The sequence below is a fragment of the Streptomyces sp. NPDC087906 genome, assembly GCF_055584925.1.
Window position 1 is genome coordinate 1 of the sequence record NZ_JBVJLC010000004.1, and the last position, 115,343, is coordinate 115,343.

Below are 115,343 nucleotides of genomic sequence, written 5' to 3' on the forward strand. Positions count from 1 at the left end.
GCCGTCTCCCTGGAACTGCCCCTGCTGGTGGTAGCCATCCAGCGCGGCGGCCCCTCCACCGGACTGCCCACCAAAACCGAGCAGGCCGACCTGCTGCAAGCGATGTACGGCCGCAACGGCGAGTCTCCCGTTCCGGTGGTGGCAGCCGCCACCCCGGCCGACTGCTTCGAGACCGCGCTGGAGGCGACCAGGATCGCTCTCACCTACCGCACTCCGGTCTTCCTGCTCTCCGACGGCTACCTCGCCAACGGCTCCGAGCCCTGGCGCATCCCGCAGACCCTCGAACTCCCCTATCTGAAGGTTGAGTTCACCACAGCACCCAACAACACCGCACCGGACGGCACCGAGGTGTTCCGGCCCTACCAGCGCGACCCGGACACCCTGGCCCGGCCGTGGGCGGTGCCGGGTACGCCGGGTCTTGAGCACCGGATCGGCGGGATCGAGAAGCAGGACGGCACGGGCAACATCTCGTACGACCCGGCCAACCACGACTTCATGGTCCGCACCCGGCAGGCCAAGATCGACGGCATCACCGTGCCCGACCTGCACGTCGACGACCCGGACCACGCCCGCACCCTCGTCCTCGGCTGGGGCTCCACCTACGGCCCGATCACGGCGGCCGTACGCCGGCTGCGCGGCCGGGGCGAGCGGATCGCGCAAGCGCATCTGCGCCATCTCAACCCCTTCCCCGCCAACCTCGGCGAGGTGCTGACGGCATACGACAAGGTCGTGGTCCCCGAGATGAACCTCGGCCAGCTCGCCACTCTCTTGCGCGCGAAGTACCTGATCGACGCGCACAGTTACAACCAGGTCAACGGGATGCCGTTCAAGGCCGAACAGCTCGCCACGGCCCTCAAGGAGGCCATCGATGACTGAGGCGCTGTCCCTCGTGCCCAAGGCCGAAGCCAAGCAGTCGATGAAGGACTTCAAGTCGGACCAGGAAGTGCGCTGGTGCCCCGGCTGCGGCGACTACGCCGTCCTCGCCGCAGTCCAGGGCTTCATGCCCGAACTCGGCCTGGCGAAAGAGAACATCGTCTTCGTCTCCGGCATCGGCTGCTCCTCCCGCTTCCCGTACTACATGAACACCTACGGGATGCACTCCATCCACGGCCGCGCCCCCGCCATCGCCACCGGCCTCGCCACCTCGCGCCGCGACCTCTCCGTCTGGGTCGTCACCGGCGACGGCGACGCCCTGTCCATCGGCGGCAACCACCTCATCCACGCACTGCGCCGCAACGTCAACCTGAAGATCCTGCTCTTCAACAACCGGATCTACGGCCTCACCAAGGGCCAGTACTCACCCACCTCCGAGCTGGGGAAGATCACCAAGTCCACCCCGATGGGCTCCCTCGACTCCCCCTTCAACCCGGTGTCGCTGGCCATCGGCGCCGAGGCCTCGTTCGTCGCGCGCACCGTCGACTCCGACCGCAAACACCTCACCCAGGTGCTGCGCGAGGCGGCCGAACACCCCGGCACCGCACTAGTGGAGATCTACCAGAACTGCAACATCTTCAACGACGGCGCCTTCGAGGTCCTCAAGGACAAGGACCAGGCACAGGAAGCCGTCATCCGCCTCGAACACGGGCAGCCCATCCGCTTCGGGGCGGACAACGCCAAGGGTGTCGTACGCGACACCGCCACCGGAGAGCTGGAGGTCGTCACCGTGACACCCGAGAACGAGTCCCGGATCCTGACCCACGACGCACACTCCGCCTCGCCGACCAACGCCTTCGCGCTGTCCCGGCTCGCCGACCCCGACACCCTGCACCACACCCCCATCGGGGTCTTCCGCAGCGTCGACCGACCCGTCTACGACACCCTCATGTCCGACCAACTCAGCGCCGCCGTCGAACAGCACGGCAAGGGCGACCTCGCCACCCTGCTCGCCGGCAACGACACCTGGACCGTCCCCGGCGGGCCGGCCGCGTCCTCGGTGGGCGCACCGTGACGGCCTCGGACGTCACACCCCTCGCCGACCCGTGGGAGCGTGCCGGACGGACCGAGGGCCCGCGGCAGCTCGTGATCATCGGTTCGACCGGGTCCATCGGCACCCAGGCCCTTGATGTCGTCCGCTCGGCGCCGGGCCGGTTCCGGGTGGCCGGCCTCGCCGCGGGCACCGGGAGACTGGAGCTGCTGGCCCGCCAGGCACGGGAGTTCGACGTGGACGTCGTCGCCGTACCGGACCAGGAGGCCGCACCCGAACTGCGGCGGCTGCTGCGGGCGGCCGGGCCGGACCGGGCGGTGCCGCGGGTCCTCGCGGGGCCCGACGCCGCGGCGGACATCGCCGCACTCGACTGCCACACCGTACTCAACGCGGTGACCGGTTCGATCGGCCTCGCGCCCACCCTCGCCGCGCTGGAGTCCGGTGCCACCCTCGCGCTGGCCAACAAGGAGTCGCTGGTGGCCGGCGGACCGCTGGTCGGCGCCGCGGCCCGGCCCGGCCAGATCGTGCCGGTGGACTCCGAGCACTCGGCGCTCTTCCAGTGCCTGCTCGGCGGTCGCAGGGAAGAGGTGCGGCGGCTCGTCCTGACGGCGAGCGGCGGGCCCTTCCTCGGGCGCGGGCGGGCCGAGTTGGCGGACGTGACCCCCGAGGACGCGCTCAACCATCCGACGTGGGACATGGGTCCCGTGGTGACGGTGAACTCGGCGACCCTGATGAACAAGGGCCTGGAGTGCATCGAGGCGCAGTTGCTCTTCGACGTGCCGTACGACCGGATCGATGTCGTGGTGCACCCGCAGTCGGTGGTGCACTCCATGGTCGAGTTTCATGACGGGTCGACGCTGGCCCAGGTCAGCCCGCCGGACATGCGCATCCCCATCGCACTCGGCATCGGCTGGCCCGACCGCGTCCCGCACGCGGCTCCCGGCTGCGACTGGACGGCGGCGACGTCCTGGGAGTTCCGGCCGCTCGACGAGGACGCCTTCCCCGCGGTCGCCCTGGCCCGCCTTGCGGGCCGGGCGGGGGGCACGGCACCCGCGGTGTTCAACGCGTCCAACGAGGAGTGCGTGGCCGCGTTCCTGGCCGGCCGACTGCCGTTCACCGGGATCGTGGACACGGTGCGCCGCGTGGTGGACGAGCACATCGCCGAGGGCGCCCCGAGCGCCGGCCTGACCCTCTCGGGCGTCCTCGCCGCCGAGCGAGGGGCCCGGCTGCGGGCCCGCGAACTGACCAGTGGGGCGCGGGTATAGCGGCCCGGTCCTACCGAGGCAGCAGCCGGTGGGCCGCGAGGCCCACCAGCAGGCCCCAGAAGGCGGCGCCGATGCCGAGGAAGGAAACGGACGACGCGGTCACCGCGAAGGTGATGGCGGCGGCCGGGACCGCCTCGGCGCGGCCGAAGGCCGTGCTGAGCGCCTGCCCGAAGACTCCCAGCAGGGCCAGCCCGGCCACCGTCTGGAAAAGCAGCGGCGGTGCCACCGCGAGCAGGGTGGCGAAGACGCCCACCGCGAGGCCGAAGGCGCCGTACGCCACAGCCGCGGTGACGGCGGCGATCCAGCGCCTGCCGGGGTCCCGGTGGGCGTCGGGGCCCGCCACCAGGGCGGCGGTGCTCGCCGCCAGGTTCAGCATGAAGCCACCGGCGCACGCGGCGAGCGCCGTGCCGAGGCCGGTGGTCAACAGAACGGCGCGGGTGGGTGGCCGGTAACCGAAGTGGGTCAGCAGCGTGAGCCCCGGCAGGTTCTGCGCCGCCATGGTGATGACATAGAGCGGCAGCGCGAGGCCGACGATCGCACTCAAGCTGAAGTGAGGTGCGGTCAGGGTGAGTTGAGGCGTCAGACCGGCGCCGGAGAGCTTCCCGTGTTCGCGCAGGAGCAGTCCGGTGACCGCTGCGGCCAGCGCTCCGGGAACCGCCCAGCGCCGCGCGTACCGCGTCAGCAGCGCCCAGGTCGCGACGGTCGGCAGCACCAGCTCGGGGCAGTCGACCGCCCCACGGGCCGGCGCCAGGCACAGCGGCAGCAGGATGCCGGCGAACAGCGCCATGGAGACGGGCGGTGGCACAGCGGCCAGCGCGCGGCGCAGCCGGCCCCATGCGGCTGTCACGGCGACCAGCAGACCCGCGACCGCGAAAGCGCCCACGGCCCCGGCGTAACCACCGCTCTGCTGGCCGACGGTGGCCATCAGGGCGGCGCCGGGAGTGGACCAGGCGACGCTGATCGGCTGCCGGTGGCGCAGTCCGAACCAGAGCGAGAGCAGGCACATGGCCAGGCAGAGGACCAGCAGGCCCGACTCCGCCTGCCGCCGGCCGGCGCCGACCGCCCCGAGCCCGTCGAGCACCAGGGTGAAGGATCCGGCGAACCCCACGACAGCGGTGACCAGTCCCGCGGCGACGGGCTGCGCGCTCCGGGCGACCGCGGCGAACGGGGTGTGCGGCGCGCGCGGCCGGTCCTCGGTCAGCACCGGCTCGCTCCGGCGGCGGGCCCCGCCGCGGGTTCCCGCGCCGGTCCGGGCGGCAGGATCATGGTCGGCTCCAGCACCGGGCCGGACGGCGGTCCGACGAGCGTGAAGGGGACGCGCTTCTCACGGCGGCGGCCGCCCGTGGTGATCACCACGGCCGCGTAGGGGATGACGGCGGCACCGACGAGGGCGACGACGGCGGTCGTCCGGTGGTCGTCCCACAGGACCACCATCAGCACCACGCACGCGGTACGGACGAGCATGGCGACCAGATAGCGCCGCTGCCGGTCCCGGACGTCCTCGGTGAGACCGGGCCTGGCCTCAGTGATCCGTACACTGCGTGCCCGTCCCGGACCTCGCTTGCGTGACATCCCCGGTTCCCTCCCGCCGACGCGGCCGTCCGCCGGAGGCGGCGCTCCGACACTGTGCGGCCGGCGGCTTAAGCACCGCTTGCGTCACCGCTGCCCGCGCTCGCGCCAGCCCAATTCCGCCCAGATCTCGCGTTCTTCGGCGGACAGCGCGCGCCGCGGGTCCCACGTTTCCGGATGGCCGGGCACCGGGCTGCCGCTCTTCATGCGGCCGGCCGGGGCTTCTTCGCTCTCGGCGCCGCCGGAACGGTATTCCTCCAAAGGAGGTTGCGGAATCCAGATTCGGCTGTAAAGGGCGAGGCAGGCGACGAGGGCCCGCCACATCGTGCCGCGCATCGCTGCCTCCTGAGACGCTTCGGCCCGGCAGGCTCGTCCAGGCCGGCGCTCGAAGTGTCCAGGCGCCCGCTTGGCTCCGGCTTAAGCGCCTCCGAGCTGCGACGGCGCCGGTTTTCCCGGTCCCGGCGTGACAGCCGCGTGGCAACCGGACGCGGCCGGGATGGCGGTGCCACAGCAGAACGCGCCGGCCCGGCGTTCCGCACAGCAGGATCCCGGCACGAATGGGCCCGGGGCGGCTCCGGTGCGCCGCGGCGCTGCCATTTTCGTTGACCCGCTTTTCGCCCAGTGGATTTGATCCAGAAGCAGGGAGTGGCGTGGCGCATTGTGTCGGCATTCCCTCCGTTTCTTCTCTCGCGCTATATCAGGAGCAGCAGTGGGAAACCAGCGACTAACCCTTTGCATCGTCGGCAGCGGACCCCGCGGTTTGTCTACGCTTGAGCGCGTGTGCGCGAATGCCGCCCGAGCACCTGAGGTGCCACTGACCGTGCATGTGGTCGACCCCGAACAGCCGGGTCCCGGCAGGGTCTGGCGCAGCGACCAGTCGCGGCACCTGCTGATGAACACCGTCGCTTCCCAGGTCACCATGTTCACCGACCCTTCGGTGGAGATGGCGGGGCCGCTGGTGACGGGGCCGAGCCTCTACGAGTGGGCGCAGCTCATGACGGTGCTCGGCCCCGAGGAGGGCGCGGACGGGGAGACGTTGGCCGAGGCGCGCAGGCTCGGGCCCGACACGTATCCGACCAGGGCGTTCTACGGCCGCTACCTGGAGTGGGTCTTCGGCCGGGTGGTGGCGCTGGCACCGGCCCATGTGCGGATCGTGGCGCACCGCACCCGGGCCGTGGCGCTGGACGACGCCGGTGAGGCCCCTGACGGGCCGCAGAGCGTGCGGCTGGAGAACGGCATGGTGCTCACGCAGGTGGACGCCGTGGTCCTCGCCCTCGGCCATCTCGACGCCGAGGTGCGGCCCGCCCTGCGCGCGCTGCACGACGACGCGGTCAGGCTGGGACTGCGCCACTTCCTGCCGGTCAATCCCGCCGATGCCGACCTCGACGGCATCGGCTCGGGCGAGCCGGTGATCCTGCGCGGTCTCGGCCTCAACTTCTTCGACTACCTGTCGCTGTTCAGCCATGGCAGGGGCGGGGTCTTCGAGGAGCGGGGCGGCCGTCTCGTGTACCGCCCGTCCGGCCGGGAGCCCCGGATGTTCGCCGGGTCCCGGCGCGGTGTGCCGTACCACGCCCGAGGAGAGAACGAGAAGGGCGCCTACGGCCGGCACGTACCGCTGCTGCTCACCGACAAGACGATCCAGCAGCTCAAGGAGCGGGCCGAGCTGGGCTCGGGGCTCGATCTGCGGGCGGACATCTGGCCGTTGGTGGCACGGGAGGCCGAGGCGGTCTACTACACGGCCCTGCTCGCCAGGGACCGCTGCTCCTGCGTGGCCGACCGGTTCCGGGAGCTGCTGCTGGCCACCGTCCGGGAGAGCGCCGAGGAGAGTGAGCTGCTGCGGGAGTACGGGATCGGCGAGGCGGACCGCCTGGACTGGGAACGGCTCGCCCACCCGGACCTGGGGGTCGGCTTCGAGGGTCCCGGCCCGTTCCACGACTGGCTGCTCGAACTGCTGCGGCGCGACGTCGCCGACGCCCTTGAGGGCAATGTGAGCGGCCCGCGCAAGGCCGCCCTCGACGCACTGCGCGACCTGCGCAACGAGATACGTCTGCTGGTCGACCACGGCGGCCTCACCGCCGCTTCGCACCGCCGCGACCTCGACCTCTGGTACACCCCGCTCAACGCCTTCCTGTCGATCGGCCCGCCGGCCCGGCGCATCCAGGAGATGGCGGCGCTGGTCGAGGCCGGGCTGCTCACCGTCGTCGGTCCGGACTTCCGCGTCGAACTGCACGCGGCCAGAGGCGTGTTCACCGCCCGCTCCCCCCGCGTACCCGGCTCCGAGGTGGCGGCGTCCGTGCTCATCGAGGCCCGGCTGCCGGACATCGACCTGCGCCGTACGACGGATCCGCTGCTGCGCCACCTCATGTCCACCGGGCAGGCGGCGAGTCATCTGGTGGACGGCCCGGCGCAGTCGAGCTACCAGACCGGCGGGCTCGCCGTCACCCGGCGGCCGTACCACCTGCTGGACGCGGAGGGCCGGGCCCATCCGCGGCGCTTCGCCTTCGGGGTGCCCACCGAGTCCGTGCACTGGGTCACGGCGGCCGGCATCAGGCCCGGGGTCAATTCGGTGACGCTCGGCGACTCGGACGCGGTGGCCAGGGCCGCCCTGGCGCTGGCCGGCTCGGACACGCTCAGCCGTTCCGACGCCACGGTCGGATCGGAGGCCGCGTGATGACCGTCACCACTCAGCCTCTGGCGGCGCACGTCGCCGACGACGACGGGGCGGCGGCCGAGCTGGACGCCGGGCTGCTGTCACCCGTCCGGGTCGGCAGCACGGTCGAGTATCTGGTCTCGGACGCGGCCTGGCTGCAGGCGATGCTGGACGCCGAGACCGCACTGTCCCGGGCGCAGGCCCGGTTGGGTCTTGTGCCCAGGGAGAGCGCCGAGTTGATCTCGGCCGTGGGACAGGCCGGCAACTTCGATCTCAGGGCGTTGGCGCGCGCGGCGCGGGGCGCGGCCAATCCGGTGGTCGCCGTGGTCCAGGCGCTCACGGCTGCGGTGGCCACCATGGACGAGGAGGCGGCCGAGTTCGTGCACCGGGGCTCGACGAGCCAGGATGTGCTGGACACCGCGACGATGCTGGTCGCCGCCCGGACGCTCGGGGTAGTCATCAGCGATCTGGAGCGCACCGCAGGTGCGTTGGCGGCGCTGGCCCGCGCACACCGGGACACTCCGATGGCGGGCCGGACGCTGACCCAGCACGCCGTGCCGATCACCTTCGGTCTGAAGGCGGCCGGCTGGCTCCAGGGCGTCCTGGACGCGCTGGACCGGCTCGGCGCCGTGGCCGCCGACGGGCTGCCGGTGGAGCTGGGCGGCGCCGCGGGCACCCTGGCGGGCTATCTGGAGTACGCCAGGCTGGACGATCCCGGCGGGGTCGCCGTCACCGCCCCGGCGAAGTACGTCTCCTTGCTGTTCCGTGCCTACGCCGACGAGTTGGAGCTCGCGGTGCCGGTCGCGCCCTGGCACACCGTCCGTACTCCGCTCGCCGACCTGACGTCGGCCCTGTCGCTGGCCTCCGGTGTGCTGGGCAAGTTCGCCGTCGACGTGCAGACGCTGTCCCGTACGGAGGTGGCGGAGCTGAGCGAGCCCGTCGCGCCCGGCCGCGGGGTGTCCTCGGCGATGCCGCAGAAGGTCAACCCCGTACTGGCGACCCTGATCCGCTCGGCGGCGGTGCAGGTACCGCTCCTGTCGGCGACCGTGGCCCAGGGCCTGCTCGGCGAGGACGAGCGCTCCGCCGGGCTCTGGCACGCGGAGTGGTCACCGCTGCGGGAGTGCCTGCGGCTGGTGGGGGGCGCCGCGCACACGGCGGCCGAGCTGGCCGCCGGACTCACCGTGCACGAGGAGCGGATGCGGGAGAATCTCGCGCTGACCGGCAGTCTGATCGTCGCCGAGCGGCTGGCCGCCGTGCTGACTCCCGTCCTCGGCAAGTCGGTGGCCAGGGCCACCGTCACCCGGGCCTCCCTGGAGGCGGCGGCGCACGGCCGCCCGCTCGGTGAAGTGCTGGCCGAACTGCCCGCGGTCGGGGCCCGGTTCTCGCGGGCCGAGCTGGACGACTTCACCGAGCCGGCGCGCTACACCGGGGTGGCAGGGGAACTGGTGGACCGGGTGCTCGCCCGGTACACGGCGCGCCAGGAGGAGCGGGCGAGTTCGCTGCTCGGCTGCTGACGACGTACGGGGCGGGGGCGCCGGCTGTGTGCCGGCGCCCCCGCCCCTTCGTGCTCCCGGCCTGGGCTACTTCGTTTCCAGGTCTGCGGGCTCGGCGGCAGGCGCGTCGTGCGCGCCGTTGGCGGCACCGGACCCGTTGGACCCGTTGGCGCCACTGGACCCGTTGGTGTGGTTGGACCCGTTCGTACCGTTGGACCCGTTGGCGCCGTTGGTGCCGTTGGTGCCGTTCAGGAGCGCCTGTGGGGCCGGGTGGTGCTCCAGTGCCCGCAGATACTCCTGCGGCGTCGGCGGCGCGACCTGCTGCCCGTACAGCCAGCGGGAGAGCCGGTAGCGCAGAACCTGCTTGCGCAGCCGGGGATTTGCCACTCCGTCGTTCTCCCGGGACGGCGCGGGCAGCGGCTTGACCAGGTCGCGCGAGACCAGGGTGTGCCGGCTCTCCGCGTCCAGCGGCTCGTGCACCTCGACGAACTCGCCGTGCGGCAGCCGCTCCACGATCCCGGTCTCCCGGCCGTGCAGCACCTTCTCGCGGTCGCGGCGCTGGAGGCCGAGACAGAACCTCTTCGTGATGACGTAGGTCAGCGGCGGCACCACGAAGAACGCGATCCGCACGGCCCAGGTGATCTGGTTCACCGACAGGTTGAACAGCACGGCCAGCAGGTCGTTGCCGCCGCCGATCAGCAGCACCACGTACAGCGCGATGAACCCGGCGCCGAAGGCGGTCCTGGTGGGGTGCTCGCGCGGCCGGTCCAGCAGATGGTGCTCCCGCCGGTCACCGGTGACCCACGCTTCCATGAACGGCCACAGCGCGACGGCGGCGGCCATCAGTCCCGGCAGCACCACGGCGGGCAGCAGCACACCGAGGTTGACGGTGTGTCCGAGGGCGTTGACCTCCCAGGCGGGGAAGGCCCGCAGCGCGCCTTCGAGGAAGCCCATGTACCAGTCGGGCTGCGAGCCCTGCGACACCTGGTCGGTGCGGTAAGGGCCGTACGTCCAGATCGGGTTGATCTGGGCGAGGGCGCCGAGCAGAGCCAGGACGCCGAAGATGAAGAAGAAGAAACCGCCCGCCTTCGCCACGTACACCGGCATCAGCGGCTGTCCGACGACGTTCTTCTCGGTGCGTCCCGGGCCGCGGAACTGGGTGTGCTTGTGGACCCCGACCATCAGGACGTGCAGGACGATGACGCCGAGCATGATGCCGGGGACCAGCAGGATGTGGACGCCGTAGAGCCGGGAGATGATCTCGTTGCCCGGGAACTCCCCGCCGAAGAGGAAGGTGCTGAGGTAGCTGCCGACGACCGGGATCGACAGCATGATCCCCTGGGCGATCCGGAGTCCGACACCGGACAGCAGGTCGTCCGGGAGTGAGTACCCGGCGAAGCCCTCCACGATGACCAGCACCAGCAGGACGAAGCCGATGAGCCAGTTCAGCTCGCGGGGCTTGCGGAACGAGCCGGTGAAGAAGTGCCGCAGCAGATGCAGCGAGGTCGCGGCGATCATGGTGAGCGCGGCCCAGTGGTGAATCTGCCGGACGAGGAGGCCGCCGCGCACCTCGAAGCTGATGTTCAGCGTGGAGGCGTACGCCTCGGACATCGGTATGTTCTTGAGCGGCACATAGGAGCCGTGGTAGATGACCTCGTTCATGGACGGCTTGAAGAACAAGGTCAGATAGACGCCCGTGAGCAGCAGAATGATGAAGCTGTAGAGGGCCATCTCGCCGAACATGAAAGACCAGTGCTCGGGGAATACCTTGCGGATGAGCCCGCGGGTCTTGTAGATGCCGAATCTGGCATCCGCGTAATCGGCTATCCGGTTCCCCTTGCCAGGCGTTTCACGCTCGGCCGTCTCCGTCGTTTCCGCCGTCATATCCCGTCACCTCCGTCGCCCCTCTCGCCTCCGCCGGGACCGGTGGCGAGACCGGCCAGGGAGTGCTCGGCTATGGACACGGCGAGATCGGCGGTGAGGGGCCCCGTGCCGAGCAGCAGCCGGAACCAGATCGGCCCGAAGACCAGGTCGACCGCCGTGTCGAGGTCGATGTCCTTCCTCAACTGACCCTGCTCCTGGGCGAGTTCGAATCGGGCACGGGCCACGGTCCGGTTCGGCGTGAACACCTTGCGCAGGAACAGGCCGGCGAGCCGCTCGTCGGAGTTCGCCTCGGCCGCCAGGGCCGCCAGATGCGGGCCGATGCCCGGATCGGCGAAGAGCTCGACCACGGCGAGCAGTTGGTCGCGCAGATCGGCCCAGATGTCCCCCGTGCGCGGAAAAGCCATACGGGGCGCGACAGTACGCAGGAGCGATTCCACGACGATGAGGTTCTTGGCAGGCCAGCGCCCGCGGATCAGACTTTCCTCGACCTGGGCGCGAGCCGCGATGTCGGACACGTCGAATTCGTTGTACGCACGCTCATGGCACAGTGCCAAGGTGGCGTCGACAGCCGCCTTCTGCCACTGCGCATCACCTGCCACATCGGTGATTTGCTCCGTACTCGTCATGTGCGAAATCGTAGGTCCCGTACGGGTTAAGCAGCCCGGAAGGACTATGGCAACAAGTTGTCATGCAGCGAGTACTGGCCTGTCCTGGAACGACCGGAGGCCGGGGTACGCGTCGCGACGCGTACCCCGGCCTCCGGTCTCGCTCAGCCCTCCAGCAACGCCCGTACGCGCGGTACCGCCAGCTTCGCCGAGTGCACGGCCGCCTCACTGCTGGGCCGCAGATACAGCCAGTCGCCGGCGTACGCGATCGGACTCGGCGCCCGCTGTACGAATCGCTTGCGCAGCGCGAGGGCGGCCGGCGGCGCCTCGGGCAGCGCGTGCCGCCAGCGGACGACGTCCGTGCCCACGCAGGCGTCCCGCAGCCCGTCGATCAGACTGCGCTCCCCCTCCTCCAGCACCATCCGGGAGATCTCCTCGTCGGGCACGTCGAACAGCTCGGGCACCCGGCTCGGCGAGATGAGCAGGGAGACCAGGCCCTTGCCCCGCGGGGCGCGCTCCGGGCATTTGTTGTGCTCGACGGTGCAGCCGACGAGCAGCGGGCTCTCGCCCCTGGCCAGCAGCGCCGCGTAGAGCTTGGGCGCCAGGGCCCGGCGGCGCGGCTCCAGGGGCCGGTCGAGCATGCAGGCGACCCGCATCACCGGGGAGAAGGTCGAGGCTTCGAGGAAGGCCCGCTCCTCGTCGGGCACATCGGGGTAGATGGCGGGGATCTGCGGCGAGGGCAGCGTGACGACGGCCGCGCGGGCCCTGAGGTCCGTACCGTCCTCGAACTCGATCCTGGCGCCGGCGCCGTCCCGCTTGACCGTACTGACCCGCTTGTTCACGTGCACCGGCAGCCGGTCGGCCAGCACCCGCGCCATGGTGTCCTGGCCGTGCCGGTAGGTGCGCCAGCGGATGATGCCGCGGGTGCTGACGACGCAGCCCATCAGCGGGGCGGCCGTCGCCCGGTCCGGATCCCAGCCGAAGGCCGAGGCGGAGATGGGTTCCAGCATCCGGTCGACCAGCTCCGGGTGGTAGCTCCTGCCCAGTTCGCTGACCGTCTGCATACCGAAGATGGAGTCTTCCGGGTTCGTCCAGTCCATCGCGCCGGGACGCATGGACCTGGCCATGAGTTGCGTCATGCGCAGCCAGGCGGCCGGGGACAGGCCCGCCCTGGTGACCGCGGACAGCGGGTGTCCCATCCAGGGGAAGGCCCGCCCTTCGCGCCACAGGGCGACCGGGTGCCGCATGCGGTGCACGTCCCCCGACCTGTCGAGCCCCAGTTCACGGATCATCTCCCAGGTGGCCGGGTAACCGAACGGCGCGAGCGTCTCGGCTCCCCGGTCGATCACGTACCCGTCGATCCGTCCGCACCGCATGCGTCCGCCGGCCTCGGCCTCGGCCTCGAACACCTCCACCCGGTAGCCCGCCTGCGTCAGCCGGTGGGCGGTGACCAGGCCGGCGATACCGGCCCCGATCACCGCGACATCAAGATCAGACATGCGCTCCTCCCCCTTCTCTCAGGTCCAGCGACCGCTGCCGAGAGACTCGGCGCTGCCCAGTAGTTGTTCGCGCAGCTCAAGTCGCCGCACCTTCCAGGTCGCTGTCCTCGGCACGTCCTCCCAGGGGATCAGCACGGGCTCGCTCAGCTCCGGCAGCCCTTCGACGGCCCGCTTCCACTCCTCGGGGCTCAACTCGCCGTCCCACACGCACAGCACCGGCAGCGGGGGCCGCCCCGGTACGCCCAGCACGGTCACGTCGACCACCCGCTCCAGCCGGTCGAGCAGGATGCTCTCCAGCTCGATGCTGCTGGCGCCGGGGATGGTGTCCACCTCGCGGTCGACGAGCCGCAGCCGGCCGAACCGCCCCTGGGTGCCCAGGTCTCCGGTGTTCCACCACTCGCCTTCGACCTTCTGCGTGTGGCGGTCCTCGTCGCCGAGGTACGTCAGGCAGCGCGCCTTGGTGGCGACCATGAGGATGCCGGGCTTGCCGCGCGGCTGGGTGCGGCCGGTGTCGGGGTCGACGACCTTGACCTTGGCCAGGAACGGCATGGTCCAGCCGAGGTCGTTGGTGACTCCGCGCGGCTCGTCGCTCGGGGCCACCATGCGCCGGGTGAAGAAGGCGGCGCAGACGGGACCGACCTCGCTCTGGCCCCAGCTCTGTCCCCAGATGGGCTTGCGGGCCTGCGAGGCGGCGAGGAACTTGCGCACGGTCCGCGGGTGGATCGCGTCGAACGTGCCGATGTAGAGCCGGACCTGCCGGAAGAGGTCGGGCTGGGTGTCGGCCAGTTCCTCCCAGCGCTGAAAGATGTTGGGGCAGGCTTCCAGGGTGGTGGGGCGGTGGGCGCGCAGCGCGCGGGCCGCGTTGTCCACCGTCGGATCGGAGATGACCAGGACGGCCTTGGGTGTCAGGGCGAACTGCCCGGCCGTCCAGGACACCGCGCGGGCGTGCGCGTAGGTGAAGGACGTACCGACGACGTCGGAGAGCCGGCTGGCCACGACGGGAAAGCGGATCGTCTCCATCCGGGCGCTCGCGCCGAGGATCGTCTCGCCCGAGTTCACCACCAGCTTGGGCACGCCCGTGGTGCCCGAACTGTGGGTGATGATCATCGGCTCGTCGTCCGGCCGCAGATCCGTCGCCACGTCGGCGGCGCCGCGCAGGTCGTCCAGCGGTACGGCGCCGGCGGGCAGCCGCTCGGCGGACTCTCCGACGACCACCAACCGGACGCCGGGGGCGGCGAGTTCAGTACCTGCGCGGATGGCCCGGTCCAGCAGGGCGGCGCCCGCGACGATCATCTGCGGCTTCAGGTTGTCGAGCATCGCCCGGATCGACGGCAGCGATCTCAGCGGTGCGAGTTCGGCGGGCAGTGCCCCGATCCGCGCGGCGGCGGCCGCCAGCATGAAGGTGTCGAAGTGGTTCTCCTTCAGGATCGCGATGCGGTCACCCCGCCGTGCTCCGGCCGCGTACAGCCAGGCGGCAGCCCTGCGTACGGTCTCCGCGAGGGCTGCCGCCTCGTAGCGGGTGCCGCCGTCGGGCGCGATGTCGAAGGGCCGGTCGAGGAGCATCACCGTCTGCCGGCGTGCCTCCGCGTGCCGGTCGAAGAGCAGGCCGATGTTGGTCGGCCGGGTTTTTCCCATGTCGTACTCCCAAGGACAGATGAGGGTGCCGCCCCGGTCTCCTCGTCCTGGGGGTCGGCCGGGATGTGTCACCGGGCTCCGGCGCCCCGCCCCCGCCCGTGGCTGCCGGGCGGCGGGCGGGTGCCGGGACGCCCTCGCCTCAGCGGCCGGAGGCCGCGGGGGCCGGCTCGGCGGGAGCGGCGGCGGACGGTGCCGCTTCGCCGCCCTCGTTGATACCGAAACGGTTGTGCAGCCTGCGCAGCGGCGCCGGGGCCCACCAGTTGGCGCGTCCCAGCAGTTTCATCAGCGCGGGCAGCAGGGCGCCGCGGATGAGGGTGGCGTCCATGAGGATCGCCAGCGCCATGCCGAGCCCGAGCGCCTTCATGTAGCTGATGCCGGAGGTGAGCAGCACCAGGAAGACGAGCGACAGCAGCAGCGCCGCGTAGGTCACGACCTTGCCGACCCGTTCCAGGCCGAAGGCCACCGCCTGTTCGTTGTCGCCGAGCCGGTCGTACTCCTCCTTGATCCGGGAGATCATGAACACCTCGTAGTCCATCGACAGGGCGAACGCCATGCCGAAGGCCATCACCGGCACCGTCCAGGTGATGCCGCCGGTGACGATGAAGTCGCCCACCAGACCGCGCAGATGGCCTTCCTGGAAGACGAAGACGAGCGCGCCGAAGGTGGCGGTGAGGCTGAGCCCGGTCAGGATCATGGTCTTGATCGGCAGCAGCACACTGCCGGTGAGCAGGAACAGCAGGATGTACATGCCGACGAAGAGGATGCCCGCAGCGAGCGGCAGCCGGTTCCACAGCGCGTCGAAGGTGTCCACGCTGACGGCGGCCTGCCCGGCCACCCGCACCGGGAAGGGGGCCTCGGCGCCGCGCACATCCTTGACGAGCTTCTCGCCCGCCTTGGAGTACGGATCCACACTGGGCACCACCGAGAGGTACGTGGCGTCCGCAGTGGCGAACTTGGCGCTGCCAGGTCCGGCCGGCGCGACCCGGGCGCCGTCGGCGTAACTGCCGGTGAGCGCGTCCACCCGGGTGACGCCCGGCAGTCCGGACAGCCGCTCGGCGTACGTGGTGATGGCGTCGGACTTGGCCGCCGGGTCGCCGCTGTGCTCAGCGATGACCTGAAGGGCCTGCTGCTCACGGGTGTCGAAGTCGGCCTTGAGGACCCTGGCGACCTGCGCGGACTTGGCGTCGGTGTGCAGCACGCTCTCGTCGGGCAGCCGCAGCTTCATGTTCGCCGCGGGCAGGCCGAGGACGATCGCGGCGGCGAGCACGGCCACGATCACCGGGATCGGACGCCGCATGATGGCCGTGGACCAACTGTGCCAGAACCCGCCGTCGCCGTCGGCCCGCTCGGTCCTGCGCCGGAAAAGCTGCCACTTGTCGAAACGCGGGCCGATCCACTTGAGCATGAGCGGACTGATGACCAGGGTGGCGAGCGCGGCCAGCACGGCGGTGGTCATGCACCCCACGGCGAGCGACCTCAGCATGGTGAACGGCAGGACCAGCAGACCGAGGAAGGCCACGGCCACGGTGAGGGCGGAGAACAGCACCGTACGGCCTGCCGTACGCATCGTGACGGCGATGGCCTCGTTGATCTCGTGGCCGCGGCGCAACTCCTCCCGGTACCGGGTCACGACCAGCAGGCAGTAGTCGATGCCGAGCCCGATCCCCAGGAACGTGGTGGTGTTGACGACCACGTTGGAGGTGTCGCCGAAGAAGGTGATGACGAACAGCGCCCCCATCGACAGGAGCATCGCCGTCACCGCGACGGCCAGGGGCAGCAGCGCGACCAGCGCACTGCCGAAGATGATGATCAGGACCACGGCCACGAGGGGGAAGACCATGCTCTCGGCCTTGGTGGCGTCCTTGGTCGACTGGCTGGTGTTCTCCAGCCACATCATGGCGGAGCCGCCGGTCCTGACCTGGAGGCTGTCCACCGTGCCGGTGTACTTCTGGTCCAGTGCCTTGACCCGGTCGATGACCTGGTCGAAGTCGCCGGTGATCCGGCCGAGCACGAGCGCCTGCGATCCCGAGGTGCTGCGCAGGGCCGCGGGGTGCCCGGCCGACCAGTACGACGTCACGTTGGTGACGTCACCTTCCGCCGCGATCTTCTTGGTCAGTTCGGCCCCGGCCGCCTGCACCGCCGCGTCGTCCACCCCGCGGGAGTCCTTGACCACGAGGACGAGGTTGGGCTCGCCCTGCTTGAAGGTCTTGTCCAGGACGGCGGCGGCCTTGTACGACTCGGTGCCCGGGGACTCGTAACCACCGGCGGTGAGCCGCTTCTGCAGGCCGCCGGCGGCCCCGGCGGCGCAGAAGATCACCACCAGCGCCCAGATGAGGACTTTTCGTGGTGACCGCAGTGTGAGGCGGGTCAGCTTGTCCAGCATTGCTCTCTCCCTGGTGTGTTGTGTCGGTTCCGGCGTCACACGGAGCCGGTGAGCTTGCGATCCAGCCAGTGCTCCGCGATCGCGTACCAGTCGGGAGCCGTGCGGTGGAGATTGAGTGAGTGGCCGGTGCCCGCGATGACGTGGGTCTCCAGCTCCGCCTCCGGCGCGTAGAAGTCCTTCTCGAAGTCGTGCACGGCCTCGCTGCGGGCGGCGAAGCCGACGTCCGCGCTGCTGAACAGCGCGTCGTGCTCACCGACGACCAGCAGCACCGGGACCTTGACGGCGCGCGAGTACTCGGGCAGGTAGGTCTGCGGCAGGCTCTCGCCCTCGCCGAGGGTGGCGGTGGCCTTGATCTGCTCGTTGAACCGCGACAGCTCGGGGTCGATCCCTTCGGCGTGTTCGAGCATCCGGGAGCGCAGCCCGGGGCGCTGCGTCATGTACCACTTCGGCAGTGCGGGGTCAGCGATGACCGGGTCCTGGGACGCGGGGTGGAAGAAGGTGATGACCTCGTCGTAGAGCGGGGCCGTGGTGTGCAGCATCCCCGTCACGACGAGCGCGTCCACGTCGGCGTGGCGCGCCGCCTCGACGATGGCGAGACCCGAGCCGAAGGAATGGCCGACGCTGACGACGGTGTCGAACGAGTGACCGTCCGGGGTGCCGGAGCGGAGCTGCTGGACGACGTGGTGGATCACTTCGACGTTGCTGTCCACATCGACGCGTTCGGCTTCGGGGCGGCTGCTCGCACCGGTGCCGAGCCGGTCCAGGAGCAGCACGGCGTGGCCGGCCCGCAGCATGTGCGCCGAGTAGTCGTAGCTGCCGGGGACGGTCCAGTAGCGCCGGTCGTAGGTCAGCCCGGCCAGCAGCACCTGGACGGTGCGGGCGCCCTGCTCGGGGATCAGCAGCCGGCCGTGGATCAGCCATTCCGTGTCCGGTTCGGCGGCGGGCCGCACGCTGAAGACGAGGTCCTCGGCGGTGACGTCGGTGGTGGCAGTGGTCATGAGGTGCTCCTTGACTGGCCGTTGGCCGGACGCGCCACGGCGCCGGACGGGGGTTCTTCGAGGGCTGCGGACGACGTCGGGTAGGGAATCCAGTCGGCGGGTGACCCGGCCGGCCGGGGAGCGGCCGGGCCGCCCGGCGGTATCGCGGCCTGCGCGGGGGCCTTGCGCCGGCGCCGGGCGCCCGGTCCGTGGGTGGTGCTCGGCGGTCCGGCGGGCTGCGGGCCGCGCGGACCGAGCAGCGCGGCGGCCAGCACCCCCGGCCGGAAGACCGCGTTGGGGGAGGCGGTGAGCTGGGCGAGTTCGAGCAGCACGCGGGCCGCCGACTCGTTCGTGGGCGCGGCGGCGGCGACGCGGTCTACGTAGCGCTGGCCGATCCGGGTGACCAGGTCGGGCGGGCTCGGCTCGGCGGCCCACGGGTAGTGCAGGTCGACCGCGGTGGCCAACTGCCATGCGGTGCGGCTCTGTTTGGCCAGGGCCCGGCGCAGCCGGTAGCTGATGCCGACGGTGGTGCCGTGGCTCTCCAGCATCGCGTCGAGGAGCAGCGCCGAGCTGACGGCGACGGACATGCCTTGTCCGTACGAGGGGTTGAAGGCCGCCATCGCGTCGCCCATGACCAGGAACTGGTCGGGCCACCTGCGCATTTTCTCGTAGTGGCGCCAGCGGTTCTCGGTGCGGCCCGAGTTGTGCACGGGACCCAGCGGGGTGGCGTCCCTGATCGCCTCGTGAAGCACCGGGTCGCGCAGACCGAGGGCCAGTTCGAGGAAGCCGGCGTGGTCGGTGGGGGGCCGCTCCCCGCCGCTCGTCGACACCGACACCATCCACTTGCCGCCCTCGATGGGGTTGAGGATGCCCTGGCGCGGGTTGTCGGGTGTGGCGAGCAGCAACATGCAGGTCCAGTCGGCGACATGGCCGACCGGTGGGGCGAGCACGACGCTGGCGTACGCCGTCTTGGCGTCCACCACGCTCTCCTTGGGCTTGCCGTAGCCGAGTTCGTCCAGCCAGTGGGGCGCCCTGGAGTTGCGGCCCGAGGCGTCCACCACGAAGGACGACTCCAGCAGGCGCTTCTCGCCCCAGCCCCCGGCGCCCGCCGGGTCCTTGCCGCGCACCCAGACACCGGTGACCGTGTCGTTGCGGCCGGCCCGGAGTCCGAGTACCTCGTGCTCCTCCAGGAACGTGACCCTGGGGTCGGCGTGCAGCCTGGTCCGCAGCACGGAGTCGATGACGTCCCGGCAACCGGTCATCATCGTGAGGCCGCTCTCGAAGCGTGGCATCCAGCCGCCGGGACCCAGCATGAGCATGTCCTCGGGCATCCGTACGGACACCATCCCGGACGCCAGCAGTTCCCGGCCCACACCGGGGAACAGCCGCTCAAGTCCCTGGTGTCCGGCGGACATCAGGTTGTGCGCGTGCCGGGACTGGGCGACGCCGCGACGCCAGCGCGGGCCGCGTGGCAGCCGGTCGCGCTCGACGACCGTCACGTGCCGCACGTGGCGGGCCAGGGCGGCGGCCGCTGTCAGCCCCGCAACGCTCGCCCCGATCACGACAGCGTGTCCTTCGCCGTCTCCCGGCTGTGCGGAACCCGCGTTCAGGTTCATCTGTCTCGCCCTCCTGGGTGCGTGGTGGCTCCTGGGTGCGTGGTGGCCCGCGCGGACGCGCCGGCGTCGGTCCCGGCGAGAGCCGCCAGCACCGAGGGCAGGCCGTCGGCCACCGTGGGATGGGCGGGGCTCCAGCCGAGCTCGGTACGGGCCCGGCGGTTGGAGACCCGGTAGGACGTGGTGAGCGACCGGGCGACGGCCCGCCCCAGGGCGAGCGCGACCAGCGGCTCGGGGACACCCGAGACCTTTCGCACACCGCTGAGACGGGCGAGGTGCCGGGTGAGGCCGGCGAGCGGCAGCGGTTCGTCGTCCACGAGGTTGTACGCGCCGCGCGCCGGGGCGTGGTCGAGCGCCGCCAGATATCCGTCGGCCAGGTCGTCGAGGTGGATACAGCTCCAGTGGTTGTGCCCGCCGCCCGGGTGGCGGAGCCGGCCGGAGGGAATCTGGTCGAGGAACGCCTGCTTGAAGTTGCCGCCGGGCCCGTAGACGAATCCCGCGTACAACTCCACCGCGTCCAGGCCGCGTTCGCCCGCCGCGCGGACGAGCGCCGCGGAGGCGGCATGGCCGGCGCCCAACGGCGACGGGGTGTGCGGGGTGGACTCGGTGATCCACCGGTCCCCGTGGTCCCCGTAGACGAAGGCGCCTCCGGTGTGGAGCAGCCTGCGGCCGTGCCGGCGGCAGGCGTCGGCGAGCGCGCCGGTCATCGTCAGGTCGGCCGCGCGCATCCGCGCCACCCGGCCGGCGGTGAGCCGGCCGGGCACGCGCAGTTGCGCCGCGTGCACCACGGCGTCCGACTCGGCCACCAGCGGTACGTAGCCGGCCGGTTCGAGCATGTCGCAGCCGCGCACCCGGGCCCCGGCGGCCGACAGCGCCGTGGCGGCCGCCGAGTGCGAGTCGCGCACCAGCGCCGTCACCTCGCGGCCCGCCGCCAGCAGTCTGCGGCTGACGGCGCCGCCGACGAAGCCGGACGCCCCGGTGACCAGGACCCGCCGCCTGTCGCCGCTCACAGGTGTTCGACCGCAGGGCCCGCGGGCAGCCGCCGCCGGCAGTCGAGGACGTACGAGGCGTGCTGTGCGACCAGTTCGTAGTCGAAGGCGGCGTGGTCGGTGAGCAGGACGACGGCGTCGGCGTCGGTCAGCTCCTTCTCGGTCAGCTCGACCCTGGACAGCCGCTGGTCGACCGTGGCGTCCTCGACGACATGCGGGTCGACGGCGCGGACCACGGCGCCCATGCTCAGCAGCCCGTCCACCACCCGGGCCGACGGCGACTCGCGGGCGTCGCCGGTGTCGGGCTTGTAGGCGAGGCCGAGCAGGAGCACCCGTGCGTCCTTGAGCGCCCGGCCGCGCTCGTTGAAGCCGTGGATGAGCCGCTGCACGACGTATCCGGGCATGTGGTCGTTGATGTGGTTGGCCAGCTCGACGAACCGGAACAGCCGCCCGACCTTCCGCTCCACCTGCCAGGAGAGATACACCGGGTCCACCGGCAGGCAGTGCCCGCCGACCCCCGGTCCCGGGGTGAACCGCATGAAGCCGAACGGCTTGCTGGACGCGGCGTCGATCGCCTCCCAGACGTCGATGCCGAGGGTGTGGGCGTACATCGCCAGCTCGTTGACGAGCGCGATGTTGACGTGCCGGAAGGTGTTCTCCACGAGCTTGGTCAGCTCGGCGACCTTGGTGGACCCGACGGGGACCGTCTTCTCGATCAGTGAGGAGTAGAAGGCGTTCACCGCGTCCAGTGAGCGCTCGTCCACCCCGGAGACCACCTTCGGGGTGCGCTCCAGCGTCCAGGTCCTGTTGCCGGGGTCGATCCGCTCGGGGCTGTAGCCGAGCTGGAAGTCCGTACCTGCGACCAGGCCCGAGTACTCCTCAAGGAGCGGGGCGACCAGCTCTTCGGTGGTCCCGGGGTAGGTGGTGGATTCGAGGATGACGGTGGCGCCCTCGCGCAGATACCGGCCGAGGGTGCGGGCCGCCGACTCGATGTGGCTCAGATCGGGTATGCCCTCGCGCAGTGGCGTCGGCACACTGATGACGGCGACGTCGAACCCGCCGACCTGCCGCTCCTCGGTGGTCGGGCGGTAGGTCCCCGCGTCGAGCGCGGCCGCGAGCCGCTCCGGCGAAACGTCCTCGACGAACGACTCAGCGGCGGCGAGCCGCTTGATGCGCTCCTCGCTGATGTCATAGCCGACGACCGTATGGCCCGCCTCGGCGGCGAGCATGGCCAGGGGAAGGCCGACATAGCCCTGTCCCATGATGACGATCTTTGGCATCGTCCAGTCCGTTCCTGTGATGGCCGTTGAGTGGGTCTGTTCAGGTCCAGTCAGGTCCAGCGGCCGGTGCCGAAGGTGGCCTGGGACTGGAGCACGCGCTCGCGGAGGTCGAAGCGGCGGACCTTCCAGGTACCGGTCCGCGGGAAGTCCTCCCAGGCGATGACATGCGGCGGTGCCAGGTCCGGGAGGCCGGCGGCCGCCGTGCGCCACTGCTCTTCGGTGAGTTCGCCTGAGGCGAGGCTGACGACCGGGACGGGGAGACCGCCGGGGTTGCCCAGCACGATCACCTCGGTGGCGCGCTCGATGCGTTCGAGCAGGATCGACTCGAGCTCGATGGAGCTGGCGCCGGGGATCAGGTCGACCTCGCGGTCGACGATGCGCAGGCTGCCGGTGCGGGACCGGACACCCAGGTCGCCGGTGTTCCACCAGCCGTCCCAGTTCTTCTCGTCGTGGCGGTCGTCCTCACCGAGGTAGGTGAGGCAGCGGCCCTTGGTGCGGACGAGAACCACGCCCTGCTTCCCCGCCGCCACCGGCTCGCGGGTCTCGGGGTCCACCACCCGTACCCGGGTGACGAACGGCACGGGGCGGCCGACGGTGTTGGTGACCGGGTCGAGGGCGCCCGTGTTCTTGCGGATACGGGCGCGTGAGTAGACGGCCATCGCGACGGGGCCCGTCTCGCTCTGCCCCCACACCTGCCCCCACACCGGGCGGCGCTGCTCGCTCGCCTCCATGAACTTGGCGACGGTCCGGGGGTGGATGGCGTCGAAGGTGTTGAGGTAGGCGCGCACCCGCCGGAACGCCTCGGGGTGCGAAACGGTCAGCGGCTCCCAGCGCTGGTAGATGTTGGGGCAGGTCTCCAGGATCGTCGGCCGATGCTCCGACAGATGCGCCGCCGCGGTCTCCGGGTCCGCGTCGGCCAGTACCAGGACCTTCTTGGGCGGCCTGGCGAGCTGGGCGAAGGTCCAGGTGATGGCCCGGCCGTGGGCGAAGGCGATGCTGGAGGCGAAGACGTCGTCCGGTCGGACGGCGAGCCCCGGGATGGGCATGGTCTCCAGCTTGGTCAGCACCCCGATGAGGGTGTTCGGGGAGTGCACCACGAGCTTGGGGACCCCGGTGGTGCCCGAGGTGTGGGTGCAGATCATCGGCTCGTCGTTGCCGCGCAGATCCATCGGCGGGACGGTGGCGCCACCGAGTTCGCCGAGCGGTGTGCTGCCGGGCACCTCGGCCCGGCCGCCCACGGCCAGGACGCGGGTGTCCTTCCCGGTGAGGGTGACCCCGGCGGCGACCGCCGCCGCCAGCACCGCGTCCGACGCGACCAGCACCCGCGGCTCCAGGCGGGCGAACATGGCGGCCAGCACCGCGGGCGGGTTGGTGTCCGAGATCATGGCCGGCAGCGCGCCGATCCGGGCGGCGGCTGCGGCCAGCAGGACGACGTCGTGGTGGTTCTCCTTGACGATGGCGACCCGGTCGCCGCGGCGCACTCCGGCCGCGTGCAGCCGGCCCGACATGTCGGCCACCAGCGCGGCCAGCGCGGCCACGTCGTACTGCCTGCCGCCGTCGGGTGCGATGTCGAAGGGACGGTCGAGGTGGTACGTCGGCGCGGTCGCCCCGGCATACGCCTCGAACAGCGCTCCGAGATTCTTGGTACTCCGGTTCTTCTTCATGCCCAGCCTTGTCTTCCAGGGGGTCGGTTCAGCGGACGGCGAGCAGATTGGCGGCGAGCAGCAGGACGACCCCCAGGCGGTGCGCCCGGCCGCCGAGCTTGCGGGCCACCAGCAGCTCCCCGCGGACCACTCCGGCCACGACCTGACGGCCACGGGTCACCAGCAGGGGGACGAGCAGGACCAGGAACCACCAGGGCACGGCGTGGGCGGCGCAGGCCCACAGCACGGCCGCCGGCTCGGTCAGGCTGAGCAGCACGATCACCGTGCGGCAGGCGCGCGGGCTGAGCACGGTCGCCAGGTTCCGGCGGCCGACGGCGAGGTCGCCCGCCCGGTCGTTGATGTTGGAGTAGACGGACACCAGCAGGCTCCACAGGCCGGCCAGGTAGGTCTCCAGGACCACCATCCCGGTCACGTCGCCGTGGGTCAGTCCGTAGGGGATGAAGACCACCAGTGCGGTGGGGATGAACAGCGCCAGCTCCTGGCCGCCGTGGTAGCTCAGCCGCAGTCCGTACGAGTACTGGACGGCGATCGCCACCATCAGCGGGGTGAGCCACAGTGCCCATCCCGGCCGGTGCGGGGCGACGAGGAACGTGACGGCCAGCGCGACGGCACCGGCGGCCAGCAGCGCGTAACCGCAGCGCAGCGCCTGACGTACCGTCAAGTCCCCGTTGAGCAGCGGCTTGCGTTCGAGATTGCGCAACTGCCGCTGGTCCGGGTCGTAGTTGACACGGTCACTGCCGTCCCGGAAGCCGGTGACGTCGTCGAAGGCGACGGAGGCCCCGCACACCCCGATCCAGCCGAGTGTGACGACGACCAGGGTCACCAGGACGCGCGGGTCGCGCCGGAGGTCCGGCTCCAGCATCGTCCAGACCACGAGGGTGGCCAGGTAGTAGTCGAAGAACGACAGCTTCGCCAGCCGCGCGTAGGCGCGTGGCGAGGGAGCCTTCCTCGGTGTCTCGATCGTCCCGGTCATCGCGTTCGCCCCCGCCGTCAGTCGGTGCGCGGCTTGCGGCCGGTGGTGGATATCTGGACCTGGCTCAGCCAGTGGTACGCCGGGTCGCCCATCTCCCTGACCGCCTCGTCGATACGCTCCTGGGTGACGAGTCCGGCGGCGACGATCCTGGGCGCCATGAACTCCAGCCAGAGCTGGTAGTGCCTGGCCTGCCGGGAACCGCCGCGGACCATGACGACGCGCCCCTCGGCGCTGACGTCCTGGAGACCGCTGCCGAGCGCGAGAGCCAGGTCCTGGTGGCCGCCGATGGGATCGTGACCGGCCTCCCGCATCAGCCCGTATCCGGCGGCGCGTACGTCCTGGAGGAAGTCCGGTGACGCCGCGCTGCGGAAGAGGGTCGAGGAGTCGGTGTCCTCAAGGAAGAGCGTGCCGCCGGGACGCAGCGCGCCCACCATCCGGCCGAGCAGTTCGGCGCGGTCCGGCAGGTGCTGCAGCAGCATCCGGGCGTGTATCAGGTCGAAGCCCTCCTGCGGCAGCTCGTCCTCCCGCAGGTCGAAGCGCCACACCTCGACTCCCGCCGCGTCGGCTCCGGTGAGCCTGCCGGTCTCCAGGTCGGCGGCGACCACCCGCCCTTCGGGGCCGGTCAGTTGGGCGAGTCTGCGGGCCGCCGAGCCGGAGCCGGCGCCCAGTTCCAGGCAGTGCCAGCCCGGGGCGACACCGATCCGCTCGAAGCGCTCGAACGTGCCCGGGTCCCAGATGGCCTCGTTGGTACGCAGCCGCTCCGTCTCCTTGTCCCACAGCGGGTCGAAGACGTAGTCCCGCGTGGTGGACCCCTCTGTGCGGGGGTCGTGCGCTGTGGTGGTCATGGTGCCGGGTTCCTCCGTGGGCTCAGGCGAAGAAGTCGCAGACGGTGTCGGCGATGTGCTCGACCTCGGCGTCGCTCAGGTGCGGCCAGATCGGGATGGCGAGATTGGACCTGCTGGCCCACCGGGCGTGCGGCCAGTCGGCGCCCGCCGGGGCGTGCTCCGCGAAGGCGGGCTGCAGCGGCAGGGGCACCGGGTAGTAGATGTGCGTGCCGACGCTGTGCTCCGTGAGGTACGCGCGCAGGTCCTCGCGGCGCTCCACCTGCAGTGAGTAGACGTAGTAGCAGCGGCCGTTGCGGCCGGCGGGCGGTGCCTTGACGCCCCGCTCCACCAGCCCCTGGAACCGTTCCGTGTAGTAGTCGGCGATCTGCGCGCGGCGCTCCAGCCGGTCCTCGAAGGTGGGGAGCCGGTGCAACTGGAACGCGGCGATGATCTCGTCGAACCTGCTGTTGCGGCCGATCCGGTGGTGCAGGAAGCGGTGCACGCCGTCCTGGCCGTGGTTGCGCAGCATCCTTACGGCGGTGGCGAGTTCGGGATCGTCGGTGAGCACAACCCCGCCCTCGCCCGCCGTGCCGAGCGCCTTGACCTGGAAGAACGAGAAGACGCCGAGCGTGCCCCAGCGGCCGGCCGGCACACCGTCGAGTACCGCGCCCTGTGCGACGGCCGCGTCCTCGATGACGGGCAGTCCGTGCCGCTCGGCGATGGCGTTGATCCGGGGCATGTCGGCCATGATCGAGAACAGATGGGCCGGCATCACGGCACGGGTGCGCTCGCTGATCAGGCTCTCCATGGCGGCCGGGTCCATGACCATCGTCCAGGGATCGACATCGGCGAAGACCGGGGTGGCGCCCGCGTTGACCACCGCGCTCGCCACCGGCTGGCAGCAGAACGCGGGCACGATCACCTCGTCGCCAGGGCCGATGTCCAGGGCCCCCACGCAGAGTTCGAGGGCGCCGGTACCGCTGCCGCACGCCGCCACGTCGCCGGCCCCGGTCGCCTCCCTGATCCGGTCCTCGAACTCCGCCGTGCGGCGTCCGAGGATGAAGCGCTGTTCCGGGTCGGTGCCCACCTCGAACATCGCTTTGAGCAGCGCGTCCCGGTCCGCCTCGAAGAGGTCCTGGGGGAAGAAGGGCAGGGTCCTCACGACAGCCTCCCGGTGAAGAACTCGCTGATGGCGTCGGTCACCCGGGACATGTCCCGGTCGGTCAGGTCGGGATGGAAGGGCAGCGCGACGGCCCGTTCGCAGGCGGCCTCCGCCACGGGGAAGTCACCGCGCCGGTGGCCCAGTCCGGCGAAGCAGGGCTGGAGGTGCAGCGGAGTCGGGTAGTACGTCTCGGTGCCGATGCCGCGCGAGGTCAGATGGCTGACCAGCTCGTCGCGCCGCTCGACCTCGATCTCGTACACGTAGAAGACGGAGTCGGTGGGGACGGCGCGGACCACCGGGCGCGGGAGGCGCAGGATGCCGGGGAGGCCGTCGAGCCGCTCGGTGTACCGCTCGGCGAGCCGAGCGCGGGTGGCGATGTCCGCGTCGAGACGGCCCAGTTTGGCCATCAGCACGGCCGCTTGGAGGTCGTCCATCTTGCTGTTGGTGCCGGAGGCGCCCGACAGGTTGGAGATGCCGGCGATGTGGTCGATGGTCTTGCCCATCCGGCCGTGGTGGCGCAGGATGCCGGCCTGCTCGGCGACCTCGTCGTCGTCGGTGATGATCATGCCGGCGTCGCCGAGCGCGCCGAGTGTCTTGGTGGGGAAGAAGGACAGCACGCCGCCCTTGCCGAGCAGTCCGGCGTGGGTGCCGTTCCAGCGCATCCCGATGGCTTCGGCGCTGTCCTCCAGCAGGGTGATCCCGTGGTTGCGGGCGACCTCGGCGATGGCGTCCAGGTCGGCGGTCTGCGTGAAGAGGTGGGCGGGCATGACGGCGCGGGTCCTGTCGGTGAGGACCTGCGCGAGGGAGGCGGGGTCCATGGCGTAGGTGTCGGGTTCCACGTCGGTGAATACCGGTACCGCGCCGATCGAGGCGACGGCCGTCGCGGTGGCGGCGAAGGTGAACGCCGGTACGGCGACCTCGTCCCCGCGCCGTACGCCCGCCGCCCGCAGCAGCAGGATCAGCGCGTCGGTACCGCTGTTCACCGCGATCGCGTGCCGGGCGCCGGTGTAGCCGGCGATGGCACGCTCGAACTCCATGACCTTGCGGCCGTGGGAGTACTTCCCCCGCTCCAGTACGTCGTCGACATGGCCGGCGATCGTGGGCCACAACGTCTCGAACGAGGCCACCTGGGAGAAGAACGGCACCCCCGGGTCCGCACGCCCACCGGTCGGCACCGGCGCTGCCACTGTGTTCACGCTGCTCCTTCACTGATGAGTTGACGGCCCTGGCCCGGATCGCCGTCGGCCGGCACGAGCGCGGCACCGCCGACCGGACCGTGGGCGATGTGTACGGCGCGGCAGTTGCCTGACGCGGTGAGCGCGGCGGCCAGCTCTCCCGCCGCTGTCGCGTCCTTCGCAAGGAAGGCGCAGGTCGGGCCCGAGCCGCTGAGCAGCGCGCCGAGCGCGCCCGCCTCGTGTCCGGCGCGCAGCGTCGCCGCCAGGTCCGGGCGCAGGCTCAGCGCGGCGCGGTGCAGGTCGTTGCGGAGATGGCCGGCCAGCCGCCCGGGATCGCCTGCGGCGAGTGCGGCGTACAGCCCGGCGGCGGGCGGCGCCGGGAGCTGCCGGCCACCCAGCCGGTCGTGCAGCCGGTCGTGCTCGGCGAAGACCTCGGGGGTGCCCAGGCCGCTGTGGGCCACAGCGAACACCCAGGAGAAGGAGCCGGCGGCGGGTACGGGGGTGAGCCGTTCGCCGCGTCCGGTACCCAGCGCTGTGCCGCCCAGCAGGGCGAACGGCACATCGCTGCCGATTGCGGCCGCGGTCTCCGCCAGCCAGTCAGGGGTGCGGCCGGGCTCGAAATCCGCGTCCCACAGGGCCGCGCAGGCCAGCAGCGCGGCGGCGGCGTCGGCGCTGCCGCCTGCCATCCCGCCCGCCACCGGGATCCGTTTGGTGAGGTGGAGGTGGACGGCGGGCCGCACACCGAGGCGGCGCGCGACGCGCAGCGCCGCCACCGCGGCCAGGTTCCCGGCTCCGAGCGGCACCCGGCCGGCGTCCTGCCCCGAGACGGTGATCCGCAGTTCGTCGTCCGGTGTCGCCGTCACCGTGTCGTAGAGGGACACCGCCTGGAAGACGGTGGCCAGTTCGTGGAAACCGTCAGCTCCCGCCGCGCCCACACCGAGGTGGAGATTGACCTTGGCGGGCACCCGGACCGTGACGCCCACCGGACGGCGCGCCTGGTTCTCGATCATGTGACTGCCGCCTTCCTCGGGTGGTGTGGGCTCTGCCTGCGCCGATGGTGGGTCGGTGTCCCTGCGTGCGGCTAAAGCGGCCCGAGCCGTCGTATCGAAGACAAGTTGCCGTGCAACTTGTCTTCGCCGAAGGGGCCTTGGCACGTTCTCGGGGGGTGGGCAAGCTGAGCCGACGAGCCCGGTTCGTCCCGGGACTCCGCCGACCGAGGGAGGGCCACTGTGCGGATACCACCCGACACGAACGCCGGTCAGGTGTCCCTCGACGACGACTACGGTTCGCCGCCGGGTGCGGCCCTTTCGCAGCTCCTGCGGGACGAGCTCGCCGATGTGCTCGGCGATCTCGGCCCGCTGCCCGACGGCGGCCGGCCCGCCCTGGTGACCGGCTCCTACGTGGTGGACCCACCGTTCTACGGCAGCGGTGACGCGGGGCATCTGGCGGTCTGCTCGGTCGTCAACGAGCTGGCGGCCACCGGCGCCACGCCGCTCGGCATCACCCTGTCCGCCGTCATCGAGGCCGGCCTGCCGCTGCACCGGCTGCGCCGGCTGGCCCGGTCGGTGCGCGCGGCGGCCTCGGACGCCGGTGTCCGGGTCCTGGCGGTCGACGCGCGGGTCGTCAGAGCGGGCGAGACCGATCAGGTGTATGTCCAGGCCACCGGAGTGGGAGTGCTGTGCGGCGCCCCGCTGAGTGCCACCGGTGCCCGTCCGGGTGACCGGATCGTGCTGAGCGGCAGGCTCGGTGGGCACGGGGCGCATCTGCTGTCGACCAGGGACGGGCTCGGTTACGAGAGCATCGTCCAGGACGACTGCGCCCCGCTCGCCGGTCTGCTGGCACTGGCCCGCGCCGGGGCGCCGCCCGGCGCCGTACGCGCTGCGCGGCATGTCAGCCGGGGCGGACTCGCTTCGGCGCTGCACGCGTTCGCGAACGAGAGCGGGCTCGAACTGCGGCTGGAGGAAGGTGTGTTGCCGGTCCAGTACGAGGCGCGGCTCGTCCTTGACGCGGTCGGGATCTCACCGGTGCACGCGTCGAGCGAGGGGTGTCTGTGCCTGCTGGTCAGGCCCGAGGACACCGGACAGGTACTCGCTTCGCTGCGTGGGCACCGGCGGGGCGCGCACGCGGCCCTGGTCGGCGAGGTGCTGGCCCGGACGGACGGCGCTCCGGTGCGGCTGCTGACACCGGAGCACGGTGCCGTGCCGCTGCTGCCGGAGCCCTCGCCGGCGCGCCTCGCGTGACGGGCCTCGCACGAGGGCCGGCGGGCCGGCCGGCGAAGCGGTACGCGGGATTCCCGAATGCGGTCGCTCGCGGGTTAGTCGACCACGCGCCTGGCCGGACCGTTCGTTACTCAGATCACACCATGTCCCGGCAAGCTCATTGCCGTCGCGCCTTACTCCCGTATTCGGTTCTCGATATCGCCGTCCGGTCCAGGACCCCCTTCACCGACCGCCCTCTGCCGGGAAAAGGAAGAAGGACGTCAGGTGATTGGCTGGAACGAGCAGCGGCGACGCACCGCGAAGGGCCCATTCCCGGCGGCCGCACCTGCTGTGCGCTTCGGCTCGAACACACCGTGCTACATGGCGTGTTGCCATGCCCGCCACGGACCCGGCGCGGTGGGAGCGGCGGCGCGCGGAGGGAGGGCGTCACCGCGTGGGTAGTGGCTGATTACCCGTGTCGGCGCGGCGCCGCCGCGGGCACCCGACCACGCGTCACTCTCCGCTACCGGCCGGAGCCCCCGCCAGCGCTCGGATTTCGGCTTGTCCACCCGCCGGGCCCGCTTCCCGTGGCGCACCGCATTGCACCGGAACGAATTCGGCGGTGGCGTTGGCCGAATGTGTTGGCCCACCGGTGCCCACTTCCGAGAGCGACGGTCAATTCACGCGACGCCGCGCTGGGCGTATGCCTTCCCGTACCACGGACAAGGTATCGGCGTGCCGGTCCATGCAAAATCGGCACGGCGGACAATCGGGATCCGCATTGCCGAATCCCGCACGGCCGGCCCATACGACGACACCGTCCCGATGATCACCGCGGCACGGCCCGACGGGGCAGCCCCGCCGCCGGACTTGGGATTCCGGGGCGGGGCGTGAGGCCCCTCCCGGTCGGCGGGGGATCCTGGGGGCGGGACCTGCCCGCAGCATGCCCGGCCCCGCTTGGACGACACTAAAGGTGCGTGGCCGCCCGCAGGGCGGATGGCCCGTCCACCCCCAGTGGACGGGCCACCTGCCTGTGCACTCACACGTGGGACCGCGTCAGAACCTGGTGAATCCCCACCCGTTGTCCTCCGGGCCCATGATCGTCCTTGAGGTGGAGGCGGCCGGGACCGCTTGGGTCCCCGCCCCCGCCTCGAACGCCGACGCCTCGCCCGCCGCGGCCCCTACCGCGAACCAAAGCGCGACCCCGGCCAGAATCGCGGCCGCTCCGTGCTTCGAACCAATACCGCCCATCGTGACTCCCAAGTCAGCAGTTATGTGGTGCGACGGGGAACACCTTGCCCACTGAATGGAACTAGCCCAAGGCATTCCCGATGACGTAAAGTTGCCTGGCATAAAGTTCCACTTCGGGGGAAGGGAAACATGTTGATGCCCGAGAGCAGTGCTTTTGGGAAAAGTCTGACGGAGCTGGACGACACCAGCGCCGACGCCTATCGGCAATCGGTTCTGCTCGGTAGCTATGTGCGGAGCAAGATCGCCGAGACGTTAGACATGTCCCTGGACGAAGCGACCCGCATCGAGGAAACGCTGCTGAGACTGCGTCTCCTGCACCCGATGCCGGGTGAGCCGGACGTCCTGGTGCCCATCAGTCCGGACGCGGCCGTGGCCGATCTGCTCGGTCCGGCCGAGTCCCACATACGCGAGATGCAGCAGTCGGTGACGGACGTCCGTACCCGGATCCTTGCTCTGATGCCCCTGTACTTCGAGGGCCGCAAGAGACGCAACAAGACCGAGGGCTTCGACGTGATCAGCGACGTCGGGGTGGTGCAGTCCATGATCGACGAGTGGGCCGACCACTGTACGGAGATGCTCACGGCCCAGCCCGGCGGATCCCGCTCGGCGAACATGATGTCCCGGGCGCGCCCGGTGACCCTGGCGCTCCTGCGCCGGGGGGTCCGGATCCGCCATCTCTACCAGCACACCATCCGCAGCGATCTGATGACCGCGGGCTATGTGCGGGAGGTCTCCGCGGAGGGCGCCAAGGTGCGCACGACGGACCAGTTGATCGACCGAATGATCATCTACAACCGCGAGATCGTGTTCCTGCCCGAGCAGAACATCGAGTGCCGCGCACCGGGCGCCGTCGTCGTGCGTGAGCCCACCCTGGTCGCCTTCCTGTGCAAGGTCTACGACCATCTGTGGGACAGCGGCACCGTCTTCGAGTCGGGCGCCGACCAGCACTCTTCCGTCACCGACAACCTGAAACGGTCGATCATCAGGCTGATGTCGCAAGGACACAAGGACGAGATGGTCGCCCGGCGGCTGGGGATGTCGGTCCGCACCTGCCGGCGCCATATCTCCCAGATCATGGAGGAGTTGGAGTCCACCAGCCGCTTCCAGGCCGGGGTCAACGCGGCCCTGGCCAGGATGATGGACGAACAGGCCGAGGAGTGGCCGGAGCCCGGCAACCGCGAACCCACCAATTGCTGACGTGCAGCAAGTGGCCACCAGGGCTGCCTGGCCCGCCGCACGGCGGCCCGGCACCCTGGTGGCACGGTGCCCCGCCAGGGGCGTGAACGACAGGAGCCGGCATGGTGTTCGCCTCGGTCGACAACACGCCCTCGGGCGCGGCCACCCGGCATCTCGTCCATCGGCCCAGCCCCTGGGACGGGCGCACTCCCTTTTCCTCCTCGGCCTCCTCCCCGGCCGAGGAGGAGTTCCTGTTCAGCGGCGAACTGCCCTTCGACGACGTGATGTTGAACGACGGGCCAGGGGTCTTCCACGACCTCCAGGCCACGGCGGAGGTGATCCGCGACGTCGGAGAGCTGCTCGGCCCGTGCCACTTCGGGGTGCCGAGCGACCGGACCGGCATCTTCTACCGGTACGCCATCGCCCTCTCCGACCTCGCCCCGTGGCGCACCGCTTCGGGGCCGGGCCGGCTGCTGGCCACCCTCGCCATCCGCCCCGACAAGATCATCGACCGGGTGCCCCGGGCGCTGGAGTTCCGCGGCACCCTGCGGATAGACGACGTCCTGTGCGGCACGGTCTCGGCGAACCTGGTCTTCCTGGCGCCCGTACCGCGCCGCACCCAGCGGGAGTTGAGCCCCGCGACCGTGCCCGCCCCGGCAACCCCCCGGCACTCCGGGGTACCGGAGGCCCGGGTCGACCCCGCGGAGGTGGGCCGCGCCGACCCGGAGAACGTACTGCTGCGTGCCCCCTCGGCACCGGCCAACGGCCGGATCTCCAGCGCTGTCGTCCTGCCGCCGCGCTGGCGCCGCCCGACCCCGGCCGGCGCGGGCCACGTCCCGCCGCTGCTGCTGCTCGAAGCGCTGCGCCAGGCATCGCTGCTGGCCGCCGGACGGACGTACGGCCTTGCGCCAGCGCGCAGCACCCTCGCTTCCCTCCAGGTCAACTTCCGGGGCTACGCGGAGTCCGGCATCCCCATGCGCTGCGCCACGGTCTCCGGGCCCCTGGGGCAGGACTCCGGGGGCCGTCCGCTCGCCCCGGTCACCCTCACCCTCACCCAGGCGGGGCGCACGGTTCTCGAAGCGGTCACCACCGTCGCCGAGGACCACTGAACCGTTCGGCGGGGCGAGGGCCGGCCCGTAGCTGAGCGCCGGCTCTCCGGGACCGGTACTCAGCGCCGCGTCGGCGCCGTCACCACATCCTCCCGGCCGCGGCTAAAGCCCGCCTTGGAGCGGTGCGCGAGCGGGACGGCGGCACCGGAACAGGGGGATGGCTGTCCGGCTTCAGGGGGTGGCAGATCCCTACAGTGAGACTGATCGTTCGAACACAGCGCCACACGGGGGATGTTGGGCCCCGGTGGCACGTCGCATGGACGAAACGAACGGGGGAACACATGCGATTTCGTGTGCTGGGTCCGTTGGAAGTGCGAGCAGGCGTGGGAGAGGCGCAGGCACACGTCCTGACGCCGCGCGCCGCGAAGATCCGCGTGGTGCTCGCCACTCTGCTCATGCGGGCGGGCGACGTGGTGTCGGTGGACGCCCTGATCGACGAACTGTGGGACGAGGCGCCGCCGCGGACCGCGACGACCACCCTGCAGGTGTACATCTCGCAGCTCCGCAAGATGCTCCACGAGGCCGACCCCGAGCACGGCCGCGAAGCACTGCTCACCCGGCCCCCCGGCTACGTGCTGCGGGTGGACCCCGGCGATCTGGACCTCAGCGTCTTCGAACGGTCCCAGACCCTGGCGCACGAGGCCGTGGAGCGGCGGGACCACGCGGCCGTCGCCGACATCCAGCGCCGGGCGCTGGCCCTGTGGCGCGGGCCGCTGCTGTCCGACACCCCGCACGGCGCCCTGCTCGCCGGCATGGACGTCCGCCTCACCGAGGCGCGCACCGCGGCGCTGGAACAGCGGATGCGCGCCGACCTGCGACTCGGCAGGCACCGGGTGCTGATCGGCGAACTCCAGTCGGTCGTCGCCGAGTTCCCCATGCGCGAGGAGTTCCACGCCCATCTGATGGTCGCCCTGTACCGCTCGGGACGGCAGGCGGACGCGCTGCGCGTCTTCGCCGGGCTGCGCCGCACCCTGGCGGACGAACTCGCCGTGGAACCCGGGCGGCCCGTGCGGGAGTTGCACGGCCGCATCCTGGCCGGTGACCTCGGTCTGCTCCGCCCCGCGACACCTGCCGGACCGGTCAGGGCTGCCGGCGCACCGGCCCCCGCCCCCGGCGGTACGTCCGGCCCGGCGGGACTGTCGACGCAGCCACCCCTGCGACTGCCTTCGGCTGCCCGACTGCCCTCACCCGATGGGCTGTTCACCGGGCGCCGAGCGGTGCTCGACGAGCTGACGGCCCTCGTACGGTCGGCCGCACCCGGTGGCCGCGTCGGTGTCACCGGGCCGGCGGGCGTCGGGAAGACCGCGCTGGCGCTGGCCGCCGCGCGACATCTGGCGGCCGACTTCCCCGAGGGCCGGGTGGTCGTCCCCCTCGACTCGTACGGGGCCGAGGCGCACGCCGAGCCGGCCGGCCCCGCGCAGGCCCTGACCGTTCTGCTGCGGCAGTGTGGTGCGACCGGGCCACTGCCGGGATCCGTCGGTGAACTCACCGCGCTCCTGCGGCCGTTGTTCGCCGGGAGGCGGATGCTGCTCATCGTGGACGGAGCCGTATCGACGGCGCAGGCGGGGGCCCTGCTCACGGCGGCACCCGACTGCGTGGCCCTGGTCACGGGGCGGCGGATCCAGGCGGGGCTCGGCGGCCCTGTCATCCCTCTGGGCGTCCTCTCCCCCGCCGACGCGCGCGACTTGCTGGCCGCCGTGTCGGGACGCCGGCACAGCGACGACGTACGCTCCCAGCACGAGATCACCGAGCTGTGCGGACATCTGCCGTCCGCCGTCCGGGCGGCGGGCGCCCTGCTGGCGGCGCGTCCGCACCGGACCGAGGAAGAACTCGCGGCCCGGTTCGCCGACGAGCGCACCCGGCTGTCCGAACTGAGCGCCGGCGATCCGTCCTGCCACGCGGAGCTGCGCGCCGTCTACCAGGCGGCGACGGAGGCCGACCGGCTCACCTTCCGGCTGCTGGGGACGCTGCCGGCCGGGCCGTTCGGGCCCGCGCGGGCCGCGGCCGTACTCGGCACCGGACGTCAGGCGGCGGAACGGGCGCTGGACTCGCTGGTCGACGCGGGGCTGCTGGACGCCGAGCGGGCGCCGGTGGCCGGCGTCGGGCCGTACCGCTTCCACGGGCTGTTCCGGCTGCTGGCGGCCGAACGCCTGGCGCGCGAGGAACCGGCCGACGTGGCACGGCTCGCCGTCGCCGGCCTCTGCGAGGCGCTGGCCGACGAGGCGGAGACGGCGCACCGGGCAGCGCGGCCACAGCCGCCCGAGTGGTTCACACAGCGGCGCCGTACGCTCGTCGAGGCGGTGACGAAGGCGCACGAGGCCGGACTGTGGCGGCACGCCGTACGCCTCACGGAGAGCATGAGCGGGTTCGTGGAGACCCTGGCCGCCTGGGACATCTGGGAGCAGAGCCACCTCCCCGCCCTGGACGGGGCTCGGTGCCTGGCGGACCACGCCGCCGAAGCGCGGCTGCTGCGCTCCCTCGGGGACCTCGCATGGCAGCGCCGCCGGCTGCCCGAGGCCGCCGACCACTACCGCGGCGCACTGCGCGCCGCCCCGGCAGGCGCCGCCGGTGACCAGGAGCGCAGCCGGGCCCTCGTGGGCCTGGCGGATCTAAGCCTGGACGCCGGCGCGGTCCGCGAGGCGGCCGAACTCGTCACCCTCGCCCTGAACGAGACGTCCGGCGGCCCGCGCGGCCGGTGGGAGGCGGAGCGCCTGCTGGCCCTGCTGACGTTGGAGACGGAGGGCGAGGCCGCGGCCCTGCGGCACTTCGAAGAGTGCCGCGTGCTGGCTCTGGCCCTGGGTGACCGACGCCTTGAGTCCTACGCGCAGCGCTGGCTGCGGCAGTTGGGCATGGACGCCGTACGCAGGGACCGGGCGGAGGTCAGGCCGGGCGTATGGCGCATGCGAGCCTCGACGGGAGTGGGCGCGGTCACGGGCGCGGCGGGACGCTGAGCACGCCCTCCCGGGGCGCTTGTTCGGACAGCACCGGGGGCGCTTGTTCGGACAGCACCGGGGGCCCTTGTTCGGACAGCACCGGGGGCCGGTCCGCCGCGATCGCGTCCCCGGTTCCGGGATGGTCGCCGAACTCCAGTCCCAGCGGCAGGTCCTGACGGCGTGTGATGTGCAGCTTGCGGTAGGCGCGGGTGAGGTGCTGCTCGACCGTGCTCGTCGCGACGTACAGCCGCGCCGAGATCTCGCGGTTGGTGTATCCGTACGCCGCGAGTGACGCCACCCGGCGCTCCGCTTCGCTCAGCGGGTCGGCCTGCGCGGGCGCCGTCTCGCGCTCCTGCCTCGGCCGGGGTGGTTCAGCCACCGGGGACTGGCCGGGCAGGATCGACTCGCACAGCGGGGCGGCGCCGCACTCGGCGGCGAGCAGCCAGGCCCGCCGGGTGAGCGCACCGGCCCGGCCGCCCTCGCCCGTCATCTGCAGCGAGCGGCCCAAGTCGGCCAGCGCGCGGGCGAGTTCCAGGCGGTCCCCCGATCGGCGGAGTTCGTCCGCCGCCTGGGCGAGCAGCTTGGGCCTGCGGTTCAGCTCCACCGTCGCCGCACGCAGCCGCAGGGACACGCCCCTGACGCGCGGGTTCCGCGAGTCGGGCAGGGCCAGTTGCTCCACGACCAGCTTCTCGGCGCGCCGCACGTCACCCAGCGCGAGCAGCGCCTGCGCCGCGTCCGTGCGCCACGGCACCTGCTGCGGGCGGTCGAGGCCCCATCTGCGGGCCAGCCTGCCCGCGTGCAGGAACTCACCGAGGGCGGCGTCGTGGCGGCAGGTGGCCCGGTAGTAGTGCCCGCGCGCCCGCAACTGGGCGAGGGCGTGCACGCTGGAGGACAGCCCCCCGGCGAAGGGTGGTTCGAGGCATCGTGCTGCCTCCTCGTACCGGCCCATCTCGGTGAGGGCCATGCTTCTGAGAGCGGCAGGGGCGAACAGCAGCAGCCCGCCGCGGCCGCCCAGCACCGCACTCACCGACGCCGCCTCCCTTTCCGCACCGGCCAGTTCACCCAGCCGCAGCAGAGTCTCCGCGTGGAGCAGCCCGAACACGGCCTCCCAGCCGGGCGCTTCCAGCCGGGCCGCCTCCGCTCTGAGCTTGCCGCAGCGGACCGCCGCTGCTTCGGGGTGGGCGGTGTGCACCAGCGTCCGTACGGCCTGCACCAGCGGGTCGAAGGTGAGCGGGGTCAGTGGGGTGTGCTGGAGGATCTCCTCGGCGTGGCCGGCCGAGTCGCCCACCGGATGCGTCCACAGCGCGGACGAGGTGTGCAGCGGCGTCGCCGTCGTCTCGGCGGGGGCGAGGGCGTGGAGCCCGCGCAACGGGTTCTCCCGGTTGCCGGGCACCTCGGGCGGCGCGGCCCCGCGCGGGTCCAGATAGCCGAGGCTCTCCGCGCCTTCCTCGACCCGGCCCTGCGCGACCAGCAGCCTGGCCAGTTCGCCCGCGGCCGTGCCGGAGAGCCGGCCCTCGCGCAGCGCCGCCAGCGGGCCGGCGAGTTGCCGCTCGGCCGCCGCCGGGTCGGTGCGCCAGGTGACCGCTGCCAGTTGCAGGGCCGTCTCCCAGCGGGTCGCGTCGTCCTCGGCCAGGGTGGCGGCCAGCCGCAGGCAGTCGGCGGCCCGTTCGCTGTCGTCGCCGACGAGGAAGCGCCCTGCGGCCTCCCGGAGTACGGGGACGGCCCAGCCGTCGCGGACAGGTCCGGCCCAGCCGTCCCCGTCCGCGGCGCCGGCCGACAGCAGGTGCCGGACCACCGTCGCCGCCGTACCGCCGGTCCGGTGCAGAACGCGCGCGGTACGCCGGTACAGCGCCGCCACCTCACCGGGTTCCGCCGCGTCCAGGACGACCTGGGCCAGGCCCGGATGGCGTACCCGGCAGCCGTCGGTGATGCCGCAGGCCGCGGGCGCGGCCGTGCGGCGCCGTACGGTGGACGGCGCGACGTCCAGGAGCGCGGCGAGCCGTCCGGGGGTGGCGTCCTCGCCGAGGGCGGCCATGGCGAGAGCCGCCGTACGGGCCGCGGCCCCGCTCCGGCGCAGACAGGTCAGAGCGGCCCTGGCGAACGGCCCCCAGGCGGCGGGCTCGGCCCATTCCCCGGCGCCGTCCACCGGCGGCGGACACTCGCTGAGCAGCGCCTTCACGAGCAGCGGACTGCCACCGGTGAGCCGGTACAGCTCCCCCGCGAGCCGGTCATCAGCCGGCCGGCCGGTCGTCAGAGCGAAGAGCGCAGCCGTGGCGGCCTCGGTGAGCCGGGCCGCCCGTATCCGGACAAACCCGGGGTGGCGCAGAAACTCCGTGCTGGTCACCGGGTCGTCCCCGGCGTCGCCGGGCGTCATGCTCACCGCCAGCAGAACCGGTACCTCGCGCAACACGCCTGCCAAAGCCGAGAGTTCGGCGAGTGAGGACCGGTCGGCGGTGTGCAGGTCATCGACACACAGGACGAGCGGGCGACGCGCGGCAGCCGCCTGTACCGCACCGACGAGTCCGCGCTGCGGCGCCCCGCCGGGCGAAGCGGCCCGCAGCGCGGCCGTCAACTGCCCCACCACGTCGCTCCGCAGGCGCTCGTCACCCTGCCCAGCGACGGCGCCCACCACCTGCGCACCCCGGCGCCGCGCCCGCGCGGCCAACTCCCCCAGCAGGTCCGTCTTGCCACACCCCGGCGGCCCCTCGACAAGCACGACCGCCGGAACACCGGCGACGACCCCCTCCAACGCCCCTTCCAGCAAGGCGCATTCCTCATCCCGGCCCACGAACGCCACTACCGCCTCCGCTTCCCCCGCCGACTCGCCACCCGGCAAACCGGGCACAACCAGCTTAGGAACGAACGCCCACCACGAGGACCGTCAGAAACTGCCGGACAACAAGTGCCGACGAGTGCCCCCCAGGTCATCAGGCACAAGATCGGCGGACCTCCAGCAGATCAGGTGACCGAAGCGTGGCAGTGGTGGAGGTGGAACACTGTCGTGATGGGCGGTGATGGGGCGGGGTTGAGCGGCGTCGCGCGAGCCGGGGCCGGATCGGGAAGCGCCGAGGGTTTTCTGGAGAGGCTGGAGCGCAGCGGTCTGCCGCCGCTGCGTGGTGACCGGCCTACCGGCGGGGACTTCCGGGCCGACGTGGTGAGTCGGAACCTGGGCCCTTTGCGTCTGACCGAGTTGGTGACGCCGGAGGGCGAGTGCTTCCGCGACGCCCGCTCCGCACGTGCACGCGACAGCGAGCTGTGGCAGGTCGAGGTGGTGACCCGGGGGCATGTGCGTGCTGAACAGGGTGGCAGCACCGCCGTGCTGGGCCCCACGGACCTCGTCCTCCTCGACCCGGTGCGGCCGGTGCGGTTCGCCAGTTCCGCGACCACTCACGTGACCATGCTGATGCCGCGGCACCTGCTGCGGCTGGGTGCGGACGACGCGGCGCGTCTGGTCGGCGTACGGATTCGTGGTGACCGGGGCCCCGGGGCTCTGGTGTCTTCGCTCGTCCGGGACATGACGCGGAGCGTGGACGGGTTCCGCGCGCATGAGGCGGACCGGTCGGCGGCCGCGGTGATCGAACTGATCGCGGTGACGCTGGCGTCTCGCCTGGGTGACGTGCGCCCGGTGGACGACGACGTACTGCGCACGAGAGTGGTCGGCTTCATCGAGGCAAGACTGTCCGACCGGGATCTCACCCCGGCCAAGGTGGCCGCCGCACATCATGTGTCGGTGCGCCGGCTGCACAAGCTCTTCCAGGACCAGCCCCTGACCGTGGCCGCCCTGATCCGCCGGCGGCGTCTGGAGCGGTGCCGCGCGGACCTGGCCCGCAGGACCACCACGGTCGCCGCGGTGGCCGCCTCGTGGGGTTTCGCGGACCCGGCGCACTTCAGCCGGCTGTTCAAGGCCACCTTCGGGCACAGCCCGGGAGCACGCGTGTCCAACGACGGCGCGCTGATCGTCAATGACCCCCACGCCGGACCCGGCAAGGATGGTGGCTGACCAGACGAAAGCGGAAAGGGCCCTGACCAATGAATCCGACGCTCGACACCCTGCGTGACGTCCCTGCCCGAATGATCGAGGGGTGGAACCGCGGTGACGCGGCCGCGTTCGCCGCGGACTTCGCCCAGGACGCCGAGCTCATCGATTTCGACGGCACGCTCCACAAGGGACGCGACACCGTGATCGCCTTCCAGCAGCCGGCCTTCGACACCGTACTGAAAGGCTCCCGACCCGTGCACGGCCAGGTGGAGTTCACCCGGGAGATCGCACCGGGCTGCGCCGTGGTGCACCACCGCTTCGGCATGGTGATGGCCGGCGAAGAGGAACCCCCGCCGACCCGCTACTTCCTGCAACTCTTCGCCATGGCCTGGCAGAACGACCGCTGGGAGATCGCAACGCTGCAGAACGCACGCCTGGTCTCGCTGGAGTCCGCCATGACCCTGGACGCACAGGCCACCACGTAACGAAACCCGGCGCCTCAGATTCTCGCTCCAGTATCAGTACTCGCCGCCGAACACAGGATCGACCGAGCATGGGCGAACATCGACGGATGGGGGTTCAAGTCCCTCCGGCGCCTCTCTCGTGGCGCTGTAGTTCAAAGGCAGAACACGTCGATGACCCGCGGTTCTTGAACGCCGCCGGTGAGCGCAATTGGGTGGCAAACTGGAGCCCGGGAGCTGGACATGCTCCCGGGCTCCGTCACATTCCGGCCCCCGGCGTGCGCGGTGACCGGGAAGGTTCACCGGCGGCTCCGCTTGATCAGCGCGCACCGCCGAGGCAGTTGAGCGCGTTCAGGGCTGCGGGCCAGGGATAGGGGTTCTTCTCGCCTGAGTTGTGCGGCTCGAAGCCGTTCTCGCCGTACAGGACCGTCACACCCATCCCCCGCAACTCCGCGATGCTTCGCTCGAACTGTTTGTGCCGTACGTAGGCCGAGTTCACGCAGGGCATCGTCACGATCGGGATGCCCTTTCCGATGCCCTCCGCGACCACACCGACCACGAACTTGCTTGTCAGCCCGAGCGCCCACTCGTTGATCGTGTTGAAGGTCGCCGGCGCGACGAGGATCGCATCTGCGGGGGGCCATACGTCCGGTTCACCCGGCAGTTTGTACTCGGACCGGACCGGACCGCCGGTCAGTCGTTCCAGCTCCGTCAGTTGTGGGTCCAGCCAACGGGCCGCCGTGGGGGTCAATCCGAGCCGCACGTCCCAGCCGTTCGCCTGGGCATCCGTGATCACCTGGGCCACATCGAACACGGGCGGGGCGGCGGACCCGAAGAGGTACAGCGTCCGTGAAGTCATTGGCATATCGCACCACATGAAGTCGGCGCGAGTACCGTTTCAGATGACGAGTCAGGAACGGAGACCCCGCATGCCTATGCCCGACGAGGAGCACACAGGCACTCGTATCAGGGAGCAGCGGAAGCTAGCGCATCTCACGCAGCGTCAGCTCGCCGCCCGGATCCCGTTCTCGTACAGCCTGCTCAACCAAGTCGAGTGCGGTGCCCGTGCGGCCAGCACGGACCTGGTCGCGGCGGTCGCGCAGGCCCTGCGCATCGACGTCACAGCACTGACGGGCCAGCCGTACGTCACTGAACTCCAGCAGGATCGCCTCGCCGAGTTGGTGCGCCCGATCCGTGAAGCACTGGATCTGTACGACCTGCCCGCGATTGAGACCGTCGGTGTGCGGCCGGACACCGAGCTGGTAGCAGCCGCCAGTGACCTGTGCGCGGAGGTGCGGGCAGCGCATCTGCGGAGCGCCGCTCGTCAACTTCCCGAGGTCATCACGGAACTCACCGCGGCTGCTTGGCGCACGCCGTCGACGGAGCTGTGGCGGGCCCTCGCCTCCACGTACCGCACGGCGCATGATCTGGCCGTGAAGCTCGGTTACTACGACCTGAGTTCCGTCGCTCTCGACCGTATGGACTGGGCAGCGCACCGTGCGTCTGATCCGTGCCTCGCCGCAGTACGGCAGTACATGCGGGCGCTGGTGTACTTCCGGGAGGGCGAGTACTCGATCGGGCAACGCCTCATTGCCGCAGGACATGAGGCGGTGGGTCAAGCCCCTGACGGGCGGGAGGCGGAGGCAGTCGCCGGGCAGTTGCATCTGGGAGGAACAGTCATCGCCGCGCGCGCCCGCGATGACGAGGCGCTGACGACGCATCTTGCTCAGGCCACCGAGATCGCCGACCGTATCGGGGATGCCTCTGACGTCCACTGGCTGTCTTTCGGGCCGGTGAACGTGCGCATGCACCGAATCTCCGCTGATGTCGAACGGCGCCACTACGACGAGGCACTCGTGCAAGCACGCGCCATGAAGGAGCTACCGGCGTCCGTTCCTACGTCGCGCCGTGCCCACTTCCTGATCGACCGGGCGCGCTCCGAGATGGAGACCGGCCGTACGGATGCCGCGCTGAAGAGTCTCTTCGCCGCCCGCCGCGCAGCGCCCGAACAGACTCGGTATCACCCTGGCGCGCGCGAGACCATCTCCGGACTGGTGCACCTGAGCCGCCGCGCTCCGGACACCCTTACCAATTTGGCCGCTTGGGTCGGCATGTAGAGGACGGTACTCACAGCACTCACAAAACTGTGAGCACTGCGGTGTCCCAAGCACTCCACCCTGGACTCGTACCTGATCAGCTACGAGCCGGGGACCCCATGATCGAGGCACCAGGAAAACAGTCCAGGCAGGCTTTATCGTCAGTCGAAAACCTCCCTTCCCTTGTAGTGAAACGTTGGCCCAACAGCCCGCGATCCGTGGGCAAGGCGCGCCACCTGCTGCTCCAGCACCTGAACTCGTGGGATCTGAACAACCTCGCGGACTCGGCCGAGTTGGTGCTCTCCGAGCTGCTGACCAACAGCGTGCGGCACGCGCGTGTCCCGAGCGGGCGGCTGATCGAGACGCGCTTCGAGCGTCTGCACGCCGGCGTCCGCATCGAGGTGCACGACGCCAACGAGAACAAGCCGGAGCGTCGCGAGCCCTCTGCGGATGACGATTCCGGGCGCGGTCTTGCGCTTGTCGACGCGCTCAGCGGCGGATGCTGGGGAGTGAGCGGGCGCACCGGGGTCGGCAAGGTCGTCTGGGCCGTGTGCGGAACGGCCCCCTCGCGTCGTCGCGAGGGGGCCGTTCCAGTGGTGGGCGCGGACGGGTTCGAACCGCCGACATCTGCTTTGTAAGAGCAGCGCTCTACCCCTGAGCTACGCACCCGTGGATGAAGGAACAGCGTACATGGCCCGCGGGGTACGGGGGGTAACCCCACCCGGAGACGGTGGGCGGCCGGATCGGCCTCGGGGGGTGGTCGTTCGTACGGTGAGGGCACAGCCAAGACGTGTCGGCGGACCGCCGGCGGAATCACTGGGGGAACGATCACCGTGGCCGCAATCCGTAACCGCACCCGTACGCTTCTCGCCGCTGGCGGGGCTGTGCTCGTCGCTGTCGCCGTCAGTGGCTGCGGTGGCGGCGATCCGTCGGACGCTCCGGTGGAGAAGAAGGCGTTCCCGCTCAACGGGCGCACGCTCACCATCGACGCCACGAACTCCCGGATCACGCTCGTGCCCGCCGATGTGCGGGACGTAGAGGTGACGCGGCAGGTTGACGGGTGGGTGTTCATGGGGAGCGGGCCCGACGCGACCTGGAAGATGGCGGGCGACACGCTCACGCTCGCCGTGAAGTGCAAGGCCGTGGCCAGCAACTGCGAGTCGCAGCATTCGGTGAAGGTGCCGCGCGGCGTCGCGGTCGAGCTCAGCGGGAACAACGGCGGGGTGACCGCTTCCCGGTTCAGCAGTCCGCTGCGGCTCGGGCTGGACAACGGGTCCATCACCGTGCGCGACTCCAGCGGGCCGCTCGATCTGACCACCAACAACGGGTCGATCACCACGCAGCGGGCGTCGGCGAAGTCCGTTTCCGCGCGCTCCAACAACGGCTCGGTCCGGCTGGGGCTCTCCGCGCAGCCCGACAAGGTGGACGCCGTGACCGACAATGGCGGGATCACGATCGAGCTGCCGAAGGCCGGTTCCGCGTACGCGGTGACGGCCCGCAGCCACAACGGGAAGGTCGACGTGGGCGTGCCGACCGACCGCAGCAGCGCCCATGTGGTGAAGGCGCGCAGCAGCAACGGCCGAATCGCGGTCCGAACCGCGAACTGATCGGCCCGTGTGTTCGTCCCTACCAGGTGGGAGAATGTACCGGGCAGGGTGGACTCAGCACGGGAGAGGCATGTGACGGCGACGCGCGCGCAACCGCACTCAGGATCCAAGGCGAGTGCTGTCCGTGACGTGATCGCGGTGATGCTGCTGCCTGTGCCGCTGCTCGTCGCGGCGCTGCCCGCCGCGTTCAACGGCGCGGGCGGTGGCGGCACGCGGCGCTGGTTCGGCGGCGGCCGGGGCGGCGAGAGCCAGCGGGCCGACGCGCAGGCCGCCAAGGACGCGGCGGCTGCCGCCTTCTACGAGCTGGACACGGCCCAGCGCGATCTGCGGATCTCGATCGAGACGATCACTGCGGTCGACAGCTCGCCGGGCGCGCGCAGGGCCGTGGAGGGCTTCGCGGCGCTCGGGCGCCGGATCGACGAGGCCAGCAGTGGATACATCACCGCCGTCGACGCCCATGATCTCGACCGGCACGACCTTGAGCCGTCGGCGGCCTCGGCCGCCCGTGGTGAGCTGACGAAGGCCAAGGACGAGCTGGTCCGCGTCAAGGCCGACCTCGACAAGTTCGAGCAGGGGCTCGGACCGCTGCTCGACAAGGCCGAGACGCAGCTCGCGCGGCTCGCACCGGCCATAGAGCGGGCTCGCCAGGCGCTCCTCTCCGCGAGCAACGCTCTCGACGCGGTACGGGGCACAGGGCTGCGCGCGGACGATCTCGCCCTGCGGCTCGCTCAGCTCGGCCCCGAGCTGACGAAGCTCAACCAGGGCGCCGGGCAGCACGGTGTCACGGACACGCTGCAGCGCGCCGACCGGGTGCTGCGGGACGCCGAGGCGGTACGGGCCGAGGCCGAGCGGCTGCCGGAGCGGGCCAAGGAGATCGACAAGCGCCTGGTGTCGCTGCGTACCCGCGCGCAGGCGCTGACCACCCGCGCGGGCACCGTGGAGCCGGTCCTGAGCGAGCTGCGGCGCCGCTTCTCCGCCGAGTGCTGGCAGGATCTGCAGCACGTTCCGGACCAGGCCGCCGACAGCGTCCGGCAGGCCGAGCTGAAGCTGAAGGAAGCGGGCAAGGCCCGCGAGGAGCAGCGCTGGCCGGACGCGACGTCCCTGCTGAGCACGGCCAGGGCGCTGCTGAACACCACGGACGAGGCCGTCTCGGCGGCCGGCGACCGGTTGCAGCGGCTGAACGCCGTGTCGAAGGACCCGCAGCAGGAGATCGACCGTACGAGGTTCGCGATCCGGGACGCCCAGCGGCTGGCGATGACCGGCCGCTCCACGCCCGACCCGCGCCACGCCCGCCCGCTCGACGACTCCGTGGCCCGGCTGGACCGGGCCGTGGCGGGTCTTGAGGGGCGCCACCCCGACTACTGGCACTTCCTGACCGAGACCGAGGCGGTACGGAACACGGCGGCCCGGGTGGTCTCGGAGATCCGCGAGGAGCGCGGGTCGGGGCACGGCAGCGGCTGACGGGGCCGTCCCGGGGTGGCCGACCCGGGGTGGCCGACCCGGGCTGGTGGGCCCGGGGTGATGGCGCTCCCTTGCCGGAGACCACCGGCCGGGGGTACGCCCCGGCGGAGCCGCACGCTCGGCCGGGCGGCGCACCCCCGCCGGACGGCAACTTCCGCAGCGGCCACGCTCCCGGCAGGAGTCGGCGCGCCCCCGTCAGGGGCCTGTACGCCCCCGCCGGCCCGCACGCGGGCCCAAACGCGCCCGTCGGGGCTGATGGCGCCCCCTGGCCGGACACCCCCGGCCCGGGATACGCCCCGGCGGAGCCGCGCGCTCGGGCGGGCGGCACGCCCTCGTCGGGCGGCGACTTCCGCAGCGGTGACGCCCCCGGCCGTGGCCGGTAACTCCCCGCCAGGGCCCCCGTGACCCGCAACGCCGTGAGCGGCGGCCGGGTGTACCGATAGCCTGGCGCCATGCCTCGCTACGAGTACCGCTGCCGTTCCTGTGGTGACACCTTCGAGCTCAGCCGTCCGATGGCGGAGTCCGCCGACCCCGCGGCCTGCCCCGCCGGGCACGACGACACCGTGAAGCTCCTGTCGACCGTCGCCGTCGGCGGCTCCGCCAAGGGCGGCGCGCCCGCTCCGGCGGCCGGTGGTGGTGGCGGCGGTGGCTGCTGCGGGGGCGGCTGCTGCGGCTGACGCCTGCGGCCAGCCCGCAGGTCAGCCCGCCGCGACCTGGCTGAGGCGGCGGAGGATCTCCTCGCCCGCCAGGACGCCCGTCTGCGGCAGTACGTCGACGTGCGACGCGGTCCAGCCGCTGTCGGCGAGTTCGCCGTGGCCCGGCCGCCAGGCGTGGTCGGCGGCCAGCAGCAGGTCGGCGTCGAGGAGCGAGTCCCCTGCGGCCATGGTCAGTTCGGCGCCGGAGCGACGGGCCACCTCGCGCATCGCCGCGCTCTTGGTGAGCGGCCGGGGCACCGCGTAGATCTTGCGGCCCTGGAGGGACACGGTCCAGCCGCGGCCGTCGGCCCAGTCGGCCAGCTCCTTCACCCAGCCGTCCGGCAGCAGCGCCCGGTCGACGACGAGATACGCGAACAGGTCTTCGGCGACGCGCTCCTTGAGGAGCCAGTCCGGGTCGGCGGCGGCGAGCAGATGGTCGCGCACCTCCGTGAGCGACGCGCACTCGTCGGCGAGCCTGGCGGCCACCTGCCGCTGCCAGTCGGGGTCGGAGACCCCGTCGACCAGCAGATGCCCGCCGTTGGCGCAGATCGCGAACTCCGGTTGCGGGCACGGCAGATGGATGCGGGCGTACTGCTCGCGCGTGCGGGTCGTCGTCGGTACGAACACGGTGGCGCGGGCGAGGGAGTCCAGCAGCCCCGCTGCGGTCTCCGTCAGATACGACAGCGGTCTGCCCTCGTACACCTCGACGCAGAGCAGCCGGGGCGTCTCGGCGTCGGGCATGGGCAGTTGGAGGGCCGCCGCCGAATAGATGAGGGTCCGGTCAAGGTCACTGGCGACCAGCACCCGCGACGCGCCGGCCGATTCGGCGAGCTGAGGAAGAGCTGCGCTCACTGGCCCGCCACCGCCTTGCCGTCCGCGCCCGTCGCACCGCGCGTGTACTGCGGGTGGATCAAACCCACACAGCTATAAGGGAGTCCGTCGACCTCCTCGACCGGTACGCCCCGCTGTTCGGCCAGCAGCCGCACATGGTCCAGGTCGGAGCCGGCCCCCCGCTGCGCGAGGATCTTCCAGGGCACCCGGCGCAGCAGCACCCGGGTCGTCTCGCCGACCCCCGGCTTGACGAGGTTGACGTCGTGGATGCCGTACTCCTCGCTGATCCGCTCCACGGCGGCCCAACCCTCCCAGGTCGGCGCGCGGTCGGCGGCGAGGAGTTCCTTGACCTCGGTGTCCACCGCGTCGGTCACGTCGGCGAAGCGGCCGGCGACGGTGTCGAGGAAGTGGGCCGAGACATCGGCTCCGGCGAGTTCGCGGTAGTACTTGGCGCCGTGGAAGTCGTCGGGACCGACCAGGTCGGCGCGCAGGACCGTACGCGAAATCAGGCCGGAGACCGTCGAGTTGAGGCAGGCGGACGGGATGAGGAAGTCCTCACGCGTGCCGTACGTCCGCACGCAGCCGCCCGGGTCGGCCAGCACGGCGATGTCCGGGTTGAAACCGGCGAACGGGGCCAGGGCTTCGGCCAGTTCGCGGGTGATGGCGCCCTTGCCGGTCCAGCCGTCCACGAAGACGACGTCGGCGGGGTCGTGATGGGCGGCCAGCCAGCGGATCGCGTTGGTGTCGATGCCGCGGCCGCGCACGATGGAGATCGCGTAGTGCGGCAGTTCGAGGCCGTGGCGCTGCTGGGCCCAGCGCCGCATCAGGACGCCGACGGGGGTGCCGGCCCGCGCCAGCGACACCAGGACGGGGCGCGGCGAGCGCTCGGCGAGGACCGTCTCGGTGACCGTGCCGACCGCCCGCGCGATCCGGGCAGCGGAGGTGTCGAGCGCCGCCAGGAAGAGCTGCTGGTACCGCTCGTCGGGCTGGTACTCGACGGGCAGGGACTCGGCGTAGTGCGCGCCGCCGCTCTGGATCGCCTCCTCGCGCTCCTCGGTCGGCGCCTCAAGCTCCACGTCCGAGAGGTCCTGGAGCAGCCAGCCGACCTCGTCGGCGGCGTAGGAGGAGAAGGCGGGGCCGCGAAGGGGCTCGGGAAGCATGACGGGGTCCTGCCGTTCGGGGACGTACGACGGTTCGAGGGCGTACGACGGTTCTGGGGCGGCTGACGGTTCTGGGGCGGGCGACGATTCGGGGACGTGCTGAGGTCCCGGGACGTACGACGGGACGACGGCCAGCACCACGCGCGGCACATGCGCCGCGAGTTGCGCCAACAGGCCGTCAGCGGCGTGCAGTTCGGGCGAGTCGGCCAGCGAGTCGACGACCGCGACGACCGCGTCGAAGCCGCCGCCCGCGACGTTGTAGGCGTACCGCTCGCCGGTCGATCCGTCGCCGTCCGGGTAGGCCGCCGTGTCGTGCGCGGGGAAGACGAGGCGGCTGCGTATCGCGTAACCGGGGTCGTCCACGGCGAGGACGGGCGAGCGGGTCGTCGTCGAGAAGCGCACCTCGGCACCGGGACCGGCGCCCGCGCCCGGGCCGCCCAGGCCGCCCAGGGTCCGCTCCATCTGCTCGGCGAGCCGCAGCGGGGCGTACATCAGCTCCTCGAAGCCCAGGACGAGGACGCGCCTGGCGCCGCCCAGCTCGGCGACGACGGCGTCCGCCATGGCGGGCAGGGCGGCCTCCAGCCGGGTCCTGTGCTCATGGGTGAAGCCGTGCCGGCCGCCGTCCGGGACCCCGGCCGGCCAGGCCAGCTCGACCGTCACCGGGTCCGAGCCGGCAAAGCCGGCAGAGCCGCCGCCCAGGGCCGACGGAGCATCGTCGCGCACCGCCTCATGCTCCGCCACGAGCGCCTGGCCCTTCTCCAGGACCCCGTCCGGCAGCTCGACCGTGCCCGCCGCCAGCGTGACGAGGTCGACGCGCGCCCCGATCTCCTCGGCGAACGCCGCCAGCCGCCCCCGGTCCGCCGCCGAGCGCATGTCGACGAGCGCCACGACGACGTACCGGGAGCGCGGGTAGCGGGCGTGCAGCGCGCGGATCGTGTTCAGGACGGTGTTCCCCGTGGAGAACTCGTCGTCCACGAGCACCAGCGGCCCGTCGCCCGCGAGCAGCGCGGGATCCTCGGGCAGCAGCAGATGGGACGTGGCGTGCGAGTGCGCCTCCTCGAAGCCGCCCGCCCGCTCGACACCCGCCACCGGGCGGCGCGTGGAGTGCAGGTACGGCGCTTCGCGCACCCCGTCGGCGACCGAGTGGCCGAGCCCCGTCGCGGTCTCCGCGTACCCGAGGATCACCGCCCGGCGCACATCGGCGCCCAGCAGCTCCCGTACCCGCTCGCCCAGCTCGACACCCGTGCCGTGTATGAGCGCGGGGCTCTGCGGTACGTGCTTGCCCAGCACGTTGGAGACCAGCAGATGCGCCCGCCTGGGGTTGCGGCGCAGGGCCATGCCCAGCAGTTCCCGCAGCCGCTGGTCGCCGTCGAGCCGTACGCCGAGCCGCTCGGCGACCCACGATCCCGACCACACCATGCCGGCCGTCTCTTTCCTGTCGAAGTGCTCGAAGTGCTCGAAGGGCTCGAAGCGCTCGAAGCTTTCGAATGTCTCGGGGCGCTCGCCAGCGTCGGTCGTCGTGACGACCCTGACCTCTATCTTCGCGCGCTCCGCCCTCACGGGGCGAGCCCGGCGGCGAGCAGCTCCACGAAACCGATGTCCTCGCGCGCGACACCGAACACCTCGGCGCGCAGCAGCGTGCGCTCGGCCCAGGCGCGGTGCGGCTTCACCTCGTTCATCTTGTTCGTGTACGACGACCGCAGCACGCCCCCGCCGGTGCGCTCCGGGCGCAGGATGTCCTGGGCGTCGCTGAATTCCTCGTGGCTGACGACCGACAGCGCGTGGACGGGCATGACGTGCGAGGGGTGGATGCAGGTCTTGCCTTGCAGGCCGTTGGCGCGGTCCAGTTCGATCTCGCGCAGCAGTCCGTCGAGATCGTGCTCGATCAGGGCGGTGCGCAGCTCCTCGGCCCGTCCCGCGCGGAACGGGCTGTTGCGGAGCTGCGGCTTGAACATCCGCTCCTGGAGCCGGAAGTACTCCCAGACGGGACCGGTGACGGTGAAGCCCGTACCGTCGGCCCTGCCCAGCACGTTCACCACGTCAGCGATGATCCCGGCCACGATCTGCACGTCGTACGCGGTCATGTCGGGCGCCCTGCGCAGCCCGTACGCGGAGCAGAAGTCGGTGACGCCGAGGCGCAGCGCGAGCACGCGGTCGCGGTACTTGTCGACGGCGGAGGCGATCCCGCCGAGTGTCTCGGCCCTGCTCTCCAGATGCAGCAGCGCGGGCGACTCCAGCACGGGCATGGCGAACAGCCGGTGGCCGCACGCGCTCTCCGCCTCCACGATCGCTTCCAGGAACGGTACGCCGCGCTCGGCGGTGAACTTCGGGAGGACGAATCCGGACAGCAGTCGCACGGCCGGGCCGATCCGCCGTACCAGATCGGGGATCTGGCCGGCCTCCCTGACCCGGATGAACAGCAGCGGCAGTTCGCCTTCGCGCGCGTCGAGGTCGGCGAACTGCCGGACCAGATTGGCCTCGGCATCCTCGACCTCGGAGTCGTTGATGGAGTCCTCCAGGCACAGGACCATGGAGACGACTCCGGCGCCGGCCTGCTTCACCACGTCGTCCGCGAGCTGCGGCCGGGTGGCCGGGCTGTAGAGCGTGGCCCCGAGAGCGGCCGAAAGGATGCGGCTCGGGGAGGCGGCGGTGAATTCAGCGGGTTCCTGGTGGAACAGGATCTCCCGGCTGCGGGGCGATATGTGCCCGAAATGACGCATGAAATGCCCCCGTACTGCCGGTGTCGCCCGCTGTTGGCCATTGGGTCATGTGGCCGGTAATAGTACGTATGACACCTGTCAACGGTTCCCCGTGCGCATGAAATTCTGGTAACTCGTCCGCTTCGCGCCTATGTCATGCACGTGACGACTGATACCCACGTTGTCGGGACCGGCAGCTTGAAGGCAGGATGGCCCGCATGACGCACGCGATGGTGAAGGGCTCCAACGTCTCGCTCGACGCCACGGCGGTACGGGCCGTGCTGCGCTGGTCCCCCGGGGCCGGGGTACCGGACGTGGACGCGTCAGCCCTGCTGCTCGGCCAGGACGGGCGCGTGCGCTCCGACGAGGACTTCGTCTTCTACAACCAGCCGCGTCACCCGTCGGGCCTGGTCAGGCGGCTCTCCAAGAAGCAGCTCGCCGACGGGTGCACCGACTCCGTGGAGGCCGATCTCGGCACCCTCGACCCTTCTGTCGACCAGGTCGTACTGGCCGCGTCCTCGGACGGTGCGACCTTCCGGCACGTCGGCGACCTGCGGATACTGCTGTACGACGCGACGGCGGCCGACGCCGAGCCGCTGGTGGTCTTCGACGTCCTGCCCGAGACGGGCGAGGAGACCGCGATCATCTGCGGGGAGCTGTACCGGCGCGGGGACGGCTGGAAGTTCCGCGCGGTCGGCCAGGGCTACCCGACCGGTCTGGTGGGCCTGGCCACGGCCTTCGGCATTTCCGTGGACGAGACGGAGGGCGCGGACCCGGACCACGCGACGGACGCGGGAGCGACCGCGACCGGCAGCACCGGAGCCGCCGGCGCCGAGACGTCCACGTCCACCGGCCCCGCGGCCGCCACGGCGCCCCAGCACCCCCCGCTGCCGCCGCACCCGCCGGTCCTGCCCCCGGTCCCCGCGCAGCCGCCCGCCTACGGCTATCCGCAGTCACCGGCGCAGCCGGGCTACGGCTACCCGCAGCCCGCGTCCTCGCCGCAGCCGGCATACGGCTATCCGCAACCGGCCGCAGCAGCGGCTCCCGCGCCCGATCCGAACTTCCGGCTGCCGCCGATGGGCCCGCAGTTCGTCCGGCCCTGAAACAGTCCGGCCCTTTGACAGTCCGGCCCTTTGACAGTTCGACCCTTTGACAGTTCGACCCTTTGACGGTTCGGCCCTGAGACAGTTCGGCCGACAGTTCGGCCCTGAGACAGTCAGAGCTCCTACGCCTTCGTCTTGTACCCCCGCCCCCACTGGAGCCCCCAGCCGTACAGCCGGTCCAGCTCCGCCTGGAAGCCGTAGACGAACTTCACCTCGCGGTGCACGGTCAGCTCGCCCTTCACCTTCTCCAGCGAGAACACCGCGCACGACCGCGCCTGCGGTGCCCGCTCGTCCAGTTCGATCTCGACGCGCGGCCCGTTGCTCGGGTACAGCGTCACCTTCGCGTGCGTGCGGTCGAAGGCCGGCGTCTGGTCGTATATGTAGACGAAGAACAGCAGCCGCTTGATCTCGTCGGCATGGTCGAGATTGACGAAGACCGTCTCCCCCGACGGGGCGCCGAACCGGTCGTCACCGCTGAGCTTGATGTACGGCGCCGCGTTCAGGTCGCCGAAGAAGCCGCCGAGCGGCTGCACCACGCCCTTGCTGCCGTCGGTCAGCTCGTACATGCAGCCGAGGTCCAGGTCGACGTTGACCACGCCCTGGGTGTGCGCCTGCACCACCTCCGGCTGGAAGAGCTTGAACGGGTGCCGCAGCAGCCGGCCGCTCTGCTTGGACCTGCCCTCGATGTCCGACGTCCGCATCCGCCAGGAGAGATTCACCCGCAGATTGCCGTTGGCCGCGCCCTGCTTGGAGAGCGAGACCGTCGGATGGCGCTTGGTCAGCTCGATGGAGTTGGTGGCAGCGCTGCCCGAGTCGAACTGCGCCGCCTTCCCTCCCTGCCACAGGTTGTCCCAGAAGGCCATGCCCGCCCCGCCTCTCTCGTCTTCCACGCGACATCACACGGAACAACGGGGCAGTCCGCCGGCTACCGCCTTCGACTGCCCCGTCCAGAGCGTGCCCCCCGCGACGCCGCGTCCACCACCCGCGAGGCAGGGCGCCCGGAGTCACTGCCCCGGCGCACCCATGCGCACTCGTGCACAACTATGCGCAGTTGTCCGCGTACGCCCCCGCCGGGCCGGCTCAGACAGGCAAGGACGCCTTGTCCTGCGAATCCTTCCCCTCGCCGTCCCCGCCCTGCGCCTCAAGCGCCTTGTTTCGGCGCACCGAGGACCAGAACGAGGCCGCGATGAGGATGACGCCCACCAGGCCCGTGATGATCTCGTTGATCTGGTGCTGGATGGTGACGAGCAGGATCACGGCCAGCGCACCGATGGCGTAGTGCGCGCCGTGCTCCAGGTAGACGTAGTCGTCGAGGGTGCCCTGGCGCACGAGATACACGGTCAGGGACCTGACGTACATGGCGCCGATACCGAGGCCGAGCGTCATCCAGAAGATGTGGTTCGTGATGGCGAAGGCGCCGATGACCCCGTCGAAGGAGAACGAGGCGTCCAGGACTTCGAGGTAGAGGAACATGAAGAACGCGGCCTTGCCGGCGAGGCCGACCATGGAGACGGGCCTGCCCTCGGCCTTCGCCGCCTGCTGTTCCTCCTCCTCGCGCTCCTCGGCCTCTTCGAGGCTGTTCTCGAAGTGCCCGGAGAGACCGCCGACGACGAGGTACGTGATCAGCCCCGCGACCCCGGCAAGCAGCACCGTCGACGACTTGTCCGCCGTGCCCGTGCTGGTGTGGGCGTGCGTGGCGAAGGTGAGTGCCGTGACGAGCAGGACGATCAGCGCGACGCAGACCGACAGCATGTCGATCTTGCCGAGCTTGGCCAGCGGGCGCTCCAGCCACTGGAGCCACTTGATGTCCCGGTCCTCGAAGATGAAGTCGAGGAAGATCATCAGCAGGAACATGCCACCGAAGGCGGCGATCGCCGGGTGGGCGTCGGTCACCAGGTGCTCGTACCGGTCGGGCTGGTTGACCGCGAGTTTCACGGCCTCGATGGGACCGACCTTGGCACTGATGGCGACGATGACGACCGGGAAGACCAGCCGCATACCGAACACCGCGATGAGGACGCCGACGGTGAGGAAGATCTTCTGCCAGAAGGCATTCATCTTCTTCAGGACCCCGGCGTTGACGACCGCGTTGTCGAACGACAGCGAGATCTCAAGGATCGACAGGATCAGTACGACCCCGAACGCCTCCCACCCCCACTGCCAGGCCGCGAAGGCTAGGCCGATCGCCGTGATGGCGAACGACCAGCCGAAGGTTTTCAGGATCACTGGCTACCCCATCTGGTGAATACGGGTTTTTCCCCCGTGTAGAGCACTGCTTTACGAAACGTTGACCCCGAAGTCTAGAGCGATGCCGCGAAGTCCGGACGCGTACCCCTGTCCTACGGCCCGGAACTTCCACTCGCCGTTGTAGCGGTACAGCTCGCCGAAGATCATCGCCGTCTCCGTCGAGGCGTCTTCCGTGAGGTCGTAGCGCGCCAGCTCCTGGCCGTCGGCCTGGTTGGCGACCCGGATGAAGGCATTGCTGACCTGGCCGAACGTCTGGCCGCGGTTGTCGGCGTCATGGATCGACACCGGGAACACGATCTTGTCGCAGTGCTCGGGCACCTTGGTGAGGTCGACGATCAGCGACTCGTCGTCGCCTTCGCCTTCACCGGTCAGATTGTCACCGGTGTGTTCGACGGAACCCTCGGGACTGGTGAGGTTGTTGTAAAAAACGAAGTACTCGTCGCCCAGCACCCTGCCGTTCTGGCAGAGCAGCGCGCTGGCGTCGAGGTCGAAGTCCGCCCCCGTCGTGGACCGTGCGTCCCAGCCGAGCCCGACCAGCACCTGGGTGAGATTCGGCGCGGCTTTGGAGAGGGAGACATTGCCTCCCTTGGCGAGTGTGACGCCCATGATCGTGAGTCCTCCCCTAGGTGAATGTGATGCGCTGTTGCCCAGGCACGACGCGCCTGTCGTCATGCCCAGTCGCGCTCTGTTCATGCCGTCCGTACGGTGCTATCGCGTCCGGCGCCGCACTGTGGAGTGCGGCGCCGGACGGGAGAAGCGGGACGGCTCAGAGCGGTGAGTCGGCTCAGACGTTGACGCCGAAGTCCTGCGCGATACCGCGCAGGCCCGAGGCGTAGCCCTGGCCGATGGCACGGAACTTCCACTCGGCGCCGTTGCGGTACAGCTCGCCGAAGACCATGGCGGTCTCCGTCGAGGCGTCCTCGGTCAGGTCGTAGCGCGCCAGCTCGTTGTTGTCGGCCTGGTTGAGCACGCGGATGTACGCGTTGCGCACCTGGCCGAAGGACTGCTGGCGGCTCTCCGCCTCGTAGATCGAGACGGGGAAGACGACCTTGTCCACGTCGGCCGGCACGGCGGCGAGGTTGACCTTGATGACCTCGTCGTCGCCCTCGCCCTCACCGGTGAGGTTGTCACCGGTGTGCTCGACGGATCCGTCGGGGCTCTTGAGGTTGTTGAAGAAGACAAAGTTGCCGTCCGTGGCCACCTTGCCCTCGGTGTTCGTCAGCAGTGCGCTGGCGTCGAGGTCGAAGTCGGCTCCGGTGGTGGAGCGTGCGTCCCAGCCCAGACCCACGGTGACCGCGGTCAGGTTGGGCGCGGCTTTGGTCAGCGAGACGTTTCCGCCCTTGCTGAGGCTGACTCCCACGAGTCCTCCTTAGGTTTCGGGACATGCGTTGGCATCGGATCAACGACTGGATCCTAGTGACCGGTTCCCGGCCGTTGTGCGATTTCGGTGGGTACGGCTCAGTCGGAGTGCGCCGAGCGTTTCAGAGCGCTTCGAGCGCCTTGACGTACTCGTCGACATCCCTGGCGTCCGGGATGGCGTTGACGACGCTCCAGCGCACGATGCCCTCCTTGTCCATGATGAACGTGCCGCGCACCGCGCACCCCTTTTCCTCGTCGAAGACGCCGTAGGCGCGCGACACGGCTCCGTGCGGCCAGAAGTCGGAGAGCAGCGGATACTCCAGGCCCTCCTGGTCGGAGAAGACCCGCAGGCTGTGGATGGAGTCGTTCGACACGGCCAGCAGCATGGTGTCGTCGTTGACGAAGGTGTCGAAGCGCGCGCCGAGCGCCTGGAGTTCGCCCGTACAGGTGCCGGTGAAGGCGAAGGGGTAGAAGACGAGGACCACGTTCTTGCCGTCGGCGCCGCGGAAGTCGGCGAGCCGGACGCTCCTGCCGTGGTTGTCCTTCAGTTCGAAGTCCGGAGCGGGGGCACCGGTCTCGATCGCCATGGATGCTCGTCCTTTCACAGTGCCCGGCGGGAAGGCGCATCGGAGACGGCCCGGCGCCCTCCCCCGGGCTCGACAGATGGCGCCCAGCCTACGCACCGGCATACGAGGGGCCCCCGCCGACCGGTGTCGGCGGGGGCCCGCTCAAGGCTGCTTGCTATTGGCTGCTGAGGCTTGCGCGCTCGGACGCGGCGCTCGGTGTCAGCGCTTGGACTTCGCCGCCTTGGGGGTGACGAGCCGGCTGCCGGTCCAGTCCTTGCCGGCGTTGACGCTCTTGGTCTGCGACAGCCCTGACGTCTGTGCGGCTTCGTTGATGTCGCTCGGTTCGACGTAGCCGTCACGGCCGGTCTTGGGTGTCAGCAGCCAGACCACCCCGCCTTCGTCGATCAGACCGATGGCGTCCACCAGCGCGTCCGTAAGGTCGCCGTCCTCGTCGCGGAACCACAGCAGGACGGCGTCGGCCACGTCCTCGTAGTCCTCGTCGACAAGCTCTTGGCCGATGACAGCCTCGATGGACTCACGGAGCTCCTGCTCGACGTCGTCGTCGTAGCCGATCTCCTGGACCACCTGTCCGGGCTCGAACCCCAGCCGTGCCGCCTGGTTGGTCCGTTCCTCCGCGTGGTCCGCGGTCGCGCTCACGGATTGCCTCCTGATCATGTTTCGGGAAATGCTTCAGCCGCGCGCGTACGCGGGGCATTGGCCGTAGTCCACACGGGCGGGACGGATCGCGCAAGTACCCGACGGCCGAGACCGCCTAAACGGTGACGTTCCGGGCCGCTTCATAGCATCTTCAGGCACTTCGGCTTCCCCTCCCTGGCCGTGTGTCACTCCGTTCCTCCATTTTTGCCATGTTATGCCGCATCGATACGCCATTCGAGCCCGAACTGTCGAACGAAACGCGTGGCCGGGGTGGGCGTAAGGTTGCGATTTGACCTCAGCGGGGTCCGGACTCGGGGTGCGTTTTTCCGGAGAGTGCGGGTTACCCCTCGGTAGAGATGACGTTTCCGTCGCTCGCAGTACACGATGGAGACGGCGTACGTGCCGATCCCGCGAAGAAGCAGTATCCCGACGGCGTGCACTGCATCGATCGCGTGCAGCGGCACGACACGACCAAACAGCGAAGGAACAGCGTGGCTTCCGGATCCGATCGCAACCCGATCATCATTGGCGGCCTTCCCAGCCAGGTCCCGGACTTTGATCCCGAAGAGACCCAGGAGTGGCTCGACTCGCTCGACGCCGCTGTCGACGAGCGGGGGCGCGAGCGCGCCCGCTACCTGATGCTCCGACTGATCGAGCGGGCGCGCGAGAAGCGTGTGGCTGTGCCCGAGATGCGCAGTACGGACTACGTCAACACCATCGCCACCAAGGACGAGCCGTTCTTCCCCGGTAACGAGGAGGTCGAGCGCAAGGTCCTGAACGCCACCCGGTGGAACGCCGCGGTGATGGTGTCCCGCGCCCAGCGGCCCGGCATCGGCGTGGGCGGCCACATCGCCACCTTCGCCTCGTCCGCCTCCCTCTACGACGTGGGCTTCAACCACTTCTTCCGGGGCAAGGACGACGGCAAGGGGGGCGACCAGATCTTCTTCCAGGGCCACGCCTCCCCCGGCATCTACGCCCGCGCCTTCCTGCTGGACCGGCTCAGCGAGGCCCAGCTCGACGGCTTCCGCCAGGAGAAGTCCAAGGCGCCCTACGGGCTGTCCAGCTACCCGCACCCGCGCTCGATGCCGGACTTCTGGGAGTTCCCGACCGTGTCGATGGGCCTCGGCCCGCTCGGCGCGATCTACCAGGCCCGGATGAACCGGTACATGGAAGCGCGCGGCATCGCCGACACCTCCGACTCGCACGTGTGGGCCTATCTGGGCGACGGCGAGATGGACGAACCCGAGTCGCTCGGCCAGCTCTCCATCGCGGCCCGCGAGGGCCTGGACAACCTGACCTTCGTGGTGAACTGCAACCTGCAGCGCCTCGACGGCCCGGTGCGCGGCAACGGCAAGATCATCCAGGAGCTGGAGTCGCAGTTCCGCGGCGCCGGCTGGAACGTCATCAAGCTCGTCTGGGACCGCTCCTGGGACCCGCTGCTCGCGCAGGACAGGGACGGTGTCCTGGTCAACCGGTTGAACACCACGCCGGACGGCCAGTTCCAGACGTACGCGACGGAGACCGGCGCCTACATCCGCGACCACTTCTTCGGCGACGACCAGCGGCTGCGCGCCATGGTCGAGAACATGACCGACGAGCAGATCCTGCATCTGGGCCGCGGCGGCCACGACCACCAGAAGGTCTACGCGGCGTACGCGGCGGCCAAGGCCCACCAGGGCCAGCCGACGGTGATCCTGGCGCAGACCGTCAAGGGCTGGACGCTCGGGCCGAACTTCGAGGGCCGCAACGCGACCCATCAGATGAAGAAGCTCACGGCCGACGACCTGAAGCGCTTCCGCGACCGGCTGCACCTGCCGATCGCCGACAAGGAGCTGGAGGGCGGCGCGCCGCCGTACTACCACCCGGGCCGGGACTCGGAAGAGATCCAGTACATGCACGACCGCCGCAAGTCCCTCGGCGGGTACGTACCGACGCGGGTCGTACGGGCGAAGCCGCTGGCCCTGCCGGCGGACAAGACCTACGCGGCGGTGAAGAAGGGCTCGGGCCAGCAGTCGATCGCGACGACCATGGCCTTCGTCCGGCTGCTCAAGGACCTCATGCGGGACAAGGAGATCGGCAAGCGGTTCGTGCTGATCGCCCCCGACGAGTACCGCACGTTCGGCATGGACTCGTTCTTCCCGAGCGCCAAGATCTACAACCCGCTGGGCCAGCAGTACGAGTCGGTCGACCGCGAGCTGCTGCTGTCGTACAAGGAGTCGCCGACGGGCCAGATGCTGCACGACGGCATCTCGGAGGCCGGCTGCACGGCCTCGCTGGTCGCCGCGGGTTCCGCGTACGCCACGCACGGCGAGCCGCTGATCCCGGTGTACGTCTTCTACTCGATGTTCGGCTTCCAGCGCACCGGCGACCAGTTCTGGCAGATGGCCGACCAGCTCTCGCGCGGCTTCGTCCTGGGCGCGACGGCGGGGCGTACGACACTGACCGGTGAGGGCCTGCAGCACGCGGACGGCCACTCGCAGCTCCTGGCGTCGACCAACCCGGCGTGCGTCGCGTACGACCCGGCCTACGGGTACGAGATCGCGTACATCGTCAAGGACGGGCTGCGCCGGATGTACGGGCCCGACGCGTACGGTCCGGACAGCGAGAACGTCTTCTACTACCTGACGGTCTACAACGAGCCGATCCAGCACCCGGCCGAGCCCGCCGACGTGGACGCCGAGGGCATCGTCAAGGGCATCTACCGGCTCAGCGGCGGCGCCGGCGGCGCCATCCCGGCGCAGATCATGGCGTCGGGTGTCGCGGTGCCGTGGGCGATCGAGGCCCAGCGGATCCTCGCCGAGGACTGGAACGTCAAGGCCGACGTCTGGTCGGCGACGTCCTGGAACGAGCTGCGCCGCGAGGCCGTCGAGGTGGAGCGGCACAACCTGCTCCACCCGGAGGAGGAGCAGCGCGTCCCGTACGTGACCCGGAAGCTGTCGGGCGCCGAGGGTCCGTTCGTGGCGGTCTCCGACTGGATGCGTTCGGTACCGGACCAGATCGCCCGCTGGGTGCCGGGTCCGTACCAGTCGCTGGGCGCCGACGGGTTCGGCTTCGCCGACACGCGGGGCGCGGCCCGGCGCTTCTTCCACATCGACGCGCAGTCGATCGTCCTCGGTGTGCTCACGGAGCTGGCGAAGGCGGGCAAGATCGACCGTTCGGCGCTGAAGCAGGCGCTGGACCGCTACCAGCTCCTCGACGTGTCGGCGGCCCACCCGGGCGCGGCGGGCGGCGACGCGTAACAGCGCGCACACGACGTCACCGGAGTGACGGAGGGCGGCGGAACCCCGAGGGGGCTCCGCCGCCCTTCTCCGCATCACCCTTGCTCCGGCCCGTCGCCGGCACGGACTCCCTGCCGGCGTCGCGCGCGGTCCTGCCCGGCCCGCGACCGCTTCCGGCCGCGTGAGCGGGGGGCTCTGCGCGTACGGGCCTTCCCGCACCCCCGAGTACCCCACTTCAGCTCTCCCAGACCTTGAAGGCCCGAACGCGGTACGGCGAGCGCGGCACCCAAGTGCCGCCGCCGGGGTACGTCTCGAACTCGCCGGTCTCCGCGCACTCCGCCGACTGGTAGGTGGTGACGGGCCGTCCGGTGCGGTTGACCAGGGACTGCGCCGAGGTGCCTGGCGGCAGGGGTACGCAGCTCTCGATGCCCGTGTCGGCCAGCTCATGGGTCCGCCGCACGCCCGTGAAGTCGCCCTGGTCCCACAGGCACAGCTCGCCCGGCGCGCACGCCCCGAGCCGGGGAGGTGCGGCGGCTTCGGCCGTGGCCGCCGTCCGCGGCAGCGGTCCGGCCGCGACGAAGGCGAAGGCGAGCGCGAGCGCGCCGAGGATGGTGGTGATGGTCGTACGCATAGGAATCGGCCCCCGTGAATCGGTCAGGTGTTTCGTTGCCACCACTCTGACCTGCGGCGGACCGGCTGCGGAAGGGCCACCGGGATGCCCCACCCGGATAGGCGACAGCCCTGCCGGAACGTTCCGGCAGGGCTGTCGTGGGCGAGAAGTTGACGTCGGGTCAGCTCCCGGTTGACGTCAGATGTGCGCCGCTCCGCCCGCGGCGTCCGCGTTCTCGCCGCGCTTCGTCAGCAGCGCGACAAAGACCGCGACGGTGGCCACGATGCCGGCGACCAGGCAGGCCAGGCCCATGCCCGACATGAAGGTGTCGTGCGCGACGGACGTGATCTTCGCGGCGACCTCGGCCGGCATGCCCTTCTGCACCGGTGCGATACCGACCTGGACGGCCTCGGCCGCCTGGCCCGACTGCGCGCCGGTGAGCGGGGGAAGGCCCGCCTCGGCCCAGTTGCCGGGCAGTTCGCTGGAGACCCGCGACGCCATCACGGCGCCGAGCACGGCGGTACCGAGGCTGCCGCCGATCTGCATGGCGGACTGCTGCAGACCGCCCGCGACACCGGACAGCTCCATCGGGGCGTTGCCGACGATGACTTCGGTCGCGCCCACCATGACGGGGGCGAGGCCGAGGCCGAGCAGCGCGAACCAGATCGACATCTCGACCGTGCCCGTGTCGACCTTCAGCGTCGACATGCCGAACATGGCGACGGCGGTGAAGATCATGCCGCCGGCCAGGGGTATCCGCGGGCCCAGCTTCGTGATCACCAGGCCGGCCAGCGGCGAGGCGACGATCATCATGCCGGTGAGCGGCAGCAGATGCAGACCCGCGTCGACCGCCTTCATCCCGTGCACGTTCTGCAGGTAGAACGTCACGAAGAAGAGCCCGCCGAGGAAGGCGACGGCCATCAGCACCATCAGCACGACACCGGCCGACAGCGGTACGGAACGGAAGAGCGCCAGCGGGATGAGGGGTTCCTTGACCCTGGTCTCCCAGAAGGCGAAGAGCCCGAAGCAGACCAGCGAGACCACGATGAACGTCCAGGTCAGCAGGTCACCCCAGCCCCAGGTCGGGGCCTTGATGATGGCCCAGACGAGACAGAACATGGCGACGGAGAGCAGCGCGATCCCGAGGAGGTCGAAGGACTTCGGGGCGTTCTCCGCGCGGTGGTCCTTGAGGATCAGCAGACCGAGAACCAGGGCCAGCGCGCCGACCGGGACGTTGATGAAGAAGACGGACTGCCAGCTCACGTGCTCGACCAGCAGCCCGCCGAGCAGCGGCCCGGCGGCGGTGGACACGCCGATGACCATGCCCCAGATGCCGATGGCCATGTTGAGCTTCTCGGCCGGGAAGGTGGCGCGCAGCAGGCCGAGCGCCGCCGGCATCAGCAGCGCGCCGAAGAGGCCCTGGAAGACGCGGAAGACGATCACCAGGGTGATGCTGTGGGAGAGGCCGATGGCCCCCGAGGCGGCGGCGAAGCCGGTGACGCCGATGAGGAAGGTCTGGCGGTGGCCGAAGCGGTCACCGAGCTTGCCCGCGGTGATCAGCGCCACCGCGAGGGCGAGGAAGTATCCGTTGGTGATCCATTGGACATCCGCGAAGGACGCGCCGAGGTCCTTCTGGATGGCTGGGTTCGCGATCGCGACGATGGTGCCGTCGAGCGCCACCATCATGACGCCGATGGCCACGGAGAAGAGCGTCAGCCAGGGGTGGCCGCGCAGTCCCTTGGAAGGCGCCGGAGCCGGGGATTCCGGGGACTGTGGCGCCTGTTCGACGGTGGTCTGACTAGTCATACCGACAAGTTAGTGTCAGCCACTGACAGTTGACAAACCAATTCACAAGCCGGTAACTGTCATGTAGCTCACATGTCACACGCAGGTACCCTGACCAGGGAAAAGCAGACCGGAATGAGGCTCAGTCAGTGACTGTCGGGCAGCCGATAGGGCTGCGCGCCCGCAAGAAGCAGCGCACTCGCGACGCCCTGCTGCGCGCCGCACTCGAATTCTTCACCACGCGCGGGTACGAACAGACAACGGTCGATGAAATCGCCGATGCCGTCGAGGTCTCGCAGCGTACGTTCTTCCGCTACTTCGCCAGCAAGGAGGAGGTCGCCTTCGACGTCGTCTCCATGGTCGAGGGCGAGTTCGTCACCGCGCTGCGGCAGCGGCCCGCGCACGAGGGCCCGTTCGAGGCGATGCGCAACGCCGTCGCGGCCGGCTGGGACCGCGTCGACGAGGCGATCATGACCGTCGTACCGGTCGAGCTGTACATGCGGACGTACCAGATGATCGAGTCGACGCCCGCGCTGCTCGCCGTCCATCTGCGCCGCGCCAGCGTGCTGGAGGACGAGATCGCCCGGCTCGTCGCCGAGCGCGCGGGGCTCGACATGGACACCGACCCGCGGCCGAGGGTCGCCGTCGCCGCCTTCACCGGCGTGCTCAGACTGGCGGGCCGGCTCTGGGGGCAGGGCAGCGATCCGAGCCTGGAGGCGCTGCGCGCGCTGACGGAGGGCTATCTGGACCAGTTGGCCCCCTCGCTCACCGGCGAGTGGGGACATGCCCGGTCGCAGCCGGATATGCGCGGCGCACACGCGGAGTAAGGCTACCGTCGGTTCCTTCCCGCGTATGCCGTGATCTGCTCCGCCCTTGTCGTGAGGGGTGCCACGTGTCTTCTAGGGTGGTCTGTCAGTGACTTCCTTCAGTCCCACCTCCGCCCTCACCGTGTGGCGCACCCTGCTGGCGCTCGCCGTGGTGTTCGTGATGCTGGCAACGACCGGCTGGACCGCTGTACAGCAGCAACGCGGCCCGGGTGAACCCCTGGAGGCCGCCTTCGCGGCGTGGCGCAGGGCGACGGCGGGCGGCAGCCAGCGGCTCCCCGACCCGGCCGCCCCGCCGAGGCGGCTCGCGGCCTTCTTCGGCTCCCTGACCGCCGCCGAGCAGACGCGACTCGCCGACCGCTACCCGCTCGTCGTCGGCAATCTCAACGGCGCCCCCGTCACGCTGCGCTACCGGGCCAACCGGCGCGCCCTCGACCAGGCACGCAGGGTCGAGCTGCGCCGGACGCGCGACGCGCGGCTGTCGGCCGACGGCCGCTACGACGCGGGGCGCACGATGCGCCGCTACGAGTCGATGCTGCGCGGCAAGCGGCAGATCCTCGCCTTCGACCCCTCCGGTAGGGGCCGGGCCGCCGAGGTCTTCGGGGACCTGGACAGCGCCCGGCGCGTCTCGGTCGTCGTCCCCGGTGTCGACACGGACCTGCTGTCGTTCGAGAAGTTCAACGACAAGAAGTACACGGCGCCCGTCGGCATGGCCGAGTCGCTGTACGCGGCCGAGCGGGCGGCGGCGCCGGACACGCACACCGCCGTGATCGCCTGGGGCGACTACACCGCGCCCGCCGGGCTCGGCATGGACGCGGCCACCGGCAAGCTCGCGGAGAACGGCGCGGTACGGCTGTCCGCGCTCACCGGCGCACTGCCCGGCCGGTCGAGCGTCTCGCTGTTCTGCCACAGCTACGGCTCCGTGGTGTGCGGCGTCGCGGCCGGCCGTCTGCCGTCCAGGGTCGCCGACCTGGCCGTGGCCGGCAGCCCGGGGATGCGGGTGGCGAACGCCCGCCAGTTACACACCGGCGCCCGGGTCTGGGCCATGCGCGACAGCGACGACTGGATCGAGGACGTACCGCATCTGGACTTCGCCGGGCTCGGCCACGGCGCCGACCCGATGGCGCGCGGCTTCGGCGCCCGGATCGTCTCGGCGGCCGGCGCACGTGGTCACGGCGGCTATTTCGAACCCGGCACCGAGAGCGTCGGCAACTTCGCCGAGATCGGCGTCGGCGCGTACGCGGCGGTGACATGTGCCCACGGAGGCGGCGCGTGCCGCAGTGGAATCCGTGGTGCGGGAGAGAGCTGACGCGCGTAGATTTCCGTGCTTCGGCAGCAGACGCGCGGGCGCGCGCCGCCTAGGATGCACCACATGGGTGATGTGCTGTCCGGAATTCATACCACCTGGGAGTTCGAGGGCGACTCCGTGCTCGTCCGCTTCGAAAGAGGGATACGCACGCCGAAGCTCCTCCAGACCCTCCGCGAACGCCGCATCCCCCACAAGGCGTTGTCGTCGGTCACCCTCTCCCCGGGCAAACGCGGAACGGTCGTGATGCACGCAGTGCCGCGCCCCGGCGCCGACCCGCTGATGGACGCTGCGGCGGGACAGCTCAAGGAGAGCTGCGACCCGTACCGGCTGGTGCTCCCCGCAGGGCGCGAGACGCTCGCCGAGTACTACGCCGACGAACTGCGCGCCGCGCTCACCAGGACCGCCGGGTCGGCGGACCCGGGTACGGACGAGCCCGAGCCGGCCGAGCGCTATCTGGTGCCTGCGCCCGAGGCGCCGCTGCTGTTCAAGGCGTACGACGGCAAGGCGTCCTTCGACGGCAGCCGGGTCACCTTCCGGTGGTTCTGGACGGGCGCCTCCTCCACCAAGTGGAAGGCGGGCGACCAGAGTTTCCACGTCGCCGAGCTGCGCGGGGTCGAGTGGCGCTCCCCCGAGGTCTTCGACGGTTATCTGCGGCTGCTGCGGCGCGGCGACAGCGAGGCGGCGGCGCCGGACCCCGACCGGCCCGGCCAGGCCGACCACGACCCGGCGGCGGTGGTGTTCGGGCTCGGCTACGGTCCCGTCCACGAGTCGCTGCCGTTCGCGGCGGCGGTACTGGCCGCCGTACGGGGAGCGGGCCGCAGCCCGGTGCCGGTCCCCGCGACGGCGGGCAACGCGCGCGGGCCCGCCGCTGTGGCCGAGCGCATCCGGCATCTGGGCGAGCTGCACCGGGCGGGTCTGGTGACGGACGCCGAGTTCAGCGCGAAGAAGGCGGAACTGCTCGCCGAGCTGTGACGCGTTGCCTAGGCTGGGCGGGCTGTGTGACTCCGGTTCCGCACCCGCACTCGCTCACGCCCCCGCCCCCCCCCCGACATCGACGTGGTGGGCGAGGCACCGGACGGCAGGCGCGGCATCGAGGTGAGTCGCGCCACGCACCCCGATGTGGTGCTGATGGACGTGCGGGATGCCGGAGCTGGACGGACTCGCCGCCGCACGCGCGCTGTTGGACCCGCCGGCCGGGGTGGCGCATCTGCCGAAGGTGCTGATGCTGACCACCTTCGACGTGGACGACTAGGTCTACGAGGCGCTGCGCGCCGGTGCTTCGGGTTTTCTGCTCAAGGACGCGCCGCCCGCCGATCTGATCGCCGCCGTACGGGTCGTGGCGGCCGGCGACGCGTTGCTCGCGCCGTCCGTGACCCGGCGGCTGATCGCGGACTTCACCCAGCGGCGCCCCACCCCGCGCAAGGACCCCGCGCTGCGGCTGCCCGGCCTCACGCCGCGCGAGACCGAGGTGCTTGAGCTGATCGCCAAAGGCCGTTCCAACCTGGAGATCGCGGCCGATCTGGTGGTGGCCGAGCAGACGGTGAAGACCCATGTCGGCCGGGTGCCGGCCAAACTGGACCTGCGCGACCGCGCCCAAGCCGTCCTGTTCGCCTACGAGTCGGGGCTGGTCACGCCGGGCGCCGCGAACTGACCCTCCGCCACCCGGGTAGCACCCGGCAGTTGGCGCCCCGGTGCGATGTCCCGGCCCCCGTCCTGTTCCTACCTTCGTGCGGAGGGGGACGCCGGATGGCGGCGCCCCCCGTCCCGTATCAGGGCTCGTTACTCGCGGCCCGCCGACGTGAACGACATGTCGGCGTACCGGCCGCCCGTGACCTGCCCGGCGATCGGCTCCAGCAGCTCCAGCTCGCTCTCCGTGAGGACGATGCGCGTGGCGCCGACGTTCTCCTCGATCCGGCTGCGCTTGCGGGTCCCCGGGATGGGCACGACGGCGAGCCCGTACAGCGCGGCCCGCTGCTGCACCCAGGCCAGCGCGATCTGCCCGAGGGTCGCGTTTCGCCCCTCGGCGACCTTGCGCACCGGCGCCAGCAGCGCGGCGTTCGCCGCCGCGTTGTCCCCGGTGAACCGGGGCTGCTGCCGGCGGAAGTCGTCGGCCCCCAGCTCCTTGTCGGCGCTGACGAACGAGCCGGTCAGGAAGCCGCGGCCGAGCGGCGAGTACGGCACGAGCCCGACGCCGAGGTCGACCGCCGCGCCGATGACGCTGTCCTCGATGTCGCGGCTGAACAGCGACCACTCGGACTGGAGGGCGGCGATCGGGTGCACGGCCTGGGCCGCGCGCAGCTCGGACGCGGTGACCTCGCTCAGCCCCAGGTGCTTGACCTTGCCCTCGGCCACCAGCTCGGCCATGGCGCCGACGGTGTCCTCGATCGGGACGTTCACGTCCCTGCGGTGCATGTAGTACAGGTCGATCGTCTCCACGCCGAGCCGCTTGAGGCTGCCCTCAATGCACTGGCGCAGATACGGCCGGTCGTTGCGGATGGTCCGCTTCGTCGGGTCGGTCGGGTCGGTGCCCAGCGAGAACTTCGTCGCGAGGACGATCTCGTCGCGGTGCGCCTGGACGAACGGCGCGATGAACTTCTCGTTCTCGCCGGCGCCGTAGGCGTCGGCGGTGTCGTACAGCGTCACGCCCAGTTCCAGGGCGCGCTCCAGGGTGGCCCGCGCCTCGTCGACGTCCGTGGGGCCGTAGGACTGGCTCATGCCCATGCAGCCGAGCCCCTGGATCCCGGCCTCGGGTCCTTCGGTGCCGATCCGTACGGTGGGCAGCTTGGTGTCGCTCATCAGGGTTCAGACCCTCTCCGGCGCGGTGCGCGCGCCCGCGTAAAAACTGATCTTGTGGTCGAGCACGGCGACGGTGTCGTGCAGCTCGGCGATCCGGTGCAGTACGTCGCGCCGGGTCCGCTCCAGCAGTTCCTGCCGCTCCTCGAAGGTGTCTTCGCCGATCCGGATCAGCTCGGCGTAGCGGACCATGTCCGCCACGGGCATCCCGGTCAGCCGCAGTTTGCTGACGAAGGCGAGCCAGTCCAGGTCGCGGTTGCTGAACCGGCGCTGGCCGGTGTTGGACCTGTCGACGTGCGGCATCAGCCCGATCCGCTCGTACCAGCGCAGGGTGTGCGCCGTCAGTCCGGTGATGGCGGCGACCTCGCTGATCGTGTAGCGGTCCTGGCCGTCCGGGCGCGGATGCGGGAGGGGCGCCGATACGCAGATGTCGGTCCGGTCCTGGGTCGGCGCGGGGCTGCTCTCGATCAACGTCATACCCTCCACGCTAAATCCTTGGAGTGCACTCCAAGCAAGCGAAATCAGGTACGGCTTTCCAAGCCTGCGCGACTAGCGTGCCGAGCATGACTGCTGCACGCCGCGCGGATCCGGCGGACGCCGGGGAACTGGTACGTCTGCGCACGATCATGCTGAATTCGATGAAGCCCTCGACCGATACCGGCTGGCAGCCGACCGCCGTCCGGACGCTGCGCGAGCGACTGGCCGATCCGGCCGGGGATCTCGCCGCGTTCGTCGTGGACGGTCCGGACCGTACAGGCGTGCTCGCCGCGTGCGCCGTCGGGGTGGTGGAGCACCGGCTCGGCAGCCCGGAGAACCCGGCGGGCACCACCGGCCATGTCTTCAGCGTCGCCACCGACCCGGCGATGCGCAGGCGCGGCTACTCACGTGCCTGTATGCGGGCGCTGCTGGGCTGGTACGAGGAGCGCGGCATCCGCAGGATCGACCTGCACGCCTCACCCGAGGGCGAGCCCCTGTACGCCTCCCTGGGCTTCGCCCGCACCCCGGCTCCCGCCATGCGGCTGGTGCTTTAGCGTCCTCTAGGCTCGTGGCCATGGAGAGCCTGGCACTCATCGAGAACTGGCCCGTGCCCACAGCGGCGGCGGCCGTCGTACGGGCCGACGGCACGGTCGTCGGGTCGTACGGGCCGACGGCGCGGCCGTTCCCGCTCGCTTCCGTGACGAAGCCGCTCGCCGCGTACGCCGCGCTCGTCGCGTACGAGGAAGGCGCCGTCGAGCTGGACGAACCCGCAGGGCCCGAGGGGTCGACCGTCCGCCATCTGCTGGCGCACAGCAGCGGTCTGGCCTTCGACGAGCACCGCGCGACGAGCGCGCCCGGCACCCGCAGGCTCTACTCGAACGCGGGCTTCGAGGTCCTCGGCGACCACATCGCCAAGGCGACCGAGATCCCGTTCGCCGATTACGTGCACCAGGCGGTGCTCGAACCGCTCGGGATGGTGTCGACGTCCGTGGCCGGCTCCCCCGCCAAGGACGGCGTCTCGACCGTCGACGACCTGGTGCGGTTCGCCGCCGAACTCCAGGCGCCGCGGCTGCTGGATCCGCGTACGGTCCTGGAGGCGACGACGGTCGTCTTCCCCGGGCTCTCCGGGGTGCTGCCCGGCTACGGCAACCAGAAGAACAACGACTGGGGGCTCGGCTTCGAGATCAGGGACGGCAAGTCCCCGCACTGGACGGGCAGTTCGTCCTCGCCGCGCACCTTCGGGCACTTCGGCCAGTCCGGTACGTTCCTGTGGGTCGACCCGGCGGCGGGCGCCGCGTGCGTGGCGCTGGCCGACCGGGACTTCGGGCCGTGGGCGGTGCGGGCCTGGCCGCCGTTCACCGACGCGGTGCTCGCCGAACTGGCCGCCGGCGCCTGAGAGTCGGCCCGGCAGCTCTGCTCGGCAGCTCTGCTCGGCATCTCCGCACGAACCTCAGCCCGACATCTCAGCCCGACATCTCCCAGACCAGTACCTCGGCGGGTTCGGCCGCCGTCATCTCGATGCCCCGCGCGTCCGTGATCCGCGCCGAGTCGCCCGATTCCAGCTCCTCTTCGCCCAGCCACAGCCCCCCGCGCACCACGTGGACGTAGACGTACGCGGCGTCCGGCAGGGCCGCCCGCTCGCCCTCCTGCAACCGGCGTACGTGGAGCATCGCACCGGCCTGCGGGAGCGCGTACGGCGTGGAGTCGGCGATGCCGCGCACGATCTCGTACGCCGGCGCACCGCCCGGCTCCAGCGGGGCGAGCCACATCTGGACGAACACCAACTGGCCCGTGCCGTCGTTGCGTTCGACGTGCCGTACCCCGCCGCCCGAGCTGAGCCGCTGGACGTCGCCAGGACGTACGACGGTGGCGTTGCCCGCCGAGTCCTGGTGGGTCAGCTCCCCTTCGACGACCCAGGTGACGATCTCGGTGTGGCTGTGCGGGTGTTCGTCGAACCCGGCGCCCGGCGCCAGCCATTCCTCGTTGCAGGCGAGCACGGCGCCGAAGCGGAGATTGTCCGGCTCGTAGAAACGTCCGAAGGAGAAGGCGTGCAGGGTCTCGATGCCCCGGTCCGCGTCGCCTCCGAGATAACGGTCCTCTGCGTACCGCACGGTAATCACCGGACTACCGTAGCCCCGCCCGGCCAGGTACTCGCCCTGATAAGGCAGTCTTGTCCCCGTGCCTGAACCCGCGAACGAAGCCCACGAGCACTCCGCGACGCTGCGCCGCCTGGAGCAGTCCTCCGGCCGGCTGGCCGCGAACGCCATCGCGCTCATGGACCAGACGCTGCCGTGGTACCGGGCGATGCCGCCGGAGAACCGGTCGTGGATCGGTCTCGTGGCCCAGGCCGGTATCGCCGCCTTCACCGAGTGGTTCCGGCATCCGGAGGCTCCGCAGGCGATCTCCACCGACGTCTTCGGCACGGCGCCGCGCGAGCTGACCCGGGCCATCACGCTGCGGCAGACCGTGGAGATGGTGCGGACCACGATCCAGGTCATGGAGACCGCCATCGAGGAAGTCGCGGCGCCGGGCGACGAGTCCGTGCTGCGCGAGGCGCTGCTGGTCTACGCCCGGGAGATCGCCTTCGCGACGGCGCAGGTCTACGCGCAGGCCGCCGAGGCGCGCGGGGCGTGGGACGCGCGGCTGGAGTCCCTGGTCGTGAACGCAGTGCTGTCGGGCGAGGCCGACGAGGGCGCGGTCTCGCGGGCGGCTGCGCTCGGCTGGAACTCCCCCGAGCATGTCTGCGTGCTGCTCGGCACGGCGCCCGACGGGGACAGCGAGCTGACCGTCGAGGCGATCAGGCGGGCCGCCCGGCACGCCAAGCTCCAGGTGCTGACCGGGGTGCTCGGGGACCGGCTCGTGGTGATCGCCGGCGGCAGCGACAATCCGCTGCAGGTCGCGAAGGCGCTGATCGGCCCGTACGCGGCGGGGCCCGTCGTCGCGGGACCCGTCGTACCCGATCTGCTGGCCGCCACGAAGTCGGCGCAGGCCGCCGCCGCCGGTCTGAAGGCGTGCGCCGCCTGGCAGGACGCGCCGCGCCCGGTGCTCGCCGACGATCTTCTGCCGGAGCGCGCCATCGCGTCGGACCCGGCCGCTCGTGTCCAACTGGTGGAGGAGATCTACAGACCGCTGGAGGAAGCGGGCTCCGCGCTCCTGGAGACTCTGAGTGTCTATCTGGAGCAGGCGAGCAGCCTCGAAGGCGCGGCCAGGATGCTCTTCGTGCACCCCAACACCGTCCGCTACCGGCTACGACGTGTGACTGACGTCACCGGATGGTCACCCTCCGATGTGCGCTCCGCGTTCACGCTGCGAATCGCCCTGATCCTGGGGAGGCTGGCCGCCTTGGAGTCGAAGTCCTAAGCTTTTGTAGGACTCTTACAGTTAGCTTCACGGTTCTTGGTCCCTGTCCCCAGGGGCGCCAATGACCGTCCACAAGAGAGAGTGTGAGGGTGCTCGTACTCGTCGCTCCCGGCCAAGGCGCTCAGACGCCCGGCTTCCTGACTCCCTGGCTCGACCTCCCCGGAACCGAAGACCGGCTGCGGGACTGGTCGGCCGCCATCGGCCTCGACCTGGTGCACTACGGAACGAAGGCCGACGCGGACGAGATCCGCGACACGGCCGTGGCCCAGCCGCTGCTGGTGGCCGCCGCGCTGCTGTCGGCCCGTCAGCTCTTCCCCGCAGGTGACCTGACGTCCGCCGTCGGCGCCGTCGCCGGGCACAGCGTCGGTGAGATCGCCGCCGTCGCGCTGGCCGGCGTGGTGCCGGACGACGCCGCCATGGGGCTGGTCCGTACGCGTGGCATGGCCATGGCCGACGCGGCGGCCGTCACGGAGACGGGTATGTCGGCGCTGCTCGGCGGCGACCCCGAGACGACGCTCCCGCATCTGGCGAAGCTCGGTCTGACGCCCGCCAACGTGAACGGCGGCGGGCAGATCGTCGCGGCGGGCACGCTCGAACAGCTCGCCGCGCTGGAGGCGGACAAGCCGGAGGGCGTACGGCGTGTCGTGGCGCTCAAGGTCGCCGGGGCGTTCCACACCCGGCACATGGCGCCCGCCGTGGAGCGGCTGGAGGCGGCGGCGGCCGCGCTGGACCCGGCCGACCCCCTCGTGCCGTACGTCTCGAACAAGGACGGCGAGGCCGTCGCCACGGGACAGGAGATCCTGACCCGGCTGGTGGGGCAGGTCGCGAACCCGGTCCGCTGGGACCTGTGCATGGAAACGTTCACGCACCGGGGTGCCACAGCCCTTGTCGAGCTGTGCCCCGGCGGTACGCTGACCGGCCTCGCCAAGCGTGCGATGCCCGGGGTCAAGACGCTCGCGCTGAAGACCCCCGACGACCTCGACGCGGCCCGCGCGCTGATCGCCGAGCACTCCTCCACGGCCGAATAGGAGCCAGAGAGTATGTCGAAGATCAAGCCCAGCAGGGGCGCCGCGCACGCGCGCATCATGGGCGTCGGCGGTTACCGCCCGACGCGCGTGGTGCCCAACGAGGTGATCCTCGAAACGATCGACTCGTCCGACGAGTGGATCCGCTCCCGCTCCGGCATCGCGACCCGGCACTGGGCGTCGCCCGAGGAGACCGTCTCCGCCATGTCCGTGGAGGCGGCGGGCAAGGCCATCGCCGACGCCGGGATCACTCCCGAGCAGATCGGCGGCGTGATCGTCTCGACCGTCTCGCACTTCAAGCAGACCCCGGCCATCGCGACCGAGATCGCCGACAAGATCGGCGCGGGCCGCCCTGCCGCCTTCGACATCTCGGCGGGCTGCGCGGGCTTCGGCTACGGGCTGACCCTCGCCAAGGGCATGATCGTCGACGGCTCGGCCGAGTACGTCCTGGTCATCGGCGTCGAGCGGCTGTCCGACCTGACCGATCTGAGCGACCGGGCCACGGCGTTCCTGTTCGGTGACGGCGCGGGCGCCGTCGTCGTGGGCCCGGCGAAGGAGCCGATGATCGGCCCGACCGTCTGGGGCTCCGAGGGCGACAAGTCGGAGACCATCAAGCAGACGGTGGCCTGGACCGAGTGGGGCGGGCCTGGCGAGAAGTTCCCCGCCATCACCCAGGAGGGCCAGGCGGTCTTCCGCTGGGCCGTCTTCGAGATGGCGAAGGTCGCCCAGCAGGCGCTCGACGCGGCCGGGGTCAGCCCCGCCGACCTGGACGTTTTCATTCCGCATCAGGCGAACATGCGGATCATCGACTCGATGGTGAAGACTCTGAAACTGCCGGAGAGCGTCACGGTCGCGCGTGACGTGGAGACCACCGGCAACACCTCCGCCGCCTCGATTCCGCTCGCGATGGAGCGGCTCCTGGCGACGGGAGCGGCGAAGAGCGGCGACACCGCGCTCGTCATCGGCTTCGGGGCGGGTCTCGTGTACGCCGCGACGGTCGTTACCCTCCCCTAGGCACACCGGATCTTTCCGGAACGTGCCACACATTTCCCTCCGCCCAACATCGAAGGAGCGCCCACATGGCCGCCACCCAGGAAGAGATCGTCAGCGGTCTCGCCGAGATCGTGAACGAGATCGCCGGTATCCCGGTCGAGGACGTCCAGTTGGACAAGTCCTTCACCGACGACCTTGACGTCGACTCGCTGTCCATGGTCGAGGTCGTCGTCGCCGCCGAAGAGCGCTTCGACGTCAAGATCCCGGACGACGACGTCAAGAACCTCAAGACGGTCGGCGATGCTGCCGATTACATCGCCAAGCACCAGGACTGATCCAGCACCAGGACTGATCCGGTTCGTGCGTGACGCCACCCGGCGGTGGCGCCGTAAAAATTCAGCACCCTCTACACGTGGAGAAAGAATTCCAGTGAGCCCGACCAATCGCACCGTGGTCGTCACCGGTATCGGCGCAACCACACCACTGGGTGGCGACAGCGCATCGACCTGGGAAGGTCTGCTCGCGGGCCGCTCAGGCGCCCGCACCATCGAGGACGAGCGGTTCGCCGACCTACCGGTACGCTTCGCCGCCCTCGCCGCGGTCGACCCCGGTGACGTCCTGCCGCGCCCGCTCGCCCGCAGACTGGACCGCTCGGCGCAGTTCGCGCTGATCGCGGCCCGTGAGGCATGGGCGGACGCCGGCTACACGGGCAAGGCCGGTGAGGACGCCGCTGTCGACCCCGACCGGCTCGGGACCGTCGTCGCCTCCGGCATCGGCGGTGTGATCACCCTGCTCGACCAGTACGACGTGCTGCGGGAGAAGGGCGCTCGCCGCGTCTCCCCGCACACCGTGCCGATGCTGATGCCGAACGGCCCTTCGGCCAACGTCTCCATCGAGGTGGGGGCCCGCGCGGGCGCGCACACGCCCGTCTCCGCCTGCGCCTCGGGCGCCGAGGCCGTCGGGTACGCCGTCGAGATGATCCGTACCGGCCGGGCCGACGTGGTCGTCGCGGGCGGCACGGAGGCGTGCATCCACCCGCTGCCCGTCGCCGCCTTCGCCAGCATGATGGCGATGTCCAAGAACAACGACAACCCGACGGTCGCCTCCCGCCCGTACGACAAGGGCCGCGACGGCTTCGTCATCGGCGAGGGCGCCGGGATCGTCATCCTGGAGTCGGCCGAGCACGCCGAGGCGCGCGGCGCGAAGGTCTACTGCGAGATCCTCGGCCAGGGCGTCTCGTCGGACGCGCACCACATCGCGCAGCCCGAGCCGACCGGCCGCGGCATCGCGAAGGCGCTGGAGAACCTGCTGGCTTCGACCGACCTCAAGCCGGCCGAGGTCGTCCACCTCAACGCGCACGCCACCTCGACCCCGCAGGGCGACATCGCGGAGATCAGGGCGCTGCGCCAGGTCCTGGGCGACGACCTGGACCACGTGGCCGTGTCGGCGACGAAGTCCATGACGGGCCATCTGCTGGGCGGCGCGGGCGGCATCGAAACGGTGGCGACGGTCCTCGCCCTGCACCACCGCACCGCTCCCCCGACGATCAACATCGACGAGCTGGACGAAGAGGTGGAGGCGGACATCGTCCGCGACAAGCCCCGCCCCCTCCCGTCGGGCACGATCGGCGCGATCAACAACTCGTTCGGCTTCGGCGGCCACAACGTGGTAGTGGCGTTCCGCACGGTCTGACGACGCGACAGCGCAACGCCAGGTGCCCCGCCCGGTCTCCGGACGGGGCACCTGCGCGTTCCGGGACCTGGCGGCCCGGGAGTGACGTCAAACCGGTGTACGGCCGATGGCCAGTAGGTGGGAGCTGGCGGCGAGGAGTTCGGGGTACGGCTCGGCAAGGCGGGCGGCGGTCAGGGCGGATTGGAAGAGTTCCTCGCTCGGCGGGGCGCCCGTGGACTGTTCGACGGCCTTGAGCAGCGACCAGGTGGGGCCTTCGATGCCGACCACCTGGACGTCCCGGAGCCCCGCGGTACGCGCTTCTGCCGCGAGCTCTTCCGCCCGGTGGAAGTAGGAGACGGTGAAGCCGCGCCGACCGTCGTAGGTGGCGGTGGCGAGGATGTCGGTGATCGAGTTCCGCAGGCGTTCGCTGTGCAGGTGTGCCAGGGCGGTGTGTTCGAAGAGGGAGGAGTAGCGGTTGATCGCCGCCGCCACCACGAGGCCGCCGGGGCGGGTGACGCGCACGGCCTCGCCGAGTGCCCGCAGGCGGTCCCCGCGCTCGGGCAGATGGTAGAGCGGTCCCAGCAGCGCCACGACGTCGTACGACAAATCCTCTGCGTCGAGGCTGCGGGCGTCACCGAGTTCGGCCGGGCAGATGGAGCGCGCCTGCTCCACATGTCGGAGGACCGGATCGACAAGCCGCACCTCGTAGCCGTCCGCCACCAGCCAACGGGCGTGCACCCCCGTTCCGCCACCGACGTCGAGTACGCGCGCGGGCGCCGCCGGCAGGAAGCGCCGCAGCAACTCCTGCGTGCGCAGCAGCTCCAGTCTTCCGTCGGCGGAGGACGTCAACCGGCCCCCTTCGTCGAAGGTATGGGTGTAGAAGGTGATGACCTCGGGTGCCAGTTCGGGGGACGCCATCCCGACAGTATTCTCTGCACCGGTGGACCAGTCCAGAAGTCCACTCGATGACCCCACGATGACCCCACGAGGAGCCCCATGGCGCTGCTGAAGTACGAAGAAATCGCGGAATCCCTGCGGGTCCGGATGGCGAACGGCGAGTTCCCGCCCGGTGCGATGCTCCCGTCGGGCCGTGATCTCGCGGAGCAGTGGCAGGTCTCGCGCGCGACCGTGGTCAAGGCCATGGACGTTCTACGCAACGACGGCGTGGTCGAGGCCCGGCAGGGTTCCGGATTCATGGTGACCGAGACGGCCATTGGCCGCCCGGCGGGCAACCGGAAGTCAGGGGATGCGCGGGTGACCGGCGGCATGCCGTTCACCCGGGTCGGTGACCCGGAACGCGTCACTCCACCCACCCGCATCGCCACCGCTCTGAACGTCCCCGACGGTGTGGCGGCACTGCGCCGCTCTCGGCTGATGCAACTGCCGGACGGGACCCCGCACAGCTATGTCGAGGCCTGGTTCCCGCCGGACATCGCCAACCAGGCTCCGCGCCTGGAGCAGCACGCGCCTATCGCCGAAGGAACCACGAGGTATGTCAGGCGGCTGACCGGCCGCTACCCGGCCGAAGGCACCGACGTTACGACGGTCCGGCTCGCAACGAACGAAGAAGCACACCACCTCTGCCTCGACCTGCCTGCCGCGGTGGCCGTCACTCTCCACATCGCGTACGACCACGACGGGCATCCTCTGGTCTGCGAGGAAGGCGTCACGCCCGGAACCCTCTGGGAGCAGAGGGACACCTACCCGATGTAGCGGCCCACTCGACGGTTACGGGCAGTGGAAAGCCCACCCTTGACTGGACCGGTCCACCGGTTCAGTCGTTCGGGAAGGTGCACAGTCTTCGGTAGGGCATCACCATGGCCGGCCTACGCTGCCAGATCTGCGGCGGCCCCGCCGACCGTACGGCCGAGGGGGTGCTGTGGCTGATCGACGCCAATCGCAAGGACCTGAACCACGTACGGAGCCACACATGCCGGCCCGGTAGTCCTAGACGCCGGGCATTTCGCATTCGGCGACCCGCGCATGCGCTGGGTCCGCGCTCACCAACTCACCGTGCGGCTGCGGCATTTCACCGTGCTCGACCGCAACAGCACTCTCACCTGAAGCGAGGCAGCGCACGTGGGAACCGAATGGATCATTCTTTGGTCAGGGTGAGAGATGGACGTATTGAGGGTGGAAGACGGGGCGCGCGCTTCTGCGGCGGGGTGCGGGTGGTACTTGTTGGCTCCCGCTCTCTCCGCCTTCGGTGTGTACGGCGGCACCGTGTGGACCATTCGGTCGTGGGCGAGCTGCCCCCTCGGGAACGACGCCGGCAACAACATCGGGCTGCAGATGATGCTGCCTGTCGTGTGGCTCTGCATGACTCTGCTGCTGCTTCTGCTCCAACTCGCACTGCGGAGGTGGCCCCTCCCGGGCGGGCGAGCCGCCAGATGGCTCGCACCGCTCGCGGTTGTCCTCGCACTGACCCTGCTGTACCGGTTCGGGATGGGGTGGCCGTACCGGCCACCGGGGGGCGAGTGCGTGGAGGGCTATCCGCTCTTCCCGTTCACGGGGAAGACGGGCCCGCACTCCGCCGGGTAAGCGGACAGGTCCTAGTCGAAGCTGGCGAAGTACGACGCCGCCATGTCCTTGTCGCCGTGGCCCTGTTCCTCGGCTCGGCGGAAGCGTTCGGCGCCTGCCGTGGTGAGGTCCAGGCGTACGTGCGCCGCTTCCGCGGCCTTGACGATCAGGCGGGCGTCCTTGGCGGCTGTGGAGACGGCGAAGCTCGGTTCGTAGTCGCCTGACAGGATCACGTCGGACTTGATGTGCAGGTAGCCGCAGTCGATGCCGCCGCCGGCCACCGCGTCGAAGAAGCTCTGCGGGTCGACGTCGAGGCCCTTGGCGAGGGCCAGGGTTTCGGCCGTGCCGTGGGTGAGGGCCAGGACCCAGTTGTTGCAGACGAGCTTGAGCCGGGTGGCCGCGGCCGTCGCGCCGTCGTCGCCGACCCAGATCGTGCGCTGGCCGATCGCTTCGAGCACGGAGCCGATTTTGGCGCGGGCCTCCTCGGGGCCCGCCGCGAGCACCGTCAGTTTTCCGGCCTCGGCGGGGCCCTTCGTGCCGAGTACCGGGGAGTCGACGAACAGGACGCCCTCCTGGCGGGCCAGGTCGGCCAGCAGGGGGACGGAGTCGAGGTCGACGGTGGTGGCCTGGAGCCAGACGGTGCCGGGGCGCAGTCCGGGTGCAGCGGCCGTGGCGGCCTCCAGGGCCGCGGGGCCGTCGTACAGGGTGGTGATGACGGTGTCGGCGCCGGTCACGGCCTCCGCCGGGGTCGCGGCGAGTTCGGCGCCCTCGGCGGCCAGCGGCTCGGCCTTGGCGGCGGTGCGGTTCCAGACCCGTACGGTGTGGCCGGTACGGAGCAGGTTGTGGGCGATCGCGGTGCCCATGATGCCGGTACCGAGGACAGCTACTGTCGAGTGTTCAGCCATGGGCCCTACCGTAAGGGCGGCCGGCGGCGCGGCTGCGGACGGCCCGTCAGACGACCTGGTGCAGCCAGCGGACGGGGGCGCCCTCACCGGCGTACCGGAAGGGCTCCAGCTCGTCGTCCCACGGCTTGCCGAGCAGCTTGGCGATCTCCGCCTCCAACTGCGTCTCGCCGTGCTGTGAGCGGGCGAGGGCGGCGCGCAGCCGGTCCTCGGGGACCAGGATGTCGCCGTGCATCCCGGTGACGGCGTGGAAGATGCCCAGGTCGGGCGTGGCGCTGTAGCGCTCGCCCTCGGCGGTGGGGCACGGCTCGGCCGTCACCTCGAAGCGCAGCATCTGCCAGCCGCGCAGCGCGGACGCGAGTTTGGACGCGGTGCCCGCCCGGCCCTGCCAGGAGAACTCGGCTCTCCAGGTGCCGGGGGACGCGGGCTGGCGGATCCAGTCGAGCTGGACCCGCAGGCCGAGCACGCCTGCCACCGCCCATTCGATGTGCGGGCACATCGCGCGTGGTGCGGAGTGGACGTACAGAACTCCACGTGTCGTCACCGGGACCTCCAGTGTGGGACGAGGTTCGCCTTTCCCAGCGGCCTCAGTAAACATCATCGGGAGTTAAACTCCGCAAAAGGGACAGCATGTGACGTGATGTAATTTACCGGAGCCTGCGGAACGGGCGCCTCTGGTTCGACGTGGCAAAAGCTACCGTGCGGCGGGGGGCCGGGGGTGTCGTACGGTCGGTACGGGGGCCGATTCACGCGAAGCTTTCACTCGCCAGGACTCAGGGGAGCGTGTTCATGGGGGTAGGACGCCACAAGGGCCGGGTACGGTTCTGCGCCGCGACGGTCGTGACCGCGGCCGTGCTCGTCGGCGGCGGGGCGCTGGCGGGCTGTGACTCGTCCGGGGGACCGCCGAACGGCGGCGCGTCCAAGCGGGCGAGCCCCGCGCCGAAGCCCGTCCCGGTCTGGAACCGCAGCCCGCGCTCGGTGGCCGCCGTCGGGGATTCGATCACCCGCGGTTTCGACGCGTGCGTGCCGCTCAGCGACTGCCCCGAGGTGTCCTGGGCGACCGGCACCGACAGCGGTGTGGACAGTCTCGCCACCCGGCTCGTCGGCGCGCCGACCGCAGCGAAACGTAGCTGGAACGAGGCGCGGTCCGGCGCCCGGATGGCGGATCTGCCGGATCAGATGGCGCAGGCGGCGCGGCGCGCGCCGGATCTGGTGACGGTCATGGTCGGTGCCAACGACGCCTGCCAGGACTCGGTCGACCTGATGACACCCGTGGCCGACTTCCGGACGTCGTTCACGGCCGCGATGCGCCGGCTGCGGGCCGGCGCCCCCAAGGCGCAGGTGTACGTGTCGAGCGTGCCCGACCTGAAGCGGCTGTGGTCGACGGGGCGCACCAATCCGCTGGGCCGGCAGATCTGGAAGCTGGGGATCTGCGCCACGATGCTCGGCGATTCGCAGGACGACGGCGCGGCGGCGCAGCGCCGCAGGGAGACGGTGTACGACCGGGTCGTGGCGTACAACGGCGTGCTGAAGGACGTCTGCGCGAAGGACCTGCGCTGCCGCTACGACGGCGGGGCCGTCTTCGACTTCCGGTTCACCGGTGAGCAACTGAGCCAGTGGGACTGGTTCCATCCCAGCAAGGACGGCCAGGGCGAGCTGGCGGAGATCGCGTACCGCAACGTCACCGCTGTCAGAGCCCCGGCGTAGGGTTTCGCCGTGACTGCCATACACGCCGAAGAAGCCGGTACGACGGCCGACTCCACCCCCGTCCACGCCTGGACGCTGGAGCGGGCCGGCACCCGGGTCAGGCTGCTGACGTACGGCGGTGTCATCCAGTCGATCCAGGTCCCCGACCGGGACGGCACGCGGGCGGACGTGGTGCTGGGGCTGCCCGCCCCGGCGGACTACCTGGCGTCGAGCGGCCCGTACTTCGGCGCGCTGATCGGCCGGTACGCGAACCGGATCGGCGGCGCGGCCTTCACCCTGGACGGCCGGACGTACCGGCTCCCGGCCAACGACGGGGACAACTGCCTGCACGGCGGCGGGTACGGCTTCGACCGGCGGGTGTGGGAAGCGGAAGCCGTCGAGCACGGCGTGCGGCTGTCCCGGACCAGCCCGGACGGCGAGGAGGGCTTTCCCGGCCGGCTGGACGTGTCGGCGACGTACACGCTGACGGCCTCGGGTGCGCTGCGGATCGACTACCGGGCGGTGACGGACGCTCCGACGCACGTCTGCCTGACCAACCACACGTACTGGAACCTCGGCGGCGCCGGCAGCGGCCCCACCGGTGGCCACCAACTGCGCGTCGCGGCCGGGCACATCACGCCGGTGGGCCCGGATTCCGTCCCCACGGGCGAGCTGACGCCGGTCGGCGGGACCCGGTTCGACTTCCGCGAGGCGCGGGCCGTGGGCCAGGGGTACGACCACAACTTCGCGCTCGACACGGCGGGTCCTGACGCGGTGGCGGCCGAGCTGTACGACCCGGTCTCGGGGCGGCTGCTGACCGTGACGACGACGGAGCCGGGGATGCAGCTCTACACCGGCGACAGTTTCGACGGGAAGCCGTACGGGCCGGGTGACGGCGTCGCGCTGGAGACGCAGCATTTCCCCGACTCGCCCAACCGCCCGGAGTTCCCCGCCACGGTGCTGCGGCCCGGTGAGGTCTACGAGTCCTCGACGACGTACGCCTTCGGGGTGCGCTGAGCCGGACCCGGTACGCCTCGCGCCCGGATCGCGGACGGCGCCGCCCAGGGCCGCGCATGTGTGTACGGCCCCGGGGCGGTGTCAGGTTCCGCCTCGGGGCCGTACACGTTTTCTCCCCCTACCCCCGGCTATCCCTCGGTATCCACCACGGCGCTCAACCGGCGGTCGGCGACGGAACGGGCGGCCTGGATCTCATATCTGCCCGCGACGTACGTCCAGGAACCGGACTCCTCGTCCCAGATCTCGAAGGCCCTGCGGCGCAGCGGGATCCGCACCTCGACGCTCTCCCCCGGGGCCGCCTCGACCGAGGCGAACCCGGCCAGCCAGCGGGCGGGCCGCTCAGCCGTCGGCGCCCCGTCGGTCTGCGCCCCGTCCGCGCTCGTGACGGGCGCGAGATAGATCTGGACGACCTCGCGGCCCGCGCGCTGCCCGCTGTTGGTCAGCCGCACCCGCGCCTCGGTCGCGGTGGCCTCGATCGTCTCGTAGCTCCACTCGGTGTAGCCGAGCCCGTGGCCGAACGGGTACGCGGGTGTCGTACCGGCCCGCTCCCAGGCCCGGTAGCCGATGAAGACGCCCTCGGTGTAGTGGAGTTCGCCCTCGGCCGTCGGGGTGGTGTCCGACACGGGCGCGTCGGCGAGCACGGCGGGCCAGGTGGTCGGCAGCCGGCCGCCGGGCTCCTCGGCGCCGAGCAGGACGTCGGCGAGCGCGGCGCCGCCCTCCTGGCCGGGGAACCAGCTCAGCAGGACGGCCGCCACGTCGTCGCGCCACGGCAGCTCCACGGGCGAGCCGGTGTTGACGACCACGACGGTGTTGGCGTTGACGGCGGCGACGGCCCGTACGAGGTCGTCCTGGCGGCCCGGGAGTTTGAGGTCCTTACGGTCGAAGCCCTCGGACTCGACGGCGTCGGTGGTGGCGACCACGACGACCGCCGTGTCGGCCGCGCGGGCCGCCTCGACGGCCTCGGCGATCAGCTCGTCCGGGTCGAACTGCGGCCCGAGGTGGAGCAGCGAGAAGCTGACGGCGGCCATCGGGATGTCGTCGGCCTTGTGGACGACGTCGCGCAGCGAGACCTCGACGGGTACGCCCGCCTCCAGTTCGACGCGGGCGCGCTCGGTGGGCTTGCCGAAGAAGGCGGCGAACGGGTCGGAGTCGGTGCCCCGCCCCTGCTGCCCCTCGAAGACGGTCTCGCCGCCGACGGCGAGCGTGAGGCCGCCGACGCCGCGGGTGCCGAAGGTGTGCTCGCCGCTCTCGCGCGGGGTGAAGGTGCCGCGGATCTCGACCGTGTGGAGTGCGTCGAAGTCGACGCCGTCGGGCAGGTCGCTGCCGACCCATTGGACCCGGCCGTTGGGCAGCGGGTCACTGGCCAGCACCCGCCCGTCGGCGGCCGTGCAGACGGCTTTCAGCGCGAACCCCTTCTCGGCGACGGCGAGTTCGGTGCTGGGGTCGGCGCCGACGGTGTAGGTCAGGGCGCCTTCGGGCAGCGCTGCCGTGAGTCCGTCGAGCGGGGAGACGACATGGTCGGGGAAGACCGTCGCCGAACCGCCGCCGAGGATACGGGCGTCGCGTGCGGCGGCGCCGCTCAGCGCGATCGTGCCGGCTGCCGGGTCGAGCGGCAGCGCGGGGCGCTCGCCCCGTACGTCGTTGCGTACGAGCACGAACGAGCGGCGGGCGATCTCGCGGGTGAGCGCGTCGCCGTCGATGTTGGCGGGCGGCTCGGTCACGACGGCGGGTGCGCCGTCGAGGACGCCCACGCGGGCGGCGAGCCGCAGTACGTTGCGTACGGCGTCGTCGACGGCCGACTCCTCGACCTCACCGGCCCTGACGGCGGCGGCGAGCGCGGGGCCGTACACCGTCTTGGGGCCCGGCATGGCGACGTCGAGGCCGCCGAGGAGGGCGCCGGTGGTGGAGCGCGCCGCCAGCCAGTCGGAGACGATGTAGCCGTCGAACCCCCATTCGCCGCGCAGGACTTCACGCTGGAGGTAGCGGTGCTCGGTCATGCTCGCGCCGTTGACCGTGTTGTACGCGGCCATGATGCCCCAGGGGTGGGCGTTCGCGACGATCGCCTCGAACGGCGCGAGATACAGCTCGCGCAGCGGCCGGGGGGTGACGACGTTGTTGACCGTGAAGCGGTCCGTCTCCGCGTCGTTGGCGACGAAGTGCTTGACGGTCGTGCCGACTCCGCCGTCCTGTACGCCCTGGACGTAGCCGGTGCCGATCTCGCCGGTGAGGTACGGGTCCTCGCTGTACGCCTCGAAGTGCCGGCCGCCGAGCGGCGAGCGGTGCAGGTTGACGGTCGGTGCGAGCAGGACGTGCACGCCCTTGCGGCGGGCCTCCTGGGCGAGCAGCCGGCCGGCCCTGCGGGCGAGACCGGGGTCCCAGGCCGCGGCGAGCGCGGTCGGCGAGGGGAGCGCGAGGGACGGGTCGTCGGCCGTCCAGCGGACGCCGCGTACCCCGACGGGGCCGTCGGACATGACCAGTGAGGCGAGCCCGATCTGCGGAAGCGCCGGCAGGGACCACTGGTCCTGCCCGGCGAGCAGCCGTGTCTTGGCGTCCAGGTCGAGCTTGCCGAGCGCCGCCTCGACGGCGTCGTTACGTGCCTGGTCGGCCCCTGTACTGGGTGCGCCTGCCACGGCCGTACCTCCTCGTGAACGTCCGGAATGATGGTTACATGGTGAACCCGCTGCCTGTAAGTGGGTAGGGTTCGTGATTCTTTCGTTACATTGATATCGGGAAGGACCGAGCTGGATGGCGAGAGCCAGGACTGAGGAGCGGCGCGCGGAGATCCTCCGCGCGGCCTTGGAGGTGATCGCCGAGCGCGGCTACCGGGGCACCACGCTGGGCGCCGTCGCCGACCGGGTGGGCCTCACCCAGCAGGGGCTGCTGCACTACTTCCCCACCAAGGAGGCGCTGCTGGTCGCGGTCCTGGAGGACCGGGACACCTGGGACACCGGGGGCGGCGGCAGCGACCGCAAGGGGTGGCGGCTCGAACTGCTCACCTCACTGGTGGACTACAACGCGATGCGGCCCGGCATCGTGCAGACCTTCTCCGCGCTCCTCGGCGAGTCCGTCACGGAGGACCACCCGGCGCGTGACTTCTTCACGCACCGATACGACCAGGTGCGCGGCAATATGACGGCGGTGCTGCGGGACGAGTTCGGCGACCGGCTGCCGGGCGGCCTCACCCCGGAGCAGGCGGCGCCGCTGCTGACGGCGGTGATGGACGGGCTCCAGTACCAGTGGCTGCTGGACCCGGAATCGGTGGACATGCCGGGGGCGTTCCGCGACTTCCTCACCCTGTTGCGGGCGGGAGGTTCAGGGCCTGCGGCGTGACGGGGGTGCCGGGAGCGGCGCCCGGCGCGGGGGCGATGCCGGGGGCGGGCTCGCCCGCCGTCGTCTCGCCGCGCGCCGGGTCGTCCTCGGACGTCTCGCCGGTCAGATGCCGGGCGAGGAGGGTGGCTCCCGCCACCGCGCCGGGCATCAGGAAGACCGCGACGACCGGGACGAGGAAGGCGAGCGTCAGCGGGACGCCGAAGCCGAGGGTGAGCATGCGGCGCCCCCGGAGCATCCGGAGCCGTTCCCGCAGGGCGATCCGGCGGCGCTGGAGCGCGACGGCGGTCAGCTCCTCGGCGAGGAAGAAGCCCGAGACGCAGAAGCCCAGCGCGGGGACGACGGTCTGTCCGACGACGGGGATGAAGCCGAGCGCGAAGAACAGGATGCCGTACAGCGCGACCCGGACCAGGATGCGCAGGCTGTCCCGCGCCGAGATCCACAACTCCCGCCAGAACGGACCCGATTCGGGGACCTCGCCGCCCTCCGCGCGGTCCACGGCCTCGGACAGCGACTCGTAGAAGGGCTGGCCGATCAGCAGCGTCACCGCCGTGAAGGTCACCACGAGCAGGAACAGGGCGAGTGCGAAGATCAGGACGGTGAAGGCGTCGCGGAAGAGGCTTTGCCAGGGCGACGACCAGTCGTCGGCGAAGGGCGTGGCCCAGCCCGCCAGGTCGTCGGCGCCGTAGATGAGGCCGATCAGGACGGCCGCGTACAGCACGAGCGTGACCAGACCGGGCAGCAGGCCGAAGCCGAACCACCGGCCGTGGCCGAGGACCCAGCGCTGGCCCTTCATCAAGTAGCCGAAACCCGCCCCGAGATCACGCATGCGTCGAAGCCTATCGGGTGGCTCGCACGTTCGGACCGGACCGGACCCGCCTCTGCCGAACCGACGGCATGGGCGCCCGGCCGGAATCCGGCCGGGCGCCCACGTCGTGCTGCGGCGTCGTGCGACGGGGTCAGGCGACGGAGAGGTCGACCTTGATGTTGCCGCGGGTCGCGTTCGAGTACGGGCACACCTGGTGCGCCTTCTCCAGCAGGTCCTTGGCCGTCGCCTCGTCGAGCGTCGGGAAGGAACCGATCAGCTCGACAGCGAGGCCGAAGCCGCCGGCCTCGGTCTTGCCGATGCTGACCTTGGCGGTCACGGTCGACCCCTTGATGTCGGCCTTCTCCTGGCGGGCGACGACGCCGAGCGCGCTCTGGAAGCAGGCGCTGTAGCCGGCCGCGAAGAGCTGCTCGGGGTTGGTGCCCGCGCCGCTGCCGCCCATCGACTTCGGCGGGTTGACCGTCACGTCGAGGTTGCCGTCGTCACTGGCGACCCGGCCGTCACGGCCGTTCTCCGCCGTGGCGGTCGCGGTGTACAGCACGTCGATGTTCTGGATGCTCATACTGGTGCGTTTCCTTCTGCTTGTACGCCACGGCTCGCGCCCACGGACCGTGCCGGCCTGGGTCCGAGCCTAACGCGTGGGAGGTCAGAGGTGGGTTGACGGGCCGGGGTCAGAGGCCGACGACCATCTTTCCGGTGTTCTCGCCGCGGAGCATGCCGAGAAACGCGTCGAACCCGTTCTCGATGCCCTGGACGACCGTCTCGTGGTACTTGAGCCGACCGGAGTCGAGCCAGCCCGATACGTCCTTCACGAACTGCGGCTGGAGCCCGAAGTGGTCGGTGACGAGCATGCCTTCGAGGCGCAGCCGCTTGCCGATCACCAGCGCGAGGTTGCGCGGCGCCGGGGTGGGTTCGGTGGCGTTGTACTGCGCGATCATGCCGCAGATGACGGCCCTGCCGTGCAGGTTGAACGAGGCGAGCGCCGCTTCGAGGTGGTCGCCGCCGACATTGTCGAAGTAGACGTCGATCCCGTCGGGCGCCGCCGCCTTGAGCTGGTCCCTGACCGGGCCGTTCTTGTAGTTGAACGCCGCGTCGAAGCCGTACTCCTCGGTGAGCAGCCTGACCTTCTCGTCGCTGCCCGCCGAGCCGATGACCCGGGCGGCGCCCTTGATCTTGGCGAACTGGCCGACCTGGCTGCCGACGGCGCCCGCGGCGCCCGAGACGAAGACCGTGTCGGTCTCCTTGAGCCCCGCGGTCTCGAACAGACCGGCGTACGCGGTCAGTCCCGTCACACCGAGGACGCCGAGATACGCGGAGGCGGGGGCCACCGCGGTATCGATCTTCGTGGCGCGCTCGGCGGGGAACTCCGCGTACTCACGCCAGCCGAGGCCGTGCAGGACGTGGTCGCCCACGGCGAAGCCCTCGGCCTTCGACGCGATGACCTCGCCGACGGCCGAGCCGTGCATCGGCTTGTCCAGCTCGTACGGCGGGGCGTACGACTTCACGTCGTTCATCCGGCCGCGCATCGCCGGGTCGACCGAGAAGAACAGGTTGCGGACCAGGATCCGGCCCTCCCCCGGCTCGGTCACCGGGACCTCGCGCAGCTCGACGACCGACGGCTCGGGCCAGCCGTGCGGGCGGGCGACCAGGTACCAGGCGCGGCCGGACGTGGGAAGTGCGGTCATGGGGCGGGGCCTCCTCAAGAAAGGTCAACGACGATGAACCGTACCGATAAGCTTCACCATCTGAAACAACCATGCACCTGGATATTTCATGCTGTCAAGCAAATGGGTATCCTGAGGGCATGGCCGCTTCCCGTACAGACCCGCTGACCCTTGAGGTCGTCCAGCTCATCGGCGATGTCGTGGCGCGCTACTACGAGGAGTACGAGCTGGCCGCGGCCAAGCACTCGCTCACCGGCGCGCAGGCGCGGGTCCTGGGTCTGCTGTCCCTGGAGCCGATGCCCATGCGCCGGATAGCGCAGAAGCTGAAGTGCGAGCCGTCCAACGTCACCGGCATCGTCGACCGGCTGGAGACCCGGGGGCTCGTCGAGCGCCGCCCTGACGCGGGCGACCGCCGGGTGAAGCTCGCCGCGCCCACCGAGAAGGGCCGGCTGACGGCGCGGCAGCTCCGCGAGTCGCTGGACTTCGCACGCGAGCCGCTGGCCGGTCTCTCCACGGCGGAGCGCGCCGTACTGCGCGACCTGCTGAAGCGGATGCTCGGCATGGACGTCGCCGTGCCGGCGCTGTAGCCGACCCGCTCCAGGGCCTGATCCGATCGACAGGCCCTAGGCGCACCACCAGAGGATCGGGGTGCAGTCCTCGGTCTCCGACGGCGTCGGCTCGGGAGCCGGGGGCGGCGGGGGCGGCGCCTGCGAGGTCGGCTCGTCCGCCGGTGTCGTGGCCCCGGGGCTCTCCGGTGCGGACTCGCCGGGAGCGGGGGTCTCGCCGGGGCCCTCGGTGGGCGACGTCTCCGGGGCGCCGGACGCGTCGGTCGCCGGGGCGGACGCGCCGTCCGAGGGAGCGGCGGAATCCGAGGCACTGGGGTCGCCGCTGCCGCTCGGCGACGGTGACCCGTCCCCGGCCTCGGCCGTCCCTTCCGTGCCCGGGGCCGCGGGGTCTCCCGGCTCCGCAGGATCCGCCGGGCCGTCCGAGGCGTCGGGCCCGCCGTCGAAGTCGACGGGGTTCTCCTCCTTGACGGAGGTGGCGGCGCGCTCGGCGGACGACTCGATGGCGAGCTGGGCGAGGCTCAGCCCGGCACCGGTCAGGACGAGCCCGAGCACGCCGGCCGTTATTCGGCGCTTGCGCTTGCTGCGCTTCCTGCGCGGTCCGGTGCGCCGGCGGCGGTGCGTCCGTACGGCAGGTCCCGCGGTACGGCCTTCCGTACGGTCGTGGCCCGCCAGCAGCAGTTCGTCACCGTCGGTTTCGTCAACGGCTTCGTCTGCTGCTTCGGCGCCGGGCTGCGGGCTGGTGTGGGGGGTGTGCTGTCGCAGCTCCTCGGCGGCTGTGCCGCATCCGGCGCAGGTCAACGCGCCGTTGAGGTGCCGACGGCACTGGTAGCAGTAGTCCATGGCGCTCGCAGATTATGCAATCGGAAGTCGCCGCAGGTGGAGAGGGCTGTAAAGATCTTGTGTGGAGTACCGCGCCGCGGGTGGGCAGGATGGCTCACATGACATCTCCGGGGTCCTTCGGACCGCTGCAATTCCAGTTGGTGCTGCTGCGCCGGATGGCCGACCACCAGCCGGAGCTGGTCGACGACGCCCGCCGCGAACTCGGTGTGTCGCCGGCCGAGATGCGCGAGGCCAACCGCCGCTGGCAGGCGATGGTGCGCTCGCCGCGCGGGCGCGGTTCGCTGTCCCGCTACCGCTCCGTACTGGGCCCGCCCGAGCAGGTGGAGCAGCGGAAGATCGGCGATCTGGCGTGCGAGGCCCTGCTCTGGCCGGTGCCGCTCTGGCCGGAGCTGCGCTTCGAGGTCATGGTGGCGAACGGTTCGGCCGTGTGGAACGAGTGGCTGGTCAGGGCGCCGGGCGCGGCGGGCCCCGAGCCGCGTACGGCCGACGATCTGCGGCCCTGGTCCTGCACCGTGGACGAGGTCGCACGCGCGTTCCCGCCGGCCCGGCCGCTGGAGGGCACGGCCCCGACCCGCTTCGGCCTCGGCTTCACCCTCCCGGACGGCCGCCCGGCGGTCGCCGAGTTCACCTGGGGGCTGCTGCAACGCTGGTCGGCCGACTGACGCCGGTACGGCGCCTCATCTGGCGGTCCGTCAGCTCCGTACTCCTATGGCCCTCCCCCGACCGGCGCAGCCCAGCGCGCGCCGGGGTCCGTGCGGGCGGACGATGCCAACAGGGCCGGCGGCCGCCGGTGGACCACTTTCAGCGCTCTCGGGAGAACCTGCCATGACCGTCAGTCTTGAGCAGTTGCGACGTTGCCATATCGCCGTCGACCTGGGGGCCGCCAGAACCCGGGTCTTTGTGAAGGGAGCCGGGCTCGTCGTCGACGAGCCGAGCTGCGCCGCCGTCAACACCCGCACCGGCGCGCTCATCGCCGTCGGCGCGCTCGCCGAGCAGATGACAGGCCGCACCCCCGACTACATCCGCGTCGCACGCCCGGTCACCGGCGGCACCGTCGTCGACATCGACATGGCGCAGCGGATGCTGCGCCATCTCATCGGCGACAAGCTCCGCCGCCAGTTGCGCCGCAAGCCCCGGCTGCGGGCCGCCGCCTCCACGCCGCACGACAGCGACCCGCTGGCGCAGCGCGCCGCGGTGGAGACGCTGGTCGGGCTCGGTGCGCGGCGGGTCGAGCTGGTCGACACGCTGATCGCGGCCGCTGTCGGCTGCGGGCTGCCCGTCGAGCAGCCGACCGCCACCATGATCATGGTGTGCGGGGCTGCGACCACCCAGGTCGCCGTGTTGTCGCTCGGCTCGATCGTCACGGCCCAGCGGATCCCGGTCGGCGGCAACGCCATCGACCACGCCGTGATCCAGTACCTGCGCCACCACCACGAGCTGATGCTGCCGAGCCAGTCCGTGCGCCCGCTCCAGCTCGCCCTGCGCGACAACGGCCTGTCGGAGGACGGGCCCTCGTCCACCGAGATCCACGGCCGCGACGTGGCCACCGGCATCGCGCGTTCGGTGCGGGTCGACACGGCTGCCGTGCGGGACGCCATCTACACCCCGCTGACCGCCGTCCTGGACGGCATCGGCAAGGTGCTGCGCGACTGCCCGCCCGACCTGGTGGCCGATCTGGCGGAGAGCGGCATCATGATGGTCGGCGGCAGCGCGCTGCTGCCCGGCCTCGACCAGATGCTGCGGGAGGCGACGGGCATGCCGGTGGCCATCGCCGAGCGGCCCGACATCTGCACGGTCCTCGGGCTCGGCGCGATGCTGGAGGGCAAGATCCAGCCGCTGGTCCTCGCCCCGCTGTCCGAAGTCCGCTGACGGCGCGGTGTGCGAGTACGGGGACCCGGGGTGGGCGGCGGGTGACTCCGTCGCGCCCCGGCTGCCCATGCTGCTGGAAGCCGTGCTCGGCATCGGCACCGATCTCGAACTGCGCACCACCCTCCAGCACATCGTGGACACGGCGGCCGATCTGCTCGGGGCGCGGTACGCGGCGCTCGGCGTGGTCGAGCCGGAGCACGGCACTCTCACCGAACTGTTCTCGGCGGGTCTGGACGAGGAGGAGCGCGCCGCGTTCGTCCTCGACCGGCGGCTGCCCGGCGCCGACGGCGGGGACGGCGGCCATCTGGGCGTACCGATCCAGGTGGAGGACGAGCGGTTCGGCCAGCTCTGCCTGACGCACAAGCGCACCGGGCCGTTCACCGAGGAGGACCAGGTCCTGCTGCGGGTGCTCGCGTCCCAGGCGGGCATCGCGATCGGCAACGCCCGGCTGTACGGGACGGCCCGCCAGCGCGAGCGGTGGATCCAGGGGGCGGCGGCCGTCACGACGGCGCTGCTCACGGGTGAGACGGCGGCCGACGCGCTGATGACGGTCGCCGAGTCGGCCCGTACCCTCGCGGACGCGGACGCCGGGGTGATCCTGCTGCCCACCGAGGCGGGCGGTATGGAGATCGTCGCCGCTTCGTCCGACAACGACCCGGCCGGCATGATCGGCGCCTCCATCGAGCCCGGGTCGCCGGTCCTGCGCCAACTGCTGGGCGGGGAGCCGGTGTTCATCGATGATTCGGCTTCGGATCCGCGGATGACCACCCGGGTGCGGGTGCGGTTCGGGCCGAGCATGATGCTGCCGTTGCAGAGCGGCGGGAAGCTGATCGGGACGCTCGCCCTGCCGCGGGTGCGCGGCGGCAGGCCGTACACGGCCGTCGACCGGCTGCTCGCCTCGCAGTTCGCCTCGCAGGCAGCGCTCGCGCTGGTCCTGGCCGACTCGCAGCACAACAGGGAGCAGCTCGCGGTGTACGAGGACCGCGACCGGATCGCCCGCGATCTGCACGATCTGGTCGTCCAGCGGCTGTTCGCGACGGAGATGATGCTGGAGTCGACCAGGCGGCGGGCCGAGGCCGGCCTCGGCGATCTGCTCGGGCGGGCCGTCGACGAGCTGGACTCCACGATCCAGGAGGTGCGGACGGCGATCTTCGCGCTCCAGCAGCCGCCGGCCGACGCGCCGACGAGTGTGCGCGGGAAGGTGCTGCGCGAAGCGGGCGGCGCCGGGGTGCTGCTGGGACTGCGGCCTTCCGTGCAGTTCACCGGGCCTGTGGACACCGTCGTCGAGGAGCCGGTCGGCGGGCAGTTGCTCGCCGCGCTGCGCGGCGCGCTGGCGGCGGCCCACCGGCGCAGCGAGGTGACGGCGGTCGACGTGGAGGTCGACGCCACTGCCCGGCTGCCGGACGGGCGGTCGGGCGTGCGGCTGACCGTGAGCGACGACGGGCGGCGCGCGGACGGCGGGCGGGGTACGACGACGACATGGCAGGCGCCGGTGTGAACGTGGCGTTGCCCCCGCCCCTGGTGGGGGACGGGGGCAACGCCACCTGTCATGACACGACCGGCTTCATCCGACCGGTTCAGTGCGCTGCCGTCGCACCCCCCAGCGTGAAGGTGTCGATGTCGAACAGGGAGCCCGCACCGCCGGTGAAGCTCAGGAACAGCGGTCCGCTGCCGGTGCCGGTCAGTTGGGTGGAGACGGTGGTGAAGGTGTCCCAACTGCCGGTGGACTGCACGGCCACGGAACCCAGCAGGGTGCCGGTGGCCGAGCCCGAACGGATCTCGATGGTGCCGCCGGCGCCCGCGGAGGCGACGGACGCGCTGAAGCTCGTCGCGCCCTGTGTCTCCACGGAGTTGTAGCCGGCCCAGTCACCGTTCTCGATGTAGCCGAGGGTCTGGCCGCCGCTGGCGCCGCCGTGCCCGGCCGGCTGCACGCCGGACGACGAGGAGTACGACTCCCCTTCCACGGCGGTCGGTTCGCCGCCGCCACCGCCCGCGGGCGGTGCGCAGTCAGCGGTGACCTGGCCCGCCGCGTACTCGATCCCGCCGAGCAGCAACTGCTGGAAGTCGGGATCGGCGTACGTCTCGACGGTGTGGCCGAGCCCCGTGTAGAACGACCGTCCCTCGCCCTGCGGGTGGCACCACGTGATGGGGTGGTCCGCGCCCATGGTCCCGCCCTCGTAGCTCGACTCGTCGAGAGTCTGCAGCACATGGACGTCGGGCCGGGGGTCGGTCTTGTAGTTGTACAGCTCGTCGGTGTGGGTCCAGGCCGGCTCGAAGTGCGAGGTGGCCGGGTTGGTCAGGTCCTCGGTGCGGACCGTGGCCGCCTGGATGGCCGGGTGGCCGGAGAACCAGGCGCCGACGAGCTGTTCGTACGCGGGGGTCTCGTACTCGGCGTCGGCAGCGGCGTGGATCCCGAGGAATCCGCCGCCGCCGTCGACGTAACCGAACAGCGCGCTCTGCTGGGTGTCGTCGAGAAAGTCGCCCGTGGTGCTGACGAAGACCACGGCCTCGTACTGCGCGAGGTTCTCCGTGCTGATCGCCGTGGCGTCCTCGGTGGCTGTGACACTGAAGCCGTTGTCGGCGCCGAGTGCCTGGATCTCCGCGATGCCCGCCGGGATGGAGTCGTGCCGGAATCCGGCGGTCTTGGAGAAGACGAGCACCTGGTACGGGTCGTCCGCCTGCGCCGCCGTCGCGGGGGTCAGCAGGGCCGCCCCCAGGACGACAGCCGCGGCGCACGACAACTTCCGCAGCCTGCTGGTGGTGTGACGTTCCATCAGGCACCGCCGGTGGTGAAGGTGAAGGCGTCCAGGTCGAACAGGTTGCCCTGGCCCGTCGGGCCCTTGAAGACAAGGGTCAGATCGGTCGAGCCGGCCGGCGCGTTGCTGAGGTCGACCGTCACGTTGGCGAAGGTCTCCCAGTCACCGGTCGGTGCGACGGTCCCGGTGCCCAGCAGGGTGCCGGTCGCGGAGCCCGCCCGTACCTCGATGGTGCCGCCGGGACCCGCGGACGAGACCCTGGCCGAGAGCTGGGTCGCCTGAGCCAGCTCGTACGGGGTGAAGGTGATCCAGTCGCCGTCGTCGGTGAAGCCGACGGTGCTGCCGCCCTCCGCGGTGCCGTGGTTGGCCACCTCGATGCCGGACTGGGTCGAGTAGTGCTCGGCCTGCCGGTGCTTGGGCTGGAGCTTGCTGACGCTGTGCGAGGTCAGGCCGCCGGCGTCGGTGTACTCGGCGTCGAAGACCCCGTACAGGTTGGCGGCGGCGTCGTGTTCACCGTCGGTCGGTACGGTCAGCGAGCCTTCGCAGCCGCCGGCCGAGGTGATCTGGTGCTCGTGGCTGTCGTGGCCGAGCAGGTACGTGACCTTGACCTTGGCGCAGTCGATCGGGCCGTCCTCGGGGTCACTGCCCTCGACCTTGAACGGGACCGTGTCGCCGAAGGCGAACAGCTCGCCGTTGGTGGGGGTGGTGAGCTTGACCGTCGGGGCGGTGTTGCCGACCGTCACCACCAGGCTGGCGGTGCCGGACAGACCCTCCGGGTCCTTGACGGTGAGGGTGGGCTGGAAGGTGCCCGTCGCGGTGTACGTGTGGCTGGGGTTGGCGTCCGTGGACGTCGCGCCGTCACCGAAGTCCCACGAGTAGCTGAGCGCCCCGTTCTCCGGGTCGGAGCTGCCCGCCGAGGAGAACGTCACCGCGAGCGGTGCCTGGCCCGAGGTCTTGTCGACGGCGGCCTTGGCGATCGGGCTGCGGTTGGTGCCCGCGACGTATTCGACGCGGTAGAGCGCCTGGTTGTCGGAGCCGGTGCCGTAGTCGAGGACGTACAGCGCGCCGTCGGGTCCGAAGGCGGTGTCCATGACCTGGGTGCCGGTCCACGGGAAGTCGTCGATGGTGCCGGGGCTGCCGTCGGCGTTGACCGTGATGGCCTTGATCCACTGGCGGCCGTACTCACCGGCGAAGAACTTGCCGTCGAGCGACTCGGGGAACTTCACGTCCGAGTTGAGGTTGGCGTCGAAGTGGTAGACCGGGCCGCCCATCGGGGACTCGGAGCCGCCGCCGAACTCGGGCGGGGAGCCCGCGTCACCGCCGTACTTGATCCAGGCGGCCTTGGGCGCCGGCAGCTTGTTGAGCCCGGTGTTGTGGGGGGAGTTGTTGGCGGGGCCGCCCGCGCAGTCCGCCTTGGCGCCCGAGGGGCCGTCCGGGAAGGTGTAGGCGTTGTACGACTCGGTCTCGGTGTTCGTACCGGTGCAGTACGGCCAGCCGAAGTTGCCCGCCGAGGTGATCCGGTCGAACTCGACCTGGCCGCCGGGGCCCCTGTTGGGGTCGGTGGTACCGGAGTCGGGCCCGTAGTCACCGACGTAGACGATGCCGGTGGGCTTGTCGACCGCGAGCCGGAAGGGGTTGCGGAAGCCCATCGCGTAGATCTCGGGACGGGTCTTGTCCGTGCCGGGCGCGAAGAGGTTGCCGTCGGGGATGGTGTAGCCGCCGTCGGCCGTCGGGTGGATCCGCAGGACCTTGCCGCGCAGGTCGTTGGTGTTGCCCGCGGAGCGCTGGGCGTCGAACTGCGGGTTGCGGTCGGTCCGTTCGTCGAGCGGCGCGAAGCCCTGCGACTCGAACGGGTTGGTGTCGTCACCGGTCGACAGGTACAGGTTGCCCTGCGCGTCGAAGTCGATGTCGCCGCCGACGTGGCAGCACTGGCCGCGGTCGTTGGCGACTTCGAGCAGGACCTTCTCGCTGGCCAGGTCGAGGGTGCCGTCGGTGTTGAGCACGAACCGCGAGAGGTTCAAGTGGCCCTTGAACGCCTCGAAGTCGGCCGCGCTGCCGGTGACCGGGGCGTCGCCGTCCGGGGTCGTCAGCTTGGGCGAGTAGTACAGGTACAGATAGTGGTTGGTCGCGAAGTCGGGGTCGGCGGCGACCCCCTGCAGACCTTCCTCGTCATGGGTGTAGACGTTCAGCTTGGCCGAGGTCTTGGTGTTGCCCGCGGCGTCCGTGTACCGGAGTGTGCCGTCACGCGCCGTGTGCACGACCGCCCGGTCCGGCAGGACGGCGAGGGACATGGCCTCGCCCAGTTCCGCGCCGCCGGACGCGAGTTGGACCTGCTGGTAGTCGCCGGCCGGGATGTCGGCGGGGGCCGCCTTCGCCGCCGGAGCCGCCTTGGCGACCGGTGCGGGGGCCGCTGTCGCCGCCGTGCTGATCCCGATGCCGCCGCCGAGCGCGAGCACGAGCGCCGTCGCCAATCTGGACCATGCTGGAGGACTTGCTGACATGGAGCTTCCTTCCTGACCCTGCGGTGGGGGGTGTGTCAGGCAAGGCGCGCGCCGTCGCGCTTTGCTTGTGTGTCACAGAGGGATTTCGGGTGGGGTCGAGTTCTCTGTCAACGCAGTGAGCGATTGCATGCTGGCAACACGGAATTAATTTGTCAAGGTCGTGTCAAAATCTCTAACGGGCTCGACGGCGGCTGGAGTTAGCGACCCCGGCGGCGGCCGAAGACCCTCATCCCGAGATGGTTGACTGCGTGAACAAATTGATCGACGCGGTCAGCCGCGCGCTGAACGCCTCCCGGGTCGCGGCGTCCAGCAGCCCCAGCGAGAGATACGGATTGAGGTCCTCCAACTCGACGAGCAGCAGCTCCCCGCCGGGCGCGCGGCAGGCGTCCACCCGCTGGATCCCGTGGCTGATGTCGTTCCACTCCACGAACCGCCGGGCGAACTCCAGATCGGCGGGGGCCGGCTCGTAGCGCGCCAACTCCCAGCGCCGCGCCGGGTCGGGCGCGTACAGGGCGTACTGGAAGTCCCGGTCGACGAAGTAGAACGAGACCTCGTAGCGGAACGCGATCCGCGGCTGTACGAGGACGTCACCGAAGGCGATACCGGCGGCCGAGGGGTCCCGTACGAACCGCATGCCTATCGAGTCGGCGCCCGCCTTCGGCTTGACGACGTACTCGGCGGCGGCCGGCAGCCTGCCCAGGTCTGCGGCGCTGTCGACGGTCGGGATCACCGGCAGCCCCGCGGCGCTCAGCTCCACCAGATACTGCTTGCCGCGCATGTCGGCCCGCCCGGTCAGCGGGTTGTACACCCGCGTCCCCGCCGCGAGTGCGGCGGTGCGGAACGCCTCGTACCGCTCCTGGTAGTGGATGACGGGACCGCTGTTGCGGACCAGGACCACATCGAAGTCCGCCATGAGCCGCACCGCGTCCAGGGGGTGGCAGAGCGCGACGGTGAAGTCGCGCCGCAGCCGGGACGAGAGCCAGACGTCCTCGTCGCCGTACCGGCGCCCGGCGGCCTCGTAGGCGAGGTCGGTGACGTAGAGGACGCGGGGCGGCAGGGCTGGCATCGTCGCATCGTAGGACACGGAGCGCGGGCGCCACCGGCCCGAGCCCCCGGCCCGTCCGGTGCGCCCCGGCGCCCGCGCAGCTCAGCCCGAGCCGCAGACCGCGAACTGCGGCCACTGCCCCTTCAGACCCGCCTTGACCTGGCCCAGGTCGTACAGCTCCGCGTCGAGTTCGCCCGTCGCGAGATACCGCTGCGCCGAGTCGCTGAAGGCGTCCCGCATCTGCGACGGCATCGCGTCGGACGCGTCCCAGCACTGGGTGGCGGTCGGGTCGCTCAGGGTCCTGGCGATGGTCTCCGCCGTGGGGTCCCCCGCGTACGCCGTCCGCAGCACCCGGCGGTTGGCGGAGAAGCCCGACTTCGCGGTGTTCCAGCGCTGTTGGACCTCGGCCGACGCCATGTACCGGATGAGCTTCCTGGCTTGCGGGGTGTTCGTCAGCATGGCGGCCAAGTCCCCGGAGATCTCCCAGGTGTTCTGCTGCTGCCTGGCGCCCGGGATGACCTTCGACGACGGCACGTAGGCGCCCTCGGCCTTCGTCCAGGACGGGAAGTGCCGGACGAAGGACGCCTGGTGTTCGAGACCGCACCCCGAAGCGGACCGCCCGACGTGCTGGGACGCCTTGTCGTAGTCGGTCATGAGCGCCTTCGCCGCCCGTGGCGTACCGGCGCCGACCAGCCTGCCCCAGGTCTGCCAGGCCCGCTTGATGTCCTTGTTGTCCCAGGCGAGTTCGCCGTTCGCGAACTGCTGGTACACGGTCGGGCCCGCCTGTTGCAGCAGGATGTCCTCCAGCCAGTCGGTGCCCGGCCAGCCGGAGGTCGCGCCGTTGCCCATGCCGAGGCACCAGGACGCGGGCTCGGCGGCGACGGCGGCGAGCCGCTCGTCCGGCAGATTCCCCCGGTGCCACACCATGCTCTTGAGGTCGGCGGCCACCGGCACCCAGTACGTGTGGTCGGCGGTGCTCTTGGCGCCCTGCACGGCGGGCATCCAGGTGGGGCCGAAGTCCTTGGTGCCGACCAGCCCGTCCAGCGGCTTGAGCCGGCCCTGGCTCGCGTAGTCGGCCAGCTCCCCCGGCCCCGGCATGACGACCACGTCGGGCGGCGTACCGCTCTCCACGTCGGCGGCCAGCACCTGGCTCTCGGCCGAACTGCCCTGGTAGACCACGTGGATGCGGTACTTGTCCTCGAACGGTTCGATCACGCTGTCCCGCAGGTTCTGCTCGTTCGCGCCGCTCCAGTTGGCGAGCAGCGTCACCGAGCCCTTCCAGCGGAGCGTGTTGACACCCACGGCGAGTCCGGCGAGCACGGCGACGCAGACGCCGACCACGACGAGCGTGCGGGTCCTCGGGCGGCGCACCGGGCGGCTCTTCGGGCGGCTCTTCGGGCGGTCGCGCACCGGGCGGTTCTCCGGCCCGCTCACCGGGACGACCTGAGCCGGTACTCACTGATCCGCGGCACAAGCCCTGCGGCGACCAGCACCATCAACACCACTCCCCCGGCGAGAATCCAGTTGGCCACGGCGGCCCGCGGCCCGGCGCCGCTCATATGTCCTGCCACCGTCGCGGGGTTCGGGAGTCTCCCGTCCACCGCTCCGTTCAGCAGCGCGGCGGAGTCCGTCAGCCCGTCGTGCGTCCACCAGGTGAACAGCGCGAGCACGAGCACCCCGGCGACCAGCAGGACGGTGGCGGCGGCGAGCGGACGGTTCCAGCGGTGCCGGAAGCGCCGCCGGGTGAAGCGCTGGGTCTCCACCAGCGCCAGGCAGAAGCTGCCGCAGATCAGCACGACCGCCGCCCAGCCGATCAGCAGCGGCCAGCCGAACTCCGCCTGCTGGTCGACCACTTGCTCCTGCTTACGCTGAAGCTCGGCGAGCCGGCCCAGGAGCGAGTCACTGGTCGGGAGCGCCGCCGAGTTGCCGTCGAGCACGGTCGCCGCCGTGTGGAAGTACGCGTTCTGGAGGGGCGATCCGGCCGGTTCCCTGTTGGCCTTCTCGATCCAGCTCGAATAGACGGTGAGCAGCCCGGCGACGGTCTGCAGGGTCTGCCGGCCCTCAAGACCCGTCACATCCTCCGAAGCCGCCACGCCCAGGCTCTGGTTGGCGACGGCGAGCTTGGTCGACGCGTCACTCGTCCCCGGCACCCCGGCCGCGCCGCTGTTCACCGCGCTCTCCTGCGCCTCCCGGAGGGCGTTCTGCGCGGTGACGACGGCCACCACCCCGGGGGTACTCGCCGAGGCCAGCGGTACGGCGTCGGCGTGCACGCCCCGGTACGCGCCGAACAGCGCGAAGGTGGAGGCGGCGCCGAGGGCCAGCAGCAGCCAGAGCCGGCGGACCAGGTCCTGTGCCGTACTGCTCATGTCGCCGCCGCCTTGCGGGCGCCGCAGTACCTGCAGAACTTGTCCCGGGTCGCCACCGGCTCACCGCAGGACGGGCACGGCTCCGTGATGTCGGGCGGCGCCTCGGCCGCGCCGCCGGACGACCCCGGGAAGGCGCTGTGGCTGCTCGCGGTGATCAGATGCTGGAAGTCGACCGGTTTCAGACCGGGACGGAGCTTCACCCGGCCGGCCGCCGCGTCCAGCACCTCGACCAGCCGCCGCAGTTTGGCCAGTTGGCTCTGGTCGTTGACCTGCTGTGCCAACTGGACTGCCGCGCCCAGCAGTTGTTCGGACCGGCTCTTCTCACCGCGTCGGAAGGCGTCGGACGCCGCGGTCAGGGTCCTGCCCAGTTCCAGATGGCGGTTGAAGAAGTCGTTCTGGTTGTCGGTCCGTGAGCTGAGCGCCGGATCGTCGGTCCAGTGCACCAGACACGGCAGGGCCGTGGGCAGCAGCGCCTCGCCGCCGGCCGGCATCGCGATGCTGACGACGGCCAGTTGCAGATCCACCCGCGTCCGGCGCCCGGCGGGATCGGCGCTGACGCACAACTGGTATCTGCGCAGCTCGTTGCCCCAGGCCCGGGTGACGAACGCGGAAGGACCGTCCTCGGGGCCCGTGTCGACCAGGCTCACCTCGGTGGGCTCGACCTGCTTCAGGTAGCGCACGGTGTTCCCCGTCCGCGGCGCCACCTCGATGACCAGTTCGGGCACGGCCTTGGCGAGCAGGCCGCGCATCAACTGCTCGTACTCGCCCGGCAGATCCGCGTCTTTGCGTACCGCACTGCTCGCGCCGTGCAGCCTGCGGGTGATCTGCAGCAGCACCTGGGCGTCCCAGTCGGCGCCGATGCCCCAGCCGTCGCAGATGAACTGCCCCTCGCAGCGGTCGAGTACCCAGGCCAGCGGCATCTGCTGGTCGTGTTCGTTCCTGCCGTCGGTGAGCAGCAGGGCGTGCCGGATGGGCGCCGGCTGCTCCGCCAGGAGCCGGCGGGTCAGATCCAGCCACGTGCCGACGGCGGTGCCGCCGGCCGCGAGCAGCCCGTGCACGGCGCGTTCGGCCTCGGCGCGCAGGTGCGGGGTGGCGCGGACCATGGTCGGGGTCGCGGGGTAGGCCATGGTCGCGTCGTGGGCGCCCCTGACGACGGCGAACGGTGTGCCGTCGGGCAGCATCCGGAGGGCGGCGATCGCGGCTGCCTTGGCCGCGCGGAACTTCTCCGGCGGCCCGTTCATCGAGCTGGAGCAGTCGATGACGAGCACCTGGGCCAGGATCGAACCGGTCGCGGGCCCCGTGGCGCCGCCCACCCCTTCGACCTCGACGGTCAGGATCGCGTGCATGTCCTGCTGCTGCTTCCCCGCCGGCAGGTACTTCTGCTGGCTGACCGTGAGCTTGACGGTCGCGCTGTCGGTCTCCCCGTCGTCGTACGGATCGCTGTCGTCGTCGGTCCGCGCGTGAGCGTCCATGTCGTGTCCCCCTCCTGTGCGGTCCGTGCGGTCCGTGCGGTCCGTTCGGTCCCTGCCTTCCGTGCCGTCGGAATCGTCGTGCGCCGTCAGAAGCGGGTCTCGGGCCGGACGTCGTACGCCCGGTCGAGCAGCTCGCCGCGCTCCTCGACGGTGACGGCCTGCTCGGCGAGCTTCCGCAGTGACTGGTAGAGCAGCCCGGCCAGGGCGCGCCGGGTCGTGGCGCCCCCGAACAGCTCGCCTTCCGGGAGCCCTTCGGCCGTCCATGGGTGCTCGGTGTCGGCCGCCCCCGCCAGCACGTTCTCCCTGATCTCGGTGACCAGCCGGTCCCTGGCCCCGCCGTCGTCTAGCCGCAACTGCCCCAACCGCGCGTCGGCCTGGACCAGTTGAGCCACGGTCGGCGCCGCGCCGCCGAGCCGGCCGGCGAGCACCCGTATCGCGGCGATCCGGGCGGCGTCGAAGTGCCGGGAGGTGGTGGGGACGGCGTCGAGGACCTGGACGGCGCCCGCGCGGTCGCCGCGGCGCAGATGCACCCTGGCCATGCCGAAGGCCGCGCTGCCGCGCGTCCTGTCCCGCTGCCAGACGGCGTCGTAGTACTCGACGGTCTGGGTCCCCTTCGGGTCGGGGATCCTGGCGGCCCGCTCGGTCAGCGCCTTCGTGGTGAGTGCTTCGGCGCAGTAGCCGAGGGCCAGTTTCGGCGCCCACTCGCCAGGCAGCGTGTCGTAGGCGGCCATGAACATCTCCTGGGCCAGCTTGAGGTCGGGCCTGTCCCCCGCCAGCGCGAGCAGTCCCCGGTGCCAGGACAGCCGCCAGTCGTACCCGGCCGTGTCGGGGTCCAGCAGTTCGGTGGCCCTGGCCAGCCAGTTCGCCGCCTCGGTCCGCCTCGGGGCTTCGCCGTCCTGCGGCTTCGGATCGCTGCCGTCCTCCAGATAGGCGCGGCACAGCCACAGGGCGACCTCGACGGTGTCCAGCGCCCGGTCGCCCTTCGCCCGCTCGGCGATCCGGTCGGGGCTGTCGGCCGCGAGCCCGTCGATCAGCACGGCCGACGGGTCCTGCGGGTCGGGGATGGGGAGGGGCAGCCCGGAAGCGGCCTCGCGGGGGCCGGGCGGCGCGATGTCGAGATCCTGCGGCGGCCCGGTGCGGGCCGACCAGTGCGCCAGCGTGGGAATGCCGCCGAGACCGGGTCCGATGAGTTCGGCGACGGCCTCGAAGCGGGTCGAGCGCTCCGGGTACTGCTCGTGTTTGCTCAGGGCCCGGTACTCCCGCAGCACCTCCCAGAGCTGCCGGGACATCTGCGCGGCCGAGGTGAAGCGCGCTGCGGGCTCCTGGTGCGTGGCGCGTGTGACCAGGCGCGTGAAGGACTGGGCGGCCAGCCCCTTCGCGGGGGCGGCCCGCGTGGCCAGCGCCTGGAGGGTCCTGCCGACGGTGTACAGATCGGAGTCGACGTGGAAGCCCCGGCTCTCGCGCTCCTTCCTGGGCGGCGCGTACTCCGGCGTGTAGACGGGATCTGACGTGTCGTCACCGATCGGGCGTACGGCGCCCAGGTCGATGACCTTGATCTCGTGGCCGTACTGGATGACGTTCTCGGGCTTCATGTCGCAGTACAGGAGGCCCTGGTCGTGCAGGTACTCCAGCGCGCCCAGGATCTTGCAGCCGTAGGTGAGGACATGGTCGATCCCGAACGACTTGCCGAAGAGCCCCGTCAACTCCTCGTCGGTGGCGGTCAGATAGCTGTGCAGCGGCCGGCCGCCGATGTACTCCATGACGATGTAACCGGTCGGCTCTTCCTCGCCCGGCACCTCGTGTTCGATGTGGGAGAAGATCGCGACGATGTCCGGGTGGTGCAGGGTGGTGAGCGACCGGCGCTCCTCGACCGCGTTGCGCCGGGCGGCGGCGTCACGCGAGTTGATGAGGCCCTTCAGGACGACGTACTTGTCCTTCAACCGGGTGTCCTCGGCGAGATACACCTGGCCGAGGCCGCCGGCCGCGAGATAGCCGACGACCCGGTAGTGGCCGCCGATCTCGTCGCCCGGCCCCAGTTGGGGCTTGAAGGAGTACGGCGATCCGCACTCGGGGCAGAACCCGTGGTCGGGCGCCGGCCGGCCGGCGTGGCCGACGCCGATGGTGCCGGTGCAGCCGTCGACACCGCACCGCCGGCTGCCGGTCGGCGCGTGTGCGGTCGTGCTGACGACGTCGGCGAGTTCGGGTTTGAGGATGTCGGGCAGCAACACCAGCCCGTCGAGGTCGAGTTCGTCGGCGGGCTGGTCCGCGGACGATGCGTCCTGCGTCCCTTGGCCTGACCGCCCGGTGCCGCGTCCCCGCTGCCCCGGCAGGTTCTTCGGGCGGGGGCCGGGCGGCGGGGCGGCGACGGTGGGGCTGCCGTCCGGGGCCCGCTCGTCGCAGGTGTCGCAGAACCCGGTGACCATCACATGCCCCGGACAGCCGGGGCGCGGACAGCGGGTGCTCGTGGTGTCGGAGGCGGATGTCATCAGGTCGGCTCACCTTCCTGCGCCGGGCTCCCGTCCGACCCCTCGACGGAGCGGATGTAGTGGAGCACCGCGGCCTCCGCGGCCGCTACGTCGCACGGCCTGGCCTGGAGCAGTTGGTGCGCCGCGAGGTAGCGGTCGGCCATCTCCAGGTCCTCGTGGTCGGCCGCCGCCTGGTAGAGCGCGCCGTAGCCGGCGAGCCGGCCGCGTAACTCCTCCCGGCGTGCGACGAGTTCGTCGAGCTTGCCGATCGCGGTCCGGATCCGGTCGGCGGACCGGGCAGCGCTCTTGGCGAACACCCCGAGGTCGTGGTTCTGGCCCAGCCCCGCGACGAAGCCGTGCGTCCCGGCCAACTCCTGCCGCATGGCGTACGCGCGCACCAGCGCGCTCAGCGCGGGCTTCGAGGCGTCGGAGTACACGGTCGCCATGCGCTCTCGCAACGCGGTCGCCAGCGGCCCGGCGATCTCGTCCAACAGCGCTACGAGAGCGTCGTGTTGCCGCTGGGTCGGCTCGATCACCAGCTCGGACTGGGCGCGTCTGAAGTGTGCGCCGGCCGCGCCGAACACCAGCAGCAGTCTGCTGCCCTGAGTCCTGAGCAGCGCCAGCAGATCGAGCAACTGGTCGGGCTCGGCGGCCTTGTCGACGCCCACCACGACGAGGGTGAGGGTGGCTTTCGCCGCACGGATCCGGTCGATCGCCGGGTCGTCGGGCGGTTTCCACAGCCCCAGCCGATCGGCGATCAGGTCGGCGGCGGCATCGGCGGTCAGCCCGTCGGCGACCACGGCGAGGTCATGGCCGCCGGCCGAGGGGACCGTCCCCGGCGGGTCGAGCGAGGCGCGCCGGGTGGAGGCCCAGGTGCGTAACTCCCGGTCGGCCAGGGTGATCGCGCGGCGCAGCGTGGCGGCCCTGGCGGAGTCGCCGTCCGGCACGAGACTGATCTTGACCTGCCGGCCGTCGTCCCTGAACCAGGTGGCGAGCCGCTCGGCGAACGACGTGTCGAGCAGGGCCTCGTCGGCGCCGGAAGCGTCGGAACGCAGCCTGACGTCGACGGCTTCCAGCCCTTTGGTCCACTCGGCGACGTCCTTCAGATGCTGGACGATGGTCTCGGCCGGGCTCATGAAAGTGAACCCGCTGCCGCGTCTCGCCTCGGACTTGCTCAGCACCATCCCGACGACTTCGCCGGTCTCGACGTCCACCACACCGCCGCCGCTGAACCCGGGACTTGCCAACAACCCCGTGCCCAGCGGCGTCAACTGGACCTGCCCGTCGCGTCCGCAGCCGCCGAGGACGGTGGCGGGCAGCCAGATGCCGCCGTTGTGCGCCTCGGGGAAGCCGTACATCCGTACGGGCCTGCCGGGTGACGAGAGCCGGTGGAGCAGGACCGCCTCGTCGGCCGGGCGCGGGGTGTCCAGACTCAGCAGCGCCACGTCGGCGATCGGATCGAGGTCGGCGTCCAGCTCCTCCGGCTTGTACATGCCGTCAATGACATGCGCCGTGACTGACGGGACGTCAACTCCTTCGGCCCCGACGAACTCCGCGGTGACCGGCTCTCCTTGGCTGACCACATGGGCGCAGGTGAGCACGCGGTCCGGGCTCAACAGGATTCCGCTGCCGACGATCTCCCCGTCGCTCCGCCGAATCCGGGCCGCCCAACGAGGCGTACCCATAGCAGGTTTCGACACCGATTCCCCCATCGGTCGTCATGCCCGGACATCATACGCTTGCGCCTTGGCCGTGTCCCGGACTCCGCTGCCATACTCGAAGGCCGCGAACGAATGGCCGACACTCGTCGCGACGGGGTGCGTGACGGGGGAGGAGCGCAACGGTGGGCGAGCCTGATTTCGTAGGACTGTCCGAGGTGGTCCGGCAGGTACGGAGCGAACTGATGCGGGCGCGGCAGGAGGGGGACGCCCATCCCCTGGGCTTCGACGTGGAGCGCGTCAGCCTGGAGTTCACCGTGCAGGTCCACCGCACCGGCAGCGGCAAGGGCGGCCTGCGGATCGGTGTGGTGACCGCCGAACTCGGCGCGAGCCTCGACCGCGGGACCACGCATCGCGTACAGGTCGACCTCAAGCCGGAGTGGGAGGACGGCCGGACCAAGATCAGCCGTCAACCCAGATAATCACTCTGCTACTTTCAGGGGTTATGCCGAGCATGGACTCCCAGGAGCTGCGACGCCGGTTCGCGGCGTTGACGACCGCCCACTTCACGGATGCCTGCATCCGTGCCCAAATCCCTGTCCGCTGTGCCCCTTCGGCACTCCAGGCTGCCATCCCGGGCAGCCGCGTCGCCGGACGGGTGCTGCCAGCGCGGCACGCCGGCAGCGTCGACGTCTTCCTGGAGGCGTTCCAGGACGCGCAGCCGGGCGACGTCCTCGTGGTCGACAACGGCGGCCGCACCGACGAGGCCTGCGTCGGCGACCTGGTGGCGCTGGAGGCCCAGACCGCGGGCCTGTCGGGCCTCGTCATCTGGGGCCTCCACCGCGACACCGCCGACATCAGGGCGATCGGCCTGCCGGTCTTCAGCGCCGGCTCGCTCCCGACGGGGCCGCAACGCAGCGACCAGCAGCCGAAGAACGCGCTGGAGTCGGCGATCGTCGGCGAGTGGACGGTGAGCACCGAGGACCTGGTCTTCGGCGACGAGGACGGCGTGCTGTTCGTACCGTCGTCCCACGCCGCCGAAATCCTCGACCTGGCCGAGGGGATCCGCGACAAGGAGCGCCGGCAGGCGGAGCGAATCCGCTCCGGCACCTCCCTGCGCGCCCAGTTGCGCTTCGACGCCTACCTCACCGCCCGCAGCGAGAACCCGTCACTGACGTTCCGCGAGCACCTGCGCACGGTGGGCGGAGCGGTCGAGGAGTAGCCGTACCGACCGACGCCCCGGCCGCTCGGCACCCCGAGTGGTCGGGGCTCCGTCATGCCCGGGAGGCGGGTGTCACCCGTTCGGCGCTGCGGCGCGCTCTGCGCGGGGTGATGAGGTGATCGTCGGTCAGCCGCCGCGGGGGCCCGTCCGGCCGTACACGTATCCGATGGCCTGTCACGCCCTGACCGGTGGTCATTCGGGCGGCCGGGGGGCCGGACGGCCCTCGGCGGCGTGTCTTGCGGGGAGGGCACCCGGGGAGGGTGCACGCTTGTCGTGCAGGTCGAAACGATCCTGCTGACAAGCGTCCCGGTGGGGCGGGTGGGACTCGAACCCACGGCCGACGGATTATGAGTCCGCTGCTCTAACCGGCTGAGCTACCGCCCCTAACGGCGCGTCGCGCACATTTGTGCGCGCCGTCTGCCGCAGCATAGCCGCTCATACGATCTCCTGCCTCGGATGGTCGGCATCGCTGACCTTGAGGACTGTCCTCCGCGCCGCCCGGTTCCAGGGCATACGAAAAAGGACCCCGAAGGGTCCTCTTCCTCGCTGCTCCCCCGGCTGGACTCGAACCAGCAACCCTCCGGTTAACAGCCGAATGCTCTGCCAATTGAGCTACAGGGGATCGCGCTCCCCCGACTGGACTCGAACCAGTAACCTGCCGGTTAACAGCCGGCTGCTCTGCCAATTGAGCTACAGGGGATTGCTGCGTCTGCACCGAACCGTACCTACCCCGGGTCACCCGGGCGGCGCGCGTTCGCTGCGACACATACATTAGCGCAAGCAGGGGGGTGCTCCGCCAATCGGTATCGTCCCGGGTCACGTCGGGTGATCCCGGTCCGTATCGGGGTAGGCGCAGAGCACACGGCCCAACGCCTCGACGCTAGGTAAGGATGGCAGCCATGCGGTACCGCCTCACGTTCATCGCGGGGCTGGCTTTCGGTTACGTTCTCGGAACGCGAGCCGGACGCGAGCGCTACGAGAAGCTGAAGAAATCGGCCCGGCAGGTGTCGCAGAACCCCGCGGTGCGCAACGCCGCCGAGTCGGCGGCACAGACCGGCAGGGAGTTCGCCGGCAAGGCGTATCACTCGGTCAGCGACAAGGTGGGAGACAAGGTCGGGGACAAGGTGCCGACCTCGGTCGCCCAGCGGGTGCGCTCGCTGCGTGACCGCAGCAACGGCAACGGCAACGGCACGGGGCAGGACGACTGGGGCAGCAGCGCCACCTGACCCTGCCCCCGCGCAGTACCAGACGTTCCCGTGCGCACCCGAGCCGTACCGGCAGCGCACGTCGCGCCGCGCGTGCGGCAGAATCGGGTGGCATGGGAATAGTCGCCGGGTTGGACAGTTCGTCGGGGTCCACACGCATCGTCGTCTGCGACACGGACACAGGTGCCGTGCTGCGGCAGGGTTACGCGCCGCATCCGGTCGAGGCCAAGTCCGCCGAAGTCGATCCGCAGGTCTGGCTGCTGTCCCTCGGCGAGGCGGCGTCCGGCGGGCTGCTGGAGGGCGTGCAGGCCATCGGTGTCTCCGCCCAGCAGCACGGCATGGTGGCCCTGGACCGGCAGGGCAATCTCGTACGTCCCGCCCTGCTCGGCAACGACAAGCGGGCCCAGGTCGCCGCGGCCGACCTCATCGACCAGCTCGGCGGCCGGCAGCCCTGGGCCGAGGCCGTCGGGGGCGTACCGCAGTCCGGGCAGATCGTCGCCAAGCTGCGCTGGATGGCCCGCAACGATCCCGAGGCGGCGCGGCGCACGGCGTTCGTGATGCAGCCGCACGACTGGCTGGTGTGGCAGTTGCTGGGCCGCCCCGCGCGCCGCACCACCGACCGGGGCGCCGCTTCCGGCACCGGTTACTGGTCGGCGCGCACCGGCTCGTACCGCCCCGAACTCGTCGAACTCGCGCTGGGCCACCCGGCCGCGCTGCCCGAGGTGCTCGGCCCTTCGGAGGCCGCCGGGACCACCCCCGAGGGGCTGCTGATCTCCGCCGGTACGGGCGAGACCATGGCCGCCGCCTTCGGGCTCGGCGTCGGGCCCGGTGACGCGGTCGTCTCCCTCGGCGCCTCCGGTTCCGTGATGGCCGTCCATCCCGAAGCCCTCTCCGACCCGTCAGGGACGATCACCTCCTTCGCCGACGCCACCGGCATGCACCTGCCGGTCGTCCATACGCTGAACGCGGTACGGGCCCTGCGCGGCACCGCCGAGCTGCTGGGCACGGAGGATCTGGCCGAGCTGTCCACCCTGGCGCTCAAGTCCACGCCGGGCGCCTCGGGTCTGGTCTTCCTGCCGTATCTGGAGGGCGAGCGGACCCCGCATCTCCCGCACACCGCCGGCACGCTGAGCGGGCTGCGCCGCGAGTCGATGAAGCCGGAGCATCTGGCGAGGGCGGCTTTCGAGGGCATGATCTGCTCGCTCGCCGACGCGATGGACGTCCTGCGCAGGCGCGGCGTCGAGGTGCGGCGGGTGTTCCTGCTGGGCGCGGCGGCCGAACTGCCCGCCGTGCAGGCCGTCGCCCCCGCGATCTTCGGTGCGCAGGTCGTCGTACCGCAGCCCGCCGACTACGCGGCGCTCGGCGCCGCCCGGCAGGCGGCCTGGGCGCTCGGCGTCTCGCGGGGCTCGCTCGCGCCGCACACCCCGCCGGGCTGGCAGGGCGCGGCAGCGCAGGTGTTCGAGCCGGGCGAGGACGCCGCCGTCGGCGCCGCGGTGCGCCAGCAGTACGGGGCCACGCGCGACGAGATCCACCCCGGGGCGTTCGACAGCCGGCCGCAAGGCGGTGCAGGCGGCGCCGAGGACTGACAGGTGACGGGCGCGGGTGACGGGCGCGGGTGACGGGCACGGGTGACGGACGGCCGGGTGGCAGGCGGCGGGTGACGGGCGGCGGGTGACGGGCGGCCCGTGGCCGGCGCAGGGTGACTCGCGCGGGTAACCGGGAGTGCGCGGCGGGTCATCGGCGCAGCCGCGTCCTGTCCCTTACTTCTTGACCCGTCCTTGGACATTAACCCTTGGGAATCAACGGGCCGCGTGTCGCAAGATGGGGTCGGACCCCTGATCTTGCCGACTCCGAGAGACTACGCGTGCTCATTCGACTCCTGCGATCCCATCTCGCACCGTACAAAAGACCCATATCCATCCTGGTGGTGCTGCAGCTCCTCCAGACGATCGCCACCCTCTATCTGCCCAGCCTCAACGCGGACATCATCGACAACGGTGTCGTGGCCGGTGACTCCGGATACATCCTGCGCTTCGGCGGCATCATGCTCGGCGTCAGCGTGGTCCAGGTGATCTGCAACATCGGCGCCGTGTTCTACGGCGCCCGGACCGCTTCGGCGCTCGGCCGGGACGTCAGGGCCGCCGTCTTCTCGCGCGTACAGAGCTTCTCCGCGCGCGAGGTCGGGCAGTTCGGGGCGCCGACCCTGATCACCCGCACCACCAACGACGTCCAGCAGGTCCAGATGCTGGTGCTGATGTCGTTCACGCTGATGGTGTCGGCGCCCATCATGTGTGTCGGCGGGATCATCGCCGCGCTCGGCCAGGACGTCCCGCTGTCCACGGTGCTGCTGGCCGTCGTGCCGATCCTCGCCGTCTCCGTCTCGCTCATCGTCCGCCGGATGCGCCCGCTGTTCCGCGCCATGCAGGTGAAGCTCGACAGCGTGAACCGCGTGCTGCGGGAGCAGATCACCGGCAACCGGGTGATCAGGGCCTTCGTGAGGGACGAGTACGAGAAGGGGCGCTTCAAGGAGGCCAACACCGAGCTGACCGACCTCCAGCTCGCCACCGGACGGCTGATGTCGCTGATGTTCCCGACGGTCATGACGGTGGTGAACCTGTCGTCGATCGCCGTCGTCTGGTTCGGCGCGCACCGCATCGACAGCGGCGGCATGCAGATCGGCGCGCTGACCGCGTTCCTCTCGTACCTGATGCAGATCGTGATGGCCGTGATGATGGCCACCTTCATGTTCATCATGGTGCCGCGCGCCGAGGTGTGCGCCGAGCGCATCGAGGAGGTGCTGGACACCAGGTCGAGCGTGGTCCCGCCGGAGAATCCCGTACGGGAGCTGCGCAGGCACGGCCATCTGGAGATACGGGAAGCGGAGTTCCACTACCCCGGCGCCGAGGAGTCCGTGCTCAAGAACATCTCGCTGACGGCGAAGCCCGGCGAGATGACGGCGATCATCGGATCGACCGGCAGCGGGAAGTCGACGCTCCTGCATCTGATCCCCCGGCTGATCGACACGACGGGCGGCGAAGTCCTCGTCGACAACCAGGACGTACGGGAACTCGACCCGGTGCTGCTGGCGAAGACGGTGAGCCTGGTGCCGCAGAAGCCGTATCTCTTCGCCGGGACCGTCGCGACGAATCTGCGCTACGGGAATCCCGACGCGACCGACGACGAGCTGTGGCACGCCTTGGAGGTCGCACAGGCGAAGGGCTTCGTCACCGCGCTCGAAGGCGGTCTGAACGCCCCGATCGCGCAGGGCGGCTCCAACGTCTCCGGCGGCCAGCGGCAGCGGCTCGCCATCGCGCGCACGCTCACGCAGCGCCCCGAGATCTATCTGTTCGACGACTCGTTCTCGGCGCTCGACTACGCGACGGACGCGGCGCTGCGCCGCGCGCTGCTGCGGGAGACGGCGCAGGCGACGGTCGTGATCGTCGCCCAGCGGGTGTCCACCATCCGTGACGCCGACCGGATCGTCGTCCTCGACGAGGGCCGGGTCGTCGGCACGGGCCGCCATCACGAGCTGATGGCGGCGAACGAGACGTACCGGGAGATCGTGCTCTCCCAGTTGACCGAGGCGGAGGCGGCCTGATGAGCGGTGCGGGACGCATGATGGCCGCCGGGGCCGGCGCTCCTACGCAGCGGTCCATGGATTTCAAGGGGTCGGGCAAGCGGCTGCTGCGCCGGCTGGCGCGGGAGAAGACCACCCTCGTCTGGATGGTCACGGCCGGGATACTGAGCGTCGGGCTCGCGGTGACCGGACCGAAGATACTGGGCAAGGCGACCGACCTGATCTTCGCCGGGGTCATCGGCCGGCAGTTCCCCTCCGGCACCTCGAAGGCGCAGGCGATCGCGGCGCTGCGCGCGAAGGGCGACGGGTCGATGGCCGACCTGCTGTCCGGCGTCGACTTCACCCCGGGCGACGGCATCGACTTCGGCGCCGTCGGCAACGTCCTGCTGGTCACGCTGCTGATCTATGTGGGCGCCGGGCTGCTGCAACTCGTGTCGTCGCGGCTGTCCATCCGCGTGATCAACCGCACGGTGTACCGGATGCGGGAGGACGTGCAGGCCAAGCTGTCGCGGCTGCCGCTGTCGTACTTCGACCGGCAGGCGCGCGGCGAGGTCCTGAGCCGGGCGACGAACGACGTCGACAACATCTCGCAGACCATGCAGCAGACGATGGGCCAGCTCATCAACTCCGTGCTGACCATCCTCGGCGTGCTGATCGTGATGTTCTGGATCTCCTGGCTGCTGGCGCTGGTCGCGCTGGTGACGGTGCCGCTGTCGGTCTTCGTCGCGACCCGGGTCGGCAAGCGCTCGCAGCCGCAGTTCGTGCAGCAGTGGAAGTCCACGGGGAAGCTGAACGCGCACGTGGAGGAGATGTACACCGGGCACGCCCTGGTGAAGGTCTTCGGCCGGCAGGACGAGTCGGCGCAGGCGTTCGCCGAGCACAACGAGCAGATGTACGACGCCGCGTTCAAGGCGCAGTTCAACAGCGGGATGATGCAGCCGCTGATGCTGTTCATCTCCAACATCAACTACGTGCTGATCGCGGTCATCGGCGGACTGCGGGTCGCCTCGGGCACGCTGTCGATCGGTGACGTGCAGGCCTTCATCCAGTACTCGCGGCAGTTCTCGCAGCCGCTGACCCAGGTCGCCTCGATGGCGAACCTGATCCAGTCGGGTGTCGCGTCCGCCGAGCGTATCTTCGAACTGCTCGACGCGGAGGAGCAGGAGAAGGACGCCCCCGCCGTGGAGCGGCTGCGGGAGCCGCAGGGCCGGGTCGCGCTGGAGCATGTGGCCTTCCGCTACGACCCGGAGAAGCCGCTGATCGAGGACCTGTCGCTGTCGGTCGAGCCGGGCCAGACGGTCGCGATCGTCGGCCCGACGGGCGCCGGAAAGACCACGCTGGTCAATCTGCTGATGCGGTTCTACGAGGTGACGTCGGGCCGGATCCTGCTGGACGGCATGGACGTGCGGAACATGTCCCGGGAGGAACTGCGGTCCGGGATAGGCATGGTCCTCCAGGACACCTGGCTGTTCGGCGGCACGATCGCGGAGAACATCGCCTACGGCGCCTCCCGCGACGTGACCCGCGAGGAGATCGAGGAGGCGGCGCGCGCCGCGCACGCCGACCGGTTCGTCCGTACGCTGCCCGAGGGCTACGACACCGTGATCGACGACGAGGGGTCGGGTGTCAGCGCCGGTGAGAAGCAACTGATCACCATCGCGCGGGCGTTCCTGTCCGACCCGGTGATACTGGTGCTCGACGAGGCGACGAGTTCCGTCGACACCCGTACGGAAGTGCTGATCCAGAAGGCGATGGCGCGACTCGCCCACGGCCGTACGAGCTTTGTGATCGCGCACCGGCTCTCCACGATCAGGGACGCCGATGTGATCCTGGTGATGGAGGACGGCGCGATCGTCGAACAGGGCACGCACGACGAGCTGTTGGCGGCGGAGGGCGCGTACGCCCGGCTGTACGCGGCGCAGTTCGCGCAGGCGGTGGCGGAGGTGGACTGAGCGGCGTGCGCAGCGCGACGACGGTCCGCCGCAGCCGCCCGGCGGTGCGGCCGTGACGAAGCCAGGGGGCCGGAACTAGTCCAGGTAGCCGCGCAGTTGGTCGGCCAGCGCGTGGTCGCGGAGCTTGTTCAGGGTCTTGGACTCGATCTGCCGTATCCGCTCGCGCGTCACGCCGAAGATCCTGCCGATCTCCTCCAGCGTGCGCGGCCGGCCGTCCGCGAGGCCGTACCGGAGTTGGACGACCTTGCGTTCGCGCTCGCCGAGCGTGGAGAGCACCGCCTCCAGGTGCTGGCGCAGCAGCAGGAACGCCGCCGACTCGGACGGGGACGCCGCGTCGCCGTCCTCGATCAGGTCGCCGAGCGCGACGTCGTCCTCCTCCCCCACCGGGGTGTGCAGCGACACCGGTTCCTGGGCGAGGCGCAGCACTTCGGTGACGCGCTCGGGCGGCAGCTCCAGATGCGCGGCGACCTCGGCGTGGCTCGGTTCGTAGCCGCGCTCCTGGAGCATCCGCCGCTGGACGCGTACCACCCGGTTGATCAGCTCGACCACATGGACCGGGACCCGGATGGTGCGCGCCTGGTCGGCCAGGGCGCGGGACATCGCCTGCCGGATCCACCAGGTCGCGTACGTCGAGAACTTGTAGCCGCGCGCGTAGTCGAACTTCTCAACTGCCCTGATCAGGCCCAGGTTTCCCTCCTGGACGAGATCGAGCATGGTCAGTCCGCGCCCGATGTAGCGCTTGGCGACGGAGACGACGAGCCGCAGGTTGGCCTCTATCAGCCGCCGTTTGGCCATCCGGCCCATGACGACCAACTTGTCCAGGTCGAGCGCGAGTTGGGAGTCCAGGTCAACGGCCGTGCTCAGCTTCTCCTCGGCGAACAGACCGGCCTCGACACGGCGCGCGAGATCCACCTCTTCGACGGCGGTGAGCAGCGGGATCCGGCCGATCTCCCGCAGGTACTGGCGGAAGAGGTCGGACGACGCCCCGCCGGCGTCCGCACGGCTGCGGGCGCGGCTCTGCGGGGAGTCGGGCGCGGCGGAATCGTCCACGGGGGCCTCGGTGACGGTTTCCACGACCGTCTGCGGCGTGTCGGTCAACAGCCCGGTCAGGGGCTCGGTCACGGGCTCGGTCAGGGTCTGGGTCTGCACGGGGCGACCTCCAGGTGATCGCTGCACGACGAGCGGATCCGCGGGAGTTGGCGCCCACCGTCGTGGGCCGGCCGCGCTTCCGGAAACTCAGGCACCGCTCCCCAGTGTGGGGTACGACACAGGGCTGCCACGAGGGGCGTGCGACCACTTTCTGAGTCCGGTACGTAACCGGGCCGTTACCGTACGACGTACGGGGACGCCCTGCCCCGGGATGCCGCGTCAGAGCGCGTCGGCGCCCCTGTTGCGCAGGGCCTGGCTGTACTGCTGGAGCACCCACAGCTCGTTCTGCACGGCGTTGAACTGCTCGGGGTCGGCCTGCCCGCCGAGCCGCGTCAGCGTGCCCGTCACCTCGTGGATACGGCGGTCGACGGCCCGCAGCCGGACCTGGACGAGCTGCTGGCCCGCGTACATCTCGTCGATGGCCTTGCCCCGGAACACCTCGACGGCCAGCTCCGTGACCAGATGGCGCACGGTGTCGTTCGGCACGGTCTCCAGCACCCGCGCCAGATACGCGCGCCCGTCGGCCACGCCCTGTTCGGCGCCGCCCGCGTCCTCGACGCACTGGCGGACCATCGCGTACGGCGGGGCAGTGAACTCGTCGGCCCCGTAGGCGTCGAAGGCCGGGGAGACCAACTCGGGCCGCTGGAGGGCGAGTTTGAGCAGCTCGCGCTCGGTGCGGTGGGCGGGGCTGCGCAGATGCAGCGCGGGGCCCCGGGGCCCTTGCGGCGCCGCCGTGTCGTACCCGCCGCCCTGCTGCTGTCCGCCGCGGCCCGGCCCCGAGGGGCCGCCCTGGGCCGGGCCCCGGCCGCCTCGGTCGCGGGCCCAGCGCGCCACCTGGGCGACGCGCTTGACCACGAACTGGGTGTCGAGGATGCCCAGGATGCCGGCGAGTTGGACGGCGACCTCGTGCTGCGACGAGCCGCTCTTGATCCTGGCGACGATCGGCGCCGCCTCGTCCAGCGCGGCGGCGCGGCCCGCCGGGGTCTCCAGGTCGTAGCGCGAGACGATCTGCCGGATCGCGAACTCGAAGAGCGGTGTGCGCGGTTCGACCAGGTCCTGGACCGCTTCGTCGCCCTTGGCGAGGCGCAGCTCGCACGGGTCCATGTTGTCGGGGGCGATGGCGATGTACGTCTCGGCCGCGAACTTCTGGTCGTCCTCGAAGGCGCGCAGCGCGGCCTTCTGGCCCGCCGCGTCACCGTCGAAGGTGAAGATCACCCGCGCGCTGCCGTTGTCCATCAGGAGCCGGCGCAGGATCTTGATGTGGTCGCCGCCGAACGCCGTGCCGCAGGTGGCGATGGCGGTGGTGACGCCCGCGAGATGGCAGGCCATCACGTCGGTGTACCCCTCGACCACCACGGCCCTGCTGACCTTGGCGATGTCCTTCTTCGCCAGGTCGACCCCGTACAGCACCTGGGACTTCTTGTAGATCGGCGTCTCGGGGGTGTTGAGGTACTTGGGGCCGTTGTCGTCGTCGCGGAGCTTGCGCGCGCCGAAGCCGACGACCTCGCCCGAGATGTCGCGGATGGGCCACATCAGCCGGC

93 protein-coding genes, 4 tRNA genes and 3 pseudogenes (1 of these 100 running past the window's edge) are annotated in these 115,343 nt (G+C 71.0%); 44 read left to right on the plus strand and 56 right to left on the minus strand.

Annotated elements, in window-relative coordinates:
* The 3 genes and pseudogenes from ACZ63I_RS13650 to dxr form a co-directional block, all read left to right on the plus strand.
* Positions 1-876: pseudogene (locus tag ACZ63I_RS13650) on the plus strand (2-oxoacid:acceptor oxidoreductase subunit alpha); the annotation flags it as partial.
* Positions 869-1,948, plus strand: a complete 1,080-nt coding sequence (locus tag ACZ63I_RS13655; protein ID WP_469338405.1) for a 2-oxoacid:ferredoxin oxidoreductase subunit beta — start codon at positions 869-871, stop codon at positions 1,946-1,948. The pseudogene ACZ63I_RS13650 and the gene ACZ63I_RS13655, both read left to right, overlap by 8 nt.
* Complete coding sequence (gene dxr, locus ACZ63I_RS13660; protein WP_469338406.1) at positions 1,945-3,189, plus strand: 1-deoxy-D-xylulose-5-phosphate reductoisomerase; 1,245 nt, start codon at positions 1,945-1,947, stop codon at positions 3,187-3,189. Before ACZ63I_RS13655 ends, dxr begins: the two co-directional genes overlap by 4 nt.
* A 10-nt stretch (positions 3,190-3,199) precedes the next feature.
* Here dxr and ACZ63I_RS13665 read toward each other — a convergent pair whose 3' ends face one another.
* The 3 genes from ACZ63I_RS13665 to ACZ63I_RS13675 form a co-directional block, all read right to left on the minus strand.
* Entirely contained in the window at positions 3,200-4,393 is a 1,194-nt protein-coding gene (locus ACZ63I_RS13665; protein ID WP_469338408.1) for a benzoate/H(+) symporter BenE family transporter, read from the minus strand.
* Positions 4,387-4,761, minus strand: a complete 375-nt coding sequence (locus ACZ63I_RS13670) for a DUF3099 domain-containing protein (RefSeq protein WP_469338409.1) — start codon at positions 4,759-4,761, stop codon at positions 4,387-4,389. The genes ACZ63I_RS13665 and ACZ63I_RS13670 overlap by 7 nt, the downstream gene beginning before the upstream one ends.
* Before the next feature lie 84 nt (positions 4,762-4,845).
* The gene (locus ACZ63I_RS13675) at positions 4,846-5,094 is read right to left on the minus strand and encodes a DUF6059 family protein (protein WP_469338411.1); all 249 of its coding nucleotides are present in this window, start codon (positions 5,092-5,094) and stop codon (positions 4,846-4,848) included.
* A gap of 373 nt (positions 5,095-5,467) precedes the next feature.
* Here ACZ63I_RS13675 and ACZ63I_RS13680 point away from each other — a divergent pair, with 373 nt between their 5' ends.
* Positions 5,468-7,429: an FAD/NAD(P)-binding protein gene (locus ACZ63I_RS13680; protein WP_469338412.1), complete on the plus strand. Its 1,962-nt coding sequence runs from the start codon at positions 5,468-5,470 to the stop codon at positions 7,427-7,429.
* Positions 7,429-8,922, plus strand: a complete 1,494-nt coding sequence (locus tag ACZ63I_RS13685; protein WP_469338413.1) for a nitrosuccinate lyase — start codon at positions 7,429-7,431, stop codon at positions 8,920-8,922. The genes ACZ63I_RS13680 and ACZ63I_RS13685 overlap by 1 nt, the downstream gene beginning before the upstream one ends.
* A gap of 249 nt (positions 8,923-9,171) precedes the next feature.
* Here the strand turns inward: ACZ63I_RS13685 and qcrB are convergent.
* From qcrB to ACZ63I_RS13760, 15 genes and pseudogenes are all read right to left on the minus strand, one after another.
* Positions 9,172-10,785, minus strand: a pseudogene (gene qcrB, locus ACZ63I_RS13690) (cytochrome bc1 complex cytochrome b subunit); the annotation flags it as partial.
* Positions 10,782-11,411: a TetR-like C-terminal domain-containing protein gene (locus ACZ63I_RS13695; protein WP_469338415.1), complete on the minus strand. Its 630-nt coding sequence runs from the start codon at positions 11,409-11,411 to the stop codon at positions 10,782-10,784. The pseudogene qcrB and the gene ACZ63I_RS13695, both read right to left, overlap by 4 nt.
* A 143-nt stretch (positions 11,412-11,554) precedes the next feature.
* Complete coding sequence (locus ACZ63I_RS13700; protein ID WP_469338417.1) at positions 11,555-12,889, minus strand: protoporphyrinogen/coproporphyrinogen oxidase; 1,335 nt, start codon at positions 12,887-12,889, stop codon at positions 11,555-11,557.
* An 18-nt stretch (positions 12,890-12,907) separates the two neighbouring features.
* Positions 12,908-14,524, minus strand: a complete 1,617-nt coding sequence (locus ACZ63I_RS13705; protein WP_469338418.1) for an AMP-binding protein — start codon at positions 14,522-14,524, stop codon at positions 12,908-12,910.
* Between the two features lie 139 nt (positions 14,525-14,663).
* The gene (locus tag ACZ63I_RS13710) at positions 14,664-16,907 is read right to left on the minus strand and encodes an MMPL family transporter (protein WP_469338419.1); all 2,244 of its coding nucleotides are present in this window, start codon (positions 16,905-16,907) and stop codon (positions 14,664-14,666) included.
* 35 nt (positions 16,908-16,942) lie between these two features.
* Complete coding sequence (locus tag ACZ63I_RS13715; protein WP_469338421.1) at positions 16,943-17,905, minus strand: alpha/beta hydrolase; 963 nt, start codon at positions 17,903-17,905, stop codon at positions 16,943-16,945.
* Positions 17,902-19,500 carry an FAD-dependent monooxygenase gene (locus tag ACZ63I_RS13720; RefSeq protein WP_469338422.1) on the minus strand — a complete coding sequence of 533 codons (1,599 nt, stop codon included), beginning with the start codon at positions 19,498-19,500 and terminating at the stop codon, positions 17,902-17,904. Before ACZ63I_RS13720 ends, ACZ63I_RS13715 begins: the two co-directional genes overlap by 4 nt.
* The gene (locus ACZ63I_RS13725; protein WP_469338424.1) at positions 19,497-20,507 is read right to left on the minus strand and encodes an NAD-dependent epimerase/dehydratase family protein; all 1,011 of its coding nucleotides are present in this window, start codon (positions 20,505-20,507) and stop codon (positions 19,497-19,499) included. Before ACZ63I_RS13725 ends, ACZ63I_RS13720 begins: the two co-directional genes overlap by 4 nt.
* Positions 20,504-21,766, minus strand: coding sequence for a nucleotide sugar dehydrogenase (locus tag ACZ63I_RS13730; protein ID WP_469338425.1), 1,263 nt, complete (start codon positions 21,764-21,766; stop codon positions 20,504-20,506). Before ACZ63I_RS13730 ends, ACZ63I_RS13725 begins: the two co-directional genes overlap by 4 nt.
* A gap of 50 nt (positions 21,767-21,816) precedes the next feature.
* Entirely contained in the window at positions 21,817-23,430 is a 1,614-nt protein-coding gene (locus tag ACZ63I_RS13735; RefSeq protein ID WP_469338427.1) for a class I adenylate-forming enzyme family protein, read from the minus strand.
* A gap of 28 nt (positions 23,431-23,458) precedes the next feature.
* Positions 23,459-24,403, minus strand: coding sequence for a UbiA family prenyltransferase (locus ACZ63I_RS13740; protein ID WP_469338429.1), 945 nt, complete (start codon positions 24,401-24,403; stop codon positions 23,459-23,461).
* Positions 24,404-24,420: 17 nt separating this feature from the next.
* A complete protein-coding gene (locus ACZ63I_RS13745) occupies positions 24,421-25,248 on the minus strand; it encodes a class I SAM-dependent methyltransferase (RefSeq protein WP_469338430.1) in 828 nt (275 codons plus the stop codon).
* Positions 25,249-25,270: 22 nt separating this feature from the next.
* Positions 25,271-26,389 carry a DegT/DnrJ/EryC1/StrS family aminotransferase gene (locus ACZ63I_RS13750; RefSeq protein WP_469338432.1) on the minus strand — a complete coding sequence of 373 codons (1,119 nt, stop codon included), beginning with the start codon at positions 26,387-26,389 and terminating at the stop codon, positions 25,271-25,273.
* Positions 26,386-27,585, minus strand: a complete 1,200-nt coding sequence (locus ACZ63I_RS13755) for a DegT/DnrJ/EryC1/StrS family aminotransferase (protein WP_469338433.1) — start codon at positions 27,583-27,585, stop codon at positions 26,386-26,388. The genes ACZ63I_RS13750 and ACZ63I_RS13755 overlap by 4 nt, the downstream gene beginning before the upstream one ends.
* Positions 27,582-28,574, minus strand: a complete 993-nt coding sequence (locus ACZ63I_RS13760) for a 4-(cytidine 5'-diphospho)-2-C-methyl-D-erythritol kinase (protein WP_469338434.1) — start codon at positions 28,572-28,574, stop codon at positions 27,582-27,584. The genes ACZ63I_RS13755 and ACZ63I_RS13760 overlap by 4 nt, the downstream gene beginning before the upstream one ends.
* Before the next feature lie 219 nt (positions 28,575-28,793).
* Here ACZ63I_RS13760 and ACZ63I_RS13765 point away from each other — a divergent pair, with 219 nt between their 5' ends.
* The 4 genes from ACZ63I_RS13765 (at position 28,794) to ACZ63I_RS13780 (ending at position 36,249) form a co-directional block, all read left to right on the plus strand.
* A complete protein-coding gene (locus ACZ63I_RS13765; RefSeq protein WP_469338436.1) occupies positions 28,794-29,804 on the plus strand; it encodes an AIR synthase-related protein in 1,011 nt (336 codons plus the stop codon).
* Positions 29,805-31,148: 1,344 nt separating this feature from the next.
* Positions 31,149-32,210 (plus strand): helix-turn-helix transcriptional regulator, encoded by a 1,062-nt coding sequence (locus ACZ63I_RS13770; protein WP_469338437.1) that lies wholly within the window; start codon positions 31,149-31,151, stop codon positions 32,208-32,210.
* A 101-nt stretch (positions 32,211-32,311) separates the two neighbouring features.
* A complete protein-coding gene (locus tag ACZ63I_RS13775) occupies positions 32,312-33,298 on the plus strand; it encodes an AfsA-related hotdog domain-containing protein (protein ID WP_469338439.1) in 987 nt (328 codons plus the stop codon).
* Between the two features lie 323 nt (positions 33,299-33,621).
* Positions 33,622-36,249, plus strand: coding sequence for an AfsR/SARP family transcriptional regulator (locus ACZ63I_RS13780; RefSeq protein WP_469338440.1), 2,628 nt, complete (start codon positions 33,622-33,624; stop codon positions 36,247-36,249).
* Here ACZ63I_RS13780 and ACZ63I_RS13785 read toward each other — a convergent pair.
* On the minus strand, positions 36,227-39,076 hold the full coding sequence (locus ACZ63I_RS13785; RefSeq protein WP_469338442.1) for a helix-turn-helix transcriptional regulator: 2,850 nt from the start codon (positions 39,074-39,076) through the stop codon (positions 36,227-36,229). The genes ACZ63I_RS13780 and ACZ63I_RS13785 overlap by 23 nt on opposite strands.
* Positions 39,077-39,235: 159 nt before the next feature.
* Here ACZ63I_RS13785 and ACZ63I_RS13790 point away from each other — a divergent pair, with 159 nt between their 5' ends.
* Complete coding sequence (locus tag ACZ63I_RS13790; RefSeq protein WP_469338443.1) at positions 39,236-40,231, plus strand: helix-turn-helix domain-containing protein; 996 nt, start codon at positions 39,236-39,238, stop codon at positions 40,229-40,231.
* Positions 40,232-40,260: 29 nt separating this feature from the next.
* A complete protein-coding gene (locus tag ACZ63I_RS13795; RefSeq protein ID WP_469338444.1) occupies positions 40,261-40,695 on the plus strand; it encodes an SgcJ/EcaC family oxidoreductase in 435 nt (144 codons plus the stop codon).
* A 295-nt stretch (positions 40,696-40,990) separates the two neighbouring features.
* On the opposite strand, the gene ACZ63I_RS13800 is transcribed toward ACZ63I_RS13795, so the two are convergent.
* Positions 40,991-41,530, minus strand: a complete 540-nt coding sequence (locus ACZ63I_RS13800; protein WP_469338446.1) for a flavoprotein — start codon at positions 41,528-41,530, stop codon at positions 40,991-40,993.
* 70 nt (positions 41,531-41,600) lie between these two features.
* Here ACZ63I_RS13800 and ACZ63I_RS13805 point away from each other — a divergent pair, with 70 nt between their 5' ends.
* Together ACZ63I_RS13805 and ACZ63I_RS13810 are read left to right on the plus strand one after the other, a co-directional pair.
* The gene (locus ACZ63I_RS13805) at positions 41,601-42,788 is read left to right on the plus strand and encodes a helix-turn-helix domain-containing protein (RefSeq protein WP_469338448.1); all 1,188 of its coding nucleotides are present in this window, start codon (positions 41,601-41,603) and stop codon (positions 42,786-42,788) included.
* 98 nt (positions 42,789-42,886) lie between these two features.
* Positions 42,887-43,405 carry an ATP-binding protein gene (locus ACZ63I_RS13810; protein WP_469339213.1) on the plus strand — a complete coding sequence of 173 codons (519 nt, stop codon included), beginning with the start codon at positions 42,887-42,889 and terminating at the stop codon, positions 43,403-43,405.
* Here ACZ63I_RS13810 and ACZ63I_RS13815 read toward each other — a convergent pair.
* Positions 43,362-43,436, minus strand: a tRNA-Val gene (locus ACZ63I_RS13815). The two genes, ACZ63I_RS13810 and ACZ63I_RS13815, sit on opposite strands and share 44 nt — an antisense overlap.
* 164 nt (positions 43,437-43,600) lie before the next feature.
* Here ACZ63I_RS13815 and ACZ63I_RS13820 point away from each other — a divergent pair.
* The 3 genes from ACZ63I_RS13820 (at position 43,601) to ACZ63I_RS13830 (ending at position 46,512) form a co-directional block, all read left to right on the plus strand.
* Positions 43,601-44,374, plus strand: coding sequence for a DUF4097 family beta strand repeat-containing protein (locus ACZ63I_RS13820; RefSeq protein WP_469338450.1), 774 nt, complete (start codon positions 43,601-43,603; stop codon positions 44,372-44,374).
* A 72-nt stretch (positions 44,375-44,446) separates the two neighbouring features.
* Entirely contained in the window at positions 44,447-45,835 is a 1,389-nt protein-coding gene (locus ACZ63I_RS13825; protein ID WP_469338452.1) for a hypothetical protein, read from the plus strand.
* A gap of 452 nt (positions 45,836-46,287) precedes the next feature.
* The gene (locus ACZ63I_RS13830; protein ID WP_469338454.1) at positions 46,288-46,512 is read left to right on the plus strand and encodes an FmdB family zinc ribbon protein; all 225 of its coding nucleotides are present in this window, start codon (positions 46,288-46,290) and stop codon (positions 46,510-46,512) included.
* Positions 46,513-46,533: 21 nt separating this feature from the next.
* Here ACZ63I_RS13830 and ACZ63I_RS13835 read toward each other — a convergent pair whose 3' ends face one another.
* From ACZ63I_RS13835 to ACZ63I_RS13845, 3 genes are all read right to left on the minus strand, one after another.
* Positions 46,534-47,382, minus strand: a complete 849-nt coding sequence (locus ACZ63I_RS13835) for an HAD family hydrolase (protein ID WP_469338456.1) — start codon at positions 47,380-47,382, stop codon at positions 46,534-46,536.
* Positions 47,379-49,940, minus strand: a complete 2,562-nt coding sequence (locus ACZ63I_RS13840; protein ID WP_469339215.1) for a phosphoribosyltransferase domain-containing protein — start codon at positions 49,938-49,940, stop codon at positions 47,379-47,381. Before ACZ63I_RS13840 ends, ACZ63I_RS13835 begins: the two co-directional genes overlap by 4 nt.
* 137 nt (positions 49,941-50,077) lie before the next feature.
* Positions 50,078-51,241: an HpcH/HpaI aldolase/citrate lyase family protein gene (locus ACZ63I_RS13845; RefSeq protein ID WP_469338457.1), complete on the minus strand. Its 1,164-nt coding sequence runs from the start codon at positions 51,239-51,241 to the stop codon at positions 50,078-50,080.
* A 197-nt stretch (positions 51,242-51,438) separates the two neighbouring features.
* Between ACZ63I_RS13845 and ACZ63I_RS13850 the strand changes: the two genes are divergently transcribed.
* Complete coding sequence (locus ACZ63I_RS13850; protein WP_469338459.1) at positions 51,439-52,323, plus strand: TerD family protein; 885 nt, start codon at positions 51,439-51,441, stop codon at positions 52,321-52,323.
* 122 nt (positions 52,324-52,445) lie between these two features.
* Here ACZ63I_RS13850 and ACZ63I_RS13855 read toward each other — a convergent pair whose 3' ends face one another.
* From ACZ63I_RS13855 to ACZ63I_RS13880, 6 genes are all read right to left on the minus strand, one after another.
* Complete coding sequence (locus ACZ63I_RS13855) at positions 52,446-53,186, minus strand: TerD family protein (RefSeq protein ID WP_469339217.1); 741 nt, start codon at positions 53,184-53,186, stop codon at positions 52,446-52,448.
* A gap of 217 nt (positions 53,187-53,403) precedes the next feature.
* Positions 53,404-54,549: a DUF475 domain-containing protein gene (locus ACZ63I_RS13860; RefSeq protein WP_469338461.1), complete on the minus strand. Its 1,146-nt coding sequence runs from the start codon at positions 54,547-54,549 to the stop codon at positions 53,404-53,406.
* Positions 54,550-54,600: 51 nt separating this feature from the next.
* Positions 54,601-55,176, minus strand: coding sequence for a TerD family protein (locus tag ACZ63I_RS13865; protein ID WP_469338463.1), 576 nt, complete (start codon positions 55,174-55,176; stop codon positions 54,601-54,603).
* A 178-nt stretch (positions 55,177-55,354) separates the two neighbouring features.
* Positions 55,355-55,930, minus strand: a complete 576-nt coding sequence (locus ACZ63I_RS13870; protein ID WP_041990162.1) for a TerD family protein — start codon at positions 55,928-55,930, stop codon at positions 55,355-55,357.
* Positions 55,931-56,051: 121 nt separating this feature from the next.
* On the minus strand, positions 56,052-56,516 hold the full coding sequence (locus ACZ63I_RS13875; protein ID WP_469338465.1) for a peroxiredoxin: 465 nt from the start codon (positions 56,514-56,516) through the stop codon (positions 56,052-56,054).
* Between the two features lie 198 nt (positions 56,517-56,714).
* Positions 56,715-57,152 carry a DUF3052 domain-containing protein gene (locus ACZ63I_RS13880; protein WP_469338467.1) on the minus strand — a complete coding sequence of 146 codons (438 nt, stop codon included), beginning with the start codon at positions 57,150-57,152 and terminating at the stop codon, positions 56,715-56,717.
* Positions 57,153-57,643: 491 nt separating this feature from the next.
* On the opposite strand from ACZ63I_RS13880, the gene aceE reads away from it, so the two are divergent.
* Positions 57,644-60,391 carry a pyruvate dehydrogenase (acetyl-transferring), homodimeric type gene (gene aceE / locus ACZ63I_RS13885; protein ID WP_469338468.1) on the plus strand — a complete coding sequence of 916 codons (2,748 nt, stop codon included), beginning with the start codon at positions 57,644-57,646 and terminating at the stop codon, positions 60,389-60,391.
* Positions 60,392-60,605: 214 nt separating this feature from the next.
* Here aceE and ACZ63I_RS13890 read toward each other — a convergent pair whose 3' ends face one another.
* Both ACZ63I_RS13890 and ACZ63I_RS13895 read right to left on the minus strand, forming a co-directional pair.
* The gene (locus ACZ63I_RS13890; protein WP_469338470.1) at positions 60,606-61,001 is read right to left on the minus strand and encodes a peptidase inhibitor family I36 protein; all 396 of its coding nucleotides are present in this window, start codon (positions 60,999-61,001) and stop codon (positions 60,606-60,608) included.
* 177 nt (positions 61,002-61,178) lie between these two features.
* Positions 61,179-62,786, minus strand: coding sequence for an MFS transporter (locus tag ACZ63I_RS13895; protein WP_469338472.1), 1,608 nt, complete (start codon positions 62,784-62,786; stop codon positions 61,179-61,181).
* 128 nt (positions 62,787-62,914) lie between these two features.
* On the opposite strand from ACZ63I_RS13895, the gene ACZ63I_RS13900 reads away from it, so the two are divergent.
* The 4 genes and pseudogenes from ACZ63I_RS13900 to ACZ63I_RS13915 form a co-directional block, all read left to right on the plus strand.
* A complete protein-coding gene (locus ACZ63I_RS13900) occupies positions 62,915-63,592 on the plus strand; it encodes a TetR/AcrR family transcriptional regulator (protein ID WP_469338473.1) in 678 nt (225 codons plus the stop codon).
* Between the two features lie 88 nt (positions 63,593-63,680).
* Positions 63,681-64,898, plus strand: coding sequence for an alpha/beta hydrolase (locus tag ACZ63I_RS13905; RefSeq protein WP_469338474.1), 1,218 nt, complete (start codon positions 63,681-63,683; stop codon positions 64,896-64,898).
* Positions 64,899-64,961: 63 nt separating this feature from the next.
* On the plus strand, positions 64,962-65,870 hold the full coding sequence (locus ACZ63I_RS13910) for a DUF4429 domain-containing protein (protein ID WP_469338476.1): 909 nt from the start codon (positions 64,962-64,964) through the stop codon (positions 65,868-65,870).
* 75 nt (positions 65,871-65,945) lie between these two features.
* A pseudogene (locus ACZ63I_RS13915) lies at positions 65,946-66,549 on the plus strand (LuxR C-terminal-related transcriptional regulator); the annotation flags it as partial.
* A 128-nt stretch (positions 66,550-66,677) separates the two neighbouring features.
* Here the strand turns inward: ACZ63I_RS13915 and ACZ63I_RS13920 are convergent.
* Positions 66,678-67,694, minus strand: a complete 1,017-nt coding sequence (locus ACZ63I_RS13920) for an aldo/keto reductase (protein ID WP_469338478.1) — start codon at positions 67,692-67,694, stop codon at positions 66,678-66,680.
* Positions 67,695-67,700: 6 nt separating this feature from the next.
* Positions 67,701-68,168, minus strand: a complete 468-nt coding sequence (locus ACZ63I_RS13925) for a MerR family transcriptional regulator (RefSeq protein WP_469338479.1) — start codon at positions 68,166-68,168, stop codon at positions 67,701-67,703.
* Positions 68,169-68,254: 86 nt separating this feature from the next.
* Between ACZ63I_RS13925 and ACZ63I_RS13930 the strand changes: the two genes are divergently transcribed.
* Both ACZ63I_RS13930 and ACZ63I_RS13935 read left to right on the plus strand, forming a co-directional pair.
* Entirely contained in the window at positions 68,255-68,722 is a 468-nt protein-coding gene (locus ACZ63I_RS13930) for a GNAT family N-acetyltransferase (protein ID WP_469338481.1), read from the plus strand.
* Positions 68,723-68,742: 20 nt separating this feature from the next.
* Positions 68,743-69,564, plus strand: a complete 822-nt coding sequence (locus ACZ63I_RS13935; protein WP_469338483.1) for a serine hydrolase domain-containing protein — start codon at positions 68,743-68,745, stop codon at positions 69,562-69,564.
* A gap of 67 nt (positions 69,565-69,631) precedes the next feature.
* Here the strand turns inward: ACZ63I_RS13935 and ACZ63I_RS13940 are convergent, their stop codons facing one another.
* Complete coding sequence (locus ACZ63I_RS13940; protein WP_469338485.1) at positions 69,632-70,288, minus strand: pirin family protein; 657 nt, start codon at positions 70,286-70,288, stop codon at positions 69,632-69,634.
* 58 nt (positions 70,289-70,346) lie between these two features.
* On the opposite strand from ACZ63I_RS13940, the gene ACZ63I_RS13945 reads away from it, so the two are divergent.
* From ACZ63I_RS13945 to fabF, 5 genes are all read left to right on the plus strand, one after another.
* On the plus strand, positions 70,347-71,528 hold the full coding sequence (locus ACZ63I_RS13945) for a PucR family transcriptional regulator (RefSeq protein WP_041990122.1): 1,182 nt from the start codon (positions 70,347-70,349) through the stop codon (positions 71,526-71,528).
* Between the two features lie 89 nt (positions 71,529-71,617).
* The gene (locus tag ACZ63I_RS13950) at positions 71,618-72,556 is read left to right on the plus strand and encodes an ACP S-malonyltransferase (protein WP_469339219.1); all 939 of its coding nucleotides are present in this window, start codon (positions 71,618-71,620) and stop codon (positions 72,554-72,556) included.
* Positions 72,557-72,568: 12 nt separating this feature from the next.
* A complete protein-coding gene (locus ACZ63I_RS13955; protein WP_469338487.1) occupies positions 72,569-73,567 on the plus strand; it encodes a beta-ketoacyl-ACP synthase 3 in 999 nt (332 codons plus the stop codon).
* Positions 73,568-73,632: 65 nt separating this feature from the next.
* On the plus strand, positions 73,633-73,881 hold the full coding sequence (locus ACZ63I_RS13960) for an acyl carrier protein (protein WP_041990116.1): 249 nt from the start codon (positions 73,633-73,635) through the stop codon (positions 73,879-73,881).
* A gap of 94 nt (positions 73,882-73,975) precedes the next feature.
* Complete coding sequence (gene fabF, locus ACZ63I_RS13965) at positions 73,976-75,238, plus strand: beta-ketoacyl-ACP synthase II (RefSeq protein WP_469338490.1); 1,263 nt, start codon at positions 73,976-73,978, stop codon at positions 75,236-75,238.
* A gap of 87 nt (positions 75,239-75,325) precedes the next feature.
* Here the strand turns inward: fabF and ACZ63I_RS13970 are convergent, their stop codons facing one another.
* On the minus strand, positions 75,326-76,135 hold the full coding sequence (locus ACZ63I_RS13970) for a class I SAM-dependent methyltransferase (protein WP_469338492.1): 810 nt from the start codon (positions 76,133-76,135) through the stop codon (positions 75,326-75,328).
* 78 nt (positions 76,136-76,213) lie between these two features.
* Between ACZ63I_RS13970 and ACZ63I_RS13975 the strand changes: the two genes are divergently transcribed.
* Positions 76,214-76,930, plus strand: a complete 717-nt coding sequence (locus tag ACZ63I_RS13975) for a GntR family transcriptional regulator (RefSeq protein WP_469338494.1) — start codon at positions 76,214-76,216, stop codon at positions 76,928-76,930.
* Positions 76,931-77,398: 468 nt separating this feature from the next.
* A complete protein-coding gene (locus ACZ63I_RS13980; protein WP_469338496.1) occupies positions 77,399-77,758 on the plus strand; it encodes a hypothetical protein in 360 nt (119 codons plus the stop codon).
* A gap of 11 nt (positions 77,759-77,769) precedes the next feature.
* Here ACZ63I_RS13980 and ACZ63I_RS13985 read toward each other — a convergent pair whose 3' ends face one another.
* Together ACZ63I_RS13985 and ACZ63I_RS13990 are read right to left on the minus strand one after the other, a co-directional pair.
* A complete protein-coding gene (locus tag ACZ63I_RS13985) occupies positions 77,770-78,642 on the minus strand; it encodes an NAD(P)-dependent oxidoreductase (RefSeq protein ID WP_469338497.1) in 873 nt (290 codons plus the stop codon).
* 46 nt (positions 78,643-78,688) lie between these two features.
* Complete coding sequence (locus tag ACZ63I_RS13990; RefSeq protein WP_469338498.1) at positions 78,689-79,183, minus strand: DUF3145 domain-containing protein; 495 nt, start codon at positions 79,181-79,183, stop codon at positions 78,689-78,691.
* Positions 79,184-79,428: 245 nt separating this feature from the next.
* Between ACZ63I_RS13990 and ACZ63I_RS13995 the strand changes: the two genes are divergently transcribed.
* Both ACZ63I_RS13995 and ACZ63I_RS14000 read left to right on the plus strand, forming a co-directional pair.
* Positions 79,429-80,346, plus strand: coding sequence for an SGNH/GDSL hydrolase family protein (locus tag ACZ63I_RS13995; RefSeq protein WP_469338500.1), 918 nt, complete (start codon positions 79,429-79,431; stop codon positions 80,344-80,346).
* 9 nt (positions 80,347-80,355) lie between these two features.
* Entirely contained in the window at positions 80,356-81,342 is a 987-nt protein-coding gene (locus ACZ63I_RS14000) for an aldose epimerase family protein (RefSeq protein ID WP_469338502.1), read from the plus strand.
* Positions 81,343-81,470: 128 nt separating this feature from the next.
* Here the strand turns inward: ACZ63I_RS14000 and ACZ63I_RS14005 are convergent, their stop codons facing one another.
* A complete protein-coding gene (locus ACZ63I_RS14005) occupies positions 81,471-83,972 on the minus strand; it encodes a glycoside hydrolase family 3 protein (RefSeq protein WP_469338503.1) in 2,502 nt (833 codons plus the stop codon).
* A 115-nt stretch (positions 83,973-84,087) separates the two neighbouring features.
* Between ACZ63I_RS14005 and ACZ63I_RS14010 the strand changes: the two genes are divergently transcribed.
* Complete coding sequence (locus tag ACZ63I_RS14010) at positions 84,088-84,672, plus strand: TetR/AcrR family transcriptional regulator (protein ID WP_469338504.1); 585 nt, start codon at positions 84,088-84,090, stop codon at positions 84,670-84,672.
* Here ACZ63I_RS14010 and ACZ63I_RS14015 read toward each other — a convergent pair.
* The 3 genes from ACZ63I_RS14015 to ACZ63I_RS14025 form a co-directional block, all read right to left on the minus strand.
* Positions 84,632-85,498 carry an EI24 domain-containing protein gene (locus tag ACZ63I_RS14015; protein ID WP_469338506.1) on the minus strand — a complete coding sequence of 289 codons (867 nt, stop codon included), beginning with the start codon at positions 85,496-85,498 and terminating at the stop codon, positions 84,632-84,634. The two genes, ACZ63I_RS14010 and ACZ63I_RS14015, sit on opposite strands and share 41 nt — an antisense overlap.
* 130 nt (positions 85,499-85,628) lie before the next feature.
* A complete protein-coding gene (locus ACZ63I_RS14020) occupies positions 85,629-86,057 on the minus strand; it encodes an organic hydroperoxide resistance protein (RefSeq protein ID WP_469338507.1) in 429 nt (142 codons plus the stop codon).
* A gap of 109 nt (positions 86,058-86,166) precedes the next feature.
* A complete protein-coding gene (locus tag ACZ63I_RS14025) occupies positions 86,167-87,180 on the minus strand; it encodes an NADP-dependent oxidoreductase (protein ID WP_469338509.1) in 1,014 nt (337 codons plus the stop codon).
* A gap of 119 nt (positions 87,181-87,299) precedes the next feature.
* Between ACZ63I_RS14025 and ACZ63I_RS14030 the strand changes: the two genes are divergently transcribed.
* Positions 87,300-87,746 carry a MarR family winged helix-turn-helix transcriptional regulator gene (locus ACZ63I_RS14030; RefSeq protein ID WP_469338510.1) on the plus strand — a complete coding sequence of 149 codons (447 nt, stop codon included), beginning with the start codon at positions 87,300-87,302 and terminating at the stop codon, positions 87,744-87,746.
* A 36-nt stretch (positions 87,747-87,782) separates the two neighbouring features.
* On the opposite strand, the gene ACZ63I_RS14035 is transcribed toward ACZ63I_RS14030, so the two are convergent.
* Positions 87,783-88,565, minus strand: a complete 783-nt coding sequence (locus ACZ63I_RS14035) for an SCO2400 family protein (RefSeq protein WP_469338511.1) — start codon at positions 88,563-88,565, stop codon at positions 87,783-87,785.
* A gap of 98 nt (positions 88,566-88,663) precedes the next feature.
* Here ACZ63I_RS14035 and ACZ63I_RS14040 point away from each other — a divergent pair, with 98 nt between their 5' ends.
* The 3 genes from ACZ63I_RS14040 to ACZ63I_RS14050 all read left to right on the plus strand — a co-directional run bounded on the left by ACZ63I_RS14040 (position 88,664) and on the right by ACZ63I_RS14050 (position 91,932).
* A complete protein-coding gene (locus ACZ63I_RS14040; protein WP_469338513.1) occupies positions 88,664-89,227 on the plus strand; it encodes an RNA-binding protein in 564 nt (187 codons plus the stop codon).
* A 163-nt stretch (positions 89,228-89,390) separates the two neighbouring features.
* Positions 89,391-90,434 (plus strand): rod shape-determining protein, encoded by a 1,044-nt coding sequence (locus ACZ63I_RS14045; RefSeq protein ID WP_469338514.1) that lies wholly within the window; start codon positions 89,391-89,393, stop codon positions 90,432-90,434.
* A 67-nt stretch (positions 90,435-90,501) separates the two neighbouring features.
* Positions 90,502-91,932: a sensor histidine kinase gene (locus ACZ63I_RS14050; protein ID WP_469339221.1), complete on the plus strand. Its 1,431-nt coding sequence runs from the start codon at positions 90,502-90,504 to the stop codon at positions 91,930-91,932.
* A 79-nt stretch (positions 91,933-92,011) separates the two neighbouring features.
* On the opposite strand, the gene ACZ63I_RS14055 is transcribed toward ACZ63I_RS14050, so the two are convergent.
* The 8 genes from ACZ63I_RS14055 to ACZ63I_RS14090 all read right to left on the minus strand — a co-directional run bounded on the left by ACZ63I_RS14055 (position 92,012) and on the right by ACZ63I_RS14090 (position 104,724).
* Positions 92,012-93,208, minus strand: coding sequence for a ThuA domain-containing protein (locus ACZ63I_RS14055; RefSeq protein ID WP_469338516.1), 1,197 nt, complete (start codon positions 93,206-93,208; stop codon positions 92,012-92,014).
* Entirely contained in the window at positions 93,208-95,691 is a 2,484-nt protein-coding gene (locus ACZ63I_RS14060) for a PQQ-dependent sugar dehydrogenase (protein ID WP_469338517.1), read from the minus strand. Before ACZ63I_RS14060 ends, ACZ63I_RS14055 begins: the two co-directional genes overlap by 1 nt.
* 226 nt (positions 95,692-95,917) lie before the next feature.
* Positions 95,918-96,757: an ATP-grasp domain-containing protein gene (locus ACZ63I_RS14065; RefSeq protein WP_469338518.1), complete on the minus strand. Its 840-nt coding sequence runs from the start codon at positions 96,755-96,757 to the stop codon at positions 95,918-95,920.
* A gap of 81 nt (positions 96,758-96,838) precedes the next feature.
* Complete coding sequence (locus tag ACZ63I_RS14070) at positions 96,839-98,170, minus strand: ABC transporter substrate-binding protein (protein WP_469338520.1); 1,332 nt, start codon at positions 98,168-98,170, stop codon at positions 96,839-96,841.
* Positions 98,167-99,102 (minus strand): hypothetical protein, encoded by a 936-nt coding sequence (locus tag ACZ63I_RS14075; RefSeq protein ID WP_469338521.1) that lies wholly within the window; start codon positions 99,100-99,102, stop codon positions 98,167-98,169. The genes ACZ63I_RS14070 and ACZ63I_RS14075 overlap by 4 nt, the downstream gene beginning before the upstream one ends.
* Positions 99,099-100,574, minus strand: coding sequence for a VWA domain-containing protein (locus ACZ63I_RS14080; protein WP_469338523.1), 1,476 nt, complete (start codon positions 100,572-100,574; stop codon positions 99,099-99,101). The genes ACZ63I_RS14075 and ACZ63I_RS14080 overlap by 4 nt, the downstream gene beginning before the upstream one ends.
* 86 nt (positions 100,575-100,660) lie before the next feature.
* Positions 100,661-103,060 (minus strand): serine/threonine-protein kinase, encoded by a 2,400-nt coding sequence (locus ACZ63I_RS14085; RefSeq protein WP_469338524.1) that lies wholly within the window; start codon positions 103,058-103,060, stop codon positions 100,661-100,663.
* On the minus strand, positions 103,060-104,724 hold the full coding sequence (locus ACZ63I_RS14090; protein WP_469338525.1) for a S1 family peptidase: 1,665 nt from the start codon (positions 104,722-104,724) through the stop codon (positions 103,060-103,062). The genes ACZ63I_RS14085 and ACZ63I_RS14090 overlap by 1 nt, the downstream gene beginning before the upstream one ends.
* Before the next feature lie 158 nt (positions 104,725-104,882).
* On the opposite strand from ACZ63I_RS14090, the gene ACZ63I_RS14095 reads away from it, so the two are divergent.
* Entirely contained in the window at positions 104,883-105,179 is a 297-nt protein-coding gene (locus ACZ63I_RS14095) for a trypco2 family protein (protein ID WP_469338527.1), read from the plus strand.
* Positions 105,180-105,202: 23 nt separating this feature from the next.
* Positions 105,203-105,919 (plus strand): RraA family protein, encoded by a 717-nt coding sequence (locus tag ACZ63I_RS14100; protein ID WP_469338529.1) that lies wholly within the window; start codon positions 105,203-105,205, stop codon positions 105,917-105,919.
* A 310-nt stretch (positions 105,920-106,229) separates the two neighbouring features.
* On the opposite strand, the gene ACZ63I_RS14105 is transcribed toward ACZ63I_RS14100, so the two are convergent.
* The 3 genes from ACZ63I_RS14105 to ACZ63I_RS14115 form a co-directional block, all read right to left on the minus strand.
* Positions 106,230-106,303: transfer RNA gene (locus ACZ63I_RS14105), tRNA-Ile, on the minus strand.
* 165 nt (positions 106,304-106,468) lie between these two features.
* Positions 106,469-106,541, minus strand: a tRNA-Asn gene (locus ACZ63I_RS14110).
* 5 nt (positions 106,542-106,546) lie between these two features.
* Positions 106,547-106,619: transfer RNA gene (locus ACZ63I_RS14115), tRNA-Asn, on the minus strand.
* A gap of 199 nt (positions 106,620-106,818) precedes the next feature.
* Between ACZ63I_RS14115 and ACZ63I_RS14120 the strand changes: the two genes are divergently transcribed.
* From ACZ63I_RS14120 to ACZ63I_RS14135, 4 genes are all read left to right on the plus strand, one after another.
* Positions 106,819-107,145, plus strand: a complete 327-nt coding sequence (locus ACZ63I_RS14120; RefSeq protein WP_469338530.1) for a YtxH domain-containing protein — start codon at positions 106,819-106,821, stop codon at positions 107,143-107,145.
* Between the two features lie 92 nt (positions 107,146-107,237).
* Positions 107,238-108,710 carry an FGGY family carbohydrate kinase gene (locus ACZ63I_RS14125; protein ID WP_469338532.1) on the plus strand — a complete coding sequence of 491 codons (1,473 nt, stop codon included), beginning with the start codon at positions 107,238-107,240 and terminating at the stop codon, positions 108,708-108,710.
* A gap of 278 nt (positions 108,711-108,988) precedes the next feature.
* Positions 108,989-110,722, plus strand: coding sequence for an ABC transporter ATP-binding protein (locus tag ACZ63I_RS14130; protein ID WP_469338534.1), 1,734 nt, complete (start codon positions 108,989-108,991; stop codon positions 110,720-110,722).
* The gene (locus ACZ63I_RS14135; RefSeq protein ID WP_469338536.1) at positions 110,722-112,653 is read left to right on the plus strand and encodes an ABC transporter ATP-binding protein; all 1,932 of its coding nucleotides are present in this window, start codon (positions 110,722-110,724) and stop codon (positions 112,651-112,653) included. Before ACZ63I_RS14130 ends, ACZ63I_RS14135 begins: the two co-directional genes overlap by 1 nt.
* 75 nt (positions 112,654-112,728) lie before the next feature.
* Here ACZ63I_RS14135 and ACZ63I_RS14140 read toward each other — a convergent pair whose 3' ends face one another.
* Together ACZ63I_RS14140 and dnaG are read right to left on the minus strand one after the other, a co-directional pair.
* Entirely contained in the window at positions 112,729-113,802 is a 1,074-nt protein-coding gene (locus tag ACZ63I_RS14140; protein ID WP_469338538.1) for an RNA polymerase sigma factor, read from the minus strand.
* 219 nt (positions 113,803-114,021) lie between these two features.
* Positions 114,022-115,343: the 3' portion of a DNA primase gene (gene dnaG / locus ACZ63I_RS14145; RefSeq protein ID WP_469338539.1), read on the minus strand. It continues 604 nt past the right edge of the window; the window shows 1,322 of its 1,926 coding nt (coding positions 605-1,926); its start codon lies off the right edge, out of view; it ends in the stop codon at positions 114,022-114,024.

Bases quoted from the DNA above. Each gene is read 5' to 3' on its own strand.
- ACZ63I_RS13655 (WP_469338405.1), top strand. From the start codon at position 869: ATGACTGAGGCGCTGTCCCTCGTGCCCAAGGCCGAAGCCAAGCAGTCG.
- ACZ63I_RS13670 (WP_469338409.1), bottom strand. From the start codon at position 4,761: ATGTCACGCAAGCGAGGTCCGGGACGGGCACGCAGTGTACGGATCACT.
- ACZ63I_RS13675 (WP_469338411.1), bottom strand. From the start codon at position 5,094: ATGCGCGGCACGATGTGGCGGGCCCTCGTCGCCTGCCTCGCCCTTTAC.
- ACZ63I_RS13685 (WP_469338413.1), top strand. From the start codon at position 7,429: ATGACCGTCACCACTCAGCCTCTGGCGGCGCACGTCGCCGACGACGAC.
- ACZ63I_RS13695 (WP_469338415.1), bottom strand. From the start codon at position 11,411: ATGACGAGTACGGAGCAAATCACCGATGTGGCAGGTGATGCGCAGTGG.
- ACZ63I_RS13700 (WP_469338417.1), bottom strand. From the start codon at position 12,889: ATGTCTGATCTTGATGTCGCGGTGATCGGGGCCGGTATCGCCGGCCTG.
- ACZ63I_RS13705 (WP_469338418.1), bottom strand. From the start codon at position 14,524: ATGGGAAAAACCCGGCCGACCAACATCGGCCTGCTCTTCGACCGGCAC.
- ACZ63I_RS13710 (WP_469338419.1), bottom strand. From the start codon at position 16,907: ATGCTGGACAAGCTGACCCGCCTCACACTGCGGTCACCACGAAAAGTC.
- ACZ63I_RS13715 (WP_469338421.1), bottom strand. From the start codon at position 17,905: ATGACCACTGCCACCACCGACGTCACCGCCGAGGACCTCGTCTTCAGC.
- ACZ63I_RS13720 (WP_469338422.1), bottom strand. From the start codon at position 19,500: ATGAACCTGAACGCGGGTTCCGCACAGCCGGGAGACGGCGAAGGACAC.
- ACZ63I_RS13730 (WP_469338425.1), bottom strand. From the start codon at position 21,766: ATGCCAAAGATCGTCATCATGGGACAGGGCTATGTCGGCCTTCCCCTG.
- ACZ63I_RS13735 (WP_469338427.1), bottom strand. From the start codon at position 23,430: ATGAAGAAGAACCGGAGTACCAAGAATCTCGGAGCGCTGTTCGAGGCG.
- ACZ63I_RS13740 (WP_469338429.1), bottom strand. From the start codon at position 24,403: ATGACCGGGACGATCGAGACACCGAGGAAGGCTCCCTCGCCACGCGCC.
- ACZ63I_RS13745 (WP_469338430.1), bottom strand. From the start codon at position 25,248: ATGACCACCACAGCGCACGACCCCCGCACAGAGGGGTCCACCACGCGG.
- ACZ63I_RS13760 (WP_469338434.1), bottom strand. From the start codon at position 28,574: ATGATCGAGAACCAGGCGCGCCGTCCGGTGGGCGTCACGGTCCGGGTG.
- ACZ63I_RS13770 (WP_469338437.1), top strand. From the start codon at position 31,149: ATGCCCGAGAGCAGTGCTTTTGGGAAAAGTCTGACGGAGCTGGACGAC.
- ACZ63I_RS13775 (WP_469338439.1), top strand. From the start codon at position 32,312: ATGGTGTTCGCCTCGGTCGACAACACGCCCTCGGGCGCGGCCACCCGG.
- ACZ63I_RS13790 (WP_469338443.1), top strand. From the start codon at position 39,236: ATGGGCGGTGATGGGGCGGGGTTGAGCGGCGTCGCGCGAGCCGGGGCC.
- ACZ63I_RS13795 (WP_469338444.1), top strand. From the start codon at position 40,261: ATGAATCCGACGCTCGACACCCTGCGTGACGTCCCTGCCCGAATGATC.
- ACZ63I_RS13800 (WP_469338446.1), bottom strand. From the start codon at position 41,530: ATGACTTCACGGACGCTGTACCTCTTCGGGTCCGCCGCCCCGCCCGTG.
- ACZ63I_RS13805 (WP_469338448.1), top strand. From the start codon at position 41,601: ATGCCTATGCCCGACGAGGAGCACACAGGCACTCGTATCAGGGAGCAG.
- ACZ63I_RS13810 (WP_469339213.1), top strand. From the start codon at position 42,887: ATGATCGAGGCACCAGGAAAACAGTCCAGGCAGGCTTTATCGTCAGTC.
- ACZ63I_RS13830 (WP_469338454.1), top strand. From the start codon at position 46,288: ATGCCTCGCTACGAGTACCGCTGCCGTTCCTGTGGTGACACCTTCGAG.
- ACZ63I_RS13840 (WP_469339215.1), bottom strand. From the start codon at position 49,940: ATGGTGTGGTCGGGATCGTGGGTCGCCGAGCGGCTCGGCGTACGGCTC.
- ACZ63I_RS13845 (WP_469338457.1), bottom strand. From the start codon at position 51,241: ATGCGTCATTTCGGGCACATATCGCCCCGCAGCCGGGAGATCCTGTTC.
- ACZ63I_RS13850 (WP_469338459.1), top strand. From the start codon at position 51,439: ATGACGCACGCGATGGTGAAGGGCTCCAACGTCTCGCTCGACGCCACG.
- ACZ63I_RS13855 (WP_469339217.1), bottom strand. From the start codon at position 53,186: ATGGCCTTCTGGGACAACCTGTGGCAGGGAGGGAAGGCGGCGCAGTTC.
- ACZ63I_RS13865 (WP_469338463.1), bottom strand. From the start codon at position 55,176: ATGGGCGTCACACTCGCCAAGGGAGGCAATGTCTCCCTCTCCAAAGCC.
- ACZ63I_RS13875 (WP_469338465.1), bottom strand. From the start codon at position 56,516: ATGGCGATCGAGACCGGTGCCCCCGCTCCGGACTTCGAACTGAAGGAC.
- ACZ63I_RS13890 (WP_469338470.1), bottom strand. From the start codon at position 61,001: ATGCGTACGACCATCACCACCATCCTCGGCGCGCTCGCGCTCGCCTTC.
- ACZ63I_RS13895 (WP_469338472.1), bottom strand. From the start codon at position 62,786: ATGACTAGTCAGACCACCGTCGAACAGGCGCCACAGTCCCCGGAATCC.
- ACZ63I_RS13910 (WP_469338476.1), top strand. From the start codon at position 64,962: ATGGGTGATGTGCTGTCCGGAATTCATACCACCTGGGAGTTCGAGGGC.
- ACZ63I_RS13920 (WP_469338478.1), bottom strand. From the start codon at position 67,694: ATGAGCGACACCAAGCTGCCCACCGTACGGATCGGCACCGAAGGACCC.
- ACZ63I_RS13925 (WP_469338479.1), bottom strand. From the start codon at position 68,168: ATGACGTTGATCGAGAGCAGCCCCGCGCCGACCCAGGACCGGACCGAC.
- ACZ63I_RS13930 (WP_469338481.1), top strand. From the start codon at position 68,255: ATGACTGCTGCACGCCGCGCGGATCCGGCGGACGCCGGGGAACTGGTA.
- ACZ63I_RS13935 (WP_469338483.1), top strand. From the start codon at position 68,743: ATGGAGAGCCTGGCACTCATCGAGAACTGGCCCGTGCCCACAGCGGCG.
- ACZ63I_RS13955 (WP_469338487.1), top strand. From the start codon at position 72,569: ATGTCGAAGATCAAGCCCAGCAGGGGCGCCGCGCACGCGCGCATCATG.
- ACZ63I_RS13960 (WP_041990116.1), top strand. From the start codon at position 73,633: ATGGCCGCCACCCAGGAAGAGATCGTCAGCGGTCTCGCCGAGATCGTG.
- ACZ63I_RS13970 (WP_469338492.1), bottom strand. From the start codon at position 76,135: ATGGCGTCCCCCGAACTGGCACCCGAGGTCATCACCTTCTACACCCAT.
- ACZ63I_RS13975 (WP_469338494.1), top strand. From the start codon at position 76,214: ATGGCGCTGCTGAAGTACGAAGAAATCGCGGAATCCCTGCGGGTCCGG.
- ACZ63I_RS13985 (WP_469338497.1), bottom strand. From the start codon at position 78,642: ATGGCTGAACACTCGACAGTAGCTGTCCTCGGTACCGGCATCATGGGC.
- ACZ63I_RS13995 (WP_469338500.1), top strand. From the start codon at position 79,429: ATGGGGGTAGGACGCCACAAGGGCCGGGTACGGTTCTGCGCCGCGACG.
- ACZ63I_RS14010 (WP_469338504.1), top strand. From the start codon at position 84,088: ATGGCGAGAGCCAGGACTGAGGAGCGGCGCGCGGAGATCCTCCGCGCG.
- ACZ63I_RS14015 (WP_469338506.1), bottom strand. From the start codon at position 85,498: ATGCGTGATCTCGGGGCGGGTTTCGGCTACTTGATGAAGGGCCAGCGC.
- ACZ63I_RS14020 (WP_469338507.1), bottom strand. From the start codon at position 86,057: ATGAGCATCCAGAACATCGACGTGCTGTACACCGCGACCGCCACGGCG.
- ACZ63I_RS14025 (WP_469338509.1), bottom strand. From the start codon at position 87,180: ATGACCGCACTTCCCACGTCCGGCCGCGCCTGGTACCTGGTCGCCCGC.
- ACZ63I_RS14030 (WP_469338510.1), top strand. From the start codon at position 87,300: ATGGCCGCTTCCCGTACAGACCCGCTGACCCTTGAGGTCGTCCAGCTC.
- ACZ63I_RS14035 (WP_469338511.1), bottom strand. From the start codon at position 88,565: ATGGACTACTGCTACCAGTGCCGTCGGCACCTCAACGGCGCGTTGACC.
- ACZ63I_RS14040 (WP_469338513.1), top strand. From the start codon at position 88,664: ATGACATCTCCGGGGTCCTTCGGACCGCTGCAATTCCAGTTGGTGCTG.
- ACZ63I_RS14045 (WP_469338514.1), top strand. From the start codon at position 89,391: ATGACCGTCAGTCTTGAGCAGTTGCGACGTTGCCATATCGCCGTCGAC.
- ACZ63I_RS14050 (WP_469339221.1), top strand. From the start codon at position 90,502: ATGCTGCTGGAAGCCGTGCTCGGCATCGGCACCGATCTCGAACTGCGC.
- ACZ63I_RS14055 (WP_469338516.1), bottom strand. From the start codon at position 93,208: ATGGAACGTCACACCACCAGCAGGCTGCGGAAGTTGTCGTGCGCCGCG.
- ACZ63I_RS14060 (WP_469338517.1), bottom strand. From the start codon at position 95,691: ATGTCAGCAAGTCCTCCAGCATGGTCCAGATTGGCGACGGCGCTCGTG.
- ACZ63I_RS14065 (WP_469338518.1), bottom strand. From the start codon at position 96,757: ATGCCAGCCCTGCCGCCCCGCGTCCTCTACGTCACCGACCTCGCCTAC.
- ACZ63I_RS14075 (WP_469338521.1), bottom strand. From the start codon at position 99,102: ATGAGCAGTACGGCACAGGACCTGGTCCGCCGGCTCTGGCTGCTGCTG.
- ACZ63I_RS14080 (WP_469338523.1), bottom strand. From the start codon at position 100,574: ATGGACGCTCACGCGCGGACCGACGACGACAGCGATCCGTACGACGAC.
- ACZ63I_RS14085 (WP_469338524.1), bottom strand. From the start codon at position 103,060: ATGACATCCGCCTCCGACACCACGAGCACCCGCTGTCCGCGCCCCGGC.
- ACZ63I_RS14090 (WP_469338525.1), bottom strand. From the start codon at position 104,724: ATGGGTACGCCTCGTTGGGCGGCCCGGATTCGGCGGAGCGACGGGGAG.
- ACZ63I_RS14100 (WP_469338529.1), top strand. From the start codon at position 105,203: ATGCCGAGCATGGACTCCCAGGAGCTGCGACGCCGGTTCGCGGCGTTG.
- ACZ63I_RS14120 (WP_469338530.1), top strand. From the start codon at position 106,819: ATGCGGTACCGCCTCACGTTCATCGCGGGGCTGGCTTTCGGTTACGTT.
- ACZ63I_RS14125 (WP_469338532.1), top strand. From the start codon at position 107,238: ATGGGAATAGTCGCCGGGTTGGACAGTTCGTCGGGGTCCACACGCATC.
- ACZ63I_RS14135 (WP_469338536.1), top strand. From the start codon at position 110,722: ATGAGCGGTGCGGGACGCATGATGGCCGCCGGGGCCGGCGCTCCTACG.